The sequence below is a fragment of the Streptomyces minutiscleroticus genome (assembly GCF_014650875.1).
GTDB lineage: Bacteria > Actinomycetota > Actinomycetes > Streptomycetales > Streptomycetaceae > Streptomyces > Streptomyces minutiscleroticus.
Map to the genome: position 1 here is coordinate 56448 of NZ_BMVU01000011.1, position 115343 is coordinate 171790.

General features: G+C 74.5%; 99 protein-coding genes and 3 pseudogenes (2 of these 102 cut by a window edge). 47 read left to right on the plus strand and 55 right to left on the minus strand.

What is annotated here, in order from left to right:
• Both IE271_RS14255 and IE271_RS14260 read right to left on the minus strand, forming a co-directional pair.
• A protein-coding gene (locus IE271_RS14255) for a hypothetical protein (RefSeq protein WP_190190648.1) crosses the window boundary here: on the minus strand, positions 1-346 show its 5' end (the start). It extends 368 nt beyond the left edge of the window; only the first 346 of its 714 coding nucleotides appear in the window; the start codon lies at positions 344-346; its stop codon lies beyond the left edge, outside the window.
• A 14-nt stretch (positions 347-360) separates the two neighbouring features.
• Positions 361-546, minus strand: a complete 186-nt coding sequence (locus tag IE271_RS14260) for a hypothetical protein (RefSeq protein ID WP_190190649.1) — start codon at positions 544-546, stop codon at positions 361-363.
• A 598-nt stretch (positions 547-1144) separates the two neighbouring features.
• Between IE271_RS14260 and IE271_RS14265 the strand changes: the two genes are divergently transcribed.
• Together IE271_RS14265 and IE271_RS14270 are read left to right on the plus strand one after the other, a co-directional pair.
• Positions 1145-2671: an FAD-dependent oxidoreductase gene (locus IE271_RS14265; protein ID WP_190190650.1), complete on the plus strand. Its 1527-nt coding sequence runs from the start codon at positions 1145-1147 to the stop codon at positions 2669-2671.
• A gap of 119 nt (positions 2672-2790) precedes the next feature.
• Positions 2791-3141, plus strand: a complete 351-nt coding sequence (locus IE271_RS14270) for an ANTAR domain-containing protein (protein ID WP_190190651.1) — start codon at positions 2791-2793, stop codon at positions 3139-3141.
• A 127-nt stretch (positions 3142-3268) separates the two neighbouring features.
• Here IE271_RS14270 and IE271_RS14275 read toward each other — a convergent pair whose 3' ends face one another.
• Genes IE271_RS14275 through IE271_RS14290 form a run of 4 tightly spaced genes read right to left on the minus strand, consistent with a single transcriptional unit; the run spans position 3269 to position 7318 of the window.
• Entirely contained in the window at positions 3269-4129 is an 861-nt protein-coding gene (locus IE271_RS14275; RefSeq protein ID WP_190190652.1) for a glycosyltransferase family 2 protein, read from the minus strand.
• Entirely contained in the window at positions 4126-5208 is a 1083-nt protein-coding gene (locus IE271_RS14280; protein ID WP_190190653.1) for a glycosyltransferase, read from the minus strand. Before IE271_RS14280 ends, IE271_RS14275 begins: the two co-directional genes overlap by 4 nt.
• Positions 5205-6275, minus strand: a complete 1071-nt coding sequence (locus IE271_RS14285) for a glycosyltransferase family 4 protein (protein ID WP_190190654.1) — start codon at positions 6273-6275, stop codon at positions 5205-5207. Before IE271_RS14285 ends, IE271_RS14280 begins: the two co-directional genes overlap by 4 nt.
• A complete protein-coding gene (locus IE271_RS14290) occupies positions 6272-7318 on the minus strand; it encodes a glycosyltransferase (protein ID WP_190190655.1) in 1047 nt (348 codons plus the stop codon). Before IE271_RS14290 ends, IE271_RS14285 begins: the two co-directional genes overlap by 4 nt.
• 530 nt (positions 7319-7848) lie before the next feature.
• Here IE271_RS14290 and IE271_RS14295 point away from each other — a divergent pair.
• Entirely contained in the window at positions 7849-8100 is a 252-nt protein-coding gene (locus IE271_RS14295; protein WP_190190656.1) for a DUF6158 family protein, read from the plus strand.
• 138 nt (positions 8101-8238) lie between these two features.
• Here IE271_RS14295 and IE271_RS14300 read toward each other — a convergent pair whose 3' ends face one another.
• Positions 8239-10056 (minus strand): pectate lyase-like domain-containing protein, encoded by a 1818-nt coding sequence (locus tag IE271_RS14300; protein WP_190190657.1) that lies wholly within the window; start codon positions 10054-10056, stop codon positions 8239-8241.
• A gap of 570 nt (positions 10057-10626) precedes the next feature.
• Here IE271_RS14300 and IE271_RS14305 point away from each other — a divergent pair.
• Positions 10627-11085, plus strand: a complete 459-nt coding sequence (locus tag IE271_RS14305; protein WP_190190658.1) for a hypothetical protein — start codon at positions 10627-10629, stop codon at positions 11083-11085.
• A 108-nt stretch (positions 11086-11193) separates the two neighbouring features.
• Here IE271_RS14305 and IE271_RS14310 read toward each other — a convergent pair whose 3' ends face one another.
• The 3 genes from IE271_RS14310 to IE271_RS14320 form a co-directional block, all read right to left on the minus strand.
• Positions 11194-12858 (minus strand): alkaline phosphatase D family protein, encoded by a 1665-nt coding sequence (locus IE271_RS14310; protein ID WP_190190659.1) that lies wholly within the window; start codon positions 12856-12858, stop codon positions 11194-11196.
• 782 nt (positions 12859-13640) lie between these two features.
• Positions 13641-14756 (minus strand): sensor histidine kinase, encoded by a 1116-nt coding sequence (locus IE271_RS14315; protein ID WP_229919325.1) that lies wholly within the window; start codon positions 14754-14756, stop codon positions 13641-13643.
• The gene (locus IE271_RS14320; RefSeq protein ID WP_190190660.1) at positions 14753-15418 is read right to left on the minus strand and encodes a response regulator; all 666 of its coding nucleotides are present in this window, start codon (positions 15416-15418) and stop codon (positions 14753-14755) included. Before IE271_RS14320 ends, IE271_RS14315 begins: the two co-directional genes overlap by 4 nt.
• 201 nt (positions 15419-15619) lie before the next feature.
• Here IE271_RS14320 and IE271_RS14325 point away from each other — a divergent pair, with 201 nt between their 5' ends.
• The gene (locus IE271_RS14325; RefSeq protein ID WP_190190661.1) at positions 15620-16882 is read left to right on the plus strand and encodes a heparan-alpha-glucosaminide N-acetyltransferase domain-containing protein; all 1263 of its coding nucleotides are present in this window, start codon (positions 15620-15622) and stop codon (positions 16880-16882) included.
• A gap of 156 nt (positions 16883-17038) precedes the next feature.
• On the opposite strand, the gene IE271_RS14330 is transcribed toward IE271_RS14325, so the two are convergent.
• A complete protein-coding gene (locus IE271_RS14330; protein WP_373308763.1) occupies positions 17039-17821 on the minus strand; it encodes a FadR/GntR family transcriptional regulator in 783 nt (260 codons plus the stop codon).
• Between the two features lie 239 nt (positions 17822-18060).
• On the opposite strand from IE271_RS14330, the gene IE271_RS14335 reads away from it, so the two are divergent.
• From IE271_RS14335 to IE271_RS14365, 7 genes and pseudogenes are all read left to right on the plus strand, one after another.
• Positions 18061-19446, plus strand: a complete 1386-nt coding sequence (locus IE271_RS14335) for an MFS transporter (RefSeq protein WP_190190663.1) — start codon at positions 18061-18063, stop codon at positions 19444-19446.
• Positions 19443-21209: a dihydroxyacetone kinase family protein gene (locus IE271_RS14340; protein ID WP_190190664.1), complete on the plus strand. Its 1767-nt coding sequence runs from the start codon at positions 19443-19445 to the stop codon at positions 21207-21209. Before IE271_RS14335 ends, IE271_RS14340 begins: the two co-directional genes overlap by 4 nt.
• Positions 21210-21220: 11 nt before the next feature.
• On the plus strand, positions 21221-21694 hold the full coding sequence (locus tag IE271_RS14345; protein ID WP_190190665.1) for a ribose-5-phosphate isomerase: 474 nt from the start codon (positions 21221-21223) through the stop codon (positions 21692-21694).
• Entirely contained in the window at positions 21694-22476 is a 783-nt protein-coding gene (locus IE271_RS14350) for a triose-phosphate isomerase family protein (RefSeq protein ID WP_190190666.1), read from the plus strand. The genes IE271_RS14345 and IE271_RS14350 overlap by 1 nt, the downstream gene beginning before the upstream one ends.
• Positions 22476-23285 (plus strand): sugar phosphate isomerase/epimerase family protein, encoded by an 810-nt coding sequence (locus IE271_RS14355; protein WP_190190667.1) that lies wholly within the window; start codon positions 22476-22478, stop codon positions 23283-23285. Before IE271_RS14350 ends, IE271_RS14355 begins: the two co-directional genes overlap by 1 nt.
• Positions 23285-24160: a phosphogluconate dehydrogenase C-terminal domain-containing protein gene (locus tag IE271_RS14360; protein WP_190190668.1), complete on the plus strand. Its 876-nt coding sequence runs from the start codon at positions 23285-23287 to the stop codon at positions 24158-24160. Before IE271_RS14355 ends, IE271_RS14360 begins: the two co-directional genes overlap by 1 nt.
• Positions 24161-24522: 362 nt before the next feature.
• Positions 24523-24798 (plus strand): annotated as a pseudogene (locus tag IE271_RS14365) (TauD/TfdA dioxygenase family protein); the annotation flags it as partial.
• Positions 24799-24882: 84 nt separating this feature from the next.
• Here IE271_RS14365 and IE271_RS14370 read toward each other — a convergent pair.
• The 5 genes from IE271_RS14370 to IE271_RS14390 form a co-directional block, all read right to left on the minus strand.
• Positions 24883-25806 (minus strand): STM4011 family radical SAM protein, encoded by a 924-nt coding sequence (locus IE271_RS14370; protein ID WP_190190739.1) that lies wholly within the window; start codon positions 25804-25806, stop codon positions 24883-24885.
• Between the two features lie 8 nt (positions 25807-25814).
• Positions 25815-27182 (minus strand): STM4012 family radical SAM protein, encoded by a 1368-nt coding sequence (locus IE271_RS14375; RefSeq protein ID WP_190190669.1) that lies wholly within the window; start codon positions 27180-27182, stop codon positions 25815-25817.
• On the minus strand, positions 27179-27985 hold the full coding sequence (locus IE271_RS14380; protein ID WP_190190740.1) for an STM4013/SEN3800 family hydrolase: 807 nt from the start codon (positions 27983-27985) through the stop codon (positions 27179-27181). The genes IE271_RS14375 and IE271_RS14380 overlap by 4 nt, the downstream gene beginning before the upstream one ends.
• Positions 27986-28073: 88 nt before the next feature.
• Positions 28074-29321, minus strand: a complete 1248-nt coding sequence (locus IE271_RS14385) for an STM4014 family protein (protein WP_229919326.1) — start codon at positions 29319-29321, stop codon at positions 28074-28076.
• 42 nt (positions 29322-29363) lie between these two features.
• On the minus strand, positions 29364-30338 hold the full coding sequence (locus tag IE271_RS14390) for an STM4015 family protein (protein ID WP_190190670.1): 975 nt from the start codon (positions 30336-30338) through the stop codon (positions 29364-29366).
• 263 nt (positions 30339-30601) lie between these two features.
• Between IE271_RS14390 and IE271_RS14395 the strand changes: the two genes are divergently transcribed.
• Together IE271_RS14395 and IE271_RS14400 are read left to right on the plus strand one after the other, a co-directional pair.
• Positions 30602-30928, plus strand: coding sequence for a DUF8820 family protein (locus IE271_RS14395; RefSeq protein ID WP_190190671.1), 327 nt, complete (start codon positions 30602-30604; stop codon positions 30926-30928).
• A 122-nt stretch (positions 30929-31050) separates the two neighbouring features.
• Positions 31051-32118, plus strand: coding sequence for a DUF6745 domain-containing protein (locus IE271_RS14400; RefSeq protein WP_190190672.1), 1068 nt, complete (start codon positions 31051-31053; stop codon positions 32116-32118).
• 204 nt (positions 32119-32322) lie between these two features.
• Here IE271_RS14400 and IE271_RS14405 read toward each other — a convergent pair whose 3' ends face one another.
• On the minus strand, positions 32323-32784 hold the full coding sequence (locus IE271_RS14405; RefSeq protein WP_190190673.1) for a MarR family winged helix-turn-helix transcriptional regulator: 462 nt from the start codon (positions 32782-32784) through the stop codon (positions 32323-32325).
• 199 nt (positions 32785-32983) lie between these two features.
• Between IE271_RS14405 and IE271_RS14410 the strand changes: the two genes are divergently transcribed.
• Positions 32984-33955, plus strand: a complete 972-nt coding sequence (locus IE271_RS14410; protein WP_190190674.1) for an alpha/beta hydrolase — start codon at positions 32984-32986, stop codon at positions 33953-33955.
• A gap of 315 nt (positions 33956-34270) precedes the next feature.
• On the opposite strand, the gene IE271_RS14415 is transcribed toward IE271_RS14410, so the two are convergent.
• The gene (locus IE271_RS14415; protein WP_190190675.1) at positions 34271-34438 is read right to left on the minus strand and encodes a hypothetical protein; all 168 of its coding nucleotides are present in this window, start codon (positions 34436-34438) and stop codon (positions 34271-34273) included.
• 175 nt (positions 34439-34613) lie between these two features.
• Between IE271_RS14415 and IE271_RS14420 the strand changes: the two genes are divergently transcribed.
• Both IE271_RS14420 and IE271_RS14425 read left to right on the plus strand, forming a co-directional pair.
• The gene (locus IE271_RS14420; protein WP_373308764.1) at positions 34614-35084 is read left to right on the plus strand and encodes a MarR family winged helix-turn-helix transcriptional regulator; all 471 of its coding nucleotides are present in this window, start codon (positions 34614-34616) and stop codon (positions 35082-35084) included.
• Between the two features lie 134 nt (positions 35085-35218).
• On the plus strand, positions 35219-36493 hold the full coding sequence (locus tag IE271_RS14425; RefSeq protein ID WP_190190676.1) for an MFS transporter: 1275 nt from the start codon (positions 35219-35221) through the stop codon (positions 36491-36493).
• Between the two features lie 73 nt (positions 36494-36566).
• Here IE271_RS14425 and IE271_RS14430 read toward each other — a convergent pair whose 3' ends face one another.
• On the minus strand, positions 36567-38069 hold the full coding sequence (locus IE271_RS14430) for a SulP family inorganic anion transporter (protein ID WP_190190743.1): 1503 nt from the start codon (positions 38067-38069) through the stop codon (positions 36567-36569).
• A gap of 472 nt (positions 38070-38541) precedes the next feature.
• Here IE271_RS14430 and IE271_RS14435 point away from each other — a divergent pair.
• Positions 38542-38955 (plus strand): annotated as a pseudogene (locus tag IE271_RS14435) (MerR family transcriptional regulator); the annotation flags it as partial.
• 277 nt (positions 38956-39232) lie between these two features.
• Here the strand turns inward: IE271_RS14435 and IE271_RS42000 are convergent.
• Positions 39233-40450, minus strand: coding sequence for a BlaI/MecI/CopY family transcriptional regulator (locus IE271_RS42000; protein WP_229919327.1), 1218 nt, complete (start codon positions 40448-40450; stop codon positions 39233-39235).
• Between the two features lie 650 nt (positions 40451-41100).
• Here IE271_RS42000 and IE271_RS14445 point away from each other — a divergent pair.
• From IE271_RS14445 to IE271_RS14455, 3 genes are read left to right on the plus strand one after another with little or no spacing between them, the layout of a single operon-like run.
• Positions 41101-41292, plus strand: coding sequence for a hypothetical protein (locus IE271_RS14445; protein ID WP_190190677.1), 192 nt, complete (start codon positions 41101-41103; stop codon positions 41290-41292).
• Complete coding sequence (locus IE271_RS14450; RefSeq protein WP_190190678.1) at positions 41289-42296, plus strand: dihydroxyacetone kinase subunit DhaK; 1008 nt, start codon at positions 41289-41291, stop codon at positions 42294-42296. The genes IE271_RS14445 and IE271_RS14450 overlap by 4 nt, the downstream gene beginning before the upstream one ends.
• Positions 42293-42937 (plus strand): DAK2 domain-containing protein, encoded by a 645-nt coding sequence (locus tag IE271_RS14455; RefSeq protein WP_190190679.1) that lies wholly within the window; start codon positions 42293-42295, stop codon positions 42935-42937. Before IE271_RS14450 ends, IE271_RS14455 begins: the two co-directional genes overlap by 4 nt.
• A gap of 98 nt (positions 42938-43035) precedes the next feature.
• Here the strand turns inward: IE271_RS14455 and IE271_RS43960 are convergent.
• From IE271_RS43960 to IE271_RS14470, 4 genes and pseudogenes are all read right to left on the minus strand, one after another.
• Positions 43036-43288 (minus strand): annotated as a pseudogene (locus IE271_RS43960) (LysR family transcriptional regulator); the annotation flags it as partial.
• 106 nt (positions 43289-43394) lie between these two features.
• Positions 43395-44420, minus strand: coding sequence for an NAD(P)-dependent alcohol dehydrogenase (locus tag IE271_RS14460; RefSeq protein WP_190190680.1), 1026 nt, complete (start codon positions 44418-44420; stop codon positions 43395-43397).
• Positions 44417-45205, minus strand: coding sequence for a metal-sulfur cluster assembly factor (locus IE271_RS14465; protein WP_190190681.1), 789 nt, complete (start codon positions 45203-45205; stop codon positions 44417-44419). Before IE271_RS14465 ends, IE271_RS14460 begins: the two co-directional genes overlap by 4 nt.
• Position 45206: 1 nt before the next feature.
• On the minus strand, positions 45207-46205 hold the full coding sequence (locus IE271_RS14470; protein ID WP_190190682.1) for an amidohydrolase family protein: 999 nt from the start codon (positions 46203-46205) through the stop codon (positions 45207-45209).
• 179 nt (positions 46206-46384) lie between these two features.
• On the opposite strand from IE271_RS14470, the gene IE271_RS14475 reads away from it, so the two are divergent.
• A complete protein-coding gene (locus IE271_RS14475; RefSeq protein ID WP_190190746.1) occupies positions 46385-47902 on the plus strand; it encodes an AAA-type ATPase lid domain-containing protein in 1518 nt (505 codons plus the stop codon).
• 102 nt (positions 47903-48004) lie between these two features.
• Here the strand turns inward: IE271_RS14475 and IE271_RS14480 are convergent, their stop codons facing one another.
• Positions 48005-48790 (minus strand): SAM-dependent methyltransferase, encoded by a 786-nt coding sequence (locus IE271_RS14480; RefSeq protein ID WP_190190683.1) that lies wholly within the window; start codon positions 48788-48790, stop codon positions 48005-48007.
• A gap of 294 nt (positions 48791-49084) precedes the next feature.
• On the opposite strand from IE271_RS14480, the gene IE271_RS14485 reads away from it, so the two are divergent.
• Complete coding sequence (locus tag IE271_RS14485; RefSeq protein ID WP_190190684.1) at positions 49085-49261, plus strand: hypothetical protein; 177 nt, start codon at positions 49085-49087, stop codon at positions 49259-49261.
• 308 nt (positions 49262-49569) lie between these two features.
• On the opposite strand, the gene IE271_RS14490 is transcribed toward IE271_RS14485, so the two are convergent.
• The 4 genes from IE271_RS14490 to IE271_RS14505 all read right to left on the minus strand — a co-directional run bounded on the left by IE271_RS14490 (position 49570) and on the right by IE271_RS14505 (position 55172).
• The gene (locus IE271_RS14490) at positions 49570-51399 is read right to left on the minus strand and encodes a thiamine pyrophosphate-requiring protein (protein ID WP_229919328.1); all 1830 of its coding nucleotides are present in this window, start codon (positions 51397-51399) and stop codon (positions 49570-49572) included.
• Positions 51400-51641: 242 nt separating this feature from the next.
• Complete coding sequence (locus tag IE271_RS14495) at positions 51642-53201, minus strand: FAD-dependent oxidoreductase (RefSeq protein ID WP_190190686.1); 1560 nt, start codon at positions 53199-53201, stop codon at positions 51642-51644.
• Positions 53198-53929: a class I SAM-dependent methyltransferase gene (locus tag IE271_RS14500; RefSeq protein WP_190190687.1), complete on the minus strand. Its 732-nt coding sequence runs from the start codon at positions 53927-53929 to the stop codon at positions 53198-53200. Before IE271_RS14500 ends, IE271_RS14495 begins: the two co-directional genes overlap by 4 nt.
• 49 nt (positions 53930-53978) lie before the next feature.
• Positions 53979-55172, minus strand: coding sequence for a lycopene cyclase family protein (locus IE271_RS14505; RefSeq protein WP_229919329.1), 1194 nt, complete (start codon positions 55170-55172; stop codon positions 53979-53981).
• A gap of 473 nt (positions 55173-55645) precedes the next feature.
• Between IE271_RS14505 and IE271_RS14510 the strand changes: the two genes are divergently transcribed.
• Genes IE271_RS14510 through IE271_RS14525 form a run of 4 tightly spaced genes read left to right on the plus strand, consistent with a single transcriptional unit; the run spans position 55646 to position 60744 of the window.
• Positions 55646-57010 (plus strand): polyprenyl synthetase family protein, encoded by a 1365-nt coding sequence (locus tag IE271_RS14510; RefSeq protein WP_190190689.1) that lies wholly within the window; start codon positions 55646-55648, stop codon positions 57008-57010.
• Positions 57007-58686 (plus strand): phytoene desaturase family protein, encoded by a 1680-nt coding sequence (gene crtI / locus IE271_RS14515; protein ID WP_190190690.1) that lies wholly within the window; start codon positions 57007-57009, stop codon positions 58684-58686. The genes IE271_RS14510 and crtI overlap by 4 nt, the downstream gene beginning before the upstream one ends.
• A gap of 13 nt (positions 58687-58699) precedes the next feature.
• On the plus strand, positions 58700-59734 hold the full coding sequence (locus IE271_RS14520; RefSeq protein ID WP_190190691.1) for a phytoene/squalene synthase family protein: 1035 nt from the start codon (positions 58700-58702) through the stop codon (positions 59732-59734).
• Complete coding sequence (locus tag IE271_RS14525) at positions 59731-60744, plus strand: Rieske (2Fe-2S) protein (protein ID WP_229919330.1); 1014 nt, start codon at positions 59731-59733, stop codon at positions 60742-60744. The genes IE271_RS14520 and IE271_RS14525 overlap by 4 nt, the downstream gene beginning before the upstream one ends.
• A gap of 85 nt (positions 60745-60829) precedes the next feature.
• Here IE271_RS14525 and IE271_RS14530 read toward each other — a convergent pair whose 3' ends face one another.
• Positions 60830-61525, minus strand: a complete 696-nt coding sequence (locus tag IE271_RS14530) for a GntR family transcriptional regulator (RefSeq protein ID WP_190190692.1) — start codon at positions 61523-61525, stop codon at positions 60830-60832.
• Positions 61526-61709: 184 nt separating this feature from the next.
• On the opposite strand from IE271_RS14530, the gene IE271_RS14535 reads away from it, so the two are divergent.
• From IE271_RS14535 to IE271_RS14560, 6 genes are all read left to right on the plus strand, one after another.
• Positions 61710-62891: a 4-oxalomesaconate tautomerase gene (locus IE271_RS14535; RefSeq protein WP_190190693.1), complete on the plus strand. Its 1182-nt coding sequence runs from the start codon at positions 61710-61712 to the stop codon at positions 62889-62891.
• A complete protein-coding gene (locus tag IE271_RS14540) occupies positions 62888-63913 on the plus strand; it encodes an amidohydrolase family protein (RefSeq protein ID WP_190190694.1) in 1026 nt (341 codons plus the stop codon). Before IE271_RS14535 ends, IE271_RS14540 begins: the two co-directional genes overlap by 4 nt.
• A gap of 22 nt (positions 63914-63935) precedes the next feature.
• On the plus strand, positions 63936-64619 hold the full coding sequence (gene ligK / locus IE271_RS14545; RefSeq protein ID WP_190190695.1) for a 4-carboxy-4-hydroxy-2-oxoadipate aldolase/oxaloacetate decarboxylase: 684 nt from the start codon (positions 63936-63938) through the stop codon (positions 64617-64619).
• A 348-nt stretch (positions 64620-64967) separates the two neighbouring features.
• Positions 64968-65891, plus strand: coding sequence for an amidohydrolase family protein (locus IE271_RS14550; protein WP_190190696.1), 924 nt, complete (start codon positions 64968-64970; stop codon positions 65889-65891).
• 45 nt (positions 65892-65936) lie between these two features.
• Positions 65937-67307 carry an MFS transporter gene (locus IE271_RS14555; RefSeq protein WP_190190697.1) on the plus strand — a complete coding sequence of 457 codons (1371 nt, stop codon included), beginning with the start codon at positions 65937-65939 and terminating at the stop codon, positions 67305-67307.
• A gap of 239 nt (positions 67308-67546) precedes the next feature.
• On the plus strand, positions 67547-68473 hold the full coding sequence (locus IE271_RS14560) for a DUF2382 domain-containing protein (RefSeq protein WP_190190698.1): 927 nt from the start codon (positions 67547-67549) through the stop codon (positions 68471-68473).
• Positions 68474-68748: 275 nt separating this feature from the next.
• On the opposite strand, the gene IE271_RS14565 is transcribed toward IE271_RS14560, so the two are convergent.
• The gene (locus IE271_RS14565; RefSeq protein ID WP_190190699.1) at positions 68749-71022 is read right to left on the minus strand and encodes a M4 family metallopeptidase; all 2274 of its coding nucleotides are present in this window, start codon (positions 71020-71022) and stop codon (positions 68749-68751) included.
• A gap of 645 nt (positions 71023-71667) precedes the next feature.
• Between IE271_RS14565 and IE271_RS14570 the strand changes: the two genes are divergently transcribed.
• Positions 71668-73107 carry an FAD-binding oxidoreductase gene (locus IE271_RS14570; RefSeq protein ID WP_190190748.1) on the plus strand — a complete coding sequence of 480 codons (1440 nt, stop codon included), beginning with the start codon at positions 71668-71670 and terminating at the stop codon, positions 73105-73107.
• Positions 73108-73167: 60 nt separating this feature from the next.
• On the opposite strand, the gene IE271_RS14575 is transcribed toward IE271_RS14570, so the two are convergent.
• Entirely contained in the window at positions 73168-73983 is an 816-nt protein-coding gene (locus IE271_RS14575) for an SDR family oxidoreductase (RefSeq protein ID WP_190190700.1), read from the minus strand.
• Between the two features lie 139 nt (positions 73984-74122).
• Positions 74123-74905 (minus strand): SDR family oxidoreductase, encoded by a 783-nt coding sequence (locus IE271_RS14580; RefSeq protein ID WP_190190701.1) that lies wholly within the window; start codon positions 74903-74905, stop codon positions 74123-74125.
• Positions 74906-75389: 484 nt separating this feature from the next.
• On the opposite strand from IE271_RS14580, the gene IE271_RS14585 reads away from it, so the two are divergent.
• Complete coding sequence (locus IE271_RS14585; protein WP_268256194.1) at positions 75390-76727, plus strand: MFS transporter; 1338 nt, start codon at positions 75390-75392, stop codon at positions 76725-76727.
• 64 nt (positions 76728-76791) lie between these two features.
• On the opposite strand, the gene IE271_RS14590 is transcribed toward IE271_RS14585, so the two are convergent.
• The 17 genes from IE271_RS14590 to IE271_RS14670 all read right to left on the minus strand — a co-directional run bounded on the left by IE271_RS14590 (position 76792) and on the right by IE271_RS14670 (position 98437).
• The gene (locus IE271_RS14590) at positions 76792-77940 is read right to left on the minus strand and encodes a glycosyltransferase family 9 protein (RefSeq protein WP_373308765.1); all 1149 of its coding nucleotides are present in this window, start codon (positions 77938-77940) and stop codon (positions 76792-76794) included.
• Positions 77937-79337: a D-glycero-beta-D-manno-heptose 1-phosphate adenylyltransferase gene (gene rfaE2, locus IE271_RS14595; RefSeq protein WP_190190703.1), complete on the minus strand. Its 1401-nt coding sequence runs from the start codon at positions 79335-79337 to the stop codon at positions 77937-77939. Before rfaE2 ends, IE271_RS14590 begins: the two co-directional genes overlap by 4 nt.
• Positions 79334-79984, minus strand: coding sequence for a D-sedoheptulose-7-phosphate isomerase (locus IE271_RS14600; protein WP_190190704.1), 651 nt, complete (start codon positions 79982-79984; stop codon positions 79334-79336). Before IE271_RS14600 ends, rfaE2 begins: the two co-directional genes overlap by 4 nt.
• A 206-nt stretch (positions 79985-80190) precedes the next feature.
• Complete coding sequence (locus tag IE271_RS14605) at positions 80191-81435, minus strand: glycosyltransferase (RefSeq protein WP_190190705.1); 1245 nt, start codon at positions 81433-81435, stop codon at positions 80191-80193.
• Entirely contained in the window at positions 81432-82397 is a 966-nt protein-coding gene (locus IE271_RS14610; protein ID WP_190190706.1) for a glycosyltransferase, read from the minus strand. The genes IE271_RS14605 and IE271_RS14610 overlap by 4 nt, the downstream gene beginning before the upstream one ends.
• Entirely contained in the window at positions 82394-83470 is a 1077-nt protein-coding gene (locus IE271_RS14615) for a glycosyltransferase family 9 protein (RefSeq protein WP_190190707.1), read from the minus strand. The genes IE271_RS14610 and IE271_RS14615 overlap by 4 nt, the downstream gene beginning before the upstream one ends.
• Positions 83467-84153 carry a D-glycero-alpha-D-manno-heptose-1,7-bisphosphate 7-phosphatase gene (locus tag IE271_RS14620; protein WP_190190708.1) on the minus strand — a complete coding sequence of 229 codons (687 nt, stop codon included), beginning with the start codon at positions 84151-84153 and terminating at the stop codon, positions 83467-83469. Before IE271_RS14620 ends, IE271_RS14615 begins: the two co-directional genes overlap by 4 nt.
• A complete protein-coding gene (locus IE271_RS14625; RefSeq protein ID WP_190190709.1) occupies positions 84150-85217 on the minus strand; it encodes a glycosyltransferase family 2 protein in 1068 nt (355 codons plus the stop codon). Before IE271_RS14625 ends, IE271_RS14620 begins: the two co-directional genes overlap by 4 nt.
• Positions 85214-86878 carry a carbamoyltransferase family protein gene (locus IE271_RS14630; protein ID WP_190190710.1) on the minus strand — a complete coding sequence of 555 codons (1665 nt, stop codon included), beginning with the start codon at positions 86876-86878 and terminating at the stop codon, positions 85214-85216. The genes IE271_RS14625 and IE271_RS14630 overlap by 4 nt, the downstream gene beginning before the upstream one ends.
• Positions 86879-86975: 97 nt before the next feature.
• Positions 86976-87938 (minus strand): UDP-glucuronic acid decarboxylase family protein, encoded by a 963-nt coding sequence (locus tag IE271_RS14635; RefSeq protein WP_190190711.1) that lies wholly within the window; start codon positions 87936-87938, stop codon positions 86976-86978.
• Positions 87939-88191: 253 nt separating this feature from the next.
• On the minus strand, positions 88192-88605 hold the full coding sequence (locus tag IE271_RS14640; protein WP_190190712.1) for a pyridoxamine 5'-phosphate oxidase family protein: 414 nt from the start codon (positions 88603-88605) through the stop codon (positions 88192-88194).
• Between the two features lie 53 nt (positions 88606-88658).
• Complete coding sequence (locus IE271_RS14645) at positions 88659-91097, minus strand: SpoIIE family protein phosphatase (protein ID WP_190190750.1); 2439 nt, start codon at positions 91095-91097, stop codon at positions 88659-88661.
• Positions 91098-91176: 79 nt separating this feature from the next.
• The gene (locus tag IE271_RS14650; RefSeq protein ID WP_190190713.1) at positions 91177-95451 is read right to left on the minus strand and encodes a HAMP domain-containing hybrid sensor histidine kinase/response regulator; all 4275 of its coding nucleotides are present in this window, start codon (positions 95449-95451) and stop codon (positions 91177-91179) included.
• Between the two features lie 510 nt (positions 95452-95961).
• On the minus strand, positions 95962-96735 hold the full coding sequence (locus IE271_RS14655; RefSeq protein ID WP_190190714.1) for a metallophosphoesterase family protein: 774 nt from the start codon (positions 96733-96735) through the stop codon (positions 95962-95964).
• Positions 96732-97046, minus strand: coding sequence for a BON domain-containing protein (locus IE271_RS14660; RefSeq protein ID WP_190190715.1), 315 nt, complete (start codon positions 97044-97046; stop codon positions 96732-96734). The genes IE271_RS14655 and IE271_RS14660 overlap by 4 nt, the downstream gene beginning before the upstream one ends.
• Positions 97043-97675, minus strand: coding sequence for a nucleotidyltransferase family protein (locus IE271_RS14665; RefSeq protein ID WP_229919340.1), 633 nt, complete (start codon positions 97673-97675; stop codon positions 97043-97045). Before IE271_RS14665 ends, IE271_RS14660 begins: the two co-directional genes overlap by 4 nt.
• 297 nt (positions 97676-97972) lie before the next feature.
• Positions 97973-98437: a hypothetical protein gene (locus IE271_RS14670; RefSeq protein ID WP_190190717.1), complete on the minus strand. Its 465-nt coding sequence runs from the start codon at positions 98435-98437 to the stop codon at positions 97973-97975.
• Positions 98438-98855: 418 nt separating this feature from the next.
• Here IE271_RS14670 and IE271_RS14675 point away from each other — a divergent pair, with 418 nt between their 5' ends.
• Both IE271_RS14675 and IE271_RS14680 read left to right on the plus strand, forming a co-directional pair.
• Positions 98856-99077: a DUF397 domain-containing protein gene (locus tag IE271_RS14675; RefSeq protein WP_190190751.1), complete on the plus strand. Its 222-nt coding sequence runs from the start codon at positions 98856-98858 to the stop codon at positions 99075-99077.
• A 97-nt stretch (positions 99078-99174) separates the two neighbouring features.
• Positions 99175-100104 carry a helix-turn-helix domain-containing protein gene (locus IE271_RS14680; RefSeq protein ID WP_190190752.1) on the plus strand — a complete coding sequence of 310 codons (930 nt, stop codon included), beginning with the start codon at positions 99175-99177 and terminating at the stop codon, positions 100102-100104.
• A 152-nt stretch (positions 100105-100256) separates the two neighbouring features.
• Here the strand turns inward: IE271_RS14680 and IE271_RS14685 are convergent, their stop codons facing one another.
• Complete coding sequence (locus IE271_RS14685) at positions 100257-101075, minus strand: SAM-dependent methyltransferase (protein WP_190190718.1); 819 nt, start codon at positions 101073-101075, stop codon at positions 100257-100259.
• Positions 101076-101368: 293 nt separating this feature from the next.
• Here IE271_RS14685 and IE271_RS14690 point away from each other — a divergent pair, with 293 nt between their 5' ends.
• The 5 genes from IE271_RS14690 to IE271_RS14710 all read left to right on the plus strand — a co-directional run bounded on the left by IE271_RS14690 (position 101369) and on the right by IE271_RS14710 (position 106265).
• On the plus strand, positions 101369-101944 hold the full coding sequence (locus tag IE271_RS14690; RefSeq protein ID WP_190190719.1) for a hemerythrin domain-containing protein: 576 nt from the start codon (positions 101369-101371) through the stop codon (positions 101942-101944).
• A 652-nt stretch (positions 101945-102596) separates the two neighbouring features.
• On the plus strand, positions 102597-104321 hold the full coding sequence (ctaD, locus tag IE271_RS14695) for an aa3-type cytochrome oxidase subunit I (RefSeq protein WP_190190720.1): 1725 nt from the start codon (positions 102597-102599) through the stop codon (positions 104319-104321).
• Positions 104318-104698 carry a hypothetical protein gene (locus IE271_RS14700; RefSeq protein WP_190190721.1) on the plus strand — a complete coding sequence of 127 codons (381 nt, stop codon included), beginning with the start codon at positions 104318-104320 and terminating at the stop codon, positions 104696-104698. Before ctaD ends, IE271_RS14700 begins: the two co-directional genes overlap by 4 nt.
• A 168-nt stretch (positions 104699-104866) precedes the next feature.
• On the plus strand, positions 104867-105358 hold the full coding sequence (locus IE271_RS14705) for a DUF1360 domain-containing protein (protein ID WP_190190722.1): 492 nt from the start codon (positions 104867-104869) through the stop codon (positions 105356-105358).
• 112 nt (positions 105359-105470) lie between these two features.
• A complete protein-coding gene (locus IE271_RS14710) occupies positions 105471-106265 on the plus strand; it encodes an SDR family NAD(P)-dependent oxidoreductase (RefSeq protein WP_190190723.1) in 795 nt (264 codons plus the stop codon).
• Positions 106266-106324: 59 nt separating this feature from the next.
• Here the strand turns inward: IE271_RS14710 and IE271_RS14715 are convergent, their stop codons facing one another.
• Entirely contained in the window at positions 106325-107200 is an 876-nt protein-coding gene (locus tag IE271_RS14715; RefSeq protein ID WP_190190724.1) for a DUF72 domain-containing protein, read from the minus strand.
• 361 nt (positions 107201-107561) lie between these two features.
• On the opposite strand from IE271_RS14715, the gene IE271_RS14720 reads away from it, so the two are divergent.
• Positions 107562-108743 carry a PP2C family protein-serine/threonine phosphatase gene (locus IE271_RS14720; RefSeq protein WP_190190725.1) on the plus strand — a complete coding sequence of 394 codons (1182 nt, stop codon included), beginning with the start codon at positions 107562-107564 and terminating at the stop codon, positions 108741-108743.
• Positions 108744-108888: 145 nt separating this feature from the next.
• Here IE271_RS14720 and IE271_RS14725 read toward each other — a convergent pair whose 3' ends face one another.
• Entirely contained in the window at positions 108889-109452 is a 564-nt protein-coding gene (locus IE271_RS14725) for an RNA polymerase sigma factor (RefSeq protein ID WP_229919332.1), read from the minus strand.
• Positions 109453-109531: 79 nt separating this feature from the next.
• Between IE271_RS14725 and IE271_RS14730 the strand changes: the two genes are divergently transcribed.
• From IE271_RS14730 to IE271_RS14745, 4 genes are all read left to right on the plus strand, one after another.
• Positions 109532-111121: a serine/threonine-protein kinase gene (locus IE271_RS14730; protein WP_190190727.1), complete on the plus strand. Its 1590-nt coding sequence runs from the start codon at positions 109532-109534 to the stop codon at positions 111119-111121.
• Between the two features lie 110 nt (positions 111122-111231).
• Positions 111232-112077 (plus strand): DUF4232 domain-containing protein, encoded by an 846-nt coding sequence (locus IE271_RS14735; RefSeq protein ID WP_229919333.1) that lies wholly within the window; start codon positions 111232-111234, stop codon positions 112075-112077.
• 124 nt (positions 112078-112201) lie between these two features.
• Positions 112202-112471 carry a hypothetical protein gene (locus IE271_RS14740; protein ID WP_190190728.1) on the plus strand — a complete coding sequence of 90 codons (270 nt, stop codon included), beginning with the start codon at positions 112202-112204 and terminating at the stop codon, positions 112469-112471.
• Positions 112472-113000: 529 nt separating this feature from the next.
• Positions 113001-114104, plus strand: a complete 1104-nt coding sequence (locus tag IE271_RS14745; protein ID WP_190190729.1) for a hypothetical protein — start codon at positions 113001-113003, stop codon at positions 114102-114104.
• Between the two features lie 231 nt (positions 114105-114335).
• Here IE271_RS14745 and IE271_RS14750 read toward each other — a convergent pair whose 3' ends face one another.
• Positions 114336-114488: a hypothetical protein gene (locus IE271_RS14750; protein ID WP_158706645.1), complete on the minus strand. Its 153-nt coding sequence runs from the start codon at positions 114486-114488 to the stop codon at positions 114336-114338.
• Between the two features lie 105 nt (positions 114489-114593).
• Positions 114594-115343, minus strand: partial view of an NmrA family NAD(P)-binding protein gene (locus tag IE271_RS14755; RefSeq protein ID WP_190190730.1) — the 3' portion only. Its footprint extends 141 nt past the window's final position; the window shows 750 of its 891 coding nt (coding positions 142-891); its start codon lies off the right edge, out of view; the stop codon is at positions 114594-114596.

The window sequence follows — 115343 nt, forward strand, 5'->3', positions numbered from 1 at the left end:
CGTACGCGCCGCCGGATGCGTTCGCACGGCGCAGTGCCTGCGTCATCGCCCAATGGCTCCACACGGATGCGGGGGAGGCGTTCGGCGGGGGCGGAAATCCGGTGACGGCTTTTTCGAACAGGGCCACGTCCTCCGTGTCCGGAGTCGTGCGCAACAAAATACTGGGCAAAAGAACATCGGGGCCGAGAATACGGACGGCGGCGACCGTGATGCCGTCGTCCCCGTCGATTCCCGTCGCGCCGCGGACCACCCGGGAGTGGCCCCCGCTCCGAAGAGCGGAGACCACTTCAGAGGCCAGGTCCTGCACCGCGCCCGTCAAAGGGGTCGAAGTGCCAGACTGCTCCATGGAGCCTCTCCCCGTCAGCCCTTCTTCGGCCGCGGGGTCGGAGGCGAGAGAAGAACCGATCCCTCACCACCGGCCAGCGCGAGTGCTGCGCACTCACGGCTGTCACGGTATACGCCGTCGGCTTCGGCGGGGTCGAGCGCCGCTTCCACCTCGGTGGGCTGAATTTCCTTGACGTCGATCTCAAACTTGGCGGAGGTCATGCCACCATCTCCTTTTGGAGAGACACAGCAGATGTCTTCTCCAGTTGAACGCCGCCTCGGGGGTTCCGCAAATCGAGAACGCGACGGGGATAGGTATGCATGCACCGCGGCCCCGATTCGGCCGGGCCCGCGGCGCACCGCCCGAGCGGTCCCCGCCCCGAATTCGGCGGCCGTTTCCCATTGTCCTCCGGCCGCGTCCCGAGCGCCTTTCGGCCGGGCGGGGGATAAGGGGAGAAGCCGGCACCGCGTGCGGCGCTCCGCCGCCGTGGGCATCGGACCGATGAGGTCCGCGCCGCCGTGCGCACGAGTCCGGACGCGGTCCGCACCGCCGTCGTGTGCACCGGCCCGACGCGGTCCGCGCCGCCATCGTGTGCACGGGGCGCCGTCATCGTGTGCACGGGCCCGGACGCGGACCGCGCCGTCGCCGTGGGCGGCGTTCGACGGGCTATCTGACCATTCGTCATAAAGCAAGCAGGGAAAAGAATCTGACCAGCCGTCATAGAACAGTGGACGGTGCCTCGCCCCCGGCCGTCGACCCGGACGCGCGCACACCGCACACCGCACGCTTCCGCGGCGGAGTTCGGGGAACACGGCGTCCATGAACGCCAGCGGAGCCGAGCCGAAGTCGTACTGGATCGAGACGGCGCCCCCGGGCGCGCCCCACCCCCCGCTGGAGGGCGACGTCACCGCGGACGTCGTCGTGATCGGCGGAGGGATCGCGGGCCTGAGCACCGCCGCGGAACTGGTGCGCGACGGCCGCAACGTCGTCGTCCTTGAGGCGGAGCGGATCGCCGCCGGGGTCACCGGCCACACGTCCGCCAAGCTCAGCGCCCAGCACACCCTGATCTACGAGCACCTGCGCCGGACGCGGGGCGCCGAGGGCGCGAGGCTGTACGCGCAGTCGCAGACCGAGGCGATCCGGCGCGCGGCCGAGCTGGCCGAGGAGACCGGCGCCGACTGCGAGTGGGAGGAGACGGCCTCCTACACCTACGTCACGGACCCCTCCGGGGTGCCGGAGGTGCGCGCCGAGGCCGAGGCCGCGCGGGAGGCGGGGCTGCCCGCGGAGTTCGTGACCGGGACCGACCTGCCCTTCCCCGTCGCGGGCGCCGTGCGCGTCACCGGCCAGGCGGGCTTCCACCCGCGCAAGTACCTGCTGGCCCTCGCGGACGACCTGGCGCGGCGCGGCGCCCGGCTGTACGAGCACACGCGCGTCACCGGCCTGACGGAGGGTGAACCGTGCGTCGTGCGCACGGAGTCGGGGGCCACGGTGCACGCCCAGTACGTCGTCGTGGCGACGCACTACCCCGTCTTCGACCGCGCCCTGCTCTTCACCCGGCTCTCCCCGCGCCGCGAACTGGTGCTGGCCGCGCCCGTCGAGGCCGAGGCGGCCCCGTACGGCCTGTACATCACGCCGGAGGAGAACACGCGGTCGGTGCGCAGCGCGCCCCTCGGGGACGGGCGACGGCTGCTGATCGTCACCGGCGAGCACTTCACGCCGGGCGCCGCGGACACCGAGGAGCGGTTCGCGCGCCTCGCCCGGTGGGCCACCGGGCACTTCGGCGACCTGGACTTCCGGTACCGCTGGGCCACGCAGGACAACGACTCCACGGACACCGTGCCGCTCGTCGGGCCGCTGCACGCGGGCAGCGACCGCGTCTTCGTGGCGACCGGCTTCGGCGGCTGGGGGCTGAGCAACGGCGTCATGTCCGGCCGCCTGCTGGCCGACCTGATCGCGCGGCGCCCCTGCGCGTGGAGCGAGCTGTACGACCCCCGCCGGGTGGGGACCGCCGTGCGCGAGGCGCCGTCCTTCCTCAAGACCCAGGCCAAGGTGGCCCGGCACTTCGTCGGCGACCGCATCGGGGCCCTCACCGGCGGCTCGGCCGACGACGTCGCGCCCGGCGACGGCGCGGTGGTCCGCGTCGGCGCCCACGTCTGCGCGGTCAGCCGCGACGAGGAGGGGAAGCTCCACGCCGTGTCCGCGCGCTGCACGCACCTGGGCTGCCTGGTCGCCTTCAACAAGGCGGAGCAGACCTGGGACTGCCCCTGCCACGGGTCCCGCTTCGACCGGGACGGCGGCGTCGTCCAGGGCCCCGCGACCAAGCCGCTCCCGCCGCGGGAGGTGTGACCGCGGGGACACGCCCAGAACCCCGGGAACACCGGTGCCCGGGACCGCCCCGGATGCCGAGTGCGCGCGTCCGGGGCAGGATGGGGTGACGCCTCCTCCGACCCCGCGCCGGTGATCCCATGGCCTTCTTCGCCCACTCCGAGTACGAACCGCTCCGGCTGAAGTCGGTGACGGACCTCGTCCGCGAGGTCGAGCGGCTGAGCGTGGAGAACGCCCAGCTGCAGCGGGCCGTCACGTCCCACGCCCAGGTCGACCAGGCCATCGGCGCGCTGGTCGTGCTGGCGGAGATATCCCCGGCCGACGCGTGGGACGTCCTGCGCGACGTGTCGCAGCGCACGAACACCAAGCTGCACACGATCGCCGGCCTGGTCCTGGAGTTCGCGCAGGGCTGCCCGCTGCCCGGCACGGTCCGCGAGGCCCTCAGGGACGCCCTGGCCCGCCGCCGGCCCTCGCCCGCCGCCGTGCACTGACCGCCGCGCCCCGGACCCGGACCCCGCCCACCGTCCGGGACCCGGCCCACCGTCCGGGACCCGGCCCCGTGCCTCCCGGCCCGGGCGCGACCCGTGCCTTCCGCTCCGGGCCCCCGGCCGACGCCCGCTACCCGCGCGTGCCGGCCCTCTCCCTGTCCTCGGCCCCGGCCGTCCGCAGCCAGTCGCCGGTGCGCGGATCGTGCCGTACGAGCCCCCTGCGCGCGAACTCCCGCAGCCAGCCCTCCATCGGCCACCGGCCCCACCGGGAACGGAACAGCGCGCCGTTGCGCAGGATGTCGTCCAGGTGCTCCATGGGCGGCCGGCTCACCGGATGGTGCTGGTGGTAGGCCGGCGCGCCGCCCAGCCAGGCCACCTCGGCCCCGGCCTTCCGGGCGAGCAGCGCGAAGTCGGTGTCCTCGCCGCCGTAGCCGGCGTACTCCTCGCAGAAGCCGTCGACGTCGCGCCAGGTGCGGGCGGTCACCGCGAAGGACAGCGACCAGAACAGGTTCGGGTCGCCGCCGTGGAGGACCTCGTCGTCGCGCGGCACGGGGCGCGCCGGGTGCGGCTCGGCCAGGCCGGGCAGGTCGGCGAGCCGGTAGCCGCCGGGCGGGGGCGGCGGCAGGTAGGAGACGGTGCCGCAGAGCAGCATGCCGTCGCGGACCGCGGCGGCGTAGCGGGCGAGCGTCCCCGGCCCCGGTACGCAGTCCACGTCGAGGAAGACCAGGCGGTCGGCGCCCCGTTCGAGCGCGAGCCGGGCGCCCGCGTTGCGGGCCGCGGCCAGCGGCAGGCCGCCGCCGGGAGCCCGGGGCACGGCCATCGCGTGGCCCGGCGGGTCCCGCCGGGCCACCAGCCGGCCCGCCGCGTCGTCGTCCATGGTGACCACGACGTACGGAGCGGGCCGCAGGGTGCCCGCCGCGAGTCCGTCCTGCTGCAGCGACAGGTGCCGGTGCCGCCCGGACACCGTGGTGATCACCGCCGGGCCGTTCACGCCGCGCCCCTTCCGGCGGCCGTCACGCCCGTGTCCCCCACCGCCGCGGCCACGCCCCCGGCCTCGGCGTCCGTCTCCCCGGCCCCGGGGGCCGCGCCGTCCGCGGCGAGGGCGTCCAGGTACGCGGCGGCCCGGCGCGCGCCGTCCCCGTACGACCACCGGGACCACCCCGCGCCGCCGGTGCGCAGGGACTCCTCCAGTACGTCGGGCCACTCGTCGGCCGCAGGCCACGCCTCCCGTACGACGGCGAGTCCCCCGTCGCGCAGCGCCCGCCCGGTCGCGTGCTGCTCGCCGAACGGGCGGTCCTGCGGCACCACCACGGCGGGCCTGCGGGCCGCGGCGCACTCGGCGAGCGCGTTCTGCCCGGCGTGCGTGACCACGACGTCCGCCGCGCACAGCAGCGGCCACGGGTCCGCGCACCACTGCCCGGTGCCGCCCACGACCTGCCAGTCCCAGCCGGGCGTGGCCCGGCGCGCCTCCTCCACCTGGCGCGGGCCGAGGTCCGAGCCGCCCGCGCCGCCCAGCACCAGCACCCGGCGCCGGCCGGGCACGGCGGCCTCGCGGGCCCGCGCCCGGTGGTCGTTGCGCGAGAACGCCCCCACGTGCACCGTCTTGCGCAGCCACGCGGCGGGCCAGCCCGGCTCCGGCAGCTCGGCCGGCCACGGTGCAAGCAGGCCCGCCGCCATGTCGTACGCGAGCCGGTGCGCCGGGTCCGTGCGCTCGCCGCGCATGGCCGCGACGACGACGGGGGTGCCCATCAGCCGGGCCAGCGAGGCGATCTCCACGGACACGTCGCTCACCAGCAGGGCGGGGCGCCGCCGCACGATCCAGTCGGCGACGAGGCCCATCCGCCGCCGGTAGCCGTCGTGGTGGACGGGGGCCCAGTGCAGCCGGTCCCCGGCCGTCACGTCGCCCGGGGCGCCGCCCGTGTCGAGCGGCAGCCGCACCCAGGGGCCCGGCCAGCCGTCCGGGCGCGGCAGGCTCGACAGGCCGGTCACCGGGGTCCGCGCGTGCCGGGCGACGCACAGCGCCCGGTGCAGGTGGCCCCGCCCGTGGTGGTGGACGTAGTACCCGATCACGCCGTCAGCTCCTCGTACAGCCGCTCGTAGCGGTCGGTCATGGTGTCCAGCGAGCACGTCCGCACGGCGTGCTCGCGGCAGGCGGCGCGGTCCAGGGCCATCGTCGCGGGGACGAGCGCGGCCAGGGCGTCCGTGTCCGGGTACGGCGCCAGGCGCCCGCACGCGTCCGTCAGGATCTCCCCGAGCGCGCCCCGGTCGAAGCCGCACACCGGGGTGCCGCAGGCCAGCGCCTCGGCGACGACCAGCCCGTACGGCTCGTCCCAGCAGGGGGTGACCAGGGCCGCGGCGGCCCGCCCGACCAGGTCGGCCAGTTCGTCGCGGGTGAGGTGCCCGACGTACTCGACGCCGTCGCCCAGCAGCGGGGCGATGCGGTGGTCGAAGTAGGCGCGGTCCGGGAGCGGGCCCGCCAGGCGCAGCGGCACGCCGGCCTTGCGCGCCGCCTCGACCGCCAGGTGCGGGCCCTTCTCGGGCACGAGCCGGCCGAACCACACCAGGCCGTCGCCGCCGGGGCCCGGGCGCCAGTGCGAGGTGTCGACGCCGTTGAGCACGACGCGCGCCTCGGGGACCACCGGCCTCCAGGCGTGCGCGGTGTGCGCGCTGACCGCCGTGAAGTGCCCGGCGCCGTCCGGGCCGAGCTGGATGGCCGACTCCAGCCACGGTGTCGGAGGCGTGTGCAGCGTCGTGACCAGCGGGGCGCGCACGGCCGCGGCCATCGCCACCGGCAGGTAGTGCAGGCTGTTGTTGTGCACGACGTCGTACGGGCACCCGTCCTCGCGCGCCAGGTCGAGCATCAGCCGCAGGTACGCGTGGTGTTCGGCGAGCGCGGAGGGCGCGGTCATGCTCACGTCCGCGCGGGCGGCGGCGCTCAGGGCGACCCGCTGCACCGGCAGCTCCCGCACGCCGAGCCCCGGGTCCGAACCCGGCCCGGCGAACAGGGTGACCTCGTGCCCCCGGCGCTTCAGGGCCGAGGCCAGCGCCCAGGTGTGGGCCTCAAGGCCGCCCGCGAAGGGTTCGCGGATGGGGAAGCGGGCCGAGGCGATGAGGGCGATGCGCAGGGGGCGGCTCATCGCAGCACGTCCTCGTAGACCGCCCGGTGGGCGGCGGCCACCGCGCGCCGCTCCGCGGCCCGCTCCGCCGGGGCCGCGCGCACGGCCGGCCGCTGCTCGTACGCGGCCCGGACGGCCGCGGTCAGCGACGCCTCGTCCGGTCCCGCGTCGCGCATACGGAAGGTGTGGCACGGCCGCTGGTCGGCGTAGTACCCGCAGTCGGAGACCACGACGGCGGTGCCCAGGTCGTGGCAGGCCTCCAGCCAGCCGGAGTGCGTGCCGAAGGCGTACGGCAGCACCGACACGTCCAGCGAGCGCAGGTAGTCCCACAGTTCGGCGTCGTCGAAGTAGTCGTGGACGTGCAGGTCGATCAGCCCGTCGTCGGCCAGGGCGCGCAGGCCGGCCACCGCCTCGGGGGCGTAGGCGTACGCCTCCGGGTCGGCCGTCTCCGTGTGGAGGTCGACGCGCAGCCGCATCCCGGGCAGCTCAGGCAGCAGCCGGGTGAGCGCGCGGATCACCGGCAGGGGCCGCATGTTCGGACGGATGCTCTTGGCGTGCACGCCGACGACGAAGCCCTCGTGCGGCGGACGCGGCCGGGACAGCTCCGGCTCCTCGACGACGTGCGGGTGCGGGATCACCCGGGCGGTGCGGCCCCAGCGGCGCTCGATCTCGGCGGCCGCGCCGGGGGTGAGTGTGATCAGCCGGTCCGCGGCCGGGACCAGCACGTCGAGCGCGGCGTCGTGCAGGGCGGGGTCGGGGTGGTGCGGGTTGCGCAGGTCGTGCACCGTCTGCACGAGGGGCTTGCCGTGCCGCCGCAGCGTCTCCACCAGCTTGCGCAGGTCGTCCGCCGACTGCGCGTCGAAGCCGAAGTGCACGTGGAAGACGTCGAACTCGTCGTGGTGGGCCTCGATCCACGCCGGGTCCAGCATCACGGGCGGCCACCAGCGCTGGGAGGTGCTGGGGGCACCGTTCGGACGGGGGTCGACGAGCAGCCGCACACCGTCCCGGCCGTCGGCGGGCCGGATGTGCCGTACGTACACGTGGCCCGCGGGGACGGACGCCACGCGGATGACGCCGGACGGCGTAGAGGTACGGGAATCGGTCCCTGCGGGATCCGCGGTCACCCTCACGGGGCGCCTCCAGTCGTTCTCGCGGGCACCCGTCCGCACCGACGCCGGTCGGTGCGCACCGGCACCACGTGGGGGCCCGGGACGGCGCCGCTGGGCGCCGCCGGGGCGGGGTGCCGGACCTGGGTACCCGGAAGAAGCGCGCGGACACCCACGAGCCGGGAGCGGCCTCTCCGCAGCTCACGGGGGTCGCCCCGGCCGGGTGCGGAACGGTTCCGGCCTCCTGCCGGACGGCCGGCGCCCACCGTCCGGACACGGAGGTGCCGGGGCCGCGCCGGGGCGGCTGCCGCATGGGGGACGGCAGCCGCCCCGGCGCGGCCCCGGCACCCGGACACCGCCACGGGCCCGGCGGTCCCGGCCGGCCGGGCTGTTTGCCGCGCCCGCCCCGGGAGACTCGGTGCGCAGAAGGCGTTCGGTCGGCGCCGGACGCCCGGTCAGCCGACCCCGAGGAAGGGCAGGAGTGCACCGTGACCGACCACTACGACGGAAACGACGCCGCGCTGGGCGCGGACCCCGCCCGGCTGGACGACCACGAGCTGCTCAGGGAACTGGAGAGCCTGCACCGCACCCGGCACGACACCTTCCTGTACGGGTCGCAGGACGCGCTGAACGCGCACACCCGGCGCTCGGTCGAGCTGGAGCGCGAGTACGTCCGCCGCAACCCCGGGCGGCTGGTGTCGGCCAACCGCACCCGGGAGGGGGCCCGCGCCAGGGAGTGACGGCGCGGTTCCCGTCCGGGGGCAGGTGCCTTCCGTCCGGGAACCGGTGCCGCCGTTCCCACGGGGCACCCGCCCGCCTTCCCGCGCCCGCGCAGAGCGGGACGGGGGCGCGGGCGGATGCCCCGCACCGTGCCCGCGTCAGGGGTAGGAGACCACCGTCGACGGCACCGTGGAGGTGCCCGAGGTGGGGGCGCCGGTGTCGTTGATGACCCGCTCGTACTGGCCGTTGCCGCTGAGCGAGACGACCAGCAGGCCGTGGAACCGCACGCCCGGGGCGTCCGGGGCGGCGAAGCCGTGGTGCTGCACGATCGAGGGGTTCACGTTGTAGTAGCAGTAGCTGCCCATGCCCCAGCCCTCGTGCGTGGTGACCGAGTCGGCGACCTTGTAGGCGGCGTAGCCCTTGACGTCGCCGTTCTGGACGGCGGCCTGGTCGGGCGCGTCGTACGCCTTCTCGTTCTGGAAGAAGATCGTGCGGCCGCGCTCGCCGTTCCACTGGACGTCGTACTTGTTGAAGTGCTCCACGAACAGGCCGGTGGCCAGCACGTCGTCGCCGTTGACCACGACGCCGTAGTCCGCGCGGTTGGTCTCCCAGCCGACGCCGTCGCCGTGGTCGGCGCGCCAGACCCAGGTGTGGTCGACGATGGTGTGACGGGCGTTGACCACCATGCTGGTGGTGGCCTTGCCGGCGCCCGCGCCGCCGATCCGCACGAACACGTCCTGCACGGTGGTGGGGTTCGCGGAGTGGTCCGCCGACGCGCCCTCGGGGCCGATCTCCAGCAGCGTCTCGGAGTTGACGGGGCCCGCGTCGACGAGGAACCCGGCCAGCCGGACGCCGTCGACGTCCGCCGTCCGCACCGCGGTGACACCGTTGTCGGGGATGAGGGTGGCGTAGCCGAGCCCGAGCACGACGGTGTCGGCCCGGTCCACCTGGATCGGCGCGTCGAGGCGGTAGACGCCGGGCGTCAGGAGCAGGTGCAGGCCCTGCGCCAGCGCCTCGTTGAGCGTGGCCGCGCTCACCCCCGGCTGCGCGACGTAGAACCGCGACAGCGGCAGCGAGGTGCCGCGCGGCGTGCCGCTGCCCCAGCTCGTGCCGCGCGCGTCGGTGCGCTTGTCCGGCACGAACACCGCGTAGTCGTCGCCGTCGAGGTAGAGGAAGGGCTTCTCGCGGGAGACCGGGGTGGTGTCGAGCGTGGTGTACGGCGGGTCGGGGAAGCCCTGCGCGGGCGCGCCCTCGACACCGGAGAACACCATGTTCCACACGGCGTTGGTCCAGCCGCCGACCGAGCTGTCGCGGGTGTACCACTGCTGCTGGGAGTACGGGCCGACCTCGCCGTCGATCCGGCTGTCGGCGATGTAGCCGCCGCTGGCCCAGCCGTAGCCGTCGGGCGCGAGGTTCAGGGAGCCCTTGATGTGCATGCGGCGGAAGGGCGCCGCCTGCGAGACGGCCCAGCGGTTGGTGCCGTTGACGGGGGTGAGCGCCAGGTTCTCCGCGGAGCGCCAGAAGTTCTGCGTGGCGTTCCCGTCGAACCAGCCGGCGTCGACGGTCACGTCGCCGTTGATCTGCGTGTCGTCGGGGGACAGGCCGAGGCCGGCTATGGAGGTGTAGAAGCCGATCTGCGCGTTCAGGCCGCTGTAGGTGCCGGGCTTGAACAGCAGCGCGTAGCGGCCGGTGCCGAACTGGGCCGACTCCTGCCGCGCGAACACCTCGTCCAGCTTGGCCTGGATGCCGGGGGTCGAGGGGTCGAAGACGATGACGTTCGGGCCGAGGTCGCCGCCGCCGGGAAGGGCGCGGGTGCCCGGCCGCCCGCTCCGGGATGCGCCGGGGGCCGCGGACGCGGGGGAGGACGGACCGAGCAGCGCGGGAGCGGCGGCCGCCGCGGCGGCCGCGCCGAGGACGGCACGCCGCGCGAGGGGGGACCCGGCCGTGGCGGACGGGTCGGTGGGGGGAGGAGTCATGGGGGGTGGCTCTCCTGGTTCAGGTGGTTCAGAAAGTGAACGATGTGGGGGATGGGAGCGCTCTCTTGCCGTTGCATGCTTCATCCGTGTGAACCATGCGTCAAGAGGTGGGGCCGCGATCACCGCGCGTTGGTGGTGCGGGCGGGCCGACACATCCCAATTCGCCGTGTTTCGCACGTGGTTGGAGGGGGCGTGAGGGGTGTCGTGACCCGGGTGATCGGATTCAAGAGGTCGTGGTGGGGCGGGGCGCGCCCCTCGGATCCGGGCCCGCCGCACCGCCCGTTCCCGGATGTGCTCGTCGAGGGTGCGTACGCAGTGCTGAGAGCGCTCTCTCGCCGCCTCCCGCCCGGTCCTCCCTCGTCCGTCCCGCCCGGCCCTCCTTCGTCCGCCCCGCCCGACTCGCCTCGTCCGTCCCGCCCGGTCCTTCCGGCTTCCCGGTCCTTCCGGTCCGGTCACCGTCCGATGTCGTCTCCGCCGGGCGTGTGAACAGGGCCGCCGGTGTGCGTCCGGGCGGGCGAGACTCCGTCGCACGGAGGTGTGCACCGCCGCGGGCAGGGGACCTGCACAGGCATGAGCGAGCAGCAAGACGGACCCGACCGCGACCACCGGCGGCCCGAGGGCGTCACCGACGAGATCGTGGAGGCGCTCGGCGCGCTCTCCAAGGCACTGGAGACCACCGAGCGGGCACGCGGCCACCTGTACTCCTTCCACCAGCTGACCGGCACCGCCGACATGGAGCTGGACCAGGCGGTGGAGATGCTGCGGAAGGCCGGCCACGAGGAGCACGCCGAGCGGGTGCGCCGGGAGGTCCTGGGCCGGAACGTGATCCCCGGGCACTGGACGTTCCAGATCGTCGAGGCCTACAACGCCACCTACTACGAGCCCTTCAAGGAGCTGGAGGCGGCGGTCCGCCAGGACCTGGCGCAGGGGCGCGACCACCTGTACGAGGCGGAGATGAAGGAGGAGCGCCGCACCCACGGCCACCCCGACCACACGGCCACGCCGTCGAGCACGCCCGGACCGGCCTGAGGGGGCCCGCCCCGCCCGGTCCCGTCACGCCCGCCCCGTCGCACCCCACGCCCCGGCCCGGTCCGGTCGGCCCCCGTCCGGCCCCGTGCACGAGCGCGGCGGACCGTGTCACACGGGCTTCAGGCCCTGGTCGCCCACCTCGGTGACGAAGGACCCGGCCGTCACGATCGGCGCGTCGGGCCTCGTCACGGCGGACACCGTTTTGAAGTCGGCCCGCGCCGACTCCGTGCCCAGCTCCACCCGGACGTAGCCCCGCCGCCCGTTGTAGAACTTCATGTGCGGGTTGGCGGCCATGTAGGTGTCCCAGTTGCCGGGTCTGTCGACGCCGTCCCGGCCGCTGGAGATCGAGGTCGCCACGATCTCCGTGCCCACGGTCCGGGACTCCGGGTCGTCGAAGTCGTCCTTGATGTCGAAGGCGTACGCCACGTGCACGTCCCCCGTCAGGACCATCAGGTTGTCGACGCCGGCCGACTTCGCCCCGGCCAGGACGCGCCGGCGGGAGGCGCGGTAGCCGTCCCAGGCGTCCATGGAGACGTTGGCGTCCTCGGTGTTCTCCATCTTGCGCTGCGAGAAGCAGACCTGCTGCGGCACGACGTTCCACAGGGAGTCCGAGGACTGCCAGCCGTCGATCAGCCACCGCTCCTGGGTCGCGCCGGTGATGGTGCGCGCCGGGTCGTCCGTCTCGGGTCCGAAGGGGTGCGGCCTGTCGCCGTACGCCTGGTCGGAGCGGTACTGGCGGGTGTCGAGGACGTCGAACTGCGCGAGCGTGCCCCACTGGAGGCGGCGGTAGAGCCGCAGGTCGGGGCCGTCGGGGGTCTGCGCGGTGCGCAGCGGCTGGTTCTCCCAGTACGCGCGGTACGCCGCGGCCCGGCGCAGCAGGAACTCCTCCGGCGGATCGCCCCGCTCGTCGACGGCGGCCGCGTAGTTGTTCTCGGTCTCGTGGTCGTCCCAGGTCACCACGAAGGGGTGGGCCGCGTGGGCCGCCCGGAGGTCGGGGTCGTTCTTGTAGAGGGCGTACCGCAGCCGGTAGTCCTCCAGGGTGGTGGCCTCGTGGTCGAAGACGTCGGGCAGGGTGCGGTCGGCGTAGTTGCGGGCGCCGCCCACGGAGTTCACGGCGTACTCGTAGAGGTAGTCGCCGAGGTGGAAGACCACGTCGACGTCCTCCTCGGCGAGGTGCCGGAACGCGGTGAAGTAGCCGTCGTGGTACGCCTGGCAGGAGACGGCCGCGAAGGTGAGCGAGGTGGTGGGCGTGGTGGCCAGGGGGGACGTGCGCGTGCGGCCCACCGGGCTCAGCCAGGTGCCGGCCTTGAAGCGGTAGTGGTACACGCGGTCGGGGTCGAGGCCCTCCGCCTCGACGTGCAGGGTGTGGTTGTACTCCGGCTGCGCCATGGCCGAGCCGCGCCGGACCACGCGGGCGAACGCCTCGTCCTCGGCGACCTCCCAGTCCACGCTGACGGGCTGGGGTGCCAGGCCCCCGTCCGCCTCGTACGGGGACGGGGCGAGGCGGGTCCACAGCACCACGGAGTCCGGCATCGGGTCGCCGGAGGCGACGCCCAGGGTGAAGGGGTCGTCGGCGATCCGGGAGGCGTCGAACTCGGCGGCGCTCGACGCGCCGAGCGGCGGCAGGTTGGTGGCGAAGGCGAGCGCGGCGGCGGCGCCGGTGACGGTCAGGAAGCGGCGGCGCCCGATGTGGCGGGCGGCGGCGCGGAGTTCGGGGGAGTGACGGGCGAGGAGGTGGGGCGACTGCCGTCTTTGACGACCTGAGGGTGTCATCTGGCTCTCCCTGGCGGTGCTGGCTCGGGGCGTCGGACTGGCAGGGCGACGACGGCCCGTCGAGCACACGGCAGCCGGATGCCGGACGGACGGCTTCGGTGGGGCGGACCCTCCCAGACGCTGCGGACGTATGGATGCTAAACAGACAAAGTGCACATTCCTGGCAGGTGCGGGCCGGGGGGTGAGCGCGTCGCGGTCGGGAGGCGGACGGGGCCGCCGGTGGAAGCGGGGCCGGTGAGGGGCCGAAGGAGCGGGAGGGGGCGGCGGGCCGACGAGCGGCCGGCGGCCGCCGGGCACGGGACGCGGGACACGGTTCCCGGGCGCGGCGGGCGGAGCGCGGGACGCGCCGTGCGGGACACGGCGCGTGGGGCGTGGGGCGGGACGGCACCGCGTGCGGGGCGCGGGGTGCGGGACACGGCGTGTGGGGCGAGAGGCTGGTCGGCACCGCGTGCGGGGCGCGGGGTGGGCCGCTCGCGTGTCCGGTTTCCGCGGGTGCCGCGACCACGGCGGGCCGGGGGAGCCGGCCTGCGGAGGCCGGCGGTCCCGTCACCGGGGCCCGGTGTCCGGGGTCGGTGGCCGGTGCGCGGGGGCGGTGGGGTCCGGCGCGGAGGCCCGGCGCGGGGAGGGCGGCGGTCCCGGAGGTGCCGGGAGGAAGCGGGATGCGGGAGGCGGGTCGACGGCGGGCGGTCCGGCGCACTCCTTCCGAAGAGCGCCGAAGCGGCGGGGGCGGCGGGTTCCGGCCGGGCTCGGGGACGGGGTGCCGCCCGGGCGGCACCCCGCCGTCACGACGTCTTCGGGGCCGGCAGGCTCAGGTGGAGCTCGTAACCGCCGTCCGGGGTGGAACCCGCGGTGACGGTGCCGCCCAGCAGCTCGGCCCGCTGACGCAGGCCGACCAGGCCGTGGTGGGCGCCGGGCAGCGGCAGGGCGGGCCGGCCGGAGGGCGTGTTGGTGACGACGGCGTGGACGACGCCGTCCTCGTGCCGGACCCGGATGGTGGCCGAGGCGCCGGGCGCGTGCTTGCGCACGTTGGTCAGCGCCTCCTGCACCGTGCGGTAGACCGCGCGCTGCACGGTCGCGGGCAGGTCACCGGGCAGGTCCGTGCACAGGTCGGCCTCGATGCCGCTGTCGAGGACCAGGCGCTCCAGGTCCGCCAGGGACGGCTGCGGCGTCAGCTCGGCGGGCCCGCTCTCGGAGGCGCGCAGCACGCTGACCATGTGCCGCAGTTCGTCCAGCGTCCGCACGCTGAGCTGTCTGATGGTGGCGGCCGCCCCCTTCGTCTCCGGGTCGCGGCTGCTCACCTGGAGCGAGCCGGCCCGTACGGCGATCAGGCTCACCTGGTGGGAGACCACGTCGTGCATCTCCCGGGCCAGCTGCGCCCGCTCCTTGGCCAGCACCGACTGGGCCGTGAGCAGGCGTTCGTGCTCGCGGGCCCGGGAGATCTCCACGAGCCGGAGCGACAGCTCGCGCTTGGCCTGGACGAGCTGGCCGAGGAAGACGGGGGCGGCCGCCGTGCCCAGCGCGTAGCTGACCGAGACGATGGTCCACGGCTCCCACGGATCGCCGAACTCCGGGGACGGCCAGTTCCACGACGTCGTGTCGCTGACGGTGAACGCGATCGCGCACCCGGCCAGCAGCCAGCGGTGGCGGGTGCGGACGGCGAGCGAGTACAGGGCCGCCAGCGTGGCGAACACCGCGTCGGTGACCAGGGTCGTCGGCAGGGTCAGCGCGAAGGTCGCCAACGGCAGGTGGCGGCGGAGCGCGAGGGAGAAGGCCGCCAGCAGCCCGGCGGCCAGCCGCAGCGGCTCCGCGCAGTGGACGTGCACCCAGACGTCCAGCAGCGAGGCCGCGATCACCGCGATGTCCAGCGCCGGGCCGGGCAGGCGGCGGGAGGTCGTCACCCGTAGTCCCCCTCCCGCGGCCGCCTGAGCAGGCCCGCGCGGTCGGCCAGCAGGGCCGCCTGCAGGCGGCTGTTGACCTGCAGCTTGGTGAGCAGCGCGCTCACGTGGTCCTTGACCGTCCCCGTGCTCAGGTGCATCCGCGCCCCGATGTCGGCGTTGGACAGGCCCTCGGCGACGAGGGCGAGCACGGCGCGTTCGCGCGGGGTCAGCCGGGCGACGGCGCGGGCCGCGCCCTCCCGCGGCTCGTTGTCCAGATACCCGTCCACGACGGCGCGGGTGACCTTGGCCGACAGGACGACGTCGCCGTCGGCCAACGCCCGCACCAGGTGCGGAAGCTGCTCGGGGTCGGTGTCCTTGAGCAGGAAGCCGGCCGCTCCCGAGCGCAGCGCGGTCGCCACGTACTCGTCCATGTCGAAGGTCGTCAGCATCGCCACCACGGGCGGATGCAGCAGCTTCCGCAGCTCGGCGAGGACGGTGAGCCCGTCCACGTCGGGCATGCGGATGTCGAGCAGCACGACGTCGGGATGCGCCTCCCGCGCCGCGCGTATCGCCTGTCCTCCGGGAACCGCCCCCACCACCTCGATGTCGTCCGCGGTGTCGAGGATGTGCTGGAAACCCGTACGGATCAGGGCTTCGTCGTCGACCACCAGTACCCGGATCACCTGTGCCCCGCCGCTCGTCTTCGGACCACCGTCGGATTCCTACCATGTTCGGCTCCCCCGGGCGGTTTCGCTGGATCGGTTCCCGCCAAGCGGGCGGGATGCGCCCGGCCGGTCGGCGGGTGCACCCCCGCCGACCGGCGGGCCGACTCCGGACCCGCGCCGGATGGTCCCGGAGCCGGACTGTGCGCACGCTGGTGTCTCATGACACGCGACGCATCACCCGCACCGGTCTCCGCACCGGTCCCCGCCTCCGCCGCGAGCGCCGGACGTCCCGCCGACACCGCCCGTGCGCCGTCGACGGGACGGCTGGTCGGCATCGACCTGGCCCGGGGACTGGCCGTGTTCGGCATGTACGCCGCGCATGTGGGGCCTGATCCGGAGGAGGACCGATTACTTCTGGGAGGCCCCTTCGAGCTCCTGACCGAGCTGGGCCGCGGCCGGGCCCCCGCCCTGTTCGCCGTGCTCGCCGGGTTCTCCCTGATCATCCTCACCGGGCGCCCGCGGCCCCGCACGGGCCGCGCCGGGCGGCAGGCGGTGGCCCGGGTCGTCATCCGCTCCCTGCTCCTGCTGGTGGTGGGCTACGCGCTCGTCGCCCTGCCCACCATCATCGCCATCATCCTCCCCTGCTACGGACTGTTCTTCCTGGTGGTGCTGCCGCTGTACCGGCTGCGGGGCCGGACGCTGGCGGTGCTCGCCCTGACCACCGCGCTGGTCATGCCGCAGGTGCTGTTCTTCATGCTCCGGGCGATCGACGAGGGGGACTGGGCCTGGACGATCATCGATTACGACCCCCTCGCCCGGATCACGGACACGGACGGCTTCATCGAACTGCTGTTCATCGGCGAGTACCCGGTGATCACCTGGGTGCCGTTCGTGCTCACGGGCATGGCGGTGGCCCGGCTCGACCTGCGCCGGCACGTCGTCCGCGCCCGGCTGGCGCTGACCGGCGCCGCGCTGGTCGTGCTCGGCCACGGTGGCTCGTGGCTGGCCCTGCACCTCGTGCCGAACGCGATGTCCGACGTCCTGACGGCCACGGACGGCGACTCGGCCGCGATGGCCTGGTGGGCGGACATGGTCGGCTACCCGGACGAGGAACTGCCCGGCGCCTGGCTGCTGGTGGGCGCGCCGCACAGCCAGACGACCTTCTCGATCCTCGGCAGCGCGGGGCTCGCGCTCCTGGTCCTGACCCTGTGCGTGGTCGTGGCGGACCGGATGCCGCGCCTGATCCGGCTGCTGCGCCCCGTCTGCGCGGTCGGCATGATCGCGCTCACGGCGTACGCCGCGCACATCTGCGTGATCGCCGTGCTGGGCATGCCGTACGACTACTTCCCGGCGGTGGCCATGCTGACCGGCCTCACCCTGGGCTCCATGCTCTTCGCGACCCTCTGGATGAACCACTTCCGGCGCGGTCCGCTGGAGCAGGCGCTCTACAAGGTCACCCAGGTGGCCCGCCGGGTGAAGTGAGGTGAGGGCGTACGGCGGTGCGTCCGGGGGGCGCGGGTCCTGCGGACGCACCGCCGTCGCCGTTGCCGTCGACGACCGGGGGCGGGCCGTCGTGGAGCGGCTCGACTCCCTCTTCCCGTCAGGGACTTGAGCGGGTGGGACGGCGGCCCGGCCCGGCTACCGGCCGGCCGGTCCCGTCCCCGCCTCCGACTCCGCCTCCAGCGAGGCGCGCAGGCGCTCGTTGGCCATGCGCATGTGCTCGGCCATGGCGCGGTCCGCCGCCTCGGGGTCCCGGGCGCGGATCGCGTCGAGGACCGCGCCGTGCTCGCACAGCGTGCCGCTGACGGTGCCCTCGATGTCGCCCGCCCGCTCCATCCACACCTGGAGCAGCGCGCGGATGCTGTGCAGGATGTCGCTGAGGACGCTGTTGCGGGCGATCCGCGCCGTCTCCAGGTGGAAGGCGATGTCGGCCTCGATGAACGCCTTCACGTCGTGCCCGGCGTCCCGCATGTGGCCCAGGTGCTCCTCCAGGCGGGCCACGTCCTCGTCGCCGGCGCGCTCGGCGGCCAGGCGCGCCGAGACGCTCTCCATGTACGTCCGCACCTCGACGAGGTCCTGGGTGCGGCGCTGGCCGAGCATCAGGCCCCAGTTGATGGCGCGCGGCAGGAACTCGGAGGTGCCCTCGCGCACGTACGAGCCGGACCCGGGGCGGATCTCGATGATGCCCAGCACGTCCAGGGCGGACAGCGCCCCGCGCACGCTGGAGCGGGCCACGCCGAGGGCCTCGGCGAGCTGCCGTTCGGCCGGGAGCCGGGTGCCGGGCCGGATGTTGCCGGCCGAGAGGTGGTCGAGGAGGCGCTTGGCCACCTCGCTGACCGAGGACTCGCGCACCACGGGACGCAGGAGCTGGGCGAGGTCCGTCGGCTGCGCGGACTGGGCGGGCTGACTGGTCACGGCCACCAGTAGACCAGATTCCCGTGCCACGCAGCGATCAAGGGGCTCCATCGCCTCTGTGACCAGCGCGTGTCAAGAGGGTAAAAATGCGACGCTCCTCACTTTGGTAAATTGGTGACCAATTTGAAGTCGAGGCATAGCGTGATCCCAGTTCGGCTCGACCGGCGTGGTGCACGGCATCGTCGCCCCGTCCTGCCGAGAGTGACGCGACCGGACAGAGCAGTCCGGCGAGCCGAGGAGTCGCCATGCCATCCAGCGCAGTGCCACCCGCCTCGACGGCGCAGACCGCCGTCGAGAGGTCGGCCATCAAGAAGGTCTCCGTCCGCCTGGTCCCGTTCGTGGCCCTGATGTTCTTCGTGAACTATCTGGACCGCACCGCGGTGTCCTTCGCCGAACCCAACGGCATGGGCCAGGACCTGGCCCTCACCGCCGCCCAGTTCGGCTTCGCCTCCGGGATCTTCTTCCTCGGCTACATCGTGCTCGAGGTCCCCAGCAACATGGCCCTGCACCGCTTCGGCGCCCGCCGCTGGCTGGCCCGGATCATGGTGACCTGGGGCATCGTCTCGCTGCTCTTCACCTGGGTGCAGAACAGCGAGCAGCTGTACGCGCTGCGCTTCCTGCTCGGCGTCGCCGAGGCCGGCTTCTTCCCGGGCGCGATCCTCTTCCTCAGCCAGTGGGTGCCGTCCCGACACCGCACCAAGATCCTCGGCTTGTTCTACCTGGCCCAGCCGCTGACCACGGTGTTCGGCGCCCCGCTCGCGGGCTGGCTGATCAACCGCCATGGCCTGTTCGGCCTCGAGGGCTGGCGCGTGATGTTCCTGTTCGTGTCGCTGCCCGCGATCCTGCTCGGCGCCATCGCCTGGTTCTACCTGATCGACCGCCCGGCCGACGCCAAGTGGCTGACGGCCGACGAGAAGACCTGGCTGACCGGCGCCCTGGAGGCCGAGAACGCCGGCAAGACCGGCCACGAGGGCAGGGGCGGCCACGCCAAGGGCGACCTGAAGGCCGCGTTCACCAACGCCCGCGTCTGGGTCCTCGCCGTCGTCTACTTCGGCTTCGTCTACGGCCTGTACGCCCTGGCGTTCTTCCTGCCGACGATCATCAACGGCTTCCAGGAGCAGTACGACACCACCTTCAGCGTGATGGACAAGGCCTGGATCACCGCGATCCCGTACCTGCCCGCCGCGATCGTGCTCTTCCTCTGGACCCGCCACGCCACCCGCAACGGCACCCGCACCTGGCACATCGCCGGTCCGGCCGTCGTCGGCGGCGTCACCATCCCGCTCGCCCTCTACATGGGCTCGCCCACGGCCACCGTCGCCGTCATCACCGTCACCGCCTGCTCGATCTTCGCCGCCCTGCCGGTCTTCTGGTCCGTGCCCTCCCGGTTCCTGACCGGGGCCGCCGCGGCCGCCGGCATCGCGCTGATCAACACGGCGGGCAACATCGCCGGTTTCGCCGCCAGCTACGTCACCGGCTGGCTGAAGGACTGGACCGGCGACTACTACGTACCGCTCTACCTGGTCGGCGCCCTCATGCTGCTGTCGGCCGTCCTGATGATCCGGCTCGCCTCCCGCACCCGCCCCGACGCGGACGCGGAGCACCGCGAGCCGGCGGAGGCCCTTCGATGACCCGCCTGTTCAACGACCCCGCCGCCTTCGCCGACGAGGCGCTCGAAGGCTTCGCCGCCGCCCACCGGCGCTGGGTGCGGCCCGTGACCGGAGGCGTCGTCCGCGCCGTGCCCACCCCGCGCGGCCAGGTCGCCGTCGTCGTCGGCGGCGGGTCGGGCCACTACCCGGCCTTCTCCGGCCTGGTCGGCCAGGGCCTCGCGCACGGCGCTGCCGTCGGCAACGTCTTCGCCTCCCCGTCCGCCCAGCAGATACGCACGGTGGCCCGCGCGGCCGAGGCCGGCGCCGGGGTGCTGCTGATGTACGGCAACTACGCCGGCGACGTGCTGCACTTCGGGCAGGCCGCCCGGCGGCTGACCGCCGACGGCGTGCCCACCCGCACCCTCGCCGTCACCGACGACATCTCCAGCGCCACCGCCGAGGAGGCTGCCAAGCGCCGCGGCATCGCGGGCGACCTGCCCGTGTTCAAGGCCGCCGCGGCCGCCGCCGAGCAGGGCGCGGACCTGGAGGAGGTGGTGCGCGTCGCGGAGCACGCCAACGCCCGCACCCGCTCCTTCGGCATCGCCTTCTCCGGCTGCACGCTGCCGGGCGCCGAGGACCCGCTGTTCACCGTGGACGAGGGCCGCATGGCCGTGGGCCTGGGCATCCACGGCGAGCCCGGCATCGGCGAGGAGGCGGTGCCCAGCGCCGACGAGGCCGCCGAGCTGCTGGTGGGCAAGGTGCTGGCCGAGCTGCCCGAGGGCGTGGAGCGGGCCTCCGGCGGCCGCGCGGCCGTGATCCTCAACGGGCTCGGCTCGGTCAAGTACGAGGAGCTGTTCGTCGTCTACCGCCGTGTGGCGCGGCTGCTCGCCGAGGCGGGCGTCGAGATCGTCGACCCCGAGGTCGGCGAGCTGGTCACCAGCTTCGACATGGCCGGCGTCTCCCTCACCCTGACCTGGCTCGACGACGAGCTGGAGGCGCTGTGGACCGCGCCCGCGGACACCCCCGCCTACCGCAAGGGCAGCGTCGAGCGGCCGCAGGACCTCCCGGACGAGGTCCCGGCCGAGGCCGACGGCGGCACCGAGGCGGTGCCCGAGGCGACCGAGGAGTCCCGGGTGACCGGGCGCCTGGTCGCCGAGACCCTGACCACCGTCCGGGACACGATCGACGCGCACGCCGAGGAGCTCGGCCGCATCGACGCCGTCGCGGGCGACGGCGACCACGGCATCGGCATGCAGCGCGGCTCCACGGCCGCGGCCGAGGCCGCGGAGCACGCCGTCGCCGCCGGCGCGGGCGCCGCCACCGTCCTGCACCGGGCCTCCGACGCCTGGGCGGACAGGGCGGGCGGCACCTCCGGCGCGTTGTGGGGCGTCATCCTGCGCGCGATCGGCGACGCGCTGGGCGACAGCGAGCGGCCGACCGCCGACCGGGTCGCCCGGGGCGTCACCGACGCCTCCGCCGGCGTCCGCTCGCTCGGCGGCGCCGAGGTCGGCGACAAGACCATGGTCGACGTCCTCGTGCCCTTCGCGGACATGCTGGCCGCCGAGGTGGCCGCGGGGGCCGCCCTCACCGCCGCCTGGGACACGGCCGCCGAGGCCGCCGCGAAGGCCGCCCGCGACACCGCGGACCTGCTGCCCCGCATGGGCCGCGCCCGCCCCCACGCCGAGAAGTCGCTCGGCACCCCCGACGCGGGCGCCCACTCGCTCGCTCTCATCGTCCGGGCCGTCCACGGCGTGCTCGGCACCCGCAAGCAGGCGCCGGCCGTCGGCGGCGCCGACCGCAAGTGAAGGAAACCCCCATGAGCGACAAGCTCCGCATCGTCGTCGGCTGCGACGACGCCGGCTACCAGTACAAGGAAGCCCTGAAGAAGGACCTGGAGAACAGCGACCTGGTCGCCTCCGTCGCCGACGTGGGCGTGGACGCCGACGGCCACACCGCCTACCCGAAGGTCGCCATCGCCGCCGCCGAGATGGTCGCCCGCGGCGAGGCCGACCGCGCCCTGCTGGTGTGCGGCACCGGCCTGGGCGTGGCGATCGCCGCCAACAAGGTCAAGGGCGTCCGCGCCGTCACCGCGCACGACTCCTTCTCCGTGGAGCGCGCGATCCTCTCCAACAACGCCCAGGTGCTGACCTTCGGCCAGCGCGTCATCGGCCTGGAGCTGGCCCGCCGCCTGGCCAAGGAGTGGCTGACCTACCGCTTCGACACCTCCTCCCCGTCCGCCGCCAAGGTCCAGCTGATGTGCGACTACGAGAACACCGACGAGGCCGCCTGATGCCCTCCCGCCAGGCACCCGTCCTGCTGGGGGTGAGCCTGAAGATGTACTTCGGCCACCACCAGACCCTGAACTGGACCCGGAAGGTGGCCGCCGTCGCGGACCGGCACCCGGCCGTGACCAGTGGCGCGGCGAAGCTGTTCGTCCTGCCGCCCTTCCCCGCGATCGTGCCGGTGGCCGGGCTGCTGTCCGGCTCCGGCGTCGACTTCGGGGCGCAGGACGTCGCCACCGAGGACAGCGGCCCGTACACCGGCGAGGTCGGCGGCCCGTACCTCAAGGAGATCGGCTGCCGCTACGCCGAGGTCGGCCACGCCGAGCGCCGCCGCCTATACGGCGAGGGCGACACCGTCGTCGCGGCCAAGACCGCCGCGGCCCTGCGCAACGGCCTGACCCCGGTGCTGTGCGTCGGCGAGCTCGATCCGGTCGCCCCGGACGAGGCCGCCCGCCGCACGGTGGCCGAGGCGGAGCGGCTGCTGCGGGGACGCGAGGGCGCGGTCGTGCTGGCCTACGAGCCGCAGTGGGCCATCGGCGCCCCCGAGCCCGCCTCGGCCGAGCACATCACCACCGTGTGCCGGGCGCTGCGCGACTGGCTCGGCGCCCGGCCCCACCACGCCGGCTCCACCGTCATCTACGGCGGCAGCGCCGGACCCGGTCTGCTCAGCAGGCTCGGGCCCGCCGTCGGCGGCCTCTTCCTGGGCCGCTTCGCCCACGACCCCGACGCGGTGGCGAGCATCCTGGACGAGATCCGGCTCGGCGCCGCCCCCGAGACGGCGGTGGCGTGATGACCCGCTACGGCATCAGCACCTACGCGTACTTCTGGCGCATCTCGCAGCGGGCCCCGAAGCCCATGCCGCTTCAGGACATGCTGCGCGACACCGCCGGGCTGGGCGGGCAGGTCTTCCAGATCTGCGACTACGCCCCGATCGAGTCCTACGACGCGGCGCGGCTCGCGGACGTGCGGGCCGCCGCCGCCGACCTGGGCCTGACCCTGGAGCTCGGCACCCGCGGCGTGCGCACCGAGCACCTGCTGAAGTACCTCGACATGGCCGAGCACCTGGGAGTCACCCTGGTGCGCTCCATGCTCAACACCGCCGACCACCGGCCGGCCGCCGACGAGGCGACCGCCCTGCTCCGGAAGGCCGCCGAGCGCTACGCGGACGCCGGGGTCACCCTCGGCCTGGAGACCTACGAGCAGGTCTCCACCGACGGCCTCGTGTCGGTCGTCGAGCGCGTGGACAGCCCGTACCTGGGCGTCGTCCTGGACCCCGGCAACAGCGTGGCCCGGCTGGAGCGTCCCGTGGACGTCGTGGCCGCCACCGCCGGGCACGTCGTCAACATCCACGTGAAGGACTTCGCCTTCACGCGCCGCGACGGCTGGGTGGGCTTCACCTACGCCGGCTGCCCGCTGGGGGAGGGGCTCCTGGACTACGACGGCATGATCGCCGCGGTGGAGGAGGCCCGGCCCGGGCGCGACATCAACCAGATCGTGGAGCACTGGCTCCCGTGGCAGGACGAGGGCTACGAGGCCACCGCCCGGCTCGAACACCAGTGGACGCAGCACAGCATCACCACTCTTCTGAGGAGCAAGTAATGGCCACCGAGATCCAGACCCAGGTCGACGTCAAGACCGTCGCCGTCATCGGGGCCGCCGGCAAGATGGGCCAGCGCGTCTCGAACAACCTGGTCGAGAGCGACTTCCGGGTGCTGTTCAGCGAGGCGTCCCCCAAGGGCCAGGAGCTGATCAAGGGCCTGGGCCGCGAGCTGACCGAGTCCGCCGACGCGGCCGCCGAGGCCGACGTCGTCATCCTCGCCGTCCCGGACGTCGTCCTCGGCAAGGTCTCCGAGGAGCTCGTCCCGCTGATGAAGTCCGGGGCCGTCGTGCTGACCCTGGACCCGGCCGCCGCCTACGCCGGCCTGCTGTTCGAGCGCGAGGACGTCCACTACGCCTGCGCCCACCCCTGCCACCCGTCCGTCTTCCTGGAGCGCACCACCAAGGAGGAGTGGCAGGACACCTTCGGCGGCATCGCCGCGCCGCAGGAGGTCGTGGCCGCGTACGAGGGCGGCGACGCCGCCAAGCAGGAGCTGGCCGAGTCCGTCATCCGCGTCATGTACGCGCCGGTCGTCGACGTGCACTGGGTGACCGTCAAGCAGCTCGCCGTCCTGGAGCCGACCCTCGTCGAGACCATCGCCTGCATGGTGGGTGCCCTGCTCACCGAGGCCCTGCACGAGACGGTCCACACCGTCGGCGTCCCGGAGAAGGCGGCCCGCGCGATGCTCCTGGGCCACACCCAGGTCGCCCTCGCCAACACCCTCAAGGGCTCCAACCCGTTCTCCGACGCCTGCCTGATCGCCATGGACTACGGCCGCGAGTCCATCGTCCGCGACGACTGGAAGAAGGTCTTCGAGGACGAGGAGCTGGACAAGGTCATCACGCGCATGCTGAAGATCAAGGAGATCAAGCGCTGAACCCCGGGGCGGCCGTCCGCCCGGTCCCGCGGACCGGGCGGCGGCCCCTCGCGCGCACCCGCCCGGGACCCGTCCCCGCCGGTCCCGGGCACCGGCGTGCCCGCGGGCCGGTACCGCGCCGTACGCCCCGGCAGGCGACACGGCCGCCGGTGCGCCCGCTCCCGCCGTGCCGCCCGGCCGGCCCTCGCCCGCGCGCGGACGTCGCCGTCGACGGGCCTCGCCGCCCCGCTGACGAACGCCGCGCGGGCGCGGCACGGCCGGGCCGCCGCCCGGGCGGTCCCGTCGGGCACCGCCGTCCGCTTCCGCGTCCGCGGGGCGACGGACGCCACCGCCCCGCCCCGGGGCGGGCAGCACCGGCAGTCGAGGTCAAGCGCGCCTTCCTCGCCCACCACGTGCTGGTCTTCCGCGACCAGGACATCATCCCCGAGGACCACAAGCGCTTCGCCGGGCTCTTCGGCGAACTGCACCCGGTCGCCCTCGCCGCCGAGGACTCCGACCCGCACATCCTGGAGATCAGCGCGTCCAAGGAGTCGCGCGAGGTGGCCGGCAACGGCTGGCACGCCGACGGCACCGCCGACGAGGAGCCCTCGCTCGGCTCGATGCTGCGCATCACCCGCATCGCGGAGGCCGGCAGCGGCCCCGGTGTACGGCTCGGGTGGGCGTCGACCCGGATATACGAAGAACGGCTTTTCCGACTCGCTGTGGACGCATGTGATGTACGTCTACCGGTTGTTCACCGGTTCCGGTGACGGGTCGGCCGCCCCGGCGATTTCGAGGGGCAGCAGGCGGCCGGCCGGCGCGGGCGCGGTGCGCGGCACGCGTTCGAGGACGCCGCCCGCGAAGACGTCGTACAGCGGCAGCGTCTCCAGGTGCACGTAGCCGATGTGGCAGTCGCACACGGCCAGCGGGCAGGGGCGCGGGGCGAGGGCCGCACGGTACGAACCGTCGTAGAGGTTGCCCAGCTCCGCACGGACGAAGTGGCAGCGGCGGACCGTGCCGTCGCCGTCCACCGACACGACCGACTCGCCCGTGCGGCAGGGCAGTCCGGCCGACCGGTGCGGGTGGCGGCTGTAGGGGAACAGGGGGTCGAGGCCCGTCCAGCGCGCCGCCTCCTCGTCCGTGTAGGTGTGCCCCTCCGCGGCGTTCACCCACAGGTACACGTGCTCGGGCAGGGCCGCCCGCAACTCCCGCGCGTGGTCCAGGTGTCCGGGGAGTCCGACGACGCCGACGCTGAAGCGGACGCCCAGCTCCGCCAGCCGGCGGGTCTTGGCCAGGAAGCGCTCGTACGGTGTCTGGCCCGGGTGGTACGTGCACCACAGGGCGACCGTGTCGAGGTCGGCGTCCGCGAGCCAGTCGGTGCGGCAGCTGAGGTTGGTCTGGATCGCGACCCGTCGCACGTGCGGCAGGTGCGACAGCTCCACCAGGGCCCGGCGGTACCAGGAGCGCACCAGCCCCTCGCCCCAGGGCGTGAAGAGCACGGACAACCGGTCGCCCGCCTGGCCGCCCGCCCAGGACGTGAACCGTTCGAGGGCGGCGCGGTCGGCCCGCAGCTGCTCCGCCGAGTCGCGGCGCTTGGCGAACGGGCAGTACGGGCAGTCGTAGTCGCAGGAGGCCAGCGGGCCCCGGTACAGCAGCGTCAGGTCCACGGCGGCCGTCACTTCGGCTCGTACGCGGCCATCGCGGCCCGCACGGCGGCGGAGAACAGGCCGGGGCCGACCGCGTCCGAGTGCGCCAGCCCCTCGGGCGAGAGCCGCAGCAGGTCCGGACCGGTGTCCGCGAGCCAGCCGCGGGCGGCGAAGGCCGCCAGCTCGGCCGGGAAGTCCTCGTGCGGGAGCGAGCCGAACCGCTCGCGGTACTCCGCGACCGCCAGCCCTCCGGCCTGGAGCAGCGACTGCAGCAGGTGCCGCCGCCGGGCCTCGTCCCGCTCGACGTACCGGCCGTGCACGGCGCGGGTGAAGTCCTCGGTCGCCGTGTAGGCGTCGACGATGGCGCGGATCTCCCGCATGTCGACCGCGTAGTCGAAGGAGTAGTGCAGCGACGAGGTGTACGAGCGGGCGCCGCAGCCGAGGCCGATCATGCCGTCGGTCTGGCAGGCGTGGTCGTCCGGGCCCTGCGGGGGCGCGTCCGCGCGCCGGAACATGCGCATCGACACCTGCTCGTAGCCGTGCGCGAGCAGGTGGTCGCGGCCCTCCCGGTAGCGGCGCAGCCGCTGCTCGTCCCAGGCGCGGTCGGCCGCCGCCGGGTCGGCGTGCCGGCCGAGGCCGGTGAGCGGCCGGACGTAGAGCGGGTAGAGGTAGACCTCCTCGGGCCGCCAGGCGAGGGCGGCGTCGAGGGAGAGCCGCCAACTGGCCGCCGTCTGGCCGTCGATGCCGTAGATGAGGTCGATGTTGAGCACGGGGATGCGGCTGTCGCGGATGCGGCCCAGCGCCGCCTCGACGTCGGCGCGCCGCTGCGGGCGCACGGCGGCGCGGGCCTCCGCCTCCACGAAGCTCTGCACGCCGAGGCTCAGCCGGGTGGTACCCCGCTCGGCCAGGACGGCGAGCCGGTCGGCGGTCGCCGTGGCGGGCGAGGCCTCCACGGACAGCGGCACGGCGCGCAGGTCGGCGCCCATGCGGTGCTCGGCGATGTCGCAGAGCCGCGCCAGTTCCTCCGCCTCCAGGAAGGTGGGGGTGCCGCCGCCGAACGCGGCGTTCGCGAACCGCACGGGCTCCTCGTCGCCGAGCGCCTCCCGTACGGCGGCCGCCTGCCGTTCGAGCGCGTCCAGGTAGCGGCCGGTCAGCCCCTCGGGCGCGCCGACGCGGGTGAAGAGGTTGCAGAAGCCGCAGCGCACCTCGCAGAACGGTATGTGCAGGTACAGCGAGAGCGCCTGGCGCGGCTCGCCGGCCCACAGGTCCCTCAGGAGCGGGCGGGGCGCGAGCGGCCGGTAGGACGTCTTGTGCGGGTACGCGTAGACGTAGCTCTGGTAGGGGCGCGGCAGGCCGGCGGTCTCGGTGGTCGTGGCGGACGGCGCGGTGACGGTCATGCGGACGGCTCCAGGAAGAAGTGGCTGTAGGGGACCGTCCACACGGACTCGTGTCCGATGCGGTGGCCGGTGTGTCCGTCCTCCCCGTAGGCGGTGCCGTGGTCGGAACAGACGATGGCGAAGCAGCGGCGGCGGGAGCTCATGGCGGCGAACAGCCGCCCGATGTGCCGGTCGACGTACTCCAGCGCCGCCGCGTGCGTCTCCCGGCTGTCCCCCGCCTGACGGGTGGCGCCGGGCAGGTGGAACCAGTTGGGCTGGTGCAGCGCGGACACGTTGAGGAACAGGAACAGCCGCTGCTCGCGCGGCAGTCCCGCCACCACCTGCTCCACCCGCGCGACCTGCGCCTCGAAGGAGGTGGGCGAGGCCACGGAGAAGTCCGGCTCCCAGTGGCTCTCTCGGAAGAGGCCCGGCAGGACGCCGCCGAGCGCGCCCTGCTTGTTGAAGAAGCCGACGCCGCCGACGCACACGGTGTGATAGCCGCGCTCCGCCAGCGCGGACACCAGGTCCGGGGTGTCGAAGACGAAGGTGTGCCCGGCCGTCGTCTCACTGCCCGCGAACCGGGCGGCGAACAGCCGCGGATGCGGTCCGGGCGACGCGGGCGTGGGCAGGAACCCGGCGAACATCGCCTGGTGCGAGGCGTAGGTGAAGCTGCCCGGCGCGTGCCGCCGCTCCCAGGCGCCCCCCGGCAGGTGGGCGGCCAGGTTCGGCAGCCGGCCCGCGGCGGCCAGCTCGGCCGCGACGTCGTGGCGCAGGGTGTCGAGGGTGACCAGCAGCAGGTCGTCCCGGCCCACGACCTCGTTCATGTCCGGGGTCCCGGACTCGGTCGCGTCCGGGACCCCGGTGAGGGGTATGTGGGCCGGCGAGGTCACCGGCTCCTGTGCGGGGGAGGGGTCAAGTGGTCGGTGCATGAGGGGTCCTGTTGCTGGTGCTGATTCCGGTGTCGGGCGTGGGCGGCGGCTGCGGTGCGGACCGCCCCTGCCGGCCGCCGGCGGTGACGTACGGCGGGACGGCGGGCGACGGGCGGGGCGCGAACCGGCCGTCCCGGACCGCGGCGATCTGCGCCCCGTAGGTGTCCAGCCCCTCGGCGCCGCCGCCCGGCAGCCCGGTGAGCCGCGGCAGCAGGTCCCCGAAGGCGTTGACCTCGCCCACCGCGAACCGGCGCCAGCCGGTCACCGGCAGCAGGTCGACCCCGACGCACAGCGTGCCCGGGAAGCAGGCGGCCGCGCGCTCGCAGACGCCGAGGAGCTCGCCCCACCGGCCGCCGACCGCGTCGGTCACCGCGGACAGGTCGCCGCGCCGCCCGCCGAGGTGCAGGTTGGTCATGGGGGAGCGGCTGGTGCGGACGACCGCGTGCGTGGCGCGGCCGGCCACCACCAGGACCCGCAGGTCGGCCGCCCGGCCCTCCACGGAGGCCTTGGGCACCCACCGTTCGACGTGCAGGCCGTCCGGCGCCAGCCGGTCCACGACGGCCGCGACGTCCCGCTCGTCGGTGTAGCGGCGCACCCGCAGCGAGTTGTACAGCCGGCCGTCCGGCGCGATCTCCACCGAGGTGGTGGCCCGGACCCGGCCGGGACCCGCCGTCTCGACCGCCAGCACGCCGGAGGCCGACGAGCCGTGGGCGAGCTTCACGAAGGCGCGCGGCATGGCGTGCTCCCGCAGCAGCGCGCGCACGTCGGACCAGCCGCGCACCGGCACCGCGCCGCCCGAGGTGGGCGACGGCGGCACCGGCACCCCGGCCGCGTCGAGCAGGCCGTGGCAGAGCCGCTTGTCGAACAGCACGGCCAGCTCACCCGGGTCGTCCAGGCGCAGGCCGCCGCGCAGGGTCCCCACGGCGGCCAGGAAACGCCCGTACCAGCGGGCCGAGCCCTCCACCCGCGTCGGGTCGCCGACGTCGCGCAGCGCCCGGTCCACCCACGCGTCCTCGCCGGGCGAGTCCAGGCGCACGACCTCGTCGTCGGCGAACGCGTGGCCGCCGTCCCGCAGCACGTCGCGCCATTCGACGACGCGGGGCTCCGGGAGGCCCGCCGCGCGGGCGGCCGCCGCGAAGAGCCGGACCCGCCGGTTGCCGCCGTTGCCGACGACGGCCCACCTGCGCGCCGCCCACGGCCCGCCGTCCACCTGCTCCGGTCCGTCGCTCACGGCCGCTCACCTCCCCCGTCGTGCCCCGTCCCGCGTACGCCGCTACTCACCGACCGCGACGAAACGCCAGACCGTGCCGTCCTCCTCCTCGTCGGAGTCGGCGTCGTCCGGGTCGAGGTCCACCTCCACGCCCGCGGGCTCCAGCGTCTCCCGCAGCCGGGTGCGCAGGGCCGCGCTCAGGTAGTTGTGGTGCAGGTCCAGCTTCTTCAGGTGGGTCAGCGGCTGGCCCGTCAGGAGCGCCGTCGCGCCGTCGTCGGTCAGGACGCCCATCGACACGTCCAGGACCTCCAGACGCGCCACCACGGGCGCCGAGGCGAGACGCGCGCAGACCTCGTCCTGGATCTCGCTGTTGCGCAGCGCCAGGTACTTCAGGGCGGGCAGGCGGTCGCCCGCGAAGAACGGCTCCAGGTCGCCCGCCTCGGCGTCACCGCCGTAGTCGGACGTGCCGAGCCACAGGTCCAGGTGGACGAGGGCGGGCAGGTCGCTCGCCGCGACGCCGCGCACGGCCGCGGCGGGCATGCCGCCGGTCTGGACGACCAGCTTCCGCAGCCGCTCGTGGCGGACCGCGGGGAACTCCAGGCCCGTGCCGCCGCGCACGCCCAGCTCCTCCAGGAGCGGGAAGGCGGCCAGCAGGGGAGTCACGTCGCCCTGGTTGATCCAGGAGATCTCGCACTCCTCCATCATCATGTCGCCGAGGAACACCGCCCGCAGGGCGGGCAGCCGGTCGCGGGCCGCCACCAGTGCCCCGATCACCGCCTCGGGACCCGAGTCGTACGCGTCGCTCCACGCGCCGACGATCAGGGCCCGCACGCCGGACGTGTCCACGGCGTCGAGGAAGCGGGCGAAGGCGTCCTCCCACGACTCGTCGCTCTCGTACGGGTACACGGCGATCCGCCAGGCCACCGAGCCGGGCTCCGGCGGGACCGCCCCCGCCGCCTTTGCCGACCTGCCGTAGGCGTTCCAGAACTCGAAGACGGGCAGGCCGTGGAATTCCTGCAGGTGCTCCCCGATGGTCATGTGTGCCCGCTCCTCTGCCCGTAGCCGTGAAGGTGTCCGGCGGCACTCGCCGCGTCCGGACACAGGGAGTTCTACCAAGCCCCGCCGACAACGCGGGCGACGGGGCTCGGCAGGAGCCGCGCGTGCCCCGTTGTCAGTGCCCGCCTCTACGGTCCCTGCCATGGCACACCGCGTGCCCGTCGGCTTCGTCGACGGACGCGCGGACGCACATGCGCGCAAGACACACAGACACACAGACACACGACACGAACGGACGGACAGTCATGTACCGGCAAGGAGACGTCCTCATCATGCCGCTGGCGGAGAGCGCCGTGCCCGACGCGGCGGCCGATGCCGCGTCGCTGCCGCGCGACGCCCGCGGCCGGCTCGTGCTGGCCCGCGGTGAGGTGACCGGGCACGCGCACGCCGTGCTCGGTGCGGGCCGGCTGGTCCAGGAGGCGGGTCCGTTCGGGCCGATGCTCCTGCACCTGCCCGAGGGCGGGCGAGTCGTCCACGAGGAGCACGCGGCGATCTCGCTGCCCAAGGGGTGGTACCGGGTCGTGCGTCAGCGGGAGTACGTGCCCGGGTCTGTACGGATCGTGGCCGACTGACACACCGTCAGGTGCCCGCGCCGCAGGCGGACGGCGGGCGACGGACAGCGGACAGCGCACGACGAGCAACGAGCGATGAACGACGAGCAACGGACGACGGACGGGTTCAGGGGAGGAACGGCGTGACCGAGTGGAGCGACTGGCGGGCGGTGGCCGCGGCGACGGGGCCGGGGGACCGCGTGGCGGCGGAGGAGGGCGTACGGCTCGCCTACCGCAGTGCGGGGCTGGCGGAACCCGCGCACATCGTGTGGGCGCGCTCGCCGCGTGAGGCGGTGCGCCTGCTGGCCGGCGCGGCGGACGCGGCGGGGAGCGGGACGGCTGACGCGGCGGGGGAGGGGGCCGCCGCGCTGCCGCGGGCGACCGGGCGCAGCGTCCGCGAGAGGGTCCGCAGCCGCCCGTGGGCCGCCGAGCGCGACCGGCTGCACGCGCGCCTGGGCGCGGCGGGCTGGGCCGCCCACTGGCGGGGCACCGGGGCGGGGCTGTGGGAGACGACCGGCTCCCTCGTCGACCGCGTGCGGACGGCCGTGGTCACGGAACTCGCCGCGGGGGACGGGCACGAGGAGACGGACGTCAGACTGCTCCTGCTGGACGCGGTCCTGGGCCAGCACGACGCCGCCTGGCTCTGCGCCTTCGACACAGGACCCGGTACGCCGCTGGAGGGGCTGGCGGCCGTCGCCCGCGAGGCCGGCTGGTGGTGGCCCTACGAGGACGTGGCGGTCGTCTGCGAGCGCCCCACGGAGCTGCACCGCGACGAGGCGGGCCGGCTCGACCGGGCAGACGGGCCCGCCCTGGCCCACTCCGACGGCTTCCGGCTGCACGCCTGGCACGGCCTCCCGGTCCCCGCCGAACTCCTCGACGAGCTCGGCTCCCTGACCCCGGAGCGCATCCGCGCCGAGGAGAACGCGGAACTGCGCCGCGTCATGCTGGAGCACTACGGCTACGACCGCTACCTGGAGGAGTCCGGGGCGGTCCCGCTGCACCGCGACGACACGGGTGTCCTGTGGCGGGTCCACCTTCCCGGCGACGAGGACGTGGTGATGGTCGAGGTCGTCAACTCCACCCCGGAGCCCGACGGCACGAGCCGCACGTACTGGCTCCGGGTGCCGCCCACGACCCGGACGGCGCGCGAAGGGGTGGCCTGGACGTTCGGCCTGAGCGCGGACGAGTACGAACCGGTGCGGCAGACCTGAGCCGACGACCGTACGCCGCAGGCCCGGACGCGAAGGGCCCGCGCACCGGCGGCCCGTACGCCGAAGGTCCGCGCCCCGGCGGTCACGCGGCCGGGGGCGTGGTTCGCCCGCCGTACCCGCGTGCGGCTCGCCCGCCGCGCCCGCCGCGCACACGGCCGGTCCTCGCCGGTTCCGCGGCCCGGGCGGCGGGCTGAGGCGACGCGCTCAGCCGACGCGGGAGACGTTGGTGGTCAGCAGGCGGAGGATGTCCTTGGCGGCCTCGTGCTGCTGCGGGGTCAGGCCCATGGCGTCGCCGATGGCGGTCGGCACGCAGCGCGCCCGGTTCCGCAGCGACCGCCCCTCGTCGGTGAGGCTGACGGTCACCGACCGCTCGTCGTCGGCGCGCCGCTGCCGGAGCACGAGGCCGGCCGTCTCCAGCCGCTTGATCAGCGGTGACAGGGTGCTGGACTCCAGTTGCAGGGCCGTGCCGATGTCGCGCACCGAGACCGAGTCACGGTCCCACAGCACCAGCATGACCAGATACTGCGGGTAGGTGAGGCCCAGCTCGTCGAGCAGGGGCCGGTAGCGGGCGGTGACCGCGCGGGAGGCCGCGTACAGGGCGAAGCAGAGCTGGTCGTCGAGCAGCAGGGAGTACGCCTCGGCCGTGTCGCCGTGTTCTGTCGTCATGTCTCCGCCACCCGTGGTTCGCCTTGTGGTCCGTCTGTGCAATCGACCCATTTTACCTCGCCATGGTGTCCCCGATGTGGTCGACGGCTAATAAGTTGCGCGCGACTTAATCGAGCGCTACTTTGCATGTGTGCCCGCCGGACCGGCTCGCACGAACCGCCGGAGCCGCCCGCCCCGGCCCGCATTGGAGGAGACCCTCATGAGCGAGAACTTCGACTCCCGCCCCGTCCTGGAGCCCGCCGCGCGGGCCTTCGCGGAGGCCACCGCGAACCCGCCGTACCTGTTCGACCTCGGGCCGGTGGAGGGCCGCAAGACGGTCGACGAGGTGCAGTCGGGCGAGATCGAGAAGCCCGCGGTCGACGAGGAGTGGGTGACGGTCGAGGGCGGTCCCACCGGTTCCGTCCGGGCCCGGATCGTCCGTCCGGCGGGTGCGACCGGCACGCTCCCGGTCGTCCTGTACATCCACGGCGCGGGCTGGGTGTTCGGCAACGCCCACACCCACGACCGCCTGGTGCGCGAGCTGGCCGTGGGGGCCGGTGCCGCGGTGGTCTTCCCCGAGTACGACCTCTCCCCGGAGGCCCGTTACCCGGTGGCCGTCGAGCAGAGCTACGCGGTCGCCCGCTGGATCGTCGCCGAGGGTGCCGCCAACGGCCTGGACGCGGCGCGGCTCGCCGTCGCCGGCGACTCGGTCGGCGGCAACATGACCGCCGCGCTGACCCTGCTCGCCAAGGAGCGCGGCGACGTGGCCTTCGTCCGGCAGGTGCTGTTCTACCCGGTCACCGACGCCGCCTTCGACACGCCGTCCTACCACCAGTTCGCGGAAGGCTACTTCCTGCGCCGGGACGCCATGCAGTGGTTCTGGGACCAGTACACGACCGACGAGGCCGAGCGCGCCCAGATCACCGCCTCCCCGCTGCGCGCCACCACCGAGCAGCTCACCGGGCTGCCCCCGGCGCTGGTCATCACCGCCGAGGCCGACGTGCTGCGCGACGAGGGCGAGGCCTACGCGGCCAAGCTGCGCGAGGCGGGCGTCCCCGTGACCGCCGTCCGCTACACGGGCGTCATCCACGACTTCGTGATGCTCAACGCGCTCCGTGAGACGCAGGCCGCCGAAGGCGCCATCACCCAGGCGGTCACCGTCCTGAAGAAGTCCTTCGCCGCCGCGGAGTGACCGGGGACGGTCCGCCCGGCGGGCGGACCGTCCCCGACAGAGGGGAGCCGCCCCGTCCCACCGCCCGACGTGCCGCCCGGCGCGCCGGGCGGTGTCGCGTCAGGGCGAACCGTACGGACCGCGCGTACGTGGGGCCGGGCCGGCCGCGCGGGCGGGGCCGGCCGGGCATGCGTCGTACGGCCCGGGCCGGCATGTGCCGCGCGGGCCGGCCGACAGTTCCGGTCGGGGGTGTCCGGCCGGGCGGAGCGGCCCACCGGGGCGGACCGGCCGCTCCGCCCCGGTGGGCCGCTCCGCCCCGTCGGCCGGTCCGTTCCGTCAGATGGGACGGCCCCGCTTGAAGTCCATCGCTCGGCCCACGTCGCGCCACGTCCGCTCGGCCAGTTCGCGGACCTCCGCCGGAACGTCGCCGCGCTCCTGGAGGAGCCGGAAGTAGATGGGCGCTTCCTTCTCGTCCCCGGGCCTCGTGTCGAAGCGCCCGTCCATCGAAATCCCTCTTCCGTCTCGTCCGGCAGCAGCCGCCGAGTCTACAAATGCGCCGATGGGCGTACACAAGGCGGTCCACATGCCGGGCGAACAGGTCGAACGGCCGTCCGGTGCCGCTTCGGGCGTTCGAGGCGACCATGGAACACCTATATAGGTGTGTGATACAAATTTCTGCGTGAGTGACGAACAGGATTTCGAGGGCGTCGCCGCGCTGCTGGACGGCATGGCCGTGCTCGCGGTGCGGCACCTGGCCACCCGGGAGATCAGCTTCACCACGGCCTCGACGCTGTCCCGGCTGGCGCGCAACGGCCCCCAGCGGCTCACACGCCTCGCGGCCGAGGAGGGTGTCGCCCAGCCCTCCATGACCCAGCTGGTCCAGCGCCTGGTCAAGCAGGGGCTCGTGGCACGGGTGGGCGACCCGGAGGACGGCCGCGTGGTGCTGGTGAGCATCACCGACGCGGGCCGGGAGGTCCTGCGCGGGCGCCGGGAGGCGCGCGTCGCCCGGCTCGCGGCCCTGCTGGACACCCTCCCCGCCGAGGACCGGCAGGCGCTCGCCGAGGCGGCCCGTATCGGCGCGCCCGCCCTCGGGCGCCTCACCGAGAACGCCCTGAGCCTGGAACGCCTCACGGACGAACCCCCGGCCTGACCGCGGCCGCCGGCCCGCCCCGTGAGCGGCGGCCCCCGGCCGGGCGTCCCGGCCCGGTCCGTCCGCCTCCGGCCTGACGGAGTGTCAGCGCCGGTACCCGTGTCAGCACGCGTGCTTCACCACAGGAGTTCCGCTTGTCACAGCATCGGACAGCCGCAGCCAATCCGTTCAGGCAGCCGAAGGCCGTGTGGGCCGTGGCCTTCGCCTGCGTGATCTCCTTCATGGGCATCGGCCTGGTGGACCCGATCCTGCCCTCGCTCTCGCACGACCTGCACGCCACCCCCAGCCAGGTGTCACTGCTGTTCACCAGCTATCTGGTGGTCACCGCCGTCGCCATGCTGGTCACCGGCTTCGTCTCCAGCCGGATCGGCGCCAAGCGCACCCTGGCGGCCGGACTCGCGGTCATCGTGGTGTTCAGCGCGCTCGCCGGCGCCTCCGGCAGCATCAGCGGCATCGTCGGCTTCCGCGCCGGGTGGGGGCTCGGCAACGCCCTCTTCATCGCCACGTCCCTCGCGGTGATCGTCGGCTCCGCCAGCGGCGGCTTCGCCGGGGCCGTCATCCTGTACGAGACCGCGCTCGGCATCGGCATCGCCATCGGCCCGCTGCTCGGCGGCGAGCTGGGCGGCATCAGCTGGCGCGGCCCCTTCCTCGGCGTCGCCGTCCTGATGGCCGTCGCGCTCGTCGCGACGCTCGCCCTGGTCCGGCCCACGCCCAGGCCCGAACGGCGCGCCTCGGTCCTCGACCCGCTCAAGGCCCTGCGCCACCGCGGCCTGCTCACCATGGGCCTGACCGCGCTGCTCTACAACTGGGGCTTCTTCACCGTCCTCGGCTACGCGCCGTTCCCGATGGACCTCGGCACCCACGAGCTCGGCTACGTCTTCACCGGCTGGGGCGTCCTGGTCGCTGTCTTCTCCGTGTTCGGCGCGCCCCGGCTCCAGGAGCGCCTGGGCATCGCGAAGGCGCTGTACCTCAACCTGGCGCTGTTCGCGGCCGACATCCTGGCCATCGCCCTGTTCACGGAGGACAGGACCGTACTGATCGTGTGCGTGGTCGTCGCGGGCGCCTTCATCGGCATCAACAACACCATCACCACCCAGGCGGTGATGACGGCCGCCCCGGTCGAGCGCCCCACCGCCTCCGCGGCCTACGGCTTCGTCCGCTTCATCGGCGGCGGCCTCGCCCCGTACGCGGCGGGGAGGCTGGCCGAGCACTCCGGCGTCCACGCGCCCTTCTACGCCGGCGCGGCGGCCGTCGCGGCCGGCATCCTCGTCCTGGCCACCGGCCACTCCCTGCTCGCGCAGGCCGAGCGGAACCAGCGCGAGGAGGCGGCCCGCGCCGCGGCCGGGGAAGGGCAGCGCGAGCGGCTGGAGGACCGGGCCCTGGCGGAGGACGTCGGTTCGGCCTCCTGACCGACCGCCGACGCCGTACGGGAGCGCCCCGGTGGACCGTGTGTCCACCGGGGCGCTCCCGTACGGGTGTGGCTCAGTGGGCGGCCAGCTCGCCGCTCAGCCGGCCGTGCAGGGCGGCGCTCTGCTCGTTCAGGCCGACGATCTCGACGCGCTTGCCGCGCTGGGCGTACTTCGCCTCGACGGCGTCCAGCGCGGCCACCGAGGAGGCGTCCCAGACGTGCGCGGACGTCAGGTCGACGACGATCTCGTCGGGGTCGCCGCTGTAGTCGAACTGCGTGACCAGGTCGTTGGCCGAGGCGAAGAACAGCTCGCCGGTCACCGTGTACACGACGCGGGTGCCGTCCGGGTCGGTGACGGCCGTGACCCGGGCCAGGTGGGCGACGCGCCGCGCGAAGACGACCACGGCCGTGAGGGAGCCCACGACCACACCGATCGCGAGGTTGTGGGTGGCGACCACGCACGCGACGGTCACGACCATGACGGTGATCTCGCCCGCGGGCATCCGCCGCAGCGTCCCCGGCGCGACCGAGTGCCAGTCGAAGGTCGCGAACGACACCATCACCATGACGGCGACCAGGGCGGCCATGGGGATGTCGGAGACGACCGGGCCGAAGACGATGCACAGCACCATCAGGAAGGCGCCCGCGAGGAACGTCGACAGCCGCGTACGGGCGCCCGACACCCTCACGTTGATCATCGTCTGGCCGATCATCGCGCAGCCGCCCATGCCGCCGAAGAAGCCGGTGACGATGTTCGCGATCCCCTGGCCGACGGACTCGCGGGTCTTGTCGGAGCGGGTGTCGGTGATGTCGTCGACCAACTGGGCGGTCATCAGCGACTCCATGAGGCCCACCAGGGCCATGGCCAGCGCGTACGGGGCCACGACCTGCAGCGTGTGCAGGGTGAACGGCACGTCCGGCAGGCCCGGCACGGGCAGCGCGGACGGCAGGGCGCCCTTGTCGCCCACGGTGGGCACAGCGATGCCCGCGCCCACGGTGAGCGCGGTGAGGACCACGATGGACACCAGCGGGGCCGGGACCGCCTTGGTGATCCGCGGGAAGAACACCATCAGGGCCAGCGCGGCGGCCAGCAGCGGGTACACGGGCCACGGCACGCCGGTCAGCTCCGGCAGCTGCGCCATGAAGATCAGGATCGCGAGCGCGTTGACGAAGCCGACCATCACCGAGCGCGGCACGAACCGCATCAGCTTCGCCACCCCGAGCGCGCCCAGCACCACCTGGAACACACCGGCCAGGATGACCGCCGCGACCAGGTGGCCGAAGCCGTGCTCGCGGTTGAGCGGTGCGATGACCAGGGCGACGGCGCCGGTCGCCGCGGAGATCATCGCCGGGCGGCCGCCGACGACCGCGATGGTCACGGCCATGGTGAAGGAGGCGAACAGCCCGATGGCCGGGTCGACCCCGGCGATGATCGAGAACGAGATGGCCTCGGGGATCAGGGCGAGCGCGACGACGAGGCCGCCCAGCACCTCGGTGCGCCACACCTTGGGGTCGGAGAGCCAGTCGGGGCGCAGCCGGCGGGGCCGTGCGGCAGGGGAGGGGGCGGCGGGGGACAACGGGGTGACCACCTGTCGTACTAGGGCACACACCGGCACGGGCCGGACTGTGCGGGTCGGCGCGGGCGCGCCGGACGGCGCCCGCGGGCGGCCCGCGTCCGACGGGCCGGAGGATCACAAGGGGAGCGGGAACGGGTGCAACGGGTGCGGGGGAGCGGAAGAGGAGCGGGGAGAGGTCGGCTCGTCGGCCGTCGCGGCACGCGGCGGCCGGGGCCGCGTCAGCGGCCGGGCGTCACGGCGGACAGACGGCGGCGCGGGACGGCGGGGACACGCGCACACTCTCTCCTGCGGGACAATCGGACCTTCGCCGGGTCCTCGTCGACCACGGTGGGACAGCGGCGGGGCAGCCGCCCGGCCGCCCTCGGCTCCCGCAACTCTACCCTAACGTTAGGGTAGGGATCGGCGCGGTGGCCGGGAGGGCGGCACGACCAGCGAAGAAGGGCCAGGACGTACGGGCGTGGACGACAGGCAGATGCAGATCGGCGACGACAGGCACATGCAGATCGGCGAGGTCGCCGCACGGACCGAGCTGTCCCTGCGCACCATCCGGCACTACGAGGAGACCGGCCTCGTCATCCCCTCCGCCCGCTCCCAGGGCGGTTTCCGCCTCTACACGGAGACGGACGTGGCCCGGCTGATGGTGATCCGCCGCATGAAGCCGCTCGGCTTCACCCTGGACGAGATGCGCGACCTGCTGGACGCCACCGACCGGCTGGACTCCGACGCGTCCCCGTCCGGCGCCGGTGCGTCCCTGTCCGCGGAGGAGCGGACGGCCCTGCGCGAGCGGGTGCGCGCGTACGAGCGGACCGCGACCCGCAAGATCGAGGACCTGCGGGTCCAGCTGGCCCGTGCCGAGGACTTCGCGGCGACACTGCGCGCCCGCCTCGGCGACGGGGACGGCGTTGACGGCGCTGACAGTGTTGACACCGGCAACGGCGTTGACACCGGCAACGGCGTTGACACCGGCAACGGTGGCGGCGGTCACGAGAGGGGCGGCGGCGCTCCGGGCCGAGGCGTCCGGTCTCTCGACCCGCCTGTGCGCTGAGGAAGCCGAGGCGGCGGCCGGAGGGTGCGCCGGTGCGGGTGACATGGGCGGTGTGCGCCCGTCACCCGCACCCGACGGCGTCGGTGCCGGCCGGCCGTGACGGCCTCGACCAGATGGTTTATTCGGCCGCCGCGGCTTCGGTCTCGGCCCCGTTCTCGGCCCCGGCCCTGGTCTCGTCCTTGGTCCCGGGCTCCGACTCGGTCTCGGGCTTGGCCTCCGGCTCGGCGGGCGCCGGCGCCTGCTCCTTGGCGGCGGGCTGTGCGGCGGTGCTCGTGTAGAAGACCGAGGAACCCTGCTTGCTGCGCTCGACCTGGCTCTTGGCGACCAGGCCCTCGATGGTGGTGCGGACCACGGTGTTCTTCACGTTGCGGTCGGGGTGGCGCTCCGCGAGGGCGGAGGTGATCTCGGCGGTGGACCGCGGCTCCGACTGCTCGTCGAGGTAGGCGCGGACGAGCTGTCCGAGCGTCGGCTGGGAGGCGTCGGCGGCCGCCTTGGCGCTGCCGGAGCCGTTGGCCTTCGTCGTCTTCGCGGTGGTCTTCGAGGTGCTCTTCGAGGTGCTCTTCGCCGTCTTGGCGGTGCCCGTGCCGGAAGCCTTGGTGCCCGTGCCGGTGGCCTTGGCGGCGGTCTTGGTGCCCGTACCGGCGGACTTGGTGCCAGCGGCCTTGTCGCCGGTGGACTTGGCGGCGCCGGCGGCCTTGTCGCCGGTGGACTTGGCGGCGCCGGCGGGCTTGGTGTCGGCGGCCTTGCCGGCGGCGGACTTGGTGGTGTCGGCGGACTTGGTGCCGGCGGGCTTGGTGCCAGTGGCCTTGGCGTCGGTGGTCTTGGCGGCGGTCGCCTTGGTGGCGGTGCCGGTGGACCTGGCCGCGCCGGCCGTCTTCGCGCCTGCGGCGCCGGTGGTCTTCCTGGCGGCCGTCGACGTCTTCTTGGCGGGGGCCTTCTTCGCGGCGGCCTTCTTCGCGGTGGTCTTCTTGGCCGTCGGCTTCCGCGACTTCGTGGCCGTCGTCCCGGCTCCGGCCTGCCGGTCCGCCGTGTCCTCGCCCGTCGACTGCCGGGGCAGCGTGGCCGCGGGCGCGGCGGGCGCCTCTTCGACGGAGGACTCCCCGGTGGCCGTGCCCTCGGCCACCGGAGCCGCGGCGGCCGCGGCCTGGCTGCTGAGCGCGCGCTGCATGTTGGTCAGCACGAGCTGGTCGTGCTGCAGACCGGTCAGTCGCTCCTGCAGGGCCGCGATGTCGGCGGCGATACGTTCCTGTTCCTTGGCGTTGCGCTCGAGGTCCTGGGTGACCCGGGCGGTGTACTGGGAGGTCAGGTCGACGGTGTCGTGCAGCGTTTCGGACATGGTGTCTGGCGTCTCCTCGTGTCTGGGACGTCACGGTGGCGGTTCAGGTGCAACAGCTTCCAATACGGCCGAGGGACGGATTCGGTTGTGTCTCACCCGCACTCACTGAGCGCCCTAACGGATGCAACTGCCGCAGCGTGCAGCAGACTAGCGATATTAGGTACTGGATGAGCCAGATGTTCCCTCGGAGCAAAGATTCACTCTCGCCGGTTGCCGTTCCGAACCCGCGGACCGGCAGGTTGACGGGCCTGTGTCCGCGCCGTCGACCGGTGCTCGCCATGACCGGGCACAGTGGCCCGCCGGCTCCCTTCGCACGGTGGCACATGTGCCCGCGGAGCGGCCGCGCACACACTGTCGCAGACTCTCCTCACACCCATCCCCACCTGCGGGAACGGACCCAACCACCCGCTGACACAAGTACATACGGAGCCCGTCCGACGGCCCGTGAACCGGCCCGGTCCCGAGGAGTGCACGGGTCCGGCACATGCTGTGCCGACCTGACCGGTGGGCCCTGCCGGACGGCCGGTGCACGAGTCGGACGACCCATGTGCCTGTCGGCAAAAACACATCGGCTCACACCGCGTGAGTCACACCGCGTGAGTCACACCGCATGAGGGCGCCCCCGGCTTCGGCCGTGGTCCCGTCCTCATGTGCGTCCGTCGCCCCTGATCGGCGCCGCGCTCCTCACCGCAGGCGGCCACCGGGCCCGGCCCATCGCCTGCTGCGCCGGTGTGGCCGTCCTGTCCGTGTTCGCCACGACACGGTTGGGCCGGGGCGAGGCGAACACGGACGAGGTGGGTACCTTGACCGGGCGCACCCCCGAAAGGACCGCCACCCCGTGAACCGTCTCTTCCTGCCGGCCGAAGCGCCCGTGGACGCCGCCCTGCGCGGCTTCGCGCTGGCCCACCCCGGCCTCGTCCGCCTCCACGAGGACCCGCTCTACGTCACGGCCCGCGACCGCCACCCCGGCCGCCGCGTGGGCCTGCTGTCCGGAGGCGGCTCCGGGCACGAGCCCCTGCACGCCGGGTTCGTCGGGCGCGGCATGCTCGACGCCGCCGTGCCGGGCCGCGTCTTCGCCTCCCCGCACAACCGCCAGGTCTACGAAGCCTCCCGTGCCGTCGCGGGCGAGGACGGCGTCCTGCACGTGGTCAAGAACTACACCGGCGACCGCATCAACTTCGGCATCGCCGCCGAGCGTCTGCGCGCCGACGGCATCCCGGTGCGCCGCGTCCTGGTCGACGACGACCTCGCCACCGACGACGCGGAGACGGCGACAGGGCGTCGCGGCACCGGTGCCACCGTCGTCGTGGAGAAGCTCCTCGGCGGCGCGGCCGACGCGGGCCTGGGCCTCGACGAACTCGCCGAGGCGGGCGCGGCGTTCGCGGCCGCCTCGCGCAGCATCGCCGTCGCCGCCCGCGCCCAGACCGCGCCCGGCCGCGGCGGCGAGGCGTTCGAACTCGTGGACGGCGAGATCGAGTACGGCGTCGGCATCCACGGCGAGCGCGCCGCGCGGACCGTGGAGCGCCCGGACTTCGAAGACCTCGTCGACCGCATGACCCAGCAGGTCCTCGACGCCCTGACCGACGCGTCGGACACCGTGCTCCTGCTGGTCAACGGCCTCGGCGCGACCACTCTGCTGGAGTTGTACGCCGTCCACGACCGGGTCCGCCACGTGCTCGGCGAGCGCGGCGTGAGCGTCGCGGGACAGCTCGTCGGCACCTTCGTACCCGCCCTGGACATGAGCGGGTTCTCGGTGACCGTGACCTCGCTGCGCGAGAACTGGCTCGACTGGTGGCACGCGCCCGCCCTGACCCCCGCCTTCCCCGTTTCGGAGACCGCCCGATGACCGTGACCGTCGACCAGGAGAAGGTCCTGCGCACCTACGCGGAGGCCGCCCGCACCGCCCACGACGCGCTGACCGCCCTCGACCAGCTCTCCGGGGACGGCGACTTCGGCGACAACCTCCGCGAAGGGCTCGACGGCGTCGAGGCCGGCCTCGACGCGCGGCCCGGGGAGGCGCCCTTCGCCGTCGCGGCCGGAGTCTTCCTCGACGAGGTCGGCGGCACCAGCGGCCCGCTGATCGGCCTGTTGTTCCAGGAGGTCGGCCGGGCGCTCGCCGCGCACGGCGACGGCCGCGAGGGCTGGGCGGCCGGCGTGCGGGAGGGCCTGGCCGCCATCCAGCGCGTCGGCGAGGCCGAGCCCGGCGACCGCACCATGGTCGACGCGCTCGCCCCCGCCCGCGACGCGCTCGACGGGGGAGCGGGGTTCGCGGACGCGGCCCGGGCCGCCCTCGCCGGAGCGCGCGCCACCGCGGACATCAGGGCCCGCCGCGGCCGCGCCTCGTACGTCGGCGAGCGCGCCCTCGGCGCCCCCGACCCCGGCGCGACGGGCGTCGCCCTGCTCTTCTGGTCGCTGGCCCGGGTCGCCGAACCGGACGCGGACCTGGGCTCGGTGGCCGACGCGGTGGGGTGGCCCGCCGCGTCCTGACCGACGCCGGCACACGGCGGAACGGCCCGCCGCCCGGTGGTTCCCCGCCACCGGGCGGCGGGCCGCCGTGTCCGGCGGGGAGTTCGGGAGCGCGGCCGGTCCGGGTACCGCGTGGGCGCGATGCGGGCGCCGTCGCCGCGGGCGGTGAGGACGTCGCCCGGTACGGCCGCGAACATGCCCGCCGTGGCGTCGGCGACCACCGTGCGCGGGTCGCCCCGTGCGGCGAGGGCGATGCGGCCGCTTTCGTCGAGCGGGTACACGTCGGGGCCCGCGACGTCGAGGGTGCCCCAGCGGGGCGCCCGCCGCGACGTCGGCGACGGCGGCGGCGACGTCCGCGCCCGCGACCGCCTCCGCCACGCCCTTGCCGCTGACGACGTCCACGCCGGTGGACGGGGAGTGCGCCACGGCCTCGTGCCCGTCCGTCCGGGCCCGCCCGCGGCTACGGGCCCGCCCGTGCCTACGGCACGAGGATCGCCCGCCCCCGCACCCGGCCCGCGTCCAGGTCGTCGACGGCGTCCTGGAAGCGGTCGAGCGGGTACTTGGTGGTGTGCAGGCGCACGCGGCCCTGGGCGGCCAGCGTCATCAGCTCCCGCAGGTCGTTGTAGGACCCGACGAGGTTGCCGATGAAGTTGATCTCGGAGGAGATGATGTCGATCGTCGGGACGTCGATGTTCTCGCCGTAGCCGACGACGTGGTAGTCGCCCGCGCGGCGCAGCATCCGCACACCGTCCCTCGTCGCGCCGCCCTCGCCGACGAAGTCGACCACTACCTCGGCGCCCTGACCGTCCGTCAGTTCCAGGACCCGCTCCACGTGCTCCCCGTCGGCGACGATCCCGTGGTCGGCGCCGATGGTCCCGGCGAGCTTCACCGCCTCGGGGCTGCGGTCGACGACGACGATCTCGGCGGCCGTGAGCGCCTTGAGCACCTGCACGCCGATGTGGCCGAGGCCGCCCGCCCCGATGACGACGCACCGGTCGCCGGGGCGCAGCCGGCGCGCGGCCTTCGCCACCGCGTGGTAGGCCGTCAGGCCCGCGTCGGCGAGGGCCGCCACGTCCGCGGGCTCCAGGCTGTCGTCGATCCGCACGACGCTGCGCGCGGAGGTCTTGAGGTACTCGGCGTAGCCGCCGTCGGTGTCGATGCCCGGGAACCTGTTCTGCGCGCAGTGCACGTCGTCGCCGTCGCGGCAGGCCCGGCACAGCCCGCAGGTGATCAGCGGGTGGACGATGACCTTGTCGCCCTCGGCGACGTTGGTGACGGCACTGCCCACGGCGTGCACCCAGCCCGCGTTCTCGTGGCCGATCGTGTAGGGCAGCGTCACCCCGGACTTCTCGCGCCACTGCCCTTCGAGGATGTGCAGATCGGTGCGGCACACCCCCGCGCCGCCGATCCTCACCACCACGTCGTGGGGGTCGGTGACGGTGGGCACGGGCACGTCGGTCATGCGCAGGTTCTCGTGGTAGCCCACGACCTGGACGGCTTTCACGATGCGTTCTCCTTGGGAGCGGGGGAGGAGGGCGCCGACGCGTCGGCGGTGAGCAGGGGGAGGAGGGTGCGGCCCGAGGCCGCGTCGGCCTCGTCCGGGTAGCGGGTGCGCAGCAGGCCGCGGCAGAAGTGCACGTTGCCCTCGATCGAGACGCGGACCGAGTGGGCGAAGCGCAGCCGCGCCGGGATGCCGTCCGGCGGGACGCGCGCGCCGTCCTCGTCGACGAGGACGAAGTCGGCCGGGTCCGTGCCCAGGCCCAGGGCGGCCCGGCGGCGCAGCAGCGCCCGGGTGGCGGGCCCGTCGGGCAGGTCGCCCAGGACGAGCCCGTACAGCTCCTGCCCGGGCGTGTTCGGAGCGGCGCGCAGCAGCCGGCCCAGGGCGCGGTCCGTCGCGGCGATGTGCGCCTTGCGGCGGAAGGTCAGCCTGAGTTCCTCCAGGTCCTGCTCGGCCTCGTGCCCGAAGGTGCCCCGGTAGCCGGCGTCGGCGGCCAGACCGCGGTTGATCAGGTCCGAGTCGTGGTGGTCGTCGAGCAGGACCTCCACCGAGGCGACGCCGTCCAGCGCGGTCAGGGCGTCCTTGGCGTCGGACGCCATGAGGTAGGCGAAGTTCGGCGAGCAGAACGAGGTGGGCAGCCGCAGGTGGACGGTGACCCGGCCGTCGCCGGTGAGGTCCAGGGACCGTACGAAGCCGAGATCGGTGATCGGCTCGTCCAGCTCCGGGTCGACGACCGTGTCCAGGGCCCGCAGGGCGCGCTGCCGCAGCGGCTCCGAGGTGGTGACGGTCATGTCACACCGCCGCCGGCTCGGTGAGGGCGCACTCCGCCGGGACCGGGATGTCGTACATCGCGGCCGCGTTCAGCCCGAGGATCTTCTTCTTCTGGGCCACCGTGAGCGGCGGGTACTCGTCCATGTCCTCGGGGATCCGGAAGTCGACGAACCGCTCCACGAGCCAGCGCGGCGTCCACAGCGCATAGTCGCTGGAGAACTGGATGCGGTCCTCGTCCAGCCAGTACAGCAGCTCCCCGATGATCTGCGCGAAGTAGCGCGGGCGGGTGTGCATGAACGGGATGGCCACCGCCAGGCCCGCGTGCACGTTGGGCTCCTGCGTGGCGATCCAGCAGAAGTCCTCCAGGCGCGGCAGCCCGCAGTGCTCGACGACGAAGTTCAGCTCCGTGTAGTCGCTGGCCACCGAGTCGACGTCGGCCACGTCGAACGCGTCGCGGTCCAGCGGGCGGATGGTCGGGCCCTTGTGGATGTGGATGTTCTTGATGCCCAGCTCGATGGCCGTCTCCAGGTAGCGGCGCGACCAGGGGTCGTCGAGCTTGTAGCCGCGCGAGTCGCCCTTCCACTCGGCCGTGTACAGCTTGACGCCCTTGAGCCGGAAGCGCTCCGCGTCCCGGCGGAGCCGGTCGAGCCCGGACTGCTCGAAGCGCGGGTCCCAGCAGTGGTTGTAGGTGAGCTTGTCCGGGTGCTTCTGCGCGAGCGCGAACGCCTCCTCGGTCTGCCCGAAGCCGTTGCGGTAGAAGGCGCCGAGGCGGGCGGGCTGGAAGACGGCGTGGTCCACGTGGCCGTCGGTGAAGAGGTCCTTCATCAGGCGCTCTCCGCCCTGGTACAGGAACTCCTCGTACGGCCAGTGCTCGGACTCGGGGCCGAGGTTGCGGTGGTAGTCGTAGAAGCAGTCGATGAACTGCTTGCCGTGGATGTTGAGCTGGTTCTCGGGACGCGCGTCCCACAGGGCGATGTGTGCGTCCACGATGAAGTACGACTCGCCGTCCTTGCGGTACATGTGCGGCCTCCGGGTTCCGTGACAGCAACGTCTTGGACAGGGACGGTAGGCAGGCCGTCCGGCGGCCGGGAGCCCGTGCGTGTCTCACTTTGAGACAGCACGGGCGGCGGCGGACCGGGAGGCACGCACTAGCCTGGCCGGACCGGCGCAAGGACGCGTCATGGGAGGTCAGCGTGGACATGCAGCAGGACACGCCGTACGGGAGCGGTGACGGCCGCCGCGGCACCGACGGCTCCTTGGCCGTTCTGGCGCCCCGGCTGCGGGCGTCCTGGCGGCGCAGCGAGCGCTACGGGGTGACCCCGGAGGAGATGCGCCCGGTGTTCACCGGGGCCGTCGACAAGGACTCCCTGCTGTACGAGTGCGGCCACGAGGTGCTGCGCCGGCTGCAGGCGACCCTCGCGGGCGAACCGCTCAGCATGATGATCACCAGCAGCGACGGCCTGGTGCTGTGCCGGCTGTGCAACGACGCGTCGATCAGCCGCTCCCTGGACCGTGTGAACCTCGCCCCGGGCTTCTGCTTCGCGGAGAACAACGTCGGCACCAACGGGCTCGGACTCGCGCTCGCCGACCGGACCCCCTCGATCGTCCGGGCCGACGAGCACTACTGCACCCGGCTGCGCGGCTACACCTGCGCGGCGGTGCCGGTGCTCGACCCGGTGACGGGCGACCTGGCGGGCAGCGTCAACCTGACCACCTGGTCGGACTCGTCCTCCGCGCTGCTGCTGGCCCTGGCCCAGGCGGCCGCGGGCCACACCACGGCGCTCATGCTGGCGCGCGGCAGCGGCCGGCGCACCCGGCCCACGCCCCGCGGCGAGGTCTTCCGGGTCTACGCCGACCGCTTCGGGGCCGCCGACGACACGCCGGGCCCGCTCTCACCCGCCTGGACCGGCGCCCTGGAACGCGCGCGCACCGCGCTGGGCCGCGGGCAGGTCGTCGCGGTCGTGGGGGAGCCCGGCGCGGGCAGGACGGCGCTGGCCTCGCTGGCGCGGCAGGGGGCCGGCCCGCGCGAGCGGGTGCTGCGGGCGCGTCCCCCGGCGGCCGAGGAGATCGACGCCTGGCTGACGGTGTGGCTGCCCGAGCTGCACAAGGACAGCACGTGCGTGATCCTCTCCGACGTCGAGACGCTGCCCGCCTGGGCCGCGACCGAGACGGCGCGGCACTTCACCGCCGTGCGCAGGCCCGCCCCGGCGGGCGGACCGCCGCCCGTGCAGCCCTTCGTCCTCACCGCCCGCGACTACGCGAGCATCCCGGAGGCGCTCAAGCCCCTGGTGGCCTCGGTCGTCGAGGCCCCCGCGCTGCGCACCCGCCCCGACGACGTCCTCCCGCTGGCCCACCACTTCGCCCGGCGTTACCGGGGCCGCCCGGTCACCTTCACCGCCGCCGCGGCGGCCGTCCTGACCGGCTACGACTGGCCCGAGAACGCCAGGCAGCTCCAGCGCGTCGTCCACGACGCCGTCTCCCGCACCGAGGTCGTCGACAAGCACCACCTGCCGGCCGAGGTCTTCGCCGGCGGCGACCACCGGCTCACCCGGCTGCAGATCCTCGAACGCGACGAGATCGTGCGCTGCCTGACCGAGCCGGGCGTCACCGTCGCCCAGGCGGCCGACAACCTCGGCATGAGCCGCGCGACCGTCTACCGCAAGATGGCCCAGTACGGCATCCGGATCCCGGGCCGCACACCGCCGCAGCGCACCTGACCGGGACGTTCCCGCGGCCCGTCCGGCCGGGCGCCGCCGCCGGTCCGGCAGCGCCCGGCCGGCGGGCCCACGGCCCGGTGCGGCGCGCCGCCGAGGGCTCGGTCAGAGGACGCGGGCCACGCCCGCGTAGATGCCGCTGCCCTCGGGCTCCGGCGCCGGGTCCGTCCGGAACCAGTGCGGGGCCGTCACCAGGCCGGGCTCCACCAGCTCCAGGCCGTCGAAGAAGCGGGCGACCTCGTCGCGGGTGCGGAAGCCGAGCTCGATGCCGCCCTTGGCGTACTCGGCGACGACCTGCCGGACCTGCTCCTCGTAGAGGTCGGACGCGGCGTGCGACAGCACCAGGTAGCTCCCGGAGGGCAGCGTGTCCACCAGCCCGCGGACGATGCCGTGGGCGTCCTGGGAGTCGGGGATGAAGTGCATGAGCGCGATCAGGGACAGGGCGACGGGACGCTCGAAGTCCAGGATGTGCCGGGCGCGTTCCAGGATCACCTGCGGCTCGCGGACGTCGGCCTCGATGTAGTCGGTGACCCCGTCGGGGTGGCTGACCAGCAGCGCCTCGGCGTGCCGCAGGACGATCGGGTCGTTGTCCGTGTAGACGACCTTCGCGGTGGGCGTGATCTTCTGCACGATCTGGTGCAGGTTCGGCTCGGTGGGGATGCCGGTGCCGATGTCGAGGAACTGGTCGATGCCCTGGCTCGCCAGCCAGGCGACGGCGCGGTTCATGAACGCGCGGTTCTGGCGCGCGGCGTCGGCCGCCTCCGGCGGGAGCCTCGTCCCCACCTCCTCGTCGACGGGGTAGTTGTCCTTGCCCCCGAGCAGCCAGTCGTAGACCCGCGCCGGGTGGGCCTTGCTCGTGTCAATGTGCGGGTGGGGTGTACCGGTGGTCATGACGGGACTCCATGGCGGGAATACGGGAACGGCGGTACGGCAGCGAGCGGCCGGCGCCCCCGACGCGCCGCTCGGTCGACGTAGTTTTGCACACCGTCCCACCTGTCCCCAGGGGGAGTTGGGTGCTGCCGCCGCCCGCCCGGACCGGTGCGTCTGCCATGGCAAACGCCGGGCGGCCCGCCGGATGTTTGCGCGCGTGCGGACGGGGGACCCGGGCGCAGTACCCCGGAGACGGGGCCGGGTCCCGGGGAACGGGTCCCGGCCGCAGCGGACGCGGAAGGAAGATGAGGCGCCGTGGCCACGGACGTCGGCAGAGAGACCGTCACCCGCAGTCCCGCGACGGGCTGGGAGCAGGTGCGCCGCCGGGGGGAGAGCACGGTGCGCACCTGTGTCCCCGCGATCGCTGACGGGAGTTCCGAGGAGCGGAGCGCGGGCGACCCGGACTGGAACGTCGTCAGGGGCGAGGACTGAGGAGCGCCCCCGGGCCGTCCGCCGGCCCGGGGGCGCGCGAGGGAACGCAGGGGCCGGAGCGGCGCGTGGAGCCGCCGCTCCGGCCCCTGCGCGTACGCGCGGACTCCGTCCCCGTCACGTTCGCACGGGCAAGTCCCGTTACGCCGTACGGCACAAGAAGCGGGCGAGGGCGCCGGGAGCGGGGAAGGAAGCCGGACACACGCGGGGCGTGCCCCGGCTCCCCGGCCGCTCCGGCGCGGCGGTCCGCGGACGCGGGTTCCTCCGGGGCCCGCGGCGGGCGAACCGCCGCAGCCCCCGGGGAACCCGTCTCACTTCCCGCTGCCGCCGCCCGTCCCGGGCCGGTCCCCGCGGTGCCGGCCGCCGGGCAGGAACTCCTGGACCTTCGACTTGATCCCCTGCCTGAGCACCGAGGCGCTGTCGCTGTCGCCCTGCAGGATCGCGGCCGCGGCCGCCTCGATCTGGTCGAGCGTGGCGTGCGGCGGGATCGGGGGCACCGCCGGGTCCGTGCGGAAGTCCAGGACGAACGGCCGGTCGGCGGCCAGCGCCCGCTTCCAGGCGGCCTGCACCTGCTTGGGCTTCTCGACCCGCACCCCGTCCAGGCCCATGCGCTGGGCGATCTCGGCGTAGGGCAGGTCGGGCAGGTGCTGGGACTCCTCGAACTGCGGGGCGCCCGTCATGGCGCGCATCTCCCAGGTGACCTGGTTGAGGTCCTGGTTGTTCAGGACCGCGACGATCAGGCGCTGATCGGACCACAGGTGCCGGTACTTGGCGGCGGTGAGCAGCTCCATCATGCCGTTCATCTGCATCGCCCCGTCGCCGACCAGGGCGATCGCGGGCCGGTCGGGGTGGGCGAACTTCGCGCCGATGGCGTACGGGACGCCGGGGCCCATGGTGGCGAGCGTGCCGGACAGCGAGCCGCGCATCCGGCCGCGCAGCCGCAGGTGGCGGGCGTACCAGTTGGCGGCGGAGCCGGAGTCGGCGGTGACGATCGCGTCCTCGGGCAGCAGCGGGTCGAGCGCGTGCACCACGTACTCGGGGTTGACCGGGTCGGCGTCCACGGCCGCGCGCCGCTCCATCACCTCCCACCAGCGGGCGACGTCCTTCTCCAGCTTCTCGCGCCAGCGGCGGTCCTCCTTGCGGTGCAGCCGGGGCAGCAGCCGCCGCAGCGTCTCGCGGGAGTCGCCGACGAGGTTGACCTCGAAGGGGTAGCGCATCCCGATCATGTGCGGGTCGACGTCGATCTGCACGGCGCGCGCCTTGCCGTACTCCGGCAGGAACTGCGAGTACGGGAAGCTGGAGCCGATCACCAGCAGGGTGTCGCAGTCCCGCATCATCTCGTACGACGGCCGGGTGCCCAGCAGGCCGATGGCGCCGGTGACGTAGGGCAGGTCGTCGGGGAGCGCGTCCTTGCCGAGCAGCGCCTTGGCGACGCCCGCGCCGAGCACGTCCGCGAGCCGCTCCACCTCCTCGCGGGCCCCGCGGGCGCCCTGGCCGATCAGCACGGCGACCTTCTCGCCGGCGTTGAGGACCTGTGCCGCGCGCTCCAGGTCCTCGTCGGCCGGGACGGGCGCGGAGCGGCCGAGCCCCAGGCTGGAGGGCACCATCTTGAACGCGTGCGTGGGCGGGTCGTAGTCCAGTTCCTGCACGTCGGCGGGGATGATGACGGCCGTGACGGTGCGGCGGGCGCAGGCGGTGCGGATGGCCCGGTCCAGCACGTTGGGCAGCTGCTCGGGGACGGTCACCGTCTCGCAGAAGTCGGAGGCCACGTCCTTGTAGAGGGCGGCCAGGTCGACCTCCTGCTGGTAGGAGCCGCCCATGGCGCTGCGGTTGGTCTGGCCGACGATCGCGACCACCGGGACGTGGTCGAGCTTGGCGTCGTACAGGCCGTTGAGCAGGTGGATCGCCCCGGGGCCCGAGGTCGCCGCGCAGACTCCCACCTTGCCGGAGAACTTCGCGTACCCCACGGCCTGGAAGGCGGACATCTCCTCGTGCCGCGACTGCACGAAGCGGGGCTTGTTGTCGGCGCGCCCCCAGGCGGCCAGCAGGCCGTTGATGCCGTCCCCGGCGTAGGCGAAGACGTGCTCGACGCCCCACTCCCGCAGCCGCTGGAGGACGTGGTCGGAGACCTTCGTGGACACGGTGGTTCCTTTCTTGCCGCGGGCCGGTCGTCCCGCCCGGGTTCCCCGGACGGGCGGCGCCATGGCAACGATTCCGGCCGGTCTCCCGCGGCCCGGACCCGCCGCTCCGGCTCCGCGGGAGGGGCGGCGGGGGTGCACCGGCCGCCCGGGTGCCGCACCCCCGCCCTCGTACGCGCGGACCGGGCCGTCGCGCCGGAGTGCTCCGGCCGGTGCGCGGCCGCCGTCCGCGCACCGGCCGCGCGTCAGGGCCGGCCCAGGCGGGCGAGCCCGCGCAGCGCGGCGAGGCGGCCGCGGTCCGGGACGGTCCACAGGGTCTGGCCGCGCACGCCCCAGCGCCGCAGCAGGGCGTTGGCGGCGAGGAAGCCCGTGGTGGCCGCCCGCTCCATGAGGGCGACCGGCAGCGGGACGCGCACCAGGTCGCCCGCGACGGTCAGCGCGGGGTCCGGGGTGGACACCGTGGGCCGCTGCTCGTAGCCGCCGACCGGGAACAGCGGGCAGTCCTCGCGCAGTTCGTGGCGCACGTCGACGACCGCGGCCTCCCGGGTCTCCGGACAGGCGCGGTGCAGCTGCTCCAGCAGGCGCTTGTACTCGGTGTCCGGATCGGCGCCGTGCGGGAGCGCGTAGGCGTGCAGCTCGACCACCGAGCCGCCGGTGCGGGCCGACCAGCGGGCCGCCTCGCCCTCCCAGCGCTCCAGGACGCTGATGTTGTCCAGCGAGCCGTAGCCACTGGTGCCGAGGAAACCGGGCCGGTCGGGGGCCACGGGCCGGTCCAGCCACAGACGCGACACCAGGAACGGCGGCGCGGTCCGCAGCCGGGACACGCCCTCGCGCCAGCGGGCGGTGGCGAGCCGGGGCGAGTTGCCGACGACCGCGCGCAGCCCGGCGGTGTCCAGCGCGAGCACGGCGGCGTCGTGCCGGTCCACGCCCTCGGGGGTCATGACGGTGAAGCCGCCGCTCGGCCGGGGCGTGAGGGACTCCACCGGCGTGCCGGTGCGCACCTCGACGCCGTGGCCGCGCAGATAGCCGGCCAGGGGCTCCCACAGCGCGGCGGGGAAGGGCTCGTCGGGCACGTCGAAGAGGAGGCCCTCGCTGGAGCCGAGGAAGTAGATGTGGAACATCAGCACCATCTCGGCCGCCGACAGCTCGCGCGGGTCGGCGAAGAAGCTGCGCGAGAACACCTCGAACGCCAGGTGGTGCGCGGCCTCGGGGAAGCGGATCGCGGCCAGGAAGTCGTGCGCGCTGACCGAGTCGAGGCGCTGGTACACCTCCGGCACCCGCACGTCGAGCAGCGGCAGCGCCGCGCGCACGTCCATCCGCGCCAGGTCGCGCACGCCGAAGGAGGGGCTGAGCGCGGCGAAGCCGAGGGCGCTCCACGGCGGGGTGCGCGGCACGTGGCGGAAGCTGTCCCGCAGCCCGCTGCTGTGCTGCAGCGGGTAGTCGGGCAGGCCGCGCAGCATGCCGAGGGACGGGTCGGCGCGCCGCAGCAGTCCGCGCAGGTTGTAGTACTGCCGGAAGAAGGCGTGGAAGCCCCGGCTCATGGTGACCGCGGAGCCGTCGGCGAGGGTCGTGGCGTGTCCGGCGAGGCGGCCGCCGAGCGAGTCCTCGCGCTCGTAGAGGGTGACGCGCACGCCGCGCTCGGCGAGGGCGGTCGCGGCGGCGAGGCCGGCGATGCCGCCGCCGAGGACGGCCGTGGAGGGCGGCGCGCCGAGGACACGGCGGGTGCCGCCGTGGGAGGGCAGGATCCGGGCCCGCCGGTCCCGGCCCCGGCGGGGGACGGCGTCGCGCCGCGCCGGGCGCGTCATGCCGCCACCGCTTCCCCGGCGAGGGGCCGCTGTGCGACCAGGGTGTGCACGATGCCGGTCTGCCAGCCGGGCACCGGCAGCGCCCGCACCCGCTCGAACCCGGCGTCCTCGATCCGGTCGCGCAGGCGCGGCGCCGTGTCGAAGCCGACGACGCTGCGCCACAGGTACCGGTAGAGCGCGGCGTCGCCCAGCGCGCTGCCCGCCGTCATGACGACCGTCCGGCACACGGCCGTCCACACGGCGCGGTGCGCCGGGTGCCCGCTGAGGGCGTACTCGTGGACCGCGAGCCGGCCGCCGGGGGCGAGCAGCTCGCGCGCGCCGCCGAGGACGGCGTCGGGGTCGCCCACGTTGCGCAGCAGGTAGGCGGCGAAGACCGCGTCGAAGGGGCCCTTCACCCCCGCCTGCGCGAGCCGTTCGACCGGTGTGTGCACGAACCGCACCGTCGACGGCCACCGCTTGGCGGCGGCCCGCTCCAGCATGCCCGCGGAGGCGTCCACGGCCACGATCTCCGCACCGGGCACGGCGGCCAGGAGCGCCGCCGTCGACGCGCCCGTGCCGCAGCCCAGGTCGAGGACGCGCAGCCCCGTGCCGTCGCCCGGCAGGCCCAGGCGCCGTGCCGACCTGCGCAGATGGGAGTGGTAGCCGGGGTTGACGGCGACGAGCCGGTCGTAGCCGGCGGCGGCGTGGTCGAAGGCCGAGGACAGTTCCTCGTCGCGCAGCAGGGTCATGCGAGCTCCTTGATCGCGGAAAGCGGGGGCGTGGGGGACACGGGGCGGGTCAGGCGCCGGACTGCGGCCGGCGCGGCAGGCGGGGGAGTTCGGCCGCGGTGCGCAGCATGGGCAGGAAGGGGACGTGCAGACCGATGGAGAGGTCCTCGTGCAGCCGGGTGCGGCCGTCGAGGAAGCGCAGCAGCCGCCGCGGCGGCACGCCCCGGAACAGCCGCAGGAAGAACTCCGCGCCGTCGACCCGGCCGGCGTCCAGGGCGCGCAGCATCACCGCGTCCATGGCCCGCGAGCGCGCCGGGTGCGGGGGCGGCGGCACGGGCCTGCGCCCGGCGTGCAGGGCGGCCGCGACCGCGCGGGCCTGGCGCTGCGTCGCGGCGAAGCTGTAGCCGGTGGACGGCCGGGTGGCGCCGCCCGCCACCCCGATCCGGAAGGTGGAGTCGCCGGTGCGCCGCGCGAAGGACGCGTCGGTCATCGGGATGACGCCGCTCTCCGTCCCCAGCCGCTCGAACGGGCCGAGCCGGAGCACGTCCTCGGTGTAGTGGCGCAGGGCGTCGTCGTACGCCCCGTCCGCCAGGACGGCCGGGGAGAACTCGGTGTACTCCACCAGGGCCTCGTGCCGCCCGGTCGGCAGGACGTAGCCGAAGGACAGGCCGCGGTCCGGCTGCGGGGTGCGGAAGTCCATCAGGCCCACGGTGTCGGGGGCGAAGGCCGGCCGCCGGGTGCGCACGAACCAGCCGCGGAAGTGCTGGAGCAGGGTGGTCCGGGCGGGCGGCGGGACCTCCAGCGGCCGGGAGTCGAACGCCCAGCGGGCGCGCAGGGCCAGCGGCGAGCCGTCCGCGGCCCTCCCGTGGATCTCCGACCCGCCGGGCGCGTCGTGGACCGCGTCGACCGTCGCCTCGACGCGGCGCACGACGCCGTGCCCGTCCAGGACGCGCGCCACGAGGGCCTCGAAGTCGTCCGAGCGGACCATCTTGTAGCGCAGCGGCGCGATACCGCCGTCCACCCGCTCGCCCCGCGGGCCGTGCACCTCCAGGCGTTGCCAGGAGGCGGTCACCGCCGCGTCGTAGGGTCCGGGGCCGTGCTCCCAGAAGCACCACGTCCGCCGGGGCGGCCGCAGCGGCCCCTCGGGGGCGTCGAGCAGCACCACGGACGGGCTCCCGGCGGGGCCGGAGAGCACGGACAGCCAGTGGGCCAGGGAGAGTCCCGCGGCGCCCGCTCCGACGATGGCGACGTCCGCGTCGATCACCAGTGACCTCCTGTGCCTGTGCCGGGCGGCCCGCGCCGCCGCCGGTCGGAACCATTCCGCGCCCGCCGGCCCCACGGATGCAGACATGCCCGGACGGAGCCGTCGTACGGACACGGACTGGTCCGGACGTGTCGTACGGGGCGCGGTATCCGGTACCCGTCCCGGCCCGCCCCATGACCGCCGTCCTCCCGTATGGCCGGGCGGCGCCGCCGGAACCCCGCGGGACACGGTGATCCGCCGGTGGCGGGCCGGATGGCGGCCCCGCAAGGTGGACAGCGGGAGGGCCGCCGCGCGCCGCCGGGCGGACGGTGGCCGGGAACGCGTGGGATGGGTTCCCCCGGATGGGGATACACGGACGGCACATTGCGCATCCGGGACGGCAGCGGGTGCGGAATGCATACGAGATCAACGCAGCGCACACGGGACCACGCGGCACGCGCGGACCGAGCCCGTCGGCAACGAGAGGAGTCCGGATGCTCCCCAGCACGGCGAAAGTGCCCCCGTCCCCGGACGGGGCGGCCGCCGGGGACGGTGGGCCCTCACCGGGCTGGCCGGGGCCCGCGAAGAACGACCGCTCCCACGGCCGTCCGCGGGACGAACGGGGCCACGGCCGCGCGCCGCGCCGGGCCGAGGCCGCGCGGACCGGGACCGCCCTCACCGCCGGGCAGGTCGACCGGGACGTGCCCACGGCCGTGGGCCGGGTGCTCCACGACCACCTCGGGCGGCTGACGTCGGCGGCCGCGTCCGTGGACGTCACCTTCGCCTGCGACGTCGCCGACCGGGTCGCCCGCTTCACCCTGCACGGCGGGAAGCGGATGCGCTCGCAGTTCCTGTGGTGGGGGCTGCGGGCCTGCGGCGGCGGCACCGAGCACGTCCACGAGGCGCTGCGGGTGGCCGCCGGGCTCGAACTGCTGCAGACCTGCGCCCTCGTCCACGACGACGTGATGGACAACTCCGCGCTGCGCCGCGGCGGCCCCGCGCTGCACGCGGACATCGCCGCCCACTACGGCCCGGCGCTCGGCGCCCGTACGGGCGCCTCCCTGGGCACCGCCGCCGCGATCCTGGCCGGCGACCTGGCCCTGGCCTGGGCCGACGACCTCCTCGCCGACACGGAGCTGCCGCCGGACGTCCACCGCGAGGTGCGCGGGATCTGGCGCGCCATGCGGATGGAGATGGTCGCGGGCCAGTACCTGGACCTGCACGGCCAGGCGACCGGGTCCCGCTCGACGGCCCGGGCGATCCGGGTCGCCTGCCTCAAGAGCGCCATGTACTCCGTGGAGCGGCCGCTCGAACTCGGCGCGGTCCTCGCCGGCGCCGACCGGGACACCCTGCGCGCCCTGTGCCGGGCGGGCCGCTGCGCGGGCATCGCCTTCCAGCTCCACGACGACCTGCAGGGCGTGTTCGGCGACCCGGAGACCACCGGCAAGCCGTCGGGGGACGACATCCGCGAGGGCAAGCTCACCTACCTCGTCGCGGTGGCCCGCGCCCGCGCCGCCGCGCTCCGCGACACGGCGGCCGCCCGGGTGCTGAACGAGGCCCTGGGCGACCGCGGACTCGACGACGTCGGCCTGGAGCGGGTGCGGGAGGTCCTGGAGGGGACGGGGGCGCGCGCCGCCGTCGAGTCCCGGATCGACCGGCTGACCGCGCACGGCATGCGCCATCTGGCCGCCGCCCCGCTGCGGCCCGAGGGCCGGCTGCGCCTGCGGGCGCTGCTGCGCGCGGTGGCGGGGGCCGGGCCCGACCCGGCCCCCGGCCCCTCGGCCGGGACGGACGAGGACGGCGCGCCGCTGTCCCTGCTGCCCGGCACCGGTGCCGGCACCGACGGAGGTGCCGCGTGAGCCGCACCGTGCCGGGGCCCACCGACCACGTCGTCGTGGTGGGCGCGGGCCTCGCGGGCCTGTCGGCCGCCCTGCACCTGCTGGGGGCGGGCCGCCGCGTCACCGTCGTCGAACGCGACACGGGGCCGGGCGGCCGCGCCGGCCGGATCGAACGCGCCGGCTACCGCTTCGACACCGGCCCGACCGTGTTCACCATGCCCGAGCTCGCGGACGAGGCGTTCGCCGCGGTCGGCGACAGCCTGCACCGCCGGGTGGAGCTGCTGCCGCTGCACCCGGCCTACCGCGCCCGCTTCGCCGACGGCACGTCCCTGGACGTGCACACCGACGCCGAGGCGATGGAGGCCGAGGTGGAGCGCTTCGCCGGAGCGCGCGAGGCGGCCGGCTACCGCGACCTGCGCCGCTGGCTGGGCACGCTCTACCGGGCGCAGATGGACCGCTTCATCGACGCCAACTTCGACTCGCCCCTCCAGCTGGCCCACCCCGACCTGGCCCGGCTCGCCGTCCTCGGCGGCTTCGGCCGGCTCGGCCCCCGCATCGGCCGCCACCTGAAGGACGAGCGGCTGCGCCGGGTCTTCTCCTTCCAGGCCCTGTACGCCGGGGTGGCACCGGCCCGGGCGCTCGCCGCGTACGCCGTCATCGCCTACATGGACACCGTCGCGGGCGTGTATTTCCCGCGCGGCGGCATGCACGCGCTGCCCCGCGCCATGGCCGACGCCGCGGCGGACGCGGGCGCCGACCTCAGGTACGGCGAGTCCGTCCACCGGCTGGAACGTTCCGGCAGCCGGATCACCGCCGTCGTCACCGAGCACGGGCGCATCGCCTGCGACGCGGTGGTGCTCACCCCCGACCTGCCGGTCACCTACCGGCTGCTGGGCCGCGCCCCGCGCCGGCCGCTGCGGCTGCGCCACTCCCCGTCGGCGGTGGTCCTGCACGCGGGCACCGACCGCACCTGGCCGCACCTGGCCCACCACACGCTGGACTTCGGGCACGCCTGGGACCGCACCTTCGAGGAGCTGACCCGCACCGGGGACCTCATGTCGGACCCCTCGCTGCTGATCACCCGCCCGACGGCCGGCGATCCGGACCTGGCGCCCCCGGGCCGCCACGTGCACTACGTCCTGGCCCCCTGCCCCAACACCGACATCGGCCCGGACGCCGCCGCCTGGACGGACCTCGCGCCGCGCTACCGCGACCGGCTGCTCACCACCCTGGAGGAGCGCGGCCTGGACGGGATCGGCGCGGCCATCGAGGAGGAGTGCCTGGTCACGCCCGCGGACTGGCACGCGCAGGGGCACGCCGCCGGTACGCCGTTCTCGGCGGCGCACACCTTCCCGCAGACCGGTCCGTTCCGGCCGGGCAACCTCGTGCGCGGCACGGACAACGCCGTCCTCGCGGGCTGCGGCACCACCCCGGGCGTCGGCGTGCCCACGGTCCTGATCTCCGGCAAGCTCGCCGCCGCCCGCGTCGCGGGCCCGCCCGCCCGCCGCACGGCCCCCCGGCCCGGGACCCCGGCCGCCCGCACCGCGGCGGCGCCCGGCGCCACGGCCCACGCCGCCCCGGAGCCGGGCACGGCCGCCCGTACGGCCACCCCACCCGACACGGCCGCGCGCATCACGCCTCCCACGGACCCCGGACCGGCGCCGCGCGGCACACGGACGAAAGGCACCCCCGCATGAAAGGCACCCCCGCATGACCGCCCGTGAGCTCGACGCCGCGGCCGTCACCGACCCCGCCCTGCGCGAGGCCTACGCCACCTGCCGGCGGCTCAACGCCCGGCACGGCAAGACGTACTTCCTGGCCACCCGGCTGCTGCCCGTCGAGCGCCGCCCCGCCGTGCACGCCCTGTACGGCTTCGCCCGGTGGGCCGACGACATCGTCGACAGCCTGGACGCGACCATGACGCCCGCCGACCGCGCCCGCTCGCTGGCGCTCCTGCAGGCCCGCCTGGAGACCGGGCTGCGCGACGGCGGCGGCCCCGAACCCGTCGTGCGGGCGCTCGCCCACACCGCGCAGCGGTACGCGATCGACCACCGGCACTTCTCCGACTTCATGACGGCCATGCGGTCCGACCTGGAGGTGACGGACTACCCGACCTACGCCGACCTGCGCGGTTACATGCACGGCTCCGCCGCCGTCATCGGCCTGCAGATGCTGCCGGTGCTCGGCACGGTCGTCCCGCGCGAGGAGGCCGAGCCGCACGCGGCCGCGCTCGGCGTCGCCTTCCAGCTCACCAACTTCCTGCGGGACGTGGGCGAGGACCTGGACCGCGGCCGCGTCTACCTGCCGCAGGACCTGCTGGCCGCGCACGGCGTGGACCGGGAGATCCTGCGCTGGAGCCGCGACACAGGACGCCGCGACCCGCGCATCACCGCGGCCCTGCGCGCCGCCGAGGACCTCACCCGGGGCGTCTACCGCGAGGCGGCGCCGGGCCTGGCGATGCTGGACCCGGTGTCCCGCCCGTGCATCCGCACCGCGTTCGTGCTGTACGGGGGCATCCTCGACGCCGTGGCCGACGACGGCTACGCCGTGCTGCACCGGCGGTCGGTGGTGCCCCGGCGCAGGCGCCTGGCCGTGGCCCTCGACGGCCTGGCCCGGGTGAGCGCCGCCCGTGCCCGCGCCCGTGCCCGCGCCCGGACCCGGAGCGCCGCTGTCGCGCCGGTGGTGACCCGCCCGGTGGGCGCGGCGGTCGCGAGCCGCGTGGTGGTGCGGGAGGAGGCGGCGTGAGCGACGGACGTCCTTCCGCCGCGCGCGGACGCTACCCGGTGCGGCTGCGGCGCAGGCCCGTGCGGTGGGAGGAGCAGGACCCCTCCTGGCGTGACGCCGTGCCCGGCCTGATCGACCGTCAGCTGAAGCGCGCCCAGGCCCGCCCGTCGGGCAACTGGTTCGTGGTCGGCGCCTCGCGCGAGATCGTGCCGGGCCGGTCCTTCGGGCGGACGGTCGCGGGCGTGGAGGTGGTGCTGTGGCGCGACGCCGACGGCCGGCTCACGGCCGGTCCCGGGGCGTGCCCGCACCTCGGGGCGCCGCTCAAGGACAGCCCCGTGCGCTGCGGCACGCTCATCTGCCACTGGCACGGACTGGCCCTGAAGGGCGGGCCGTTCGCGGGCTGGGCACCCTATCCGGCCCATGACGACGGCGTCCTGGTGTGGGTGCGCCTGGACGAGGCCGGGGGGGAGGAGCCGCTGGACGCGCCGGTGGTCCCGGAGCGGCCCCGGCTCGCCGGCGCCGTCGAGGCCGTCTACACCGGCTTCGGCACCTGCGAGCCGGAGGACGTCGTGGCCAACCGGCTCGACCCCTGGCACGGCGCGTGGCTGCACCCGTACTCGTTCGTCGACCTCGACGTGGTGTCCGTCCCCGGCGACGGGGAGGAGGACGAGGGCCTGGCCGTGGACGTGTCGTTCAAGGTGGCCGGACGGGTGGTGGTGCCGGTGCGGGCGGTCTTCACGGCGCCCGAACCCCGTACCGTCGTCATGCACATCACCGAGGGCGAGGGCGAGGGCTCGGTGGTGGAGACCCACGCCACGCCGCTGGGGCCGGACGGCCTCGGCCGGCCGCGCACGGCGGTGGTCGAGGCGGTCGTCGCCGCCTCCGACCGGCCCGGCTTCGCGGCGGCGCGCGGGGCGGCATCCCTGCTCAGGCCGCTGATGCGGGCCGCGGCGGGCCGCCTGTGGCGCGACGACCTGGCCTACGCCGAACGGCGCTGGAAGCTGCGCAGCACGGGCCGCTTCCCCGGCTGACGCGCGGCACGCCGAGGGGGCGTCGGCACGGAACGCGCAGGGGCACCGGCGGCGAGCCGGTGCCCCTGCGCGTACGGACCGGGCGTCAGACCTTCAGCGGGACGCTCTCGCGGGACGCGGGCTCCGTGCGGTCCGGCGTGGCCCGCAACTGCTCGATGACGCTGTCCAGATGGGCGCGCGCGGCGGCCTCGGCCCCGGCGCCGTCCCCGGCGACGATCGCGTCGACGATGTCCAGGTGCTGCGGCAGCGACTGGTTCGGGCGGCCCGGGCGCAGGGAGAGCCGGAACTGGTAGCGCACCATCTGCGCGTTGAGCCGGCCCAGCAGCGCCTCCGCCACCTTCTGGCCGCTGATCTGCGCGACGGTGTCGTGCAGTTGGCGGTTGAGCAGGGAGTACGTGTCGAGGGCTCCGGCGTCGACCGCCTCGCGCATCCGGGCGCCGATCTCGCGCAGGGACTCCCGCTGCTCCTCGGTGGCGAGTTCGGCCGCCCGCCGGGCGCACAGGCCCTCCAGCGAGGCGCGGCACTCGGTGATCTGGATGGCCTCCTCCACCGAGATCACCCGGACCCGGGCGCCGCGCCGCGGGATCAGCTCGACGAGGCCCTCGGCGGCGAGGTCCTGCAGCGCCTCGCGGACGGAGCTGCGCGTGGCGTGGAAGGTGTCGGACAGCTCCTGCTCGATCAGCCGCTGCCCGGGCACCATGTCCCCCGAAGCGAGCGCCTGGCGGATGCCCGCGCCGACCACGCTGCGCCCCGTCTGCCCGGTGGCCCGGTTCTGCGTCACCCGTACCGCTCCTCTTGAAGTCCGACGACACTCGATGCCCGGGAAAGTCTAGCCACAGCGGCCCTTGGCAGATCAGAACCAAAACTTTTTCGTCGAGGATATTGTCAACAATTTGGTCGACGACTAGGTTGACGTGCTGTGTCACCCATGAGGACACACCCGAGCACAACACCGAGGGGAAGCAATGGCGCAGCCCGAGACGGTCCCGCACGCACGCGGAGAACGGCCCCGACCGCGCGGCGGTCAGGTCGCGGTCCCCTGCTGGTTCATGCGCGGCGGCACCTCCAAGGGCCCCTTCTTCCGCGCGGACGACCTGCCGGGGGACCGCGCCTCGCGCGACGCCGTCCTGCTCGCGGCCATGGGCTCGCCCGACCCGCGCCAGATCGACGGACTGGGCGGGGCCGACCCGCTCACCAGCAAGGCCGGCGTCGTGGGGCGCAGCGGGCGGGCGGACGCCGACCTGGAGTTCCTCTTCGCCCAGCTCCAGCCCGCGAGCGACGCCGTCGACACCACGCCCAACTGCGGCAACATGCTGGCGGCCGTGGTGCCCTTCGCGATCGAGTCCGGCCTGCTGGAACCGGCGGGCGAGACGACCACGGCCCGCGTGCTCACCCTCAACACCGGCATGGTCGCGGAGATCACCGTCCGCACCCCCGAGGGCGAGGACGGCCGGTACGTGGAGTACGCGGGCGACCGCCGCATCGACGGCGTCCCCGGCACCGCCGCGCCCGTCACCATCGGCTTCCTCGACACCGCGGGCTCCGTCTGCTCGGCCCTGCTGCCCACCGGCAACGTCCGCGACCGCGTCGAGGCCGACGGGGTCGGCACCGTCGACGTCACCTGCATCGACAACGGCATGCCCCTGGTGATCGTCGCCGCCGCCGACCTGGGCCGCACCGGCTACGAGACGGCCGCCGAGCTCGACGCCGACGACGAGCTCAAGCAGCGCGTCGAGGCCCTGCGCCTGGCCTGCGGCGAGCTGATGGGCCTCGGCGACGTCAGCGCGAAGAACTACCCCAAGATGACGCTGGTGGCCCCGCCCGCCCGCGGCGGCACGATCAGCACCCGCAGCTTCATCCCGCACGTCTGCCACGCGTCGATCGGCGTCCTCGCCGCCGTCACCGCGGCCACCGCCTGCGTCCTGGACGGCACCGTCGCCCACGACCTGGCGGAGGTCCCCGGCGGCACCGACGTCACCGTCTCCGTGGAGCACCCGGCCGGCGAGTTCAGCGTCGAGCTCGGTCTCGCGGGGCCCGGCACCCAGCACGTCACGAGGTCGGCCCTGGTGCGCACCGCACGGCTGATCATGGTCGGCGACGTCCTGGTTCCCCACAGCGCCTGGAAGTCCGAGGAGGACCAAGGATGATCATCGACTGTCACGGCCACTTCACCACCGCGCCGCCCGCGCTGGGCGAGTGGCGCGAACGGCAGATCGCCGCACTCGGCGACCCGGCCGCCGCCCCCGATCCCGCCGGCCCGCGCATCGGCGACGACGACCTGCGCGCGGGCATCGAGGGCAACCAGCTGCGGCTGATGGACGAACGCGGCATCGACGTCACGGTCTTCTCGCCCCGCGCCTCCTTCATGGCCCACCACATCGGCGACTTCGTGACCTCCTCGCGGTGGGCCGCGATCTGCAACGACCTGTGCCACCGCGTCCACCGCCTGTACCCGGAGCGCTTCGTGCCGGCGGCCATGCTGCCCCAGTCGCCCGGCGTCGACCCGGCCACCTGCCTCCCCGAGCTGACCCGCGCGGTCGAGGAGCTGGGCGCGGTCGCGGTCAACCTCAACCCCGACCCGTCCGGCGGCCATTGGACCGCCCCGCCGCTGACCGACCGCTCGTGGTACCCGGTCTACGAGAAGCTGGTCGAGTACGACGTCCCGGCGATGGTGCACGTCAGCACCAGCTGCAACGACTCCTTCCACACCACCGGCGCCCACTACCTCAACGCCGACACCACGGCGTTCATGCAGCTGGTCCAGGGCGACCTGTTCGCGGACTTCCCCACGCTGCGCTTCGTGATCCCGCACGGCGGCGGCGCCGTCCCGTACCACTGGGGTCGCTTCCGGGGCCTGGCGATGGCCCTGAAGAAGCCGCCGCTGGAGGAGCACGTGCTGAACAACGTCTTCTTCGACACGTGCGTGTACCACCAGCCGGGCATCGACCTCCTCCTGGACGTCGTGCCGACCCGCAACGTCCTGTTCGCCTCGGAGATGATCGGGGCCGTCCGCGACATCGACCCCGGGACCGGCCACCACTTCGACGACACCCGCCGCTACGTCGAGGCCGCGAGGCTTCCCCCCGAGGACCTGGTCGCCGTCCAGGAGCGCAACGCCCGCTCCGTCTACCCCCGTCTGGACGCCCTGCTGACGCGGCAGGGCCGCTGATCCGCCCAAGGAGCCGACCACCATGTACGAACTCGGAGTCGTCCACCGCAGCATCGCGCGCGCGTCGCGGGAGGACGTCGAGGCGCTCGCCCCCTTCGGCGTCAGCACGATCCACGAGGCCATGGGACGCACCGGCCTGATGCGCCCCTACATGCGCCCCGTCTACCGGGGCGCGAAGCTCTGCGGCACCGCCGTCACCGTCCTCCTCCAGCCCGGCGACAACTGGATGATGCACGTCGCCGCCGAGCAGGTGCGGCCCGGCGACGTGCTGGTGGCCGCCTGCACCACCGAGAGCGAGGACGGCTTCTTCGGCGAGCTGCTGGCGACCTCGCTGCGCTCCCGCGGCTGCGGCGGCCTCGTCATCGACGGCGGCTGCCGCGACGTGGCCGACCTGGAGGAGATGGACTTCCCCGTCTTCAGCCGCGCCGTCAACTCCAAGGGCACCGTCAAGGCCACCCTCGGCTCGGTCAACGTGCCCGTCGTCTGCGCCAACGCGCTGGTGCACCCCGGCGACGTGGTCGTCGCGGACGTCGACGGCGTCGTGGTCGTGCCGGCCGGACGCGCCGGCGAGGTCGCCGAGGCGGCCCGCAGGCGCGAGGAGAACGAGGAGGGCAAGCGCCGCCGGTTCGCCGCCGGGGAGCTCGGCCTCGACGTCTACGGCATGCGCGAACCCCTGAGGGCCGCCGGCCTGCGCTACGTCGACTGACGTTCGTACGCCCGCCGCCGTGCGGACGTCCGTACGGCGGCGCGGCCCCGGCGGGGCGGCTCCGAGCCCCGCCGCACCGGCGGAGAAGGTCCGCCCCTCGCGGGCGGTGGGACGGGACCCCACCGCCCCGCACCGGCCCGCCGACGGCCGCCGCACACCGGACCGGCGGCCACCGCCCCGCACCGCGGCGGACCGGCGGCCACCGCCGCCCCGCGCATCCGGCGACCGCGCCCGCCCCACCGGGCCGGGCCCGCCCCCGCCGGCCCGTACGACGACGGGCCCGCCCGCACCGGAGAGCCGCTCTCCTCCCCGCCCGGCCTCCGGCCGCACTTCCCAGGAGATCCACCCATGAGCAGCACCCTGAGCCCCAAGACCCCCGGCTGGCTGGACTGGTACAGCGACCCGTCCGCGCCCTCCTTCACGCTGCCGCCCGGCACCGTCGACGCCCACTGCCACGTCTTCGGCCCGCAGGCGCGGTTCCCCTTCGCCCCGGAGCGCAAGTACACGCCCTGCGACGCGAGCCGCGAGCAGCTCTTCGCGCTCCGCGACCACCTGGGCGTCAGCCGCAACGTCATCGTCCAGGCCACCTGCCACGGCGCCGACAACAGCGCCATGGTCGACGCCGTGCGGGCCTCCGGGGGCCGGGCGCGCGGCGTCGCCACCGTCCGCCCGGACGTCACGGAGGCCGAGCTGCGCCGGCTCGACGAGGCGGGCGTGCGCGGCGTGCGCTTCAACTTCCTCAAGCGGCTGGTCGACACCGCCCCCAAGGACGACCTGGCCGCCGTCGCGGCGAAGATCGCACCCCTCGGCTGGCACGTCGTCCTGTACTTCGAGAGCGCCGACCTGCCCGAGCTGGAGGACTTCTTCGCCTCCCTGCCCACCCCGCTGGTGATCGACCACATGGGCCGCCCCGACGTCACCCGGCCCGTCGACGGCCCCGGGTTCAGCCGCTTCCTGCGCTTCGTCGACCGCAACGACGTGTGGGTGAAGGTGTCCTGCCCCGAGCGGCTCAGCGTCACCGGCCCCGCGGCCCTGCACGGCGAGCGGCACGCCTACACCGACGTCGTGCCCTTCGGCCGCAGGGCGGTCGAGGAGTTCCCCGACCGCGTCCTGTGGGGCACCGACTGGCCCCACCCCAACCTCACCGACCACATGCCCGACGACGGCCTCCTCGTCGACCACGTCCCCCAGGTGGCTGTCACCCCCGAACTGCGGCACAAGCTGCTCGTCGCCAACCCGATGCGGCTGTACTGGCCCGGCGAAGGTGTCTGACCCGCGTTCCCCGCTCCGCCCCGCCTCAGTGACAAGGGTTCACCCATGCAGCACTCCAACGCCGCCAACCGGCTCGACCGGCTGCCGATCTCCCGGTTCCACAAGGTCACCCTGCTGGCCGTCTCCTTCGCCTATTTCTTCGAGTTCGCCGACATCAACAGCTTCGCCGTCACGGCGCCCCGCCTGATCAAGCTGTGGGGCGTCACGGTGGACCAGGTCGCCTACGTGACCTCGCTGTCGTTCGTCGGCATGTTCATCGGGTCGGTGGTCGCCTCCTGGATCGCCGACAGATGGGGCCGCAAACGGGCGCTCAGCCTGACCACCGTCTTCTTCGGCCTCTTCTCCTTCCTCTCCGTCTTCTCCTGGGACGTCGTCTCCCTCGGCGTGTTCCGCGTCCTGACCTCCGCGGGCCTGTCCGCGATGACCGTCGTCGCCGTCATCTACGTCAGCGAGATCTACCCGGCCGCCGTCCGCGGCAAGTACCAGGCGTACGCCATCGTCATCGGCATCTGCGGCACCCCCGTCACCAGCCTGATCGCCAGCGCGGTCGTCCCGCTCAGCGACTGGTCCTGGCGCCTGGTCTACCTGTGGGGCGCCCTCGGCATCCTCTTCGTGCTCTTCACCCGGCACCTGAAGGAGTCGCCGCGCTGGTACGAGAGCAAGGGCGACCACGCCAGGGCGGACGAGGTGCTGAGGGAGATCGAGGCGCAGGTCGCCGCCGCGAAGGGCCCGCTGCCCGAGCCCGCCGCGCCCGTCGACCTCGCCCCCGTCGCCAAGGCCCCGCTGCGCCTGCTGCTGCAGAAGAAGTACCTCCTGCCGACGCTGCTGCTCACCGTCCTGTGGGTCACCCAGACCATCGGCTTCTTCGGCTACTCCAGCTGGGCGCCGACCCTGCTGGCCAAGGAGGGCTTCAGCGTCGAGAAGTCCATCTTCTACGTCGCCCTCACCACGGTCGGCGCGCCACTGGGCTCCTTCCTCGCCTCGCTGGTCACCGACCGCTTCGAGCGCAAGTGGTGCCTGGTCGCCTTCGGCACCGTCATCGCCCTGTGCGGCCTGCTGTACGGGCTGACCTTCGACCCGGTCCTGATCGTGGTCTTCGGCTTCCTGGTGAACCTCTTCGAGCGCGGCTACACCGCCCTCGGCTACGCCTACTCGCCCGAACTGTTCGACACCCGGGGCCGCTCCCTGGGCACCGGCATCTCGTACGGCCTGGGCCGGCTCTCCAACGCCGCCGGACCGCTGATCATCGCGGCCCTCTACAACCGCACCGGCTACCAGAGCGTCTTCTGCTTCATCGCCGGCACCTGGGTCCTGGGCGCGGTCGTCCTGGCCGTCTTCGGCCCGCGCACCCGGGCCGCGCGCCTGGCCCGGTCCGTGACGCGGGAGAACGGCAGGAGCGAGAAGGCCGGGGTCTGAGCCGCGGCCCGGCCGCGGCTCACCGTCCCTGGGGGCGATCTTCACCCGGATGGAGCAGCCCGTCCGCGGGAGAGGGTCGCCCCTGGCCGTGCGGGAGGAGCCCGCCCGGCCGCGCGCGGGGCGGCGGCGCCGAGTTGCGGCCCGTCCGCCCGGGGTGCGGGGTGGAGGTGGGGCGCCCGGACCGTGCGAAGGTCTCCCGACCCTTCCGCCGCGTGCCCGCGTTCAGGGAGTGATCACGCATGACTTCAGGTGAGCGTTACCTCGGCACCGAGGAGCTGAGGGGGCTTACGGCTTACGACCCGGCCGGCGAGAAGGTGGGCAAGGTGGAGGAGGTGTACGTCGACGACCGCACCGGCCGCCCCGACTGGATCACCGTCACCACCGGCCTGTTCGGCATGAAGATGACCTTCGTGCCGCTGGAGGGCGCCCGTCGTGACGGCGAGGGCCTGCGCCTGGCGCACACCAAGGACACCATCAAGGAAGCTCCCCGCGTCGACGCCGACCAGCACCTCGACGCGGACGAGGAGCAGCGGCTGTACCGCCACTACGGCGTGTCCCACAGCGGCATGGACGCGGCGGGCGGCGTCAACACGAACGCCGACCGGAGCATGGCGGACTCCGGCCCCAAGGGCGGCCCCGCGGGCCTGACGGGCGCCGTCGGCACGGCGGGCACCGGCATGGCGAACAAGGGCCGCTCGGGCATGGCGGACACCGGCCGCGCGGGCACGGCGGGCGCCCGCGGCGGACAGCACCCCGACGAGATGGTGCGCTCCGAGGAGCGGCTGGAGGTCGGCAAGACCGAGGACGTGGTCGGCCGGGCCAGGCTGCGCAAGGTGGTGGTGACGGAGAACGTGGTCACCACCGTGCCGATCAGCCACGAGGAGGTCCGGGTCGTCCACGAGCCCATCCGCGAGGGCGAGGGCGTCCGCGCGGACATCGGCGAGGCGGAGGCCGAGGTCACCCTGCACGCCGAGCGGCCGGTGGTCCGCAAGGAGGCCGTGCCGGTGGAGCGCGTCCACCTGGAGACCGAGAAGGTGACCGAGCAGCAGGAGGTCGCCGACACGGTCCGCAAGGAGCAGATCGAGTACGACGACGGCACCGGCAAGGCCGGCCCCGCCGGACGGCGCGGCCCCGGCGGACGCCACGGCCGGCCCGACCAGCGCTGAGCCGGGCCGAAGGCGCCGGACGGTCCGGCGGCGCGCGACCGTGCCGCCGGACGGGCCGGCGCGGTGGACGGCGGTGACCCCGCACGCACCGGGCGCGTTCCGCGCACCGCGTACGCACGCGGTGCGCGCCGTGCCCGCCGGTGGCGGGGTCACGCACGCCCGGCGTCCGGAGCCGCGGACGCCGGCTCCCGGCGCGGGCCGCCCGTCCGGCGCGCCGGGGCGGCCGGGCGGGCGGTGGTGCGCTCCGCCGTCAGGGACGGATCAGCGGGAACGGGTCACGGGGTGAGCTCCCACCGCTCGATGTAGCCGGTGTCGATCGCGGCGCGGTCCTGCACCCGCAGCCTCCAGGTGCCGTCGACCGGCTGGGCCGAGGCGTCGACGGTGAAGGTCTGGTCGACGTTGTCGGCGGTGCCGCCACTGCGGTTCAGCAGGGAGTACACGGTGCCGTCCGGGCCGACGAGGTCGACCGTCAGGTCGCCGCGGTAGGTGTGGACGATCTTCACGTACACCTTGGTCGCCGCCGAGGCGTTGCCGGTCCGGCCGCCGATGGTGAGGGGGGACTCGACCGCGGCGCCGGCGTCCGGGATGTCGACGCGGGCCGTGCTGTCGTAGATCAGCGAGACCGTCCAGGTGAAGCTCGTGGAACTGGTGGCACCGGTGCTGTCGGTGACCGTGAGCGTCACCTCGCCGGTGCCGGTGCCGGTCGGGACGCCGGAGATCAGGCCCGTGTCGCTCAGGGCCAGCCCGGCGGGCAGGCCGGCGGCCTCGTACGTCAGCGAGGCGCCCGCGTTGGTGGTGTAGGCGTCCGTCTGCAGGGACACCTCCTGGCCGACCCCGCTGACCTGGTCGGCGACCGGCGCCACGTTGACGCCCAGGGCGATCCGGTCGCCGACGTCGACCGCCGCCCAGGCGGCCGCGACCGCCAGGTACGTCTCGCTGTACGTGCCGAACAGGTCGGCCGCCGCCCGGAGCGTCGCGGTGCGCGCGCCCGCGTAGTTCGTGGTCGACGTCATGTACGTGGTCAGCGCCCGGTACCAGACGCGCTCGGCGTTCTCCAGGCCGATGCCGGGGACGGCCTCGCCGTCGTGGGTCGGGCTGTCGTAGGCGACGCCGTTGACCGTCTTCGCGCCGCTGCCCTCGGCGAGCAGGTAGAAGAAGTGGTTGGCCGGACCCGAGGAGTAGTGGACGTCGACGCTGCCCAGCGAGGAGCTCCAGTAGTCGCGCGAGGCGCCGTCCCTGGAGGGCTTGTCCATGTAGCGCAGCGGGGTGCCGTCGCCGTTGATGTCGATCCTCTCGCCGACCATGTAGTCGGGGACGTCCGACTCCAGGTCCGCGTGGAACTCCACGGCCGCGGCGAAGATGTCGGAGGTCGCCTCGTTCAGGCCGCCGGACTCGCCGGAGTACGTGAGGTTCGCGGTGGCGCTGGTGACGCCGTGGCTCATCTCGTGCGCGGCGACGTCCAGGGAGGTCAGCGGGTTGGCGTTGCCCGCGCCGTCCCCGTACGTCATGCAGAAGCAGCTGTCGGACCAGAAGGCGTTGACGTAGTTGTTGCCGTAGTGGGCGCGGCTGTAGGCGGCGACGCCGTCGTTGCGGATGCCGTTGCGGCCGAAGACGTCCTTGTAGTAGTCCCAGGTGGCCGCGGCGCCGAAGGCGACGTCCACGCCGGCGGTCTGCCGGTCGCTCTGGGTCCCGTTCCCCCAGACATCGTTGTCATCGGTGTAGAGGGTGCCCGTGCCCGACGTCCCCTGTTTGAGGTCGTAGGTCCGGTGCCCCGCCCGGGCGGGGTCGACCAGCTGGTACGTGGAGCCGGAGAGCGTGGTGTCCAGCGGCACCGTGCCGCTGAACTGCCCCGTGCCGGTCCCGGTGCGCACGTCCTCGTACTGGAAGACGGCCTTGCCGGAGGTCGCGTCGGTGATGACGTGCAGCTCGCTCGGGGTGCCGTCGTGCTGCAGGCCCTCGACCACCGCCTCCCAGGCCAGCACGGGCTTCTCGCCGGCGGCCCAGACGACCAGGCGCGGGGTGCCGTCCAGGCCGGGCTTCGCGGACTCGGCCCCCTCCGCGGCGGCCAGCGCCCTGCTCCCGGCCGTGGCGGAGGCGATCTTCGGAGTGGTGCTCGTCACCTTCACGGTGGCCTCGGTGGCCTTCGACAGTGTGGTCCGGCCGCCCTTGGTGTGGACGACGAGGTCACCGCCGAGCACGGGCAGTCCGGCGTAGGTGCGCTCGTAGCGGGTGTGCGTGGTTCCGTCGGCGTCCTTGGCGACGTCCTTGACGAGCAGTTTCTCCTTCGGGCCCAGGCCCAGCGCCTCGGCCGTGCCGCCGGCCCCGGCGGTCGCGCTCCTCAGGAGGGCGGCGCGCTGCGCGGCGGACAGCTTCACCGGGGCCGCGCCGGCCCGGGGCTTCGCGACGGCCTTCGAGGGGCCGCGGTCGCCGGCCGGGTCGGCCGCCGCCGCGCCGGCCTGGAAGCCGGCGGCGAGCAGGGCGCCCGCGGTGGTCAGGGCCAGGGCCGCGGTGCGTCTGCGGCGGTGCGCGGTACGGGAGGACCGTGTCACGTGCTTCTCCTTCGGGCAGGCCGGCCGGATGGGCCGGGGGGAGACGCCGACGAGGTGTGCCGTCGGCAAGGTGGGTTCGTCGTCGAACCGGAGACGCGCTGCGCGGGCGGGGCCTGCGTGCGGGTGGGGCGTGCCGGCACCGGCAGCGGGAGTGAGGGGGAGAGAAGGTGGGGGAGAGAAGTGGGCGATGTGAACGCCCGTGCCACAGGGTGGCACCGCCGCTTGTCATTTGTCATGGATTTGCCAAGAGAACGGCCGGAAATGGTCTCGGCCAACTGCGGGTTCACGGGCGACGGACAGTTTTCGGTCGCTTCACCGTGTGGACGTGTGCGGGACGCGAAGGGGTCGTTCGGTGGTCACCGCGCCGGAAGGGGCGTCGGTCCCGGGAAGTGTGGACTTGGTGGTTCGCGGTGCGGTGCGGGGCGCCCGGCCGGGGCGGGGTGCCTGTCCGGGGAGGGGCAGGGCGTCGGTCCGGACGGGGTCGGGATCGGTCCGGAGGTGAGGTTCCGGACCCCGGAGCGCCGGGTAGGGCGACGGTGCGGGCGCGCGGGGCGTACCGCGCATCCTGCGCGTCCGCTCCTCCGTCCCGCCCGGGGTGTCCGCATGGTGGACGGTTAGTCTCAGAGGGGAAGAAGGAGGGACGCCATCACCACCGCAGCCGAGACCCGGGAAGCCCTGGCCGCAGCGCTTCCGGACAGCACACTGATCACCGATCCCGACGTTCTGGCCGCCCTCGGCGCCGACGACGCCGAGTGGGCCCCGGCGGGCCGCGCGCTCGCCGCGCTGCGGGCCACGTCCACCGAGGAGGTGCAGGCCGCCGTCCGCGCGTGCGCCGCGCTCGGCGTCCCCGTGGTGCCCCGCGGCGCCGGAACCGGCCTGTCCGGCGGCGCCAACGCCACCGACGGCTGCCTCGTCCTGGACCTCTCCCGGATGAACCGCATCCTGGAGATCGACACCGAGAACCTGCTCGCCGTCGTCCAGCCCGGCGTGGTCAACAACGACCTCAAGGCCGCCGTCGCCGAGCACGGCCTGTGGTACCCGCCGGACCCGGCCAGCGCCCCCTGGTCGACCATCGGCGGCAACGTGTCGACGAACGCGGGCGGCCTGTGCTGCCTGAAGTACGGCGTCACCCGCGACTACGTCCTCGGCCTGGAGATCGTGATGGGCGGCCCCGCGGGCCCGTACGGCACGGCCGTGCGGGTCGGCCGGCGGACCACCAAGGGGGTCAGCGGCTACGACCTGACGGGCCTGGTGGTCGGCTCCGAGGGCACCTTCGGCGTGGTCACCGAGATCACCCTGAGACTGCGCCCCGCCCCGCGCACCGCGCCGCACACGGTCGTCGGCGCCTTCGACGGCCTCGTGGCCGCCGGCGAGGCCGTCGCCCTGTGCACCCGGCGCGGCCTGACCCCCGTCGCCCTGGAACTGCTCGACCGCGCCTGCCTGGAGGCGGTGGAGGACTGGAAGCACCTCGGCATCGAGGCCGGCACCGCCGCGCTGCTCCTGGCGCGTGTGGACGCGCCGGGCCGGGCGGGGGAGGACGAGGCCGCCGCGGTGGCCGAGGCGTTCACCGAGGCCGGCGCGGTGTGGACGGAGCGGTCCACCGACGCGGCCGAGGCGGAGGCGCTGTTCGAGGCGCGGCGCCTCGCCTACCCGGCGCTGGAGCGGCTCGGCCCGGTGCTGACCGAGGACGTGTGCGTCCCGCGCTCGGCGGTGCCCGCGATGCTCGCCCGCACCGAGGAGATCGGCCGGCGGCACGGTGTGCGGATCGCCACCATCGCGCACGCCGGCGACGGCAACCTCCACCCGCTGCTGATCACGCCGCCCGGCGACGAGGAGGCGCGCGAGGCCGCCCAGGCCGCCTTCGAGGAGCTGCTCGTGGAGGCCGTCGCCCTGGGCGGCACGGTGACCGGAGAGCACGGCGTCGGCCTGCTCAAGCGCGCGGGCATGGAGCGCGAGCTGGGCCCCGCCGTCTGCGCGGTGCAGCGCGCCGTCAAGGAGACCCTCGACCCGCTCGGTCTCTTCAACCCGGGCAAGGTCGTGGGGGAGCGGGCCGGCGGGGCCGGCGCGGACGTCGCCCGGGTGTGACACGGCGGGCCCGCCGCCCCGGTACGGTCCCGGGCGGCGGGCCCTCGTGCGCGGCCGCCGTCAGGGGCGGCGCCAGCTGTCGTCCTTCAGGTGGGAACCGGCCATCGGGCCCATCCGCAGCATGCCGCCGTCGACCGCCCACGACGCGCCGGTGACGTACGAGGCGTCGGGGCCCGCGAGGAAGGCGATCACCGCGGCGACCTCCCGCGCGTCACCGGGCCGCCGCAGCGGGACGCCCTGGCGGACCTTGTCCGCGTCCGTCACGTCCTCGTCCTCCTGGCCGGTCATCGGCGTGGCGATCTCACCGGGGGCGACGGCGTTGACCGTGATGCCGTGCTCCGCCAGCTCCAGCGCCATGACCTGCGTCAGCAGGCCGAGGCCGCCCTTGGCGGCGCAGTAGGGGCCCGCGCCGACCCGGGGCTGGTGCTCGTGCACCGAGGTGACGTTGACGATCCGGCCGCCACCGCCCTGGCCGATCATGCGGCGCGCCGCCCGCTGCGAGCACAGGAACGGCCCGAGCAGGTCCACGTCGAGCACCTCCTGGAACTGCGCGTGCTCCAGCTCCAGGAAGGGCGTCGCCGTGCCCGTGCCCGCGTTGTTGACCAGGACGTCGATGCGCCCCAGCTCGTCGGCGAGCCGGTCGACGACGTCCGCGGCGCCGGGCAGGCGGGTGAGGTCGAGGCGGGCGACGGCGGCGCGCCTGCCGTGCCCGCGGACCTCCTCCGCGGTGGCCTCGGCGCCCTCCTTGTCGGTGTGGTAGGTGATGCCCACGTCCATGCCGGCGGCGGCCAGGCGGACGGCAGTGGCCCGGCCGATGCCGGAGTCCGAGCCGGTGACGACGGCGACGGGGGACTGGTTGCTCTCGGGGGTGGACATCGCGCTCCTCGTGCTCCTCGTGGGTCGGGTGCTGCGCGGCCGGCGGCGTACGGGGCGGCCGCGCGGGGACGGGACCGTCCGGCGGCCTTCCCGGTCCCGGTGCGCCGGGAAGGGGCGCGGGGACCGGCGCACGGCCGGCCTACGGCCAGGAGGGCTCCTTGCGCGGGACCACGACCAGTTCGGAGACCGTGCTGGTCGACGGGACCGACAGTGCGTACAGCACGGTGTCGGCCACGACGTCGGGGCTCTGCAGCATCGACGTGTCCGCGTCCGGGAAGCGCTCCATGATGAACGGGGTCTCCATCCCGCCGGCGATGATGCCCGTGACCCCGATCCCGGGGCAGTCGCGCTGCGCCTCCTTGAACAAGGTGTGCGTGAAGGCCCGCAGTCCCGTCTTGGCCGACGCGTACGGACCGGCCTCGGTCCAGGTGCGGTTCGACGCGGTCGACAGGATGTTGACGATGTGGCCGCCGCCGCGCGCCACCATGCGGCGGTAGGTCTCCAGGCACAGGTACATCGGGCCCAGCAGGTTCGTGGCGACGACCCGCGTCACCTCCTCGGCCGTCAGGTGCTCGATCGGCTTGGAGACGTCGACGGCCGCGTTGTTGACCAGGATGTCGAGGGGCCGGTCCGCCGCCTCCAGGCCGCGGAAGACCTCCGCGACCGCGGCGGCGTCGCGCACGTCCAGCTCCACGAACCGCGCCTCGCCGCCGGACCTCCCCAGCTCCCCGCACAGCTCTCGCGCCGGCTCCTTGCGCACGTCGGCCACCAGCACCGACGCGCCCGCGCCGGCAAGGGCCCGGCAGATGGAGGCGCCCAGGCCCCGGGCCCCGCCCGTCACCAGCGCCCGTCTGCCGCGCAGATCGACGCGGACCCCGCCGCCCGTGGCGCCCCTGCCGCTGCTGTCGTCCCTGCCGTCCATGCCGTCCGCCTTCCGGTGTGCCGCCGCACGGGTCCGCCGTGCGCGTGCCGAGAGAAACCGGTCCGTTCCCCACTGTGACCCCGGCGTCCCGGACCGGCACGCGGTGCTAGCCCGCCGGGCCGGTCCCGCACGCGGCACCCGGTCCGGAGGGCGCCAGTGGCGGAGGTCACTTTCCGTGGCGGCGCACCGCCCTTCGACCGCCTCGGGCGACCACTGTGAGCAAGCACACCAGAAGTCCAAGACCGCCTGCCACAGGGGGAATTGGGAGAAGCGGGGGACTCGGGGGCCGGCGGAGTCCGCCGTACCCCGGGAACCGTCTGTCACCATGGTCCGCGGCCGTGCCCCGGAGGACCGAACCCCGAGCGGCACGCCGTCCGACCAGCACGGTGGAGCGGCCGAGCAGAGCAGCCGGCACCTTCGCGCTCCTTCCGCGTCCGCCACGTCCCGGGAGCCTTGCCTGGGCTTGTCCTGCGAGTACGTCACTGTGTCCACTGTCCCCGCCGACGCCGCGCCGCGTCCCGCCCGGGCCTCCGCCGACCGTTCGCCCTGGCGGGCCCTCAAGTACCCCAGCATGCGCTGGTGGTCGGTCGCCCACTTCGTCTCGGGCGCCGGCACCTGGATGCAGCTCACGGTGCAGAACCTGCTCGTGCTGCAGATCACCGGTTCCGCCGCGGCCACCGGTCTGTCCCTGTCGGTCCAGGCGGCCCCCGGCCTGCTGATGGGCCTCGCGGGCGGCGCGGTCGTCGACCGCTGGCCCCGCAAGCTGACCGCCGCGGCCAGCCAGGCGCTGCTCGGCGTCGTGGCCTTCGTGACCGCCGCCCTGGTGGCGACCGACTCGATGGGCCTCGGGACGCTGATGGCCCTGGCCGCCGTCACCGGTCTGATCGCCACCGTCGACGGTCCCGCCTGCTCCCTGCTCGGCAACGACCTCGTACGCGCCGAGGACCTGCCCTCCGCGATCGGCCTCGGCTCCCTGGTCCACAACGCCGGACGGCTCGCGGGCACCGCGCTGGCCGGCGTGACGGTCGCCTTCGTCGGCACGGCCGCCGCCTACGCCGCCAACGGCGTGTCGTTCCTCTTCGTCGCCGCGGTGATCCCCTTCCTGAGGCTCCTGCGCCGCGACGGCGGCACGCCCGCCGCCCGCGCGACGGCCGCCGCCGAGGGCGACGACATGACCGTACGGGCGGGCCTCGCCTACTTCGCCCGCCGCCCGCGCCTGCTCGCGCTCGCCGGGATCACCGGTGTCAGCGCCGTCTTCGGCCGCAACTACGGACTCACCCTGGCCGTGCTCGTCACCGGGCCGCTCGCGGCCGGCGCCGGGGCGTTCGGCACGGTCTCCACGGTGCTCGCCGCCGGCGGCATCCTCGGCGCGGTGCTGGGCGCGCGGCTGCGCAGGCCGTCGGTGCGCACGGTCGGGACGCTGGCCGCCGCCGGCGGCCTGCTGCAGGTCGCGGCCGCGCTGTCGCCCTCGCTCGCCGTCCTGCTGGTCCTGGTGCTGCCCATGGCCGTGGTCGAGTCGGTGTCCGACACCGCCGGCACCACCGTGCTGCAGACGGACCCGCCCGCCCACCTGCGCGGCCGCGTGCTCGGCGTGTGGAACACCATCAGCACGGGGTGGGGTCTCGCGGGACCGCCCGCGCTCGGCCTGCTCATGGAGCTGGCGGGCGCGCGCGGTGCCCTCGCGGCGGGCGGCCTGCTGATCGCCGGCGCGGTCGCGGCGGGGTACGCGCTCCGCGGCCGCCGGACCCCGGCCGCCGTCCTGCTGGGCGACGACCCGGCCGCCTCGCCGGCCGCCCGGCCGTCCCTGACCACGGCGGCCTGACCACCGCCGGGCCGTCTCCGGCCGCGGCCGCCCGGCCCACCCGCCTGTCCCGTCCCGAGCCCGGTCAGGAGGACGCGCGGGCCCATCCGTCCGGACGCCCGTCAGGGCGGGCGTCCGCCGTCCCCGCCGCCGCGTCGGGTGCCGGCAGCGAGCGCACCGCCGCCAGCACGTCGGCCACGGTGACGCGCAGCAGCCGGGCGTCGGGCACGCGGCCGTGGGCGTCCCCGGGGCGGGCCGGGCCGTCGCCCTCCTGGCCCCACAGGACCCGGTGCCGGGGCAGGTCGGGCGGCCCCCACAGACGCGGGGCCACCGGCCCGAAGAGGACGACCGACGGGGTGCCCAGGGCGGTCGCGAGATGGGCGAGCCCGGTGTCCCCGACCACCACGCAGCGCGCCCGTGCGACGAGCGCGACGAGCCGGTCGAACGGAACGTCGCCCCGGCCGCCGACCACCGCCGCCGGCGGCAGGCCGGCCCGGGCCGCCACCGACGCGGCCAGCCGCTCCTCGCCCGCGCCCGCGGTGACCACGACCTCGTGCCCGGCCCGGCGCAGGGCCCGGGCCACCGCCGCGAACCGCTCCGCGGGCCAGCGGCGGGCGGCCGCGTCGGCGCCGGGATGCACGACGACGGCGCCCGGCGCGGGCGAGGCCGCGGCGCCCGGCGGGATCCGCAGGTCGCCGGGGTCGGCGGCGATGCCGTACCAGTGCAGCAGCCGGCACCACCGTTCCCGTTCGTGCTCCTCCGGCCGCCACCGCGGGCCCTGGACGTCGGGCGTGCCGGGGTGCCGGTAGGCGAGGAGCGCGCGGGGCCGCAGGCGCTGCAGCAGCAGATGGCTCGACGGGCCGTTGCCGTGCAGGTCGACGGCGAGGTCGGGCACCGGCCCCGGCCAGTCGAGGGACACCGGGACCGCCCGTCCCGCGGGGGCCCGCGCGGGCAGCAGCCGGTCGACGCAGCCGGTCGACGCCGCGACCCCCGCGAACCGCTCCGGCGCGGCGAGGACGACCTCGTACCCGGGCAGGTGCCGGCGCAGCGCGCGCAGCGCGGGCACGGCCGTCAGCAGGTCGCCGAGCCCCAGCGCCCGCAGCACGAGCACCCGCGGCCGGGACCGCCGCGCCGTCCGGCCCCCGTGAGCGGCGGACGCCGTGCCGGGGAGCACGAAGTCCTCGCCGCGCGGCGCGGCGGCCCCGGCCGGCGGTACGGGTCCGGGCCGCGTCACGGGCCCGCAGGCCGGGGCTCCGCCGCGCGCGCCGCACGCCGGGCCAGCGTCGTCGTGGAACGGCCGTCGAGGTACGGCAGCAGGACCGCCTGGCCGCCCCAGGTGCGCAGCGCCTCCACCTCCGGCAGGCCGTCGACCGCGTAGTCGCCGCCCTTGACCCACACGTCGGGGCGCAGCCGGGACAGCAGCTCCACCGGGGTGTCCTCCTCGAAGACCGCGACCGCGTCCACGCTGCCCAGGGCCGCCAGGACGCGGACGCGGTCGGCGAGGTGGTTGAGGGGGCGGCCCGGGCCCTTGCGGCGGGCCAGGGACGCGTCGGAGTTCACGCACACGATCAGGCAGTCGCCGATGCGCCGGGCGCTCTCCAGGAGCCCGACGTGGCCCGCGTGCAGCAGGTCGAAGCAGCCGCCGGTGGCGACGACCGTGCCGCCGCGCGCCCGCACCTCCTCGGCCAGCGCGAACGGGTCGGCCGCGGGCGGCCGCCCGGTGCGCCCCGCGGGCGGGTCCCGCCACAGCGCGGCGTTGCCCGCGCCGCCCGCCGCCACGAACGCGGCGGCCTCGGCGACCGCCCGCTGCACCGCCTCCTCCGGCAGCGCGCCGTCCGCGAGCGCCGCGGCCGCCGCGCTCGCGAAGCAGTCCCCGGCGCCGCACGGGTCGCCGCCGGAGCGGTAGGGGACCGGCACCAGCATCGGGGCCGTGCTGCCGGACCGCGTCAGCAGCACGCCGCGCTCGCCGAGCGTCACGCCGACCGCCGCGGCCCGCCAGCGCTCGGCCAGCTCCGCGCCGCGCCGGGCGTGCGCCCGCAGCGACTGGTCGCCGTCCGGCACCAGCGCGCTCGCCTCCGCCGCGTTCGGGGTGGCCAGCCGCACGCCCGGCACGGGCGCGTCGCCCTTGGGATGGGGGTCCCACACCACCGGCGTGCGGTGCGCCACGGCCGCGAGGTGGTCCCGTACGGCCCGCGCGGTGTGCCGGCCGTAGTCGGCGACGAGGACGGCGTGCGCCTGCGCCAGGACGTCCGGCACCGTGCCGTCCTCCGGCGCGCCGGGCGTGCCGCCGCCGCGGTCGATGCGCACCAGCGGCCGCCCGCTCGCCAGCACCCGCGTCTTCACCGGCAGCGTCCCGGCCAGTGGCAGCTCCACCAGCCGGACCCGGCCGCGCAGCTCGCGCCGTACGGCGTCGCTGGCCGGGTCGGAGCCGAGCGCGGTCACCAGCACCACCTCCCGCCCGCCGCGCGCGGCCAGGGCGGCGGCGAGGCCGGCGCCGCCGGGGCGCAGCCGGTCGCCGGTGACGTCGACGACGGGCGCCGGGGCGTCCGGGGCCAGCCGGGTGGAGACGCCCTCGATGTCCTCGTCCAGCAGGACGTCCCCGACCACGACGAGGGGCGCGGCGCCGCTCATGACACCCTCCGGCGGACGGCGACGGGCCGGTGCGGGACCGCCGCGACCGCGGGCGCCGTGAACTCCGCCGCCGCCGTGTCGAAGCACTCGCACAGCAGGTGCACCGCGACCAGGTGGGCCTCCTGCACGGTCGCCGACGCGTCGGCGTCGATGCACAGGGACTCGTCGGCGGCCTCGGCGAGCGGGTTCGGCCCGGGCCCGGTCATCGCCCACACCCGCAGGCCCGCCGCCCGTCCGGCGACGGCGGCGGTGATCAGGTTGGCGCTGCGCCCGGACGTCGACATCAGCAGGAGGACGTCGCCGGGGCGGCCGTGCGCCGTGACCTGGCGGGCGAAGACGTGCTCGAAGCCGTAGTCGTTGCCGATGGCGGTCATGCTGGAGGTCTCCGCGTGCAGGGACAGGGCGGAGAAGGCGCGGCGCTCGCGCCGGTAGCGGCCGACGAGCTCGGCGGTCAGGTGCTGGGCCTGGGCGGCGCTGCCGCCGTTGCCCGCGGCCAGCAGCCGGCCGCCCGTGGGCAGGACGTAGGACAGCTGGGCGGCCCAGTCCGCGATCCGGCCGAGGCCGCCGTCCCGGCGGAACCGGCCGAGCGCGTCCTGCAGGGACTGGCAGTGCCGGTGCGCGCCGTCGAGTGCAAGGGATTCGCTCATCGTGATTCGGGTCCGCCGCTTCCGTACGTCTGCCGGTCCACGTCCGCACGTCTGCGCATGTCTCCATGCGGTCCGTGCGAGCCGCGGGTCCGTGGGTGCGTACGGGGCGGGGCCCGCACCTCCTTCGGGCATCGCTGCTGTCTGTCGGTCGGTCGGTTCCGGTCGGCCCGGGCCGCCGGGCGTCTGAGGGCCGGTGGGTCTTCGGCTCACACCACCCGCGTCACGGCGTACCGCGCGGCCAGGACCTCGCCGTACACGGCCTCGGTGGCGGCCGCGACCCGGTCCCAGCCGTAGCGGTTCAGCACCCGGCGGCGGCCGGCCGCCCCGCACCGCTCCCGCAGGGCGGGATCGGCGAGCAGGGCGGCGACCGCGCGGGCCAGGGCCTCCGGGTCGCCGGGCGGCACGAGCCGCCCCGTGCCGGGGTCCGTGACGGTGTCCAGCTGTCCGCCCACCGCGCTCGCCACCACCGGCCGGCCGCAGGCCATCGCCTCCAGCGGCACGATGCCGAACGGCTCGTAGTCGGCGGGGCACAGCACCACGTCGGCGCTGCGCAGCAGGGGCGCCATGGCCTCGCGGGGCACGGAGCCGGTGAAGCGGACGCGGTCCGCGACCCCGGCGTCCCCGGCGAGCCGCCGCAGTCTGCGCACCTCCGGGTCGGCGTCGAGCCGACCGGGCGCGGGGCCGCCGACCACGACGAGTTCGGCGCCGGGCAGCCGGGCCAGGGCGGCGACGGAGACGGCCGCGCCCTTGCGCGGCACGAGCCGCCCCACCTGGAGCAGCCGGTACGGGTGCGGGCCCCGCTCGGCGACCGGCCCGTACGGGGTGAACTGCCCGGTGTCGACGCCGCACGGCACGATGCCGACGCGGTCGGCGGGTATGCCCATCGCGCGCAGCTCGGCGGCCTCGTCGCGGCAGGTGGCGACGATACGGTCGCAGTCCAGGCCCACCTCGCGCTCGCAGGCGATCCGGGAGCGGGGACTGGTGTCGGCGTCGCCCTGGTGGCGCCGCTTCACCGTGCCCAGCGCGTGGTAGGTGTGCAGCAGCGGCAGCCGCAGCTCGCGCGCGCCCGGCAGCGAGGCCAGGCCCGACATCCAGAAGTGCGAGTGCACCAGGTCGGGCGCGCGGCTGCGCCACCGCTCGGTGAGGTGGCGGGCGAACTGCGGGACGTACGGCAGGAGTTCGTCCTTGGGTATCTCCTCCGGCGGACCCGCGGGCACGTGGTGCACGTCGACGCCCGCCCGCAGGGGAACCAGCCGCGGCAGGCCGGGGGAGTCGCGGCGGGTGTAGACGGTGACGTGGTGGCCCCGGTCGGCCAGGGCGCCGGCGAGCCGCGCGACGTGGACGTTCTGCCCGCCCGCGTCGACGCCGCCCAGCGCGGCGAGGGGACTCGCGTGCTCCGAGACCAGCGCGACGGACAGGGGGCCCGTGGGGCCGGGGCTGTACGAGGTCATGAGCGCACCTCCGCGATCAGTTCTTCCCAGTCGGCCAGGAAGCGCTTGAGGCCGTACCGTTCGAGGGCCGCCTGCCGGGCGCGCGCGCCGTCCTCGGCCGCGGCCTGCGGTTCGCGCAGGTAGTGCCGGGCGGCGTCGGCCAGCACCTCGGGCCGGGTGGAGAGGGTGCCGCAGCCCGCGGGCACCGCCTCGACGGCCTCCGTCGTGGCGAGCGCCACGACCGGCATGCCCAGGTGCATCGCCTCCAGCAGGGACAGGCCGAGCGACGTCCAGCGCACCGGGTGCAGGTACAGCCGGCGCTGCGCCATGGCCGCGTGCAGCCGCTGCTGCGGCAGGTCCATGCCGCGGCAGTGGCTCGGGGGCACGCCGAGGCGCTCGCCCAGGTGCTCGGTGCGCATGCCGAAGACGTCGAGCGGCACGGCCTGCGACAGGGCGGGCAGGAGGTCGGTGCCGGTGTACCGGCCGCGCCGGACCGGCTCGTTGACCACGACGGCGGCGCGCTCCAGGTGCCCGGTGTAGAGGTGGCCCGGGTCGACGATGCCGTGCTCGACCACCCGGGTGCGCGTGCCGCCGTTGTCCCAGAACAGCCGGTTGAAGTACGTGACGTGCACGAGCGTGACGTCGTCGCGGTCGGCGCAGGGGTGCCGGGTCAGCGGGACGCGGCCGTCCGGCGCGTTGTGCTCCAGGTACACGGCGGGCACGTCGCGGCCCGGCCGTCTGCCGCCGAGCCACCGCTCGGCGAGCTCCGCCTCGTGCGGGCGCTGCAGGACGACGAGGTCGACCTGCGCGTCCCGCAGCTGCTCGGGCGTCCGCTCCACGACCGAGTCGGGCCAGGGGAACGTCCGGGCCCGGCCGAGGCCGTCGGGCCCGCGGTCCGGCGTGACGGGCACGAGGTAGGTGTGCGGCCCCTGGACGAACGACGTCGTCCACGACCCGTGCACGTGCCACAGCAGGATGTTCATACGGTCGCTCCTCGCTCGGTGTCGGTTGTGCCGGACGGCCCCGCTCGGCCCCCCGCGTGACCGTCGCGGCCGTACAGCGCGGCCACCGCGGCGACCACCTCGGCGTCGCCCACCGCGTCCAGGCAGGGGTGTCCCGGGACGGGGCACCGGCGGGCCCGGCTCCCGGCGCACGGTGCGCCCCGGTCGCCGAGCAGCACGTGCGGCACGCCGTACGGCCGCCACCGCTCCGCCGGCACCACCGGCGCGAACGGGCAGACGACGGGCGTGCCCACGGCGGCGGCGAGGTGCGCGGGCCCGGTGTTGCCGACCACGGCGACGCGCGCCCGGGCCAGCACGCCCGCGAGCTCGTGGAAGCCGGTGACACCGCCGAGGTCCAGGGCGTGGCCCCCGGAGACCCGCGCGGTGAGGTCCTTCTCGGCGGCCGCGCCGGTGACCACCACGCGGTACCCGGCGGCGGTGAGCGCGGCCGCGGCGCGCGCCGCCCGGCCCGGGCTCCAGGCGCGGGCCGGGACGGCGGCGCCGGGATGCAGCACCACGTACGGGTCCGCTCCCGTCAGGTGCGCGGTGTCCGGGGGAGCGGTCACGCGCAGGCCGCCGTCGTCGCCGGGCGGCAGCCGGAACCCGGCGTCCCGCGCCAGGTCGAGGGCGGCCTGTGCCTCGTGGCGGTGGGGCAGCCGGTGGTGGCGCAGGTCGAGCAGGGCGCCGGGGTAGTCCTCGCTGTCGGCGGCGGTCCGGCCGACCCCGGCGAGCTTCAGCAGCAGCGCGGCCGGCAGCGGGCTCTGGTGGTACGAGACGAGGACCAGGGCCCGGTCGTAGCGCCCGGCGGCCAGGGTGCGCACCAGGGCGAGGGTCTCCTCGCGGGAGACGGCCGCCGGGTCGAGCCCGACCCAGGGGGCGTCGAAGCACAGCACCTCGTCCACGCCGGGCAGCAGCCGCGCGGCCGGCAGGCCCTGCGGGCCGCACAGCAGGGCGGTGTGCGAGGACCCGGCCGCCACCGCCCGTACGGCGGGCCCGGCCAGCAGGACGTCGCCCGCGCTGTCCAGGCGGACGACCAGGGTACGGGGACGGATCATCGCGCTCCCTCCGCCGTGGCCGTACGGCCGGGGACCGGTGCGCCGTCCAGGACCAGGCGGACGGCGTCGAGCAGGGTCGGCGCCGTCTCGGCGGCCGCCGCGACCTCCTCGGCCCTGGTGACCGCGGTGGGCACCAGCACCCCGCGCGCGCCCGCCGCGCGGGCGGCCGTCACGTCCGCGCCGATGTCGCCGACGACGACCGTGCGGGCGGGGTCCGCGCCGAGCCGCGCGCAGGCCGCGCGCACCAGTCCCGGCGCGGGCTTGCGGCACCCGCAGCCGTCGCCGGGCCCGTGCGGGCAGACGGCCCACACCGCGAACGGCCCGAGCAGCTCCTCCACCCGCCGCGCCACGGCCTCGACCTGGCGGTGGGTCAGCAGGCCGCGGGCCACGCCCGACTGGTTGCTGACCACGGCGACCGGCACGCCGCGGGCCCGTACGGCGGCGACGGCCTCCCGGACCGAGGGCAGGGGGACGACCAGCGCGGGGTCGCCGTTGTAGGGGACGTCGGCGACGAGCGTGCCGTCGCGGTCGAAGAGGACGGCGTCGGGCAGCGCGGCGCCGTGGGACCGGGGGACGGGCGCCGCTGCGCCGCCCGCCTCGAACAGCCAGGGGCCCGCCGTCCCGCCGGCCGGGGACGGCCGGCGGGACGGCAGCGGCGGGCGGGCCGCGGGGCGCCCGGTCACGGCAGCACCCGGTCCTTCGCCCGGTGGTGCGGCGCGGGCGGCGGCGCGGCGCCGGCCGGAGGCGTCCACGGCTCGGTCCTCCGGTGGACGAACCGCCCGCGCAGCCAGTGCCAGGCGGCGAGGGGCGGGATGAGGGCGCTGGTCAGGACCATGGAGACGACCTCGTCCCGGTCGCGCGGGCCGGGGGCGATCCGGGCCGCCGCGAACTCGGCGGTGCCCGCCAGCCAGCCCGCCGCGCACGCCAGCGCCGGGCCGCGTCCGCCGAGCGCGGCGCAGGACAGCGCGCCGAGCCCGGCCGCGGTCACCGCGAGATGGCGCGGCAGCCGGCCGCGCGGCGCGGCCGCGCGCTCCCACCAGTCCGGCCCGTGCAGCCGCGTCATCAGCACGTCGTCGGCGTTGCCCCGCTGCGCCCGCACCGAGACCCAGCGGTCGGCGGGCCGCACGGGGTGCGTGGTGCGGCGCTCGCCCGCCGCCACCGTCCAGCCCGCCGCCAGCACCCGCAGGGCGAGGTCCGCGTCCTCCCGGAAGGCCCGCCGGAACCGCTCGTCGAAGCCGCCGACGGCCTCCAGGGCCGTACGCCGGTAGGCCATGTCGGCGGTGATCCAGCGGGCGGTCTCCAGGCCCGCGGTGTTGCGCTCCCAGTCGGTGGGGCGCCGGTGCGCGGGCAGCGGCACGGTGATCCGCGCGGTGACGGCCGCCGTGCGGCGCGAGGCCGCGGCCAGGTCGCGGGCCAGCCGCTCGCCCCAGCCCGGCCCCGGCACCACGTCGTCGTCGAGGAAGACGATCCAGGGCACGGCGGGGGCCGCGCGCCAGCCGGCGTTGCGCGCGGCGGCCGGCCCGCGCCCGCCGCCCGCCACGACGGTGGTCAGCCCCACCAGCCCGGGCGGCACGTCGACGGGGAGCGGGCCGCGCGTCAGGGGCAGGTCGTCGACCAGCACCACCCGCGCCGGCGGGGGACCGCCGGCGGCGGCCAGCGCCCGCAGGCAGGCGCCGAGGCTCGGCCGGCCCAGGGTGGGGATCACCACGGCGTACTCGGGACGCCCGGCCCCGCCGCCCGCCGTCACGCCGTGGCCCCGTCGTCGCAGACCCCGAAGAAGGCGGGGCGCCGGACCGCGTACGGGCCGATGGCGAGCAGGTCCACGGGGGAGGAGCCGAAGCACTCCAGGGCGTCGCGCGGGTCGTCGACCATGGGCCGCCCCGCCGTGTTCAGACTGGTGTTGACGACCACGGGCAGTCCGGTGAGGCGCTCGAAGGCGGCGAGCATCCGGGCGACCAGCGGCTCGGCGGCCGGGTCCACGGTCTGGATGCGGGCGGTGCCGTCGACGTGCACGACGGCCGGAATGCGCTCGCGCCACCCGGGGGCCACGTCGTGGACGAACAGCATGTACGGGCTCGGCATCGGCCCGTCGAAGATCTCGGGGGCCCGGTCGGCCAGCACCATGGGCGCCACCGGGCGGAACTGCTCGCGGCCCTTCACGTCGTTGAGGCGCTCCAGGTTGCCCGCGTGCCCGGGGTGGGCCAGCAGGGAGCGGTGGCCCAGCGCCCGCGGCCCGTACTCGGAGCGGCCCTGGAACCAGGCCACGATCCCGTTGTCCGCGAGCGTGCGCGCCACCGTCTCCGCGATGTCCGCGGGCCGCTCGAACGGCACGCCCGCCGTCTTCAGCCATGCCCCGATCTCCGCGTCCGACCAGTCGCGGCCGAGGTCCGCGCCGGTCATGCACCCCACGTCCTCGCCCGCGCCGGCGGACAGCAGCAGGGCGCTGCCCAGCGCCGTGCCCGCGTCGCCGGCCGCGGGCTGCACCCACACCCGGGAGAAGGGACCCTCGCGGGCGATGCGGGAGTTGGCCACACAGTTGAGCGCGACGCCGCCGGCGAGGGTGAGCACGCTGTCGTGCGTGCGCCCGTGCAGCCAGCGCACCAGGTTCAGCAGGGTCTCCTCCAGGACCGCCTGCGCGCTGGCCGCCACGTCCGCGTGGTCCTGGGTCCACGGCTCGTCCGCGCCGCGCGGCGCGCACAGCTCGTGCCAGGGCACGGACGCGGCGCGGAACCCGCCGTCGCCCGTGGCCCGCACGTGGCGGCGCAGCTCGGCCAGCATCCGCGGCCGCCCGTGCGAGGCCAGCGCCATCACCTTGAACTCGTCCGAGGAGCGCAGGAAGCCCAGGTGCTCGGTCAGCTCCTCGTAGACCAGCCCCAGCGAGTGCGGCAGCTCCTGCGCGTACAGGGGCTCCAGGCTGTCACCGGTGCGGTGCGCGGCCAGGTGCGAGGCGCGCTCGCCGCGGCCGTCGAGCACCAGGACCGAGGAGTCGCCCGCGTCGGGCGCGGCGAAGGCGCCGGACGCGGCGTGCGCCATGTGGTGCGGCACGAAGCGGACCTTGGCCGGGTCCAGGCCGGGCAGCGCGGCGGCGAGGAAGTTCGGGGCCTCGCGCGCATAGGTGAGCCGCAGGTGGTCCCACGGGTCGTCGAGCCCCATGGCCTCGGCGGGGCGGGCCAGCTCCGGGTCGAAGGAGTACGCGACGACGTCGAGGTCCTGCGGGCGCAGGCCCGCCCGCTTCAGGCACCAGGCGGCGGCCTTCTCGGGCAGCTCCCAGGCCGAGAACGGCAGCGGCCGCTTGCCGTGCTTGCGCCGCGAGAAGCGCTCCTCCTCGGCGGCGGCGACGGTGCGCCCGTCGATGACGAGGGCGGCGGCGGGATCGTGGAACAGGGCGTTGATTCCGAGGATGCGCATGACAGTCCCATGCCTTTCGGCGGGTCGGGGCGACCCGGTCGGTGGGGGAGCGGCGGGCGGGACCCGGCGTACGGACGGGTACGGCGGGCAGGGGCCTTCAGCCGTCCATGTGGGCGCGGAACCAGTCGATGGTGCGCCGCAGGCCCTCCTCGGCGGGCACCCGCGGCTCCCACTGGAGCTTGTCGCGGGCCAGGGTGATGTCCGGGCAGCGCACGGCCGGGTCGTCGGTGGGCCGCTCGATGAAGCGGATCCGCGACGACGAGCCGGTCAGGTCGATGACCACTCGGGCCAGTTCCAGCATCGTCAGCTCGTCCGGGTTGCCGATGTTGACCGGGCCGCGCATGTCGTGGGCGGCCATGGCGAGGACGCCGGCCACGGTGTCGTCGACGTAGCACAGCGACCGGGTCTGCAGCCCGTCGCCGGTGACGGTCAGGTCCTCCCCGGCCAGCGCCTGCCGGACGAACGTCGGCACGGCGCGCCCGTCGTACCCCCGCATCCGGGGGCCGTAGGTGTTGAACAGCCGCACGATCGCGGTGTCGACGCCGTGCACCTCGGCCTCGGCGGTGGTCAGCGCCTCGCCGAAGCGCTTGGCCTCGTCGTACACGCTGCGCGGCCCCACGGGGTTGACGTTGCCCCAGTACCGCTCGTTCTGCGGGTGCTGCTGCGGGTCGCCGTACACCTCGGAGGTGGAGGCCAGGACGAAGCGGGCCCCGGCGGCGCGGGCGAGTTCGAGGACGTTGCGGGTGCCGAGGCTGCCGGCCTCCATGGTGTGCAGCGGCAGCCGCAGGTAGTCGGCGGGCGAGGCGGGGGAGGCGAAGTGCAGGACGAGGTCGGGGGGACCGTCGATGTCGAGGGGCTCCGAGACGTTGGCCCGTACGAGGGTGAAGCCGGGCCGGTCGCGGAGCCCGGCTATGTTCTCGGGCCGTCCGGTGCTGAAGTCGTCCACGCAGGTGACGCGGGTTCCGGCGGCCAGGAGCGCGGAGCACAGGTGTGATCCGACGAATCCCGCGCCGCCCGTGACGACGGCGTGCTCCCAGACGCGTGGGGCTGCGTTGCTCATGGTCTTCTCCTGACGTCGGCAGCCGCCGGAGGACCGGCACCGCGGTGCCGGGGCCCGGCGTCGCGCACCGCTTCCGTGGTCGCGGTCCGCGCTCCGTCGAACGGAGCGGCCCGAGCCGTCCGGGCCTGCGCCCAGACTCGCCCCGGCCCCCCGCCGGGGGCGCGGCGGCACGGGCGATCGGGTGAACCACGCACCGTGAGCGGGCCCGCCGCGGGCGGCTTCCGCCCAGGTCAGGAGGGATTACGGGAAGGTGTCACCAGGTGTGGGGCCGCACGGTGCCCAGGACACGCGTCACCGCGATCTCGACGACCACCCGCTCGGGGTTCGGGCGCGGCTGCCGGTACCGGGCGGCGTAGCGCCGTTCCGCGTCGGCGACGGACGCGGGGTCGTCCCTGACGACGGCGGTGCCCTCGAGGGTGGACCAGCGGCGGCCGTCGACCTGGCTCACGGCGACGGTGGCGCCCGGCCCGGCGGCGCGCAGGTTGCGGACCTTCTTGCTGCCCGCGCTGCTGATGACGCGGGCGGTCCGCGTCGCGGGGTCGTAGGTCACGCCGACGGGCACGAGGTGCGGGGTGCCGTCCGTGCGCGGGGTGGTGAGGAAGCAGACCCGGCGCTCCCGCCAGAACTCCTCGAAGGGGTCGGCGGGGGTGGCTGCCGCAGCCGTCATGAGGTGCCCTTTCTCGCTGCTCAGGGGGATTCCCCCCTGGACCGTACCGGCCCCTACGCCACCCGGATGCCGATGATGCAGGTGTCGTCGTCGGTGTCGGACCGGCTGTAGGTGAGCAGTCGGTCCAGTTGCTGGGCCAGGCTCGGCGCCTGCCCCCGGGCCGTCTCCAGCAGGTGCGACAGCGCCTCCTCGACGGACAGGTCGCGGCGCTCGATCAGACCGTCCGTGTACATCAGCAGGGTGTCGTCCGCGGCGAGCTGGACCTCGGCCTCCTCGTACGTCGTCTCCGCCACCGCGCCCAGCAGCAGGCCCCGTACGAGGGGCAGCGGCTCCGCCTCCGCGTCGCGGACCAGCACGGGCGGCAGGTGCCCGGCCCGCGCCCAGGTCAGCGTGTGCCGCTCGGGGTCGTACAGGCCGCAGACGGCCGTGGCGGTCACCGCGCCCGTCAGGTGGTGCGCCACGATGTTGAGCCAGGACAGCAGCTGGGCCGGGCCCGCGCCCGTGACGGCGAGGCCGCGCAGCGCGTTGCGGAGCACGACCATGCTGGTCGCGGCCTCGATACCGTGCCCGGCCACGTCGCCGACGCACAGCAGCACCTTCTTCGAGGGCAGGAGGACGGCGTCGTACCAGTCGCCGCCGACGAGCTGCTCGGTCTCGGCGGGCCGGTAGCGCACCGCGAGCTGGAGCTGCGGGATCTCCAGCGGGGCCTGGGCGGGCGGCATGATGGCGTGCTGGAGCTGGAGGGCCAGGCGGTTGCGCTCGGCGGCCTGCTGCTCGGTGTGGGCGAGCTGGTCGCGGGTGGCGGCCAGGGCCACCTCGGTCCAGTGCTGGGACGAGATGTCCTGGTAGGCACCGCGCAGGACGAGCAGCCGGTCGGCGGCGTCGAGCACCGGCTCGGCCACCACCCGCATGTGCCGGGTCACCCCGTCCGGGCGCTGCAGCCGGAACGCCGCCGACGCGGGACGCAGATGGTGCAGCAACGTCCGCAGGAAGCGGCCGATGGCGACCGCGTCGTCGGGGTGCGCGTGCGCGGCCAGCTCCTTCAGCGGTACGGGCGTGCTGTAGGAGGGCCGCCCGAACAGGGAGAACAGCTGGCTGTTCCAGGTGATCTCCTCGGTGACGACGTTCTCCTCGAAGCCGCCGATCCGGCCGAGCCGCTGGGCGTTCTGCAGCAGGCTGGCCAGCCGCGCCGCCTCGTCCTCGATGCGCCAGATCAGCAGCACGCTGGTGCCGTGCCGGCTGACGTGGATGTCGGCGACCGCGGACAGCGGCACCTGCTCCACCAGCGCGGTGAGCGTCATGCGCTGGGCGGCGAACGGCTCGCCCGTCGCGTACACCCGCTCGATGTGCTCGAAGAGGCCGCTCTGCCCCGCGGCCATCGGGTAGGCCTCCAGGAGCAGGGACCCGTTGATGGTGTTGCGGGGCCGGCCCGCCGGGTCGAGGAAGCGGCCGTTGACGTAGTGGATGCGGAAGTCGACGAGTTCGCCGTCGTCGTCGGCGTGCGGGACGAGCACGAGGGCCGGGTCGTGCAGGCCCTCGGCCAGGTGGACGAGTTCCAGCACACCGGGCTGGCTGCGCGCGGAGCCCAGGGCGGGCGCACCGGTCACCGGCGTGTGCGTCTCCAGGGTGTGCGCGCACAGGTCGGCCAGGGCCTCGATCTGCCGCACGATCTGCGGCGGCTGCGGCGCCAGCGGCGACGGCCAGACGATCTCCAGGACGCCGTGGATGCGCCCGCCGGTCCCGGCGGGCACGGCCACCCGGCCGCCCTCGGGGTACTCCGCGCGCCCGATGGAGGGCATCCCGTCCTCGGCGGGCGAGGCGAACCACTGCGTGCCGCGGTGCGTCAGCGCCTGCCGCGCCACCGTCGCCACGCCGGGCGGTACGTAGCACCAGCGGTCGGCCTCGGCGGCGGAGAACCCGGCGCTGCCCGCCAGCGACAGCGAGCCGTCCGAGCGCGCGGCCCACACCGCCACGGCGCTCGCGCCCAGCGGGGCCAGCGCGTGCTGGAGCAGCGAGTCGGCCACGGCCTGCGCGTCGGCCGCGGCCAGGGCACCGCTCTCCGCCGTGCGCAGCCGGACCGCGGCGGGGGAGGAGCGGCGCGCACGGGCCCCGCCCTCGCCGTCGGTGACCAGCTCGGCGGCGATCTCCGACACCCGGTCGCGGGCCGCCTGGTTGATGACGTCGACGGCGAGTTCGAGCGGCGTCACCCCGGCCTGCTCCGCCAGCGACCGGAGGCGCTCGGCGGCCTCGGCGGGGCCGAAGCCGAGGCGCTCGATGAGGATGCCCTTGGCGAGTTCGAGCAGCGCCCTGCCGTCCGCGGCGGCGTGCGCGGCCCCCACCTCGTGGCGCAGCCGTTCGACGGTCGCGGCGAGCCGGCCGACGGCCGAGCCGTCCGCGGCCCGCGCGACGGACGCGGCGGGGACGGCGGGCTCGGCCCGGCCCTCTCCGAGGGCCTCGTGGTCGGGTTCGTGCGGGGTGTTCACGGTGGCGATGCTCCTCGGGCGTGCGGACGGTGCCGGGCGGGACGGCGGACCCGCGCCCGGGGCGCGGGTCCCCGGGCGCGGGCCCGCCTCACACGGTCAGCCAGCGCCGTACGCAGGCGATGAGGTCGTTGGCGTCGACCGGCTTGGTGACGTAGTCGCTCGCTCCGGAGAGCAGGCTCTTCTCCCGGTCGCCGGGCATCGCCTTGGCGGTGACGGCGATGATCGGCAGATCGGCGTACCGCGGGTCCTGGCGGATCTCCGCCGTGGCCGCGTAGCCGTCCATCTCCGGCATCATCACGTCCATCAGGACCAGCGAGATCTCCGGGTGGGCGAGGAGGGTGTCCACGCCCTTCCGGCCGTTCTCCGCGTGCAGGATCCGGAAGCCGTGCAGCTCCAGGATGCCGCTGAGCGCGAAGAGGTTGCGGGCGTCGTCGTCGACCACCAGGACCGTACGGCCGGAGAAGGAGTCGTCCACCACCAGCGACGGCTCGGGCTGCGGCTTCTCCGGGCGCACCAGGGGCAGTACGTCCCCGGGCTCCTCGGCCGACAGGTGCAGGGCGATCCGCTCGCGCAGCTCGTCCAGGCTGGACAGGATCTCCATCGAGCGGGCCGCCGGGCGGGAGCCGAGCACCGGGTCCCGCTCGACGTCGACGCGCCGGCCGTTGTGCACCAGGACCGGCACGGACGCCAGCGCCGGGTCGCCCTCCAGGGCGTCCAGGAACCGCTTGACCTCCTCGTCCGGCAGGCCGAGGTCGAGGACCACGCAGTGGCACGGCTGGGCGGCCAGGGCCTCCGCCGCCTCCTGGGCGTCCACGGCGGTGATGACGTCGACGGCGTCCTGGGGGACGCCGGAGCCGCTGCCGCCGGCCGTCAGGTTGGCGACGGTGCTCTCGGCGACGAGGGTGAGCAGCCCGCGGGTGCGCTCCTCGACGATCATCAGCCGCCGCCTGCGCTGCGCGGCCGCGGGCGCCGGAGCGGGCAGCGCGGGCGTCTCGTCCGCCCCGCCGTTCGGCTCCACGGAGCCGGCGATCGTCGTCACCCCCGTGGCCGGGTCCTCGAAGTCGGCCCGGGCCACCGGCAGGTACAGCGTGAAGGTGCTGCCCCGGCCCGGCGTGCTGTCGACGGTGACGGCACCGCCGAGCAGGTGGGCGATCTCCCGCGTGATGGACAGGCCGAGCCCCGTGCCGCCGTACTTGCGGCTGGTGGTGCCGTCCGCCTGCTGGAACGCCCCGAAGATCGTCTCCAGCTGCTGCTCGGGGATGCCGATGCCGGTGTCCTTGACGCGGAAGGCCACGACGGCGCCGCCGCGGTGGACGTCCGCCGGGATCTCGGAGTCGACGGCCGGCTCGATGCGCAGCTGCACGCTGCCGCGCTCGGTGAACTTCACCGCGTTGGACAGCAGGTTGCGCAGCACCTGCCGCAGCCGCGAGTCGTCGGTGAGCAGGTCCACCGGCACGCCCGGGGCGGTGTCCACGGTGAAGTCGAGGTTCTTCTGCGTGGTCATCGGGCGGAAGGTGGCCTCGACGTAGTCGAGCAGCTTGCGCAGCTCCACCCGCTCGGGGGTGATGTCCATCTTGCCCGCCTCGACCTTGGACAGGTCGAGGATGTCGTTGATCAGCTGCAGCAGGTCCGAGCCGGCCGAGTGGATGATGCCCGCGTACTCGACCTGCTTGGGCGTCAGGTTGTGCGAGGGGTTCTGCGCGAGCAGCTGGGCCAGGATGAGCAGGCTGTTGAGCGGGGTGCGCAGCTCGTGGCTCATGTTCGCGAGGAACTCGGACTTGTACTTCGAGGCCAGGGAGAGCTGCTGGGCGCGCGCCTCCAGCTCCTGCCGCGCCTGCTCGATCTCCAGGTTCTTGGTCTCGATGTCGCGGTTCTGGGCGACCAGCAGGGTGGCCTTCTCCTCCAGCTCCGCGTTGGAGCGCTGCAGCTCCTCCTGCTGCACCTGCAGCTCCGTCGACCGGGCCTGCAGCTCGGCGGTCAGGCGCTGCGACTCCTCCAGGAGCTCGTCGGTACGGGCGTTGGCGACGATGGTGTTGACGTTGACGCCGATGGTCTCCATCAGCTGGCCGAGGAAGTCCTCGTGGATCTGCGTGAAGCGGGTGACCGAGGCCAGCTCGATGACGCCGAGCACCTGCTCGTCCACCACGATGGGCAGCACCTTCAGCGCGGTCGGCGCGACCTGGCCGAGCCCCGAGGAGATGGTGACGTACGCGGGCGGCAGGTCGTCGACGGTGATGGCGCGCCGGTTGCGGGCGGCCTGGCCGACCAGCGAGCGGCCCAGCGGGATGCGCTCCGGGCGCCCGGAGCCGTCGGGGTAGCCGTAGGAGCCGATGAGCCGCAGCTCGGTGCCCCGGCGGGTCTCCTCCGCCAGGTAGAAGGCGCCGTACTGGGCGGAGACCAGCGGGGTCAGCTCGTCCATGATCAGCTCGGCGACGACCGCCAGGTCGCGGTGGCCCTGCATCAGGCCGGAGATCCGGGCCAGGTTGGTCTTGAGCCAGTCCTGCTCCTGGTTGGCCCGCGTGGTCTCGCGCAGCGAGCCGACCATCGAGTTGATGTTGTCCTTGAGCTCGGCGACCTCGCCGGAGGCGTCGACGGTGATGGAGCGGGTCAGGTCGCCCTCGGCGACGGCGCTGGCCACCTCGGCGATGGCGCGGACCTGGCGGGTCAGGTTCCCGGCCAGCTCGTTGACGTTCTCGGTCAGGCGCTTCCAGGTGCCGGAGACGCCCTCCACCTCGGCCTGGCCGCCGAGCCTGCCCTCGCTGCCGACCTCGCGGGCGACGCGGGTGACCTCGGCGGCGAACGAGGAGAGCTGGTCCACCATCGTGTTGATGGTCGTCTTCAGTTCGAGGATCTCGCCCCGGGCGTCGACGTCGATCTTCTTCGACAGGTCGCCGTTGGCCACGGCCGTCGTCACCAGCGCGATGTTGCGGACCTGGCCGGTGAGGTTGTTGGCCATCGAGTTGACGTTGTCGGTGAGGTCCTTCCACGTGCCGGCCACGTTGGGCACGTGGGCCTGGCCGCCGAGCCGGCCCTCGGTGCCGACCTCGCGGGCGACGCGGGTGACCTCGTCGGCGAACGCGGACAGGGTGTCGACCATCGTGTTGATGACGTCCGCGAGGGCCGCCACCTCGCCCTTGGCCTCGACCGTGATCTTCTGCGAGAGGTCGCCGCGCGCCACGGCGGTGGCGACCTGGGCGATCGAGCGCACCTGCCCGGTCAGGTTGGAGGCCATCACGTTGACGTTGTCGGTGAGGTCCTTCCAGGTGCCGGAGACGCCCCGTACGGTGGCCTGGCCGCCCAGGTTGCCGGCCGTACCGACCTCGCGGGCGACGCGGGTGACCTCGTCGGCGAAGGCGGAGAGCTGGTCGACCATCGTGTTGATGGTGTCCTTGAGCGCCAGGATCTCGCCGCGGGCGTCCACGGTGATCTTCTGCGACAGGTCGCCGCGCGCCACGGCGGTGGCGACCTGGGCGATCGAGCGCACCTGCGCGGTGAGGTTGCCGGCCATGAAGTTCACGGAGTCGGTCAGGTCGCGCCAGGTGCCCCGGACGTCCTTCACGTCCGCCTGGCCGCCCAGCCGGCCGTCGGTGCCGACCTCGCGGGCGACGCGGGTGACCTCGTCGGCGAAGGCGGAGAGCTGGTCGACCATCGTGTTGATGGTGTTCTTCAGCTCCAGGATCTCGCCGCGGGCGTCCACGGTGATCTTCTGCGAGAGGTCGCCCTTGGCGACCGCCGTCGTCACCTGGGCGACGTTGCGCACCTGCGCGGTGAGGTTGCCCGCCATCAGGTTCACCGAGTCGGTCAGGTCGCGCCACACGCCGCCGACGCCGGGGACCTGTGCCTGGCCGCCGAGGCGGCCCTCGCTGCCGACCTCGCGGGCGACGCGGGTGACCTCGTCGGCGAAGGCGGAGAGCTGGTCGACCATCGTGTTGACGGTCTCCTTCAGCTCCAGGATCTCGCCGCGCGCGGGCACGTCGATCTTCTGCGACAGGTCGCCCTTGGCCACGGCCGTCGCCACCTGGGCGATGTCGCGCACCTGGGTGGTGAGGTTGCCCGCCATGGCGTTCACGGAGTCGGTCAGGTCGGCCCAGGTGCCCGACACCCCGGGCACCTCGGCCTGCCCGCCCAGTGTGCCCTCGGTGCCCACCTCGCGGGCCACGCGCGTGACCTCGGAGGTGAAGACGGACAGCTGGTCCACCATGCCGTTGAAGACGGTGGCGATCTCGCCGAGGAGCCCGCCGCCGTCGTCCGGCAGCCGCGTGCCGAAGTCGCCGTCCCGCACCGCCGTCAGTCCGGCGAGCAGCTGGCGCAGCTCCTTGTCACCCGATACACGACCAGTGGCCTCGGCCGTCGTCCCGCTCATGCCCACCCTCGTCCCGATCCCCAGGAAACCCCACGCCAGGCGTGGGCCGCGCCGTGTCACGGGGGGCCGTCCCCCTGACACGCCCGTGGAAATCCCGGCAGGCAGCCGACCGCCTGAAAGAGAAATACGCGGCAGATTAACCCACTGTCCGGCGGATCAACAAAGGATGACGCAGGGAGCGAAGAGGTGTTCGCTTCGAAAGAAAGTCTGCTTTTGGTAGGCATGAAAAAGCCAAAAGGGGGCATGGCCGGTCAGCTTCTGTTCGCCGGATGGTTCCGGGCGTCCGTACGGCCGAGAGAAGGGCGGGCGCGCACCCCGCGAGCACCCGCTGCCCGGCGGACGCGGTGACGTCGGCGCCCCGCGTTCCCCGCCGTACGAAGTGGCCGGATGTGTCCGTCCGGCCCGGCTCCCTCCGGTCGGAACGGGCCCGGCGTCCCGCCCCGCGCGTCCCGCGCACACGCGGGGCGGGCGGAGTGTCTCCGCCCGCCCCGCCGTCGCGTTCCGCGCCGCCTATCCGGCGGCGGAGGTGTGTGCCATCGCCGCGGGCCGTGCCTCCTGCTGGTCACCGTGCAGGTGGTACACGTTGAACGCCCGCCGGATGACCGGCTGCGCCACATTGCGTACGCGGACTCCGCCACTGGTCATACCGTGTTCGGTACCGGCGTGCGCGTGGCCGTGGACGGCCAGGTCGGCCCCGGCCGTGTCGATGGCCTCGGCGAGCAGGTAGCTGCCGAGGAAGGGATAGATCTCCAGGGGCTCGCCCGCGAGGGTGTCGGGGACGGGGGAGAAGTGGGTGAGCGCGATCCGCGCCGCGCAGCCCTGCTCCTTCAGCTCCTCCAGGCCGGTGCGCAGCCCGTCCGCGCAGCGGCGGGTGTAGCGGACGAACTCCTTCATCATGTGCTCGCCGAACTCGGTGCCGCAGCGCCCGGCGAACCCTCCGCCGAAGCCCTTGGTCCCGGCGACGCCCACCCGCGTGCCGTCCACGTCCACGACCGTGCTCCCGCCCTCCAGCACCCGCACCCCGGCGTCGCGGAGGACGGCCGTGACCTCCTCCGGCCTGTCGTCCTGGTGGTCGTGGTTGCCGAGCACCGCGATGACCGGAACGGCGAGCCCCGACATCTCCCGGGCGACCACCCGGGCCTCCTCGGGCGTACCGAGACGTGTCAGGTCGCCGGCGAGGAGCAACAGGTCCGCGCAGTCGGGAAGGGTCTCCAGGGCGGGCCTGAGCACGCCCTCACTGTCGGCTCCCATATGGATGTCACCGACGGCTGCGACACGGATCATGCCAGTTCCTCCGGGTGGTCGGGGGCGGCGGCCTCGGCCACCACGATGTCGGCGTGGACCGCCACTCCGTCCAGTTCCTCCTGCGCGATGCGCTCGATCTCGTCGCGGCAGTGCACCGAGGGCACGGTGCCCGAGACGACCACCGAGCCGCCCCGCGCCTCGACACGGATACCGAGCTCGCCCACCAGCTCCGTGGCGAGCCGCTCCTTCAGATGGGCGATGCGGTACTCGATGTTCGGGGGCGACGCCGCGGTCCGCGTACCGGCGGCGGTTCCGTCGCCGCTCGCGTGGCCGCCCGGATGCTCGTTCATGGGTCTTCCCTTCGGGGTGCGATGACCTGAAGCCGCTCCAGCAGGTAGAGGAAGGCGTCCGGCATGGGCGCGTCCCCGCAGCTGCGCCGCACCCGCTCCCAGTCGACCTTCTCGCGCAGGGTCCGCGCGATGGGCAGGACGGCCCCGAAGTCGCAGTGGTGCTCGGAGAAGGCGGCGAGCAGGCTGTGCATCAGGTCGGTGGCGGTCAGGACGGGCATGTGGACGGAGTCCACGGACAGCTCCTCGGCCCGCTCCAGCAGCTCCGCCGTGACCGGCTGGTGGGCGAGCTCGAAGATCAGGTCGATGTCCTGCCCGAGACACTTGGCCTTCAGCAGCCAGTCCTCGGGCGGGGTGAAGACCTGCAGGCCGGCCTCGGTGAGCGTGGCCGCGACCAGGTCGGCGTCCTCGGGCCGGATGCAGAAGTCGGCGTCGTGCTGGAGGTTGCGCGGCCCGCCGTGCGCGTAGACGGCGACGCTGCCGGCCAGGGCGAACGGGTGGCCCTGTCTCTTCAGCAGCGAGCCGACCTGTTTGGCCGCCTCCAGGATGGCCTGGTTGCGGTCCGGTGGCAGATCGTGGTCGTGTACGTCGTGCGCGCACCCCGCCTCGGCCACGCGGGCCGCCAGGTGCAGTCCGGGCACCGCGCCGCGTTCCTCGAGAGCCGCGTCATCCGCGCTTTGCGTCACTACTGCTCCGTTTCCCGATCGTCGCCGTCGACCGCCGGCGGCGGTCCCTGCCTTGCCAGCACCGGTACCCCACTCGCCCCTTTCGACACGGTTCCGGGTCCGGATGCGGGCGCCGATCGACACCAATGGACGTCGGGGCAGGTCACACGGTCCGCCGACGGAGCGCGGCGGACGCCGGCGAGGGATCGGGGACGGGGCGGCGCGGCGCCGGGCGGAGGCACGGCGCCGGGAGGGCGGCCGGTGTCAGGCGGTGAGCGCGCGGGTCAGTTCGGAGGCGGCCTCGGAGACGGCGGCGTCGGGCTCGTTCTCCAGGTGCCGGGCGATGCTCAGGCCGGCGCGGACCGCGGTACGGGCCTCGCGCTCCCAGCGCGCGTGCTCCGCGCAGCCGCGGGACCTCACCAGGGTGGACGCCGCGGTCTCCCACTGCCGGGCCTGGCCGATGTCCTTGAGCAGTCCCAGCACCTTGGGGCGGCAGGTGACCTGCGGACCCCGGGCGAGTTCGAAGAGGAACGGCACCACGGGGGCCGTCGCCTGGTGGACGAAGGAGCCGTACTGGCAGACCCGGTCGCGCAGGTCCTCCAGGGCGGACTCCGCGGTCGCGCTGTCCCCCCAGGCGACGAGGTTCAGCAGGCCCGGGATCGTGGCGGCGGCGGGACCGGTGGAGTCCTCCAGCTCGTTCCACGGAACCCGTCTGATCGCCTTCAGCATCCTGCCCACCTCGCTCACCCACGTCGTGCCGTGCGCGGTCCCGCCGTCGCTTCCGCCCTGACCCGGGGCGGCGGCCCCGGCGGCCTCCCGCCGCCCGGCGGGTAACGCCCCCGGTCCGGCCGCACGGGGCCCGTGGGCCGCGCGGTCCGCCGGTGCGACGACGGTCCTGTTCGGGCTGTCGTTCCCTCCTGCCGATGGCGGCATGACCAGCCCCCGTAGAGATCGGGCCGCGGTGCGGCCGCTTTCGCTTTCCGCCGCCGCTATTATCCACGGCGTCAGCATGTTCCGTGCAATTGCAGGGGAAATTGCACGGAGGCAAGTTGACGGCCGACGGCCCGTCAACTCGGTGGAACCAGGGGTGAACCGGGCGATTCGAGGGCCTGGTTCGAAATGTGAGAAGGATGGTGTCGTGCCGCAGATGAAGAACGGCGTCCCGGCCGGTTCGCTGGACGTCCGGTGGATCAAGAGCCGCCACAGCAATGCCGAGGGAAACTGTGTCGAGGTGGCCGCCCTCGCCGACGGGAGCGTGGCCGTGCGCAACTCGCGCGATCCGGAGGGCCCCGCCCTGGTGTACACGCGCGCGGAGGTCGGCGCGTTCCTCGCGGGCGCCAAGGACGGGGAGTTCGACCACCTGATGTGAACCGCCCGACGGGATCTCCCCGTGCGTAGCCGGTACATGACGGCTTGTGAGATGAAAGAATACGGTCTTGTTGTCTGCCGGAGAGCTGGAGACCGTCATGGGAGCAGATCCGCGTCGTACCGCCGGTCTCGAGCCGTACCTGAACCGCAGCGAGCCCGCCCCGACCCTGTTGAAGATGCTGGTCGGGGTGCAGTTGGCGGGCATGAGGGCGGACGCGGGCCTCTCCCAGGACCAGGCCGCCCGCGCCATCAGGTTCAGTGCCGCGAAGCTGTCGCGCATCGAGTCGGGCAAGGGGCGGCGGCCTCCGTCCGAGAAGGACGTACGCGGGCTGCTGGAGCTGTACGGGGTCGGCGAGTACGAGACGTCGGTCCTGCTGCAACTGCTGCGCCGGGCGGGCGAACCGGGCTGGTGGCAGCGGTACGACGGCCGGCTGATGCCGGAGTGGCTCGACCGCTTCGTCGGCCTGCAGGAGGCCGCGAGCTACATCCGCACCTTCGAGATCCAGTACGTGCCCGGGCTGCTGCAGACCCCCGCCTACACCGAGGCCGTCGTGCGGCGCGGTCTGCCCGCGGCCCCGTCCGGCGAGGTGCGGCGCCGGGTCGAACTGCGGATGCGGCGCCAGGAGATGCTGCGGCGCGCCGACGCCCCGCAGCTGTGGGCGCTCATCGACGAGTCGGTCCTGCTGCGGGTGCTGGGCAGCCGCGAGGTGATGCGCGAGCAGCTGGGGCATCTGATCGAGATGGCGCAGCACCCGCACATCACGGTGCAGGTCGTGCCGCTCGACGTCACCGACGCCTCGGCGCCCGCGATCCCCGTGACGTACCTGCGCTTCGGCGGCCGGGAGCTTCCGGACGTCGTCTACCTGGAGCACATCAAGAGCGCCAACTTCATCGAGGACCGCGACGAGACGGAGGAGTACCGGCTCGTCCTGGACCGCCTGGCCGACGACGCCCTGGACCCGCGCGCCACGCTGGAGCTGCTGCGGGAGACCATGGAGACGAGATACCCGCCGGTCACGACGGGCTGAGGGCGCGGTCCCGTACGGACCCACGGTTTCGAACACGGCACGGTCCTGTACGAGGCGCGGTCGCTTGCGGGGGCACGGACCCGCGGGGCGGGGCCGTGCCGTGACGATCCTTCGGGAGGTGCCCGGGGGAGGGCACGGCGCGGGAGCGGCCCCTACGGGAGGCGGCCCACACCGCCGAACTCGATCCACTCCTGCGTGAGCTGCCTGGGCGCCACCTCCGAGTCCGGGCGCCAGGTCGACACCTCGACGAGTCCCGGCTCCAGGATCTCCAGCCCGTCGAACAGGGCCGCGACGTCCTTCTCCTGGCGCACTCGGCCCCAGTGGCCGCCGGTGCTGCGGTCCATGAACTCCGTGACGAAGTCCCGTACGTGGGCGTCCTCGCTGACGAGCTGGCACATCACCATGAAGCTGCCCGGCGCCAGCCGTTCGGCCACCCGGCGCGCCAGGGCTGGCGGCCCGTCCGGTCCGTCGGGCAGGCAGTGCATCACCGACACGAACAGCGCGGCCACCGGCTGCGAGAAGTCGATCAGCCGCCGGGTGTCGGGGTGGGAGAAGATCCCCTCCGTGTCCCGCATGTCCGCCTGGATGACGGCCGTGCGGTCGTTCTGGTCCAGCAGGGCGCGGCCGTGCACCAGCACCATCGGGTCGTTGTCGATGTAGACCACGCGCGACTCCGGGTCGACGCGCTGGGCGACCTGGTGCACGTTGTCCTGCGTGGGCAGGCCCGATCCGTGGTCGATGAACTGCCGGATGCCGTAGTCCTGCGCGAGCGTTCTGACCACCCGCTGCAGGAAGCGGCGGTTGTTCAGCGCCAGCGCGCGCGTGCTGGGCACTTCCTTGTCCAGCGCGGCGCAGGCCTCGCGGTCCGCCGCGTAGTTGTCCTTGCCGCCCAAGTAGTAGTCGTACATACGTGCCGCCGTCGGCACGTTCGCGTCGATCGTCGTGGACGGTTCGTGCTGTGTGTGCGCCATCAACTCCCCCTGGCCCGAGCCGCGCCTCCGACCGGCGCGGCAGGCGTCTCATCTTAGGGAATGCGAACGCCCCGCAACCAGGGTTCAGCGGGAACGGCCGTGTGGAGAACGGGTGCTTGGCCATTCGGCATATGCGCAGGTGGCCGGGCTGATCGGGTTCCGTTCCCGGGTGGGGGCGCACGGGTGTCCGGAACGGAGCGCGCAGGGCCCGCACAACGGCTGCTTCGCGGCGTTTCCGGGCGGCGTTCGGGGTCACTCAGGGGCGAAGGACATCTCCGACTAGTGAGGTACCGATGGGTGACGCGCAGAAAGACCGCGACCAGGCGGCGCGGCTGCCGGAGGGCGACGTCGTGGCGATCCTGCTCGGACAGCACGCGAGGATCAAGGAGCTGTTCGGGGACGTGAAGACGGCTCAGGGGGAGCGCAAGCAGAAGGCGTTCGACGAACTGCGGGCGCTCCTGGCGGTCCACGAGACGGCCGAGGAGGTCGTCGTCCGCCCCGTCACGAAGGACACCGCGGGCAAGGCGCAGGCCGACGCGCGCAACGAGGAGGAGGCCGAGGCGAACAAGGTGCTCGCGCGGCTGGAGAAGATGGACGTGCACAGCGTCGAGTTCGACGCGCGGTTCGCGGAGTTCGAGCGGGCCGTGCTCGAGCACGCCGAGCACGAGGAGCGCGAGGAGTTCCCCGCCCTGCGCGCGGGGCGCACGGAGGAGCAGCTCCAGAAGATGGGCGACCGCCTGCGGGCCGTCGAGACCCTGGCGCCGACCCACCCGCACCCCGTGGCGGCCGGCAAGCCGATGGTCCAGGCGCTGACCGGGCCGTTCGCGTCGATGGTCGACCGGGCCAGGGACATGCTGAGCCGCACCTGACAGGCGGCACGCCCGGATCCGGGGCCGCGTCGCGCACCCGCGCGGCGCGGCCCCGGCCGTACGCGGGAGACATCGCCCACCGGCCGGCCCACCTGCGCGGACCGGTCCGTCCGTGCCGACCGCTCGTCGTTCGCGCAGGCCCCGCGGTTCGCCGGGCGCGACCGGACCGTCCGCGGCTGACGGTGCGCCTGCGGCGGCTGGGCCGCCCGTGCCGGTCGGTTCGCCGGGGCGGCCGGTCCGTTCGCGCCCGGCCGGTCCGTCCGCGGCTGCCGCTTCGTCTGCGCCGGTTGGGCCGCCCGTGTCGGCCGGTCCGTGACCGGTCGACACGGCCGCCTCCAGCCGGTCCGACTACGCCGGCTGGCCCACTGGCGCCGGCCGGCCCGTCAGCGCCGGCCGCTCCTCGCTCGTGCCGGCCGCCGGGGGGGCGTGCGCGCCGGCCGGACCGCGCACGGGCACGCGGTGGACCTCGGGCTATGGCTCGGGGGCGGCTAGAAGGCCGTCGACGCGCGTGCTTCTGTGCCCCGTGCGGCGCATGCGCCCGCGCGCCCCCTGGGGGCGGCGTGGCGTTCACGTACGAAGTGCATCGATTGCGACATCTTGGATGCTGAGGGAAACATGTGAACTACCTCACGATCTGGAGAAATGGACCGTAATGGCATCAGTGACGGAGCCGGTCACCCCGGTGCAGATGGAGGGGCCGAGCAAAGGACGGGTGGCCGTCTCCTGGCTGACCACCACCGACCACAAGAAGATCGGGCACCTGTACCTGATCTCGTCCTTCGCCTTCTTCCTGATCGGCGGGGTGCTGGCGCTGTTCGTCCGGGCCGAGCTGGCGCGGCCGGGGCTGCAGATCCTGTCGACCGAGCAGTACAACCAGGCGTTCACGCTGCACGGCACGGTGATGCTGCTGTTCTTCGCCACGCCCACGTTCGCCGGGTTCGCCAACGCGATCATGCCCCTGCAGATCGGCGCCCCCGACGTCGCCTTCCCGCGCCTGAACATGCTGTCGTACTGGCTGTTCCTGTTCGGCGGGCTCATCGTCCTGGCGAGCCTGCTGACCCCGCAGGGCACCGCCGACTTCGGCTGGACGTCCTACACGCCGCTCAGCAGCGCCGAGCGCACCCCCTACGTCGGCGGTGACCTGTGGATCATGGGTCTGGCGCTGTCCGGCTTCGGCACCATCCTGGGCGCGGTCAACTTCATCACCACGATCCTGTGCATGCGCGCCCCCGGCATGACGATGTTCCGGATGCCGATCTTCACCTGGAACATCCTGCTGACGTCGGTCCTGGTCCTGCTGGCGTTCCCCGTGCTGGCGGCCGCGCTGTTCGCCCTGGAGGCCGACCGCCGCTTCGGCGCGCAGGTCTACGACGCGGCGAACGGCGGGCCCCTGCTGTGGCAGCACCTGTTCTGGTTCTTCGGGCACCCGGAGGTCTACATCATCGCGCTGCCGTTCTTCGGCATCATCACGGAGATCCTGCCGGTCTTCTCCCGCAAGCCGATCTTCGGTTACATGGGCCTGGTCGGTGCCACCATCGCCATCACCGGCCTGTCGGTGACGGTGTGGGCGCACCACATGTTCGCCACCCAAGGCGCGATGCTGCCGTTCTTCTCCTTCATGACGTTCCTGATCGCCGTGCCCACCGGTGTGAAGTTCTTCAACTGGATCGGCACCATGTGGAAGGGGTCGCTCAGTTTCGAGACGCCGATGCTGTGGGCCCTCGGCTTCCTGGTGACGTTCCTGTTCGGCGGCCTGACCGGCGTCATCCTCGGCTCGCCCCCGATGGACTTCCACGTCACCGACTCGTACTTCGTCGTGGCGCACTTCCACTACGTCGTCTTCGGCACCGTGGTCTTCGCGACGTTCGCCGGGTTCTACTACTGGTGGCCGAAGCTGACCGGCACGATGCTCGACGAGCGCCTCGGCAAGCTCCACTTCTGGACCCTGTTCGTCGGCTTCCACCTGACCTTCCTCGTGCAGCACTGGCTCGGCGCCAACGGCATGCCGCGCCGCTACGCCGACTACCTGGCGGCCGACGGCTTCACGCCCCTCAACACCATCTCGACGATCGGCTCGTTCCTGCTGGGCGCGTCGACCCTGCCGTTCCTCTACAACATCTGGAAGACCGCCAAGTACGGCAGGAAGGTCGAGGTGGACGACCCCTGGGGCTTCGGACGCTCCCTCGAATGGGCCACCTCCTGCCCGCCGCCGCGGCACAACTTCGTGACGCTGCCGCGCGTCCGCTCCGACTCCCCGGCCTTCGACCTGCACCACCCGCAGGTCGCCTCCCTGGACCAGAAGGAGCACACCGGGCGCCGCGACGTCATCGACGCCGAGGGCCACGCGGGCGACGGACCCGGCACGAACCGGCCATGACCCGCGAGGACGACGTGCCGGGGCTGCCGCCGGACGCGGCGGCGGCCGCCGTCAACCAGGTCGAGGGCTATCTGCTGGTGCAGGCCGAGTGGGACACGGCGCGCCGGGAGGGCGAGGAGTTCGCCCGTCGCATGCCGTGGCTGACCACGGGCCAGCACGAGGAGGTGGCCCGGCACTACGCCGAGCAGCGGATGCTGGTGACGCGGCAGACGCTGCGCAGGATCGCGGCCCGCGCCGACGAACTGCGCGGCGAGTACCAGGCCCGCTACGACCTGCTGCGAGAGAGGGTCATGCGGCTCGCCGCGCTGGCCGTGTGCGCCGCCGTCCTGTGGAGCGCCTGCCTCACGACCTGGGCCTGGTGGTACGCGGGCGGATGAGGCCCGGCGGACACGGGAGGACGCGGGCGGACCGCCCGCGTCCTCCCGTGTCCGCCGGCGGTGGTCCCGCACCGTCCCGTGTCCCGCCGGCGATGATCCCGCTCCGCTTTTCACTCGCACCGAACGGGGCACTCCGTGTGCCGGAAGAACCCTTTCCTGGAGGTGGCCATGAGTGAGTCGACGGACGACTACAACCCCGACGGGGACGTGCCGCTGGGCGGCTACGCCGCACTGGCGACGACGTTCGCCGCCGCCGCCGGACTCGCCGCGGTGGCCCTGCGCGCCCGCAAGAAGGCGCTGCCCGACCGCGTCCCGCCGTGGGACGTCCTGCTCCTCGGCGTCTCGACGTACAAGCTGTCCCGCCTGCTGGCCAAGGACAAGATCACCAGCTTCGTCCGGGCGCCGTTCACCCGGCGGGAGGAGGACACCACCGCGGGGGAGGTGTCGGACGAGCCCCGCGGCGAGGGCCTGCGGCTGGCCGTCGGCGACCTGGTGGCCTGCCCGTTCTGCGTCTCCGCCTGGATGGCCGGCTCGCTGACCGCCGGGTACGCCTTCGCGCCGCGGGCGACGCGGCTGGTCGCCTCCGGGCTGACCGCCATGACGCTCTCGGACTGGCTGCACTACGCGTGGACCTGGACGCAGCAACGCGTCGAGGGCTGACGCGGCCACGCGTCGGGGGACGAGGCGCGCGGGCCCGCCGGCGGGGCGCCGGGACGGGCCGGCCGCGCGCCGCACGCAACGCAACAGGGAAACGGAACAGGGGAAGGACACGATGAAACTGGACCTCGGCGGCCGGACCGCCCTGGTGACCGGCTCCTCCCAGGGGATCGGCGCGGCCATCGCCGCGGGCCTCGCCCGCGCGGGCGCCCACGTGGGCGTGAACGGCCGGGACGCGGAGCGCCTCGAACGGAGCGTGGCGGAGCTGAAGGCGCAGGTGCCCGACGGATCCTTCGCGGCCGTGGCCGCGGACCTGTCCACCGACGAGGGCACGGAGCGCGTGCTCCGGGCGCTCCCCGAGGTGGACATCCTCGTCAACAACCTCGGCATCTTCGGGGCCAAGCCCGCGCTGGAGATCACCGACGCCGAGTGGCGGCGCTACTTCGAGGTCAACGTCCTGACGGCGGTGCGCCTGACGCGCGCGTACCTGCCCGGGATGAAGGAGCGCGGCTGGGGCCGCGTGCAGTACGTCGCCAGCGACTCGGCCGTCGTCATCCCGGCCGAGATGATCCACTACGGGATGTCCAAGACCGCGCTGCTCGCGGTGGGCCGCGGCTTCGCCAAGGAGGCGGCCGGTACGGGCGTCACGGTGAACTCGGTGATCGCCGGACCGACCCACACCGCCGGCGTGGAGGACTTCGTGTACCAGCTGGTCGACCGCGACCTGCCCTGGGAGGAGGCGCAGCGCGCCTTCATGCGGGAGCACCGCCCGCAGTCCCTGCTGCAGCGCCTGATCGAGCCGGAGGAGATCGCCAACCTCTGCGTGTACCTCAGCTCGGACCAGGCGTCGGCCACGACCGGGGGAGCGGTGCGCGTGGACGGCGGGTACGTCGACTCGATCCTGCCCTGACGGCGCCCGACGGCGTTCCGTGCGCGGTCCGGCGGCCCGCCCGCCGGACCGCGCACGCACTACGGGGAGGGGTGCGCCGCCCCGGAGAACAGGCCGGCCATCGTTTCGGCCGCCCGGACGGCGGCGTCACCGCAGCAGTTGTTGAACAGTACGTGCAGCTCGTCGGCGCGGCCGGCCATGGAGCGCAGCCGGGGCAGCCACTCGGCGAGCTCGCCGGCGGTGTAGTCGTGCCGGAACTTGTCCTCCTTGCTCCCCGCGCCCCAGGACGCGCTGCGGCCGTGGAAGCGCACCACCGCGAGCCGGGGCGCGGTCACCTCGTCGACCGGCGGGATCGCGCCGGGCACCGACTGCGACACGTCCACGGCCACCGCGCTCAGGCCGAGCCGGGCCAGCAGCCGGACGGTCGCCTCCCGCTGCTCCGCCCGCCACCAGCCGGGGTGGCGGAACTCCACCGCGGCCGGCCAGCCCGCCGTACGCCGCGCGCACTCCTCCAGGGCCTCCTCGGACCGGCCGCCGGGGGCGAACCACGGCGGGTACTGGAACAGCAGCGTGCCCAGCCGCCCGGCGTCCCGCAGAGGCCCGAGGGCCCCGGCGAAGCGCCGCCACACCTCGTCGAGGAGCTCGGGGGCGCCGGCGTCGCGGGCGTGCGCGGACCGCAGGTCGGCCGGGAGCGCGACCGCCCGCGTGGGATGGCCGGTGAGCAGCGAGAACGCCTTGACGTCGAACCGGAAGCCGTCCGGCGTGCGCTCGGCCCACAGCGTGCTGTTCCGCTCGCGCGGGAGCCCGTAGTACGTCGAGTCGACCTCCACCACGCCGAACCGCCCCGCGTAGTACCGCAGACGGCCCTCGGCGTCCCGGTGCCCCCGCGGGTACCAGCCGCTGGACACCAGGGCCGGGTCCGTCCACGAACAGGTGCCGATCAGAACAGTGCCCATGCCCTGTCCGGTAGCCCGGCAGCGCGCGTCGACACCTGGACGGGCGCGCGGAACCCGGCCCGCGTCGGCGGGACCCGGACGACGCGGAGCCGGACGGTGGTACGGGACCCGGAGGGCGGTACGGGACCCGAACGGTGGTACGGGACCGTGCGGATCCAGGGCGCCGCCCCGCCCGGCCGACCGGGTCTTCCCGTCCGGTCCCCCGCCGGGGCCACCGGGGCCTCGTCGGTCACCGTGACGGCGAAGACGTACGCGGCCCCGGGGGCGCGCTCGCCGGGCGGGCCGGGCGCGACGGTGTGAGACTGGGGACCGTCGATCGACACACCGAACCGCGACCCACCGTCCGACGAGGGGAGACGAGGTGGCGGCAGCCGACCGCGCGGACAGTGCCCTGGAGTTCTTCCTCGCCGATCCGGGCACCGCCGCACTGGACCTCACCACCGCCGTGGCGCGTTGTTCCGAGGCCCTGGGGCTGCAGAAGTCCGTGGTGTACCTGGCCGACATCCAGCAGCGGCAGCTGGTGCCGCTGACCGACGTGGCCCAGGACCTGCCCATCGACGACAGCCTGGCCGGCTGGACGTACCGCACCCAGTCGCTGCGCGTCGAGGAGTACGAGACGGGCGGGCTGACGGCCTGGCTGCCGCTGGTGGACGGCGCGGAACGGCTCGGCGTCCTCGCCGTCCACGTGACCTCCCTCGACGCGTCGTCCCTGCGGCGCGCCAGGGCCCTCGCCGGACTGCTCGCCATGATGATCACGTCGAGGCGGACGTACAAGGACTCCTTCGTCCGGCGGACCCGGACCGGGCGCATGAGCCTGTCCTCGGAGATGCTGCGCGCCTTCCTGCCGCCGCGCACGATCGGCACCGAGCACGTGGTCTCGACGGCCGTGCTGGAACCCGCGTACGACATAGGGGGAGACGCCTTCGACCACTCCCTCGGCGAGTCGGTCCTGCACACCTCCATCTTCGACGCGATGGGGCACGACCTGGCCTCCGGCATGACGACGGCGGTGTCCCTCGCGGCCTGCCGCAACGCCCGGCGCACCGGGGCGGACCTGCAGGAGCTCATGGAGTGCGTCGACGACGTGCTGGGCCGGTGGCTGCCGGACCAGTTCTGCACGGCGGTCCTCGCCCAGCTCGACCTGGTCGGCGGCCTGCTGCGGTGGGGCAACTGCGGCCACCCCGCGCCGCTCCTCATCCGCGACGAGCGGATCGTCCCCGGCGCCCTGGAGCGGGAGGCGGACCCGCCGCTGGGGCTGCCCTCCCTGCTCGTGTCACGGCCGCGCCGGGTGCACGAGATCGCGCTGGAGCCCGGGGACCGGGTGCTGATGTACACCGACGGGATCACCGAGGCGCGGACGAAGGACGGCGGCCTGCTCGGGCTCGAACGCTTCGCCGACTCCCTCATCCGCGCCACGGCCTCCGGCGAGCTGGCGCCGGAGACCCTGCGGCGCCTCATCCACTCGGTCCTCGACACGCAGAGCGCGCGGCTGCGGGACGACGCGACGATCCTGATGTTCGAGTGGCGCCCGGCGCGCCGGTGAGGAGCGGGGACGGCCTCCCGCGGGAAAGGGGCGCCCCTGCGGAGAAGGGTGATTCCGCTGCAGGGAAGGCAGCCCCCCTGCGAGGAAGGGCAGTTCCCTTACGGAGAGGGGCGGTTCCCTTACGAGGGTGGGGCCGTCCGGTGCGTCATCCCTGGTCCGATTCCGCCAGCCACGGCCTGACCTGGGAGCGGGCCCGGTGCAGCCGGGACTTCACCGTGCCGACCGGCAGGCTCATCCGCTCGGCGATCTCCGCGTAGTCCAGCGCGCAGATGTCGCGGTAGACCAGCGCGGGCACCAGGTGCGGCGCCTCGCTCTCCAGCCGGTCCAGGGCCTCCAGCAGATCGATGCGCGACCCGGCGATGACGCTGGTCGTGCGCGGGTCGGGCCGGGTGGCCTCCGCGGTGGTCAGCGGCGTCTCGGCGGAACGCCGTTTGAGCTCGCGGTACTTCTGGCGCGAGCAGTTGGCGACCACGGTGTGGAGCCACGTGCTGAACTTGCTGCGCCCCTCGAACCGGTGGATGTTCCGGGCCACCTGCACCAGGGTGTCCTGGGCCGCCTCCTCCGCGTCCTCGCGGTGGTGGAGGAAGCGTGCGCAGCGGCGCAGCACCTCGGGGCCGATCGCCCGCAGCAGCGCGTCGAGCGCCTCCGCGTCGCCGGCCGAGGCGCGGGCGGCGAGGGCCTCGGTGTCGGGGCCGGGGGAGGAGGTCACGGCGCCGTCGCCGCCGACGGGACGGGGACCGTACGGGCCGGATGGAGGAGCCTGAGGATCATCCAGGCATGATAAACACATGCCCGTACCCGAGGAGACAGGCCGGTACCGCGTGGTGCGACGGCTCGGCGCCGGCGCGTTCGCGGTGGTGTGGCTGGCCCGCGACGAGCGGCTGCACGCCGATGTCGCGATCAAGGTGATGGCGGACAACTGGGCCTGCCGCCTGGACGTCCGGGAGCGCTTCGTGGAGGAGGCGAGGCTGCTCCGCAGGGCGCACTCCGAAGGTGTGGTCCAGGTCTTCGACATCGGCGACCTGCCCGACGGGCGGCCGTACTTCGTCATGGAGTACGCGGACCGCGGCACCCTGGAGGACCTGCTGACCGCGGGCGAGGCCGGCGTGGACGAGGCGCTGCGGCTGACCGCCCGGGCAGCGCGCGGGGTGGCCGCCCTGCACGCCGCGGGCATCCTGCACCGCGACGTCAAGCCGTCGAACGTCCTGCTCTCCGGGCGCCCGCACGGCCGTGAACGCGTCCTGATCGGCGACCTCGGGCTCGCCAAGGACCTGGCGCAGGCCTCCGGGTTCACCGTGGTGGCGGGCAGCAGCGGCTACATGGCGCCCGAGCAGGCGCAGCCGCCCGCGGACGGACTGGACGCGCGCGCCGACGTCTACGGCCTCGGCGCGGTCCTCCACCACCTGCTCACCGGGACCGTTCCGGGCCCGCCCGGCAAGGTGCTGCCCGTCGACGAGCTGCGGCCCGGGGTGCCGGCGCCCGTCCGCGACGCCGTGCTGCGCGCCATGGAGCCCGACCGGGACAGGCGCTGGCCGAGCGCGGCGGCGTTCGCGGAGGAGCTGGAGCGGCTGCGGGAGCCGGCCGTCGGCGCGGGGGGACGGGCGGAAGCGCCTGCGACCGCGGCCGGGATCGGAGCCGGGGCCGAGGACGGGGCCGGGGGCGAGGCCGGAGCCGCGGCTGTGGCCGCGGCCGCGGAGCCGGTCCCCGATGCCGTGGCGCCTCCCGGCCCGGCGCCGCGGGCCGCGTCCGGGGAACCCGGGCGGGCCGGGACCGCTCCTACGCGCACCCGGCGGTCCAAAGGGCTGCTGGTCGGTGCGGCCGTCCTGGTCCTGGGGGCGGTGGCGGCCGGGACCGTGTGGACGACGACCTCGGGGAACCCCGGTACGGACTCCGGTGTCGAACGCGTGACCGACGCGACGGGCCGGCTCAGCCTGGAGGTGCCGAGTGCCTGGGCGGGGCAACTGGCCGGCTCCGGCTGGTCGCCCGAGGCCGTGGGCCTCGACGACGGCAGGCGCCCCGCGCTGACCGTGGCCGGCTCGGTCGCCGACTGGTCCGACCTGGAGGCGGACGTCGACGGGGTGTTCGCCGGACAGGTGGGCGCGGACGACGACCATGTCACGGCGCTGACGGGGAAGGTGACGAAGAGGAGGCACCCGACCTGCGAGGACGAAGGGACCAGCGACTACCGGGACGGCGCCTGGCGCGGCACCGTGCACACGTGGGGATCCTGCGGTGCCCGGGACCGCGTGCTCAAGGAGGTCGCCCTCACACCCGTGTCCGAGGGCTCGGCGCCCGTCTTCCTGCAGATCCGCTGCGACGATGAGGACGGGGCCCGGCGGATCGCGCGCATCCTGCGCAGCGTGCGGGCGACGGCGTGACGGCCGACGTGGCCGCATCGCGGTGAACTTTTCCGTCCGGTTCGCCGTCGAACCTCGTTGAAGGAAGCGGGAGACGACACGAGACGTATGGGGAAGGACCGGTGGCGCACATGCTGACGGCGAACGGCGAGGGCCGCGACGAGGACTTCGAGGACCGCGGTCACGGCCGCGGTCACGGCGACGGCGCCGGAGGGAACGGCCCGGGGGAGCGGCGGGGCGGGGTCTGCGGGCGCCGTGCGCGCGACCGGCGCCGGCTCGCGCTCGCGGCCCCGGCCGCCGTCCTCGCGGGCGCGATGCTGCTCGCGGGGTGCGGCGGCGGGGACGGCCCGCAGAAGGTCCGCGGCGACTCCTCGCCGGTCGGCGAGGGGACGGCCGCCACGAGCCCGTCCGCCGGGGACGGCAGCGCCACGCCGTCGGCCGGCTCCGGCGACGCCTCGAAGTCCTCGGGCCCGTCCGGCGCGCCGACGGGCGGCGAACCGAAGGACGACGCCTCGAAGCCCGCCCAGGACGGCGACGGTACGGGGCAGGCGCAGGGGACCCGGTGCCACACCGGCGAGCTGAAGGCCTCGGTGGGCGGCAACGACCCGGGCGCGGGCCAGAAGAACTTCCCGCTGGTGCTCACCAACACCTCCGGCCGCACCTGCACGGTCGACGGCTACCCGGGACTGGCGTTCGTCGACGGAGCGGGCAGGCAGGTCTCCGTCGACCCGGAGCGCGCCGACGGCAGCGCCGAGGGGGCCGTGAAGCTGGCGCCGGGCGAGAGCGCCTGGGCGCCCCTGTCGTTCACCAACCCGGACACGTCCGGGGCGGAGCGGGTGACCCCGGCGAGCGTCCTGATCACGCCGCCGGACGAGCGGGACCACCTCACCGTGAAGTGGGAGGGCGGCGCGGTCCCGAAGGACGACGAGATCGCGGGACCGCGCGTGGGCAGGTTCTCGGCGGGCTCCGGCGCCTGAGCCGGCGGCGAGGGCCCGAGGGCCGCCGCGAGGAGGCCGGGGAGCCGACGGGAGCCGCACGGCGTCCGCCCGGCGGGCCGCCGCGGACGGGCCGGTTGTCAGTGGCGGCTGCGATCCTGCGGTCATGGACGAGCAGATCATGCGGGGGCGGGTGTACGGGGCCGACCACGACGACCCCGATCCGGGGCCGCGGCCGGGACGCGTCTACGTGGAGCTGGTCGGCGGACCGCTGGACGGCCTGCTCCTGGACGTCACCGGCTGGGACGGCGCCCGGCTCGCGGAGCCGGCCGCCCTGCCCACGGAGATAGGGCGCTACGGCCACGGCGGCCGCGCGGTCTACGGTCCGAGGCCGGGAGACACCCGCCGCTTCGACTGGCGGGAGGACATCCCCTGAGCCGGTGGCCGGTGCGTCGGGTGCCGGTGGTGAGCCGGCGCGTCGGCCGGCCGATCCGGTTCGGGGGAGTTCGCCGTACGCCGCCGGTGGATCGGCGAGATCAGGACGGCGTATCCAGGCGTACCCGGTGGTGGCCGCCCTCCGGGGCGGGCATCGCCCGGTGCCACGCCTCGTCGTGGAGGACCGGCCCGCGCCACGGCGTGCCGGGCGGCTCGTACGGATGGTCGGTTCCGCGCGGCCTCCTGGTCGGTCCGCCGCGCCGCCATGCCGCCGCGGGCGCGCGTGACCCAGGCGTACCGCGCGCGTTCCCCGGCCAGGTGCCGCGTGTACTCCGCCTCGGACCGCCCGGTACCCGCCCCGTCCGTCGCCACGGCGCCATGGCGGGCTGTGACCTTCAGCGATAGTTGGCCAGAGGCGGTGGCGAGGCCCCTGGTGGCCTGGCTGTGCTTCGGCCCCACAGTGAATGGAAAACACGTCGCCGGTCTGCCACGGAGCTGCGACGATGTCCCTGTTCCCGAGCGGAGGACGTTTGTTCGTTTTCGTGTGTGTGCGGTGTGGCTTCGAGCTGACCGCCCCGTTGTCCCAGGTCGCCCTGCCGGCCCACGCTCGCCAGAAGTACGGGAACGGGCTTCAGCTTCCGGTGCTCATGGAATCGGGGACGTTCGCCGTGGAGCTGGAGCCCTGGGGGCCGCCGTGGCGAAGGTGGGAGGAGATCGACCCGGACGAAGCGGCTGCCCGCGGCATCCACGCGCCGGTCCACGCCCTGTCCGACGGCGTGTCCGGCGCGGTTGTCATCGCACCGGGAGACACCCGTGGCGCCGTGCTGATCCCGGAGAAGCGCGGCGGCGCCTGCTGCGGCTTCGACGGGGGCGACGGCCCCAACATGGCCTGCGCGGCGTGCGGTCTTCCCGTGGCGAGCAGGATCGACGACTGCTCGCTCTGGCAGGCCGTGTGGCTCGCCCCGGACGCCGTGCGCCGCCTTCCCGTCGAAGGCGCCGACGCCGGACCGCTGTCCTGGGCGGACCTGCTCACGGAAGGGGATGGCGTGCCCCCGTCCGAGCCGATCGCCCCCTGGGGAGAGCCGTTTCGGGCGGGCGACCGATGGCACTGGAGCCCGCAGTGGGTGGCGGCAGCCGGGCAGGCGCTCGCCCACCTCCTGGTGGCCTCCAACGGCCGGGCGGTAGCCGTGCCGGACGGCCTGACCGCCAAGATGTTCCAACGCGCCCTCGACACCCTGCTGCCGGCCGGCGGGCCGAGGCGGCGCGCCGTCCTGGCCGGACCAGGACAGCCGGCCCACGACGGCGCCGACATCCTCCTCGTGCCGTCCCACCCGCAGACCGGGAAGACATGGACCCCGGCCGCCCCGGCCGCTTCTGCGCCCCTGGTGCCGTTGCCGTTCGGCGTGTGGCTCCGGCTCGTCCTCCCCGAGCCGCAACTGCCCGCCCCCGCATCGGGGCCAGTACCCGACGGCGTCCTTCGCGACGACCCGCCCACGCCGAACGTCCATGACGTGTTCCGGGTCGACCGGGGAGTCTTCCAGCACACCCTCGCTCGACTGCCGGCCGTCCGCACCCCATGGCTACGCAAGATCCACGACAACCTCACGCAGCACATGCACACCGGCCTCCTCTAGCGGAGTGACAGGTTCCAGTACCGATCGAACAGCGCCGGACAGCAGTGCCTCCCGAAGTGGTGGACAACCGCTGTTCATTCCCTCGAACAAAGCCATGCGTCCCCATTGCCTGGACGACTTCGCTGGTGCGGAGGGCAGCCTGGTGCGTAGAGCCTCCCGGAGCGCCGGTCGTTCCAGGGCGAGCAGCGTGGCGGCTCCGTCCAGCACGGTCAAGCCTGTTCCGGCCATCCGTTATACGGGTCCGGACGCCGGCGCGGCGGCCTCGCGGGCGTAGTCGGTGAGGTCTTCTGGCCGGCGGCCCGGGGCCTCCTGGACGTGGATCTCCACCTCGCCGTCGACCGGCGGCCTTTCGACAACCAGTGTGCCGGTGTCGGCCTCGGGCACGCCCCGGGAGCTCCGTGACTACGTCAACCGTTGGCGGATGCGTCGCCGTGCCCGGAGCGCCGAGACCGTGGGCACGATCGCGGGGCGTTCATCGCGGCCGGAGGCTCAGGAACCAGCGACGTTTGTGGGCGCGGTCCAGCCGGTAGCTCGGATCCACTCGGCCAGGTCCAGGGTGGCCGGCTCGATCGAGCGCACCACCGCGAGGTCCGAAGGGTGTTCCGCCGCCTTCGCGAACTCGCGGAACATCGCCTTGTCGAGGTCGGTGGGAAGCACGCTCAACGGGAGGACCTCGTACCGTGCCGGGAGCCCGGCGCGCGCGCCGAACGCCGCGGCGATCTGGGGGCCCGTCAGCTCGTCGCCGACGAGCTCGACGGCTCCGCCGGGCGCCTTTGCGGTGCCGAGCAGGAGCGCGGCGGCGACCCGGCCGATGTCCCTGACCGAGATCATCTTCAGGGCGACGTCCTCCGGCAGCGGCAGCCTCAGCACGATCTCCCCCTGCTCCAGGCTCGGTGCCATCACGCTCGCGAAGTTCTCCATGAAGGCGGTCGCGCGGACCATCGTGGCCCTGAGGCCGGACTTCCTCAGGTGCTCCTCGATCGCGTGCTTCGAGTCGTGGTGCGGCACACCCGACTCCCGGTCCGCTCCGAAGACCGAGTTGAACACGACGTGCGGGACGCCCGCCTCGACCGCCGCGTCGACGAGCGCGGTACCGATGCGGATCTCCGCCTCGACCTCTTCGAGGCTGTTCGCCTCCGGGGTCATGAAGTAGAACCCCTCGACCGTCGCCAGCGCGGCGGCCAGCGACGCCGGGTCGTCGGCCCGGATGGCCGCCAGCTCGACGCCGCGGGCGGCCAG

Bases quoted from the DNA above. Each gene is read 5' to 3' on its own strand.
- IE271_RS14390 (WP_190190670.1), bottom strand. From the start codon at position 30,338: ATGACCATCGGGGAGCACCTGCAGGAATTCCACGGCCTGCCCGTCTTC.
- IE271_RS14740 (WP_190190728.1), top strand. From the start codon at position 112,202: ATGGACGAGCAGATCATGCGGGGGCGGGTGTACGGGGCCGACCACGAC.
- IE271_RS14465 (WP_190190681.1), bottom strand. From the start codon at position 45,205: ATGACCGTCACCACCTCGGAGCCGCTGCGGCAGCGCGCCCTGCGGGCC.
- ctaD (WP_190190720.1), top strand. From the start codon at position 102,597: ATGGCATCAGTGACGGAGCCGGTCACCCCGGTGCAGATGGAGGGGCCG.
- IE271_RS14470 (WP_190190682.1), bottom strand. From the start codon at position 46,205: ATGTACCGCAAGGACGGCGAGTCGTACTTCATCGTGGACGCACACATC.
- IE271_RS14360 (WP_190190668.1), top strand. From the start codon at position 23,285: ATGGCCACCGAGATCCAGACCCAGGTCGACGTCAAGACCGTCGCCGTC.
- IE271_RS14415 (WP_190190675.1), bottom strand. From the start codon at position 34,438: ATGGACGGGCGCTTCGACACGAGGCCCGGGGACGAGAAGGAAGCGCCC.
- IE271_RS14660 (WP_190190715.1), bottom strand. From the start codon at position 97,046: ATGAACGAGCATCCGGGCGGCCACGCGAGCGGCGACGGAACCGCCGCC.
- IE271_RS14650 (WP_190190713.1), bottom strand. From the start codon at position 95,451: ATGAGCGGGACGACGGCCGAGGCCACTGGTCGTGTATCGGGTGACAAG.
- IE271_RS14605 (WP_190190705.1), bottom strand. From the start codon at position 81,435: ATGACCTCGTACAGCCCCGGCCCCACGGGCCCCCTGTCCGTCGCGCTG.
- IE271_RS14270 (WP_190190651.1), top strand. From the start codon at position 2,791: ATGGCCTTCTTCGCCCACTCCGAGTACGAACCGCTCCGGCTGAAGTCG.
- IE271_RS14395 (WP_190190671.1), top strand. From the start codon at position 30,602: ATGTACCGGCAAGGAGACGTCCTCATCATGCCGCTGGCGGAGAGCGCC.
- IE271_RS14690 (WP_190190719.1), top strand. From the start codon at position 101,369: ATGGGTGACGCGCAGAAAGACCGCGACCAGGCGGCGCGGCTGCCGGAG.
- ligK (WP_190190695.1), top strand. From the start codon at position 63,936: ATGTACGAACTCGGAGTCGTCCACCGCAGCATCGCGCGCGCGTCGCGG.
- IE271_RS14600 (WP_190190704.1), bottom strand. From the start codon at position 79,984: ATGAGCGAATCCCTTGCACTCGACGGCGCGCACCGGCACTGCCAGTCC.
- IE271_RS14680 (WP_190190752.1), top strand. From the start codon at position 99,175: ATGGGAGCAGATCCGCGTCGTACCGCCGGTCTCGAGCCGTACCTGAAC.
- IE271_RS14300 (WP_190190657.1), bottom strand. From the start codon at position 10,056: ATGACTCCTCCCCCCACCGACCCGTCCGCCACGGCCGGGTCCCCCCTC.
- IE271_RS14655 (WP_190190714.1), bottom strand. From the start codon at position 96,735: ATGATCCGTGTCGCAGCCGTCGGTGACATCCATATGGGAGCCGACAGT.
- IE271_RS14260 (WP_190190649.1), bottom strand. From the start codon at position 546: ATGACCTCCGCCAAGTTTGAGATCGACGTCAAGGAAATTCAGCCCACC.
- IE271_RS14310 (WP_190190659.1), bottom strand. From the start codon at position 12,858: ATGACACCCTCAGGTCGTCAAAGACGGCAGTCGCCCCACCTCCTCGCC.
- IE271_RS14305 (WP_190190658.1), top strand. From the start codon at position 10,627: ATGAGCGAGCAGCAAGACGGACCCGACCGCGACCACCGGCGGCCCGAG.
- rfaE2 (WP_190190703.1), bottom strand. From the start codon at position 79,337: ATGAGCGGCGCCGCGCCCCTCGTCGTGGTCGGGGACGTCCTGCTGGAC.
- IE271_RS14560 (WP_190190698.1), top strand. From the start codon at position 67,547: ATGACTTCAGGTGAGCGTTACCTCGGCACCGAGGAGCTGAGGGGGCTT.
- IE271_RS14475 (WP_190190746.1), top strand. From the start codon at position 46,385: ATGCAGCAGGACACGCCGTACGGGAGCGGTGACGGCCGCCGCGGCACC.
- IE271_RS14355 (WP_190190667.1), top strand. From the start codon at position 22,476: ATGACCCGCTACGGCATCAGCACCTACGCGTACTTCTGGCGCATCTCG.
- IE271_RS14555 (WP_190190697.1), top strand. From the start codon at position 65,937: ATGCAGCACTCCAACGCCGCCAACCGGCTCGACCGGCTGCCGATCTCC.
- IE271_RS14575 (WP_190190700.1), bottom strand. From the start codon at position 73,983: ATGTCCACCCCCGAGAGCAACCAGTCCCCCGTCGCCGTCGTCACCGGC.
- IE271_RS14405 (WP_190190673.1), bottom strand. From the start codon at position 32,784: ATGACGACAGAACACGGCGACACGGCCGAGGCGTACTCCCTGCTGCTC.
- IE271_RS14610 (WP_190190706.1), bottom strand. From the start codon at position 82,397: ATGAACATCCTGCTGTGGCACGTGCACGGGTCGTGGACGACGTCGTTC.
- IE271_RS14705 (WP_190190722.1), top strand. From the start codon at position 104,867: ATGAGTGAGTCGACGGACGACTACAACCCCGACGGGGACGTGCCGCTG.
- IE271_RS14710 (WP_190190723.1), top strand. From the start codon at position 105,471: ATGAAACTGGACCTCGGCGGCCGGACCGCCCTGGTGACCGGCTCCTCC.
- IE271_RS14580 (WP_190190701.1), bottom strand. From the start codon at position 74,905: ATGGACGGCAGGGACGACAGCAGCGGCAGGGGCGCCACGGGCGGCGGG.
- IE271_RS14345 (WP_190190665.1), top strand. From the start codon at position 21,221: ATGAGCGACAAGCTCCGCATCGTCGTCGGCTGCGACGACGCCGGCTAC.
- IE271_RS14340 (WP_190190664.1), top strand. From the start codon at position 19,443: ATGACCCGCCTGTTCAACGACCCCGCCGCCTTCGCCGACGAGGCGCTC.
- IE271_RS14670 (WP_190190717.1), bottom strand. From the start codon at position 98,437: ATGCTGAAGGCGATCAGACGGGTTCCGTGGAACGAGCTGGAGGACTCC.
- IE271_RS14685 (WP_190190718.1), bottom strand. From the start codon at position 101,075: ATGGCGCACACACAGCACGAACCGTCCACGACGATCGACGCGAACGTG.
- IE271_RS14520 (WP_190190691.1), top strand. From the start codon at position 58,700: ATGACCGCCCGTGAGCTCGACGCCGCGGCCGTCACCGACCCCGCCCTG.
- IE271_RS14615 (WP_190190707.1), bottom strand. From the start codon at position 83,470: ATGATCCGTCCCCGTACCCTGGTCGTCCGCCTGGACAGCGCGGGCGAC.
- IE271_RS14455 (WP_190190679.1), top strand. From the start codon at position 42,293: ATGACCGTGACCGTCGACCAGGAGAAGGTCCTGCGCACCTACGCGGAG.
- IE271_RS14715 (WP_190190724.1), bottom strand. From the start codon at position 107,200: ATGGGCACTGTTCTGATCGGCACCTGTTCGTGGACGGACCCGGCCCTG.
- IE271_RS14700 (WP_190190721.1), top strand. From the start codon at position 104,318: ATGACCCGCGAGGACGACGTGCCGGGGCTGCCGCCGGACGCGGCGGCG.
- IE271_RS14730 (WP_190190727.1), top strand. From the start codon at position 109,532: ATGCCCGTACCCGAGGAGACAGGCCGGTACCGCGTGGTGCGACGGCTC.
- IE271_RS14495 (WP_190190686.1), bottom strand. From the start codon at position 53,201: ATGACGCGCCCGGCGCGGCGCGACGCCGTCCCCCGCCGGGGCCGGGAC.
- IE271_RS14640 (WP_190190712.1), bottom strand. From the start codon at position 88,605: ATGACGGCTGCGGCAGCCACCCCCGCCGACCCCTTCGAGGAGTTCTGG.
- IE271_RS14410 (WP_190190674.1), top strand. From the start codon at position 32,984: ATGAGCGAGAACTTCGACTCCCGCCCCGTCCTGGAGCCCGCCGCGCGG.
- IE271_RS42000 (WP_229919327.1), bottom strand. From the start codon at position 40,450: ATGTCCGAAACGCTGCACGACACCGTCGACCTGACCTCCCAGTACACC.
- IE271_RS14500 (WP_190190687.1), bottom strand. From the start codon at position 53,929: ATGACCCTGCTGCGCGACGAGGAACTGTCCTCGGCCTTCGACCACGCC.
- IE271_RS14535 (WP_190190693.1), top strand. From the start codon at position 61,710: ATGGCGCAGCCCGAGACGGTCCCGCACGCACGCGGAGAACGGCCCCGA.
- IE271_RS14335 (WP_190190663.1), top strand. From the start codon at position 18,061: ATGCCATCCAGCGCAGTGCCACCCGCCTCGACGGCGCAGACCGCCGTC.
- IE271_RS14635 (WP_190190711.1), bottom strand. From the start codon at position 87,938: ATGAGCAACGCAGCCCCACGCGTCTGGGAGCACGCCGTCGTCACGGGC.
- IE271_RS14550 (WP_190190696.1), top strand. From the start codon at position 64,968: ATGAGCAGCACCCTGAGCCCCAAGACCCCCGGCTGGCTGGACTGGTAC.
- IE271_RS14675 (WP_190190751.1), top strand. From the start codon at position 98,856: ATGAAGAACGGCGTCCCGGCCGGTTCGCTGGACGTCCGGTGGATCAAG.
- IE271_RS14380 (WP_190190740.1), bottom strand. From the start codon at position 27,985: ATGAACGAGGTCGTGGGCCGGGACGACCTGCTGCTGGTCACCCTCGAC.
- IE271_RS14540 (WP_190190694.1), top strand. From the start codon at position 62,888: ATGATCATCGACTGTCACGGCCACTTCACCACCGCGCCGCCCGCGCTG.
- IE271_RS14325 (WP_190190661.1), top strand. From the start codon at position 15,620: ATGACACGCGACGCATCACCCGCACCGGTCTCCGCACCGGTCCCCGCC.
- IE271_RS14350 (WP_190190666.1), top strand. From the start codon at position 21,694: ATGCCCTCCCGCCAGGCACCCGTCCTGCTGGGGGTGAGCCTGAAGATG.
- IE271_RS14375 (WP_190190669.1), bottom strand. From the start codon at position 27,182: ATGACCGTCACCGCGCCGTCCGCCACGACCACCGAGACCGCCGGCCTG.
- IE271_RS14630 (WP_190190710.1), bottom strand. From the start codon at position 86,878: ATGCGCATCCTCGGAATCAACGCCCTGTTCCACGATCCCGCCGCCGCC.
- IE271_RS14480 (WP_190190683.1), bottom strand. From the start codon at position 48,790: ATGACCACCGGTACACCCCACCCGCACATTGACACGAGCAAGGCCCAC.
- IE271_RS14510 (WP_190190689.1), top strand. From the start codon at position 55,646: ATGCTCCCCAGCACGGCGAAAGTGCCCCCGTCCCCGGACGGGGCGGCC.
- IE271_RS14735 (WP_229919333.1), top strand. From the start codon at position 111,232: ATGCTGACGGCGAACGGCGAGGGCCGCGACGAGGACTTCGAGGACCGC.
- IE271_RS14285 (WP_190190654.1), bottom strand. From the start codon at position 6,275: ATGAGCCGCCCCCTGCGCATCGCCCTCATCGCCTCGGCCCGCTTCCCC.
- IE271_RS14265 (WP_190190650.1), top strand. From the start codon at position 1,145: ATGAACGCCAGCGGAGCCGAGCCGAAGTCGTACTGGATCGAGACGGCG.